Genomic DNA, 113,892 nt, shown 5'->3' with positions numbered 1-113,892 from the left:
CAAAAACGTATGCGTCCGTTCCGGCAAACTTGTCATCCGCAAACCTTTGCTCCACGGCGGTGAAACGGCGTGAACAGTCCTGCCCTTGCCTTGGCCATGCTGAGCACGGTGCCGTTCATCATGGTCCTCGGAAACTCCATGTTGATTCCCGTTTTGCCTCAAATAAAAGAAGCACTGCATTTGACTTCCGTGCAAGTGAACCTGCTCATCACCTTGTTCTCGATACCGGCCGGGCTGGTCATTCCCGTCGCCGGAATACTGGCTGACCGCTTCGGGCGGAAAGCGGTAATCATCCCCGGTCTTCTCCTTTATGGCGCCGGTGGCGTGGTTGCAGGCCTGGCCGCCACGCTGGCCGCCCAACCCTACCCGTGGATTGTCGCCGGGCGCATTCTGCAGGGGCTGGGCGCAGCCGGCACCGCCCCCATCGCCATGGCCCTGACCGGCGACCTGTTTTCCCGCCGGGAGCGAAGCCGGGCCCTCGGCGTATTGGAAGCGGCCAACGGCATCGGCAAAGTGCTCAGCCCCATTTTCGGTTCCCTCCTTGCCCTTCTCGCCTGGTATGCGCTCTTTTTCGCCTTCCCCGCCTTGTGCATCCCGGCGGCGCTGGGCATCGCCCTCTGGGTGCGCGAAACGCACAAGCGGGGGGACGCGCCGAGCCTGTCCCGCTACAAACGCGACCTTGCGCGCATGTGGAAGCGGCAGCGGAGCTGGCTGCCCGTTGCCTTTTTGGCCGGGGCCGTGACACTGTTCACCCTCTTCGGAACCTTGGTCTACCTCTCGGATATTCTCGAAGACCGTTACCGCATCGACGGTGTGAAGAAAGGTTTCGTGTTGGCCATCCCCCTGCTCGCCATGAGCGCCACCGCCTACGGAACCGGTGTCTTCCTGCAACGTCGCGCGCGCTACCTGAAGCGGCTGATCGTCGCGGGCCTCCTGCTCCTCGGCGCCGCCACCGCCCTCGCTCCCTTCATGGAGAGCAGGTTCGGGTTGGTAACCGTGCTGTCGGTGGGAGCAGTAGGGGCAGGGCTGGTGCTCCCCGGCTTGAACCTGTTGATCACCTCAGCCGTCGGTCCACAGGAGCGCGGCCTGGTTACCGCCTTGTACGGCAGCGTGCGCTTTTTGGGCGTCGCCGCCGGTCCGCCGCTGTTCGGGGCGCTGCTGAAATGGAAGATTCTGCTCTTCGGAATGGTGGCGGCGCTGGTGCTGTTCACCGGTTTCCTGGCGCTGCGGCGGATCGGGCACGCCACACGTTTGCGCGGCCACAACGGCGAGATGCGCACGCTGCTTCGGAAGCCCGCACCGGTCCTGCTCAAGTGACGGCGGGACAGCGGCCCGCATACACTGGCCTCGCAACAGGTTCATGCAAGGAGGCGAATGCGGTGGAACGCTCCGTCTCGCCGCTCTGGAGCCGGGAGCTGGCTGACCCCTCGGCCTGCCGCCCCCCGAAACCGCGCCAGCGCGGCCTGACCATGGTTCTGGACAAGGGGATGGGCCTGGCCCAGTTTGCCGACTGGCTCCAGACGGTCGGCGACCACGTCGACATCGTCAAATTGGGGTTTGGCACCGCCGCGCTGTACCCCATCGACGTGCTGCAACGCAAAATTCGCCTCGCCGCCGAACGGGGCGTGCAGATAACCCCTGGCGGCACATTTTTTGAGGTCGCCTTCGTCCGCCGGCGGGCGGGAGATTATCTCGACCAGGTTGCCCGCCTCGGCTTTACGGCCGTCGAAATTTCCGAGGGAACGGTCTCCTTACCCCGCGCCGAACGGACGCGCTGGATCCGCGAGGCGTTGGCGCGCGGCCTGATCGTGTACACGGAGTACGGAAAGAAAAACGGCGCCCCCCTGTCCCCGTTCGCCCTGGTGGAAACGGCACAGGCCGATCTTGAGGCCGGGGCGCGCGCCGTCCTCATCGAGGGACGGGAATCGGGGCGCGGCGTGGGCCTTTACGACCCCGACGGGCAGCTCCGCGAAGACCTGCTCCACGACGTTCTGACGCTGCTCGCCGACATTGGAACCGACAACGTGATTTGGGAGGCGCCGAAGAAGGACCAGCAAGTGACCTTCCTGCGCGCGCTAGGCCCTCACGTCAACCTCGGCAATGTAGCCCCCTCCGACGCGATGGCACTGGAGGCGATGCGACGCGGACTGCGCGGCGACACCCTGCCCTTCTACCTGGAACCCCACTAAACGCATCCGGTCAAGCTCGCGGGACAAGGGCGCATGTTGGGACCCTGTCCCGCGTAAGCATGCCGTAGAGAGCTTGCACAAGGAAACGGGGTCCGGGTATGAACGGCGAAATCATGCTGGTGCTGCTCATTCTCATCGGCCTGTTCGGGCGGTCGCCGCTGATCGCGACGGCGGCCAGTTTGCTGTTGATCGTCAAGCTGACCGCACTGGAACGCTTCCTCCCTACGGTGGAACGGCGGGGATTGGAGCTCGGTCTGCTCTTTTTGATGATGTCCGTCCTCGTCCCCTTCGCAACGGGCAAAATCACCTGGAGCGACCTGGGGCGCTTTTTTACGTCTCCACCCGGCCTTCTCGCCATCCTCGGCGGGGCGCTGGCCACCTACCTCAACGGCAAGGGCCTTGAGCTGCTCCGCTTTGAACCCGAACTGATCGTTGGCCTCGTAGTCGGGTCCATCATCGGCATTGTCTTCTTCAAGGGCATTCCCGTCGGCCCGCTCATGGCAGCCGGCTTAACCGTCCTCTTCTTCCGCGTATTCGAATGGTTCATGCGGTAGGGCGCAGATCCCCGTACAAAACGCCAACATCCCTGCCCCGTTCGGCGGGAGGGATGTTGGCGCAACTGTCTTCCCCGGTTCGAAACCCTTAGTGGGCCAGGGTCGGGGGGTTGTCCAGGTTGGGCCGAGCCGGCTCAGAGATCTCTTGCAGCGCCTGCGCCGCCTCATCCTGGTGGATGTCGCGCACCGCCAGATCACCGAGGGCGACAATGCCGACCAGACGACCGCTGTCATCGACAACGGGCAGGCGGCGGATTTTCCGCTGGGCCATCAGCTCAGCGGCCTCGTCGACGGTCATATCCGGGCGGCCGACGACGACGTCCCGGGTCATGAGGGTCGAAACGGCCCTGGAATTGGGACTTTTTTCGGCAATCCCGCGGATGACGAGATCGCGGTCGGTTACCATGCCGATCACCCGTCCGCTCTCGTCAACCACGGGAAGCCCCCCGATGTTCAGGTCGCGCATCTTCACCGCCGCCTCATACACGTTGTCTTGCGGGGTGCAGGTGGCGACATCCGTTGTCATCACATCGCGCAAGCGGGTCATGTGCATCCTCCTCCTTTTCACCTGTACTATGACTCCAATCACCCGGCGCTATTCATCCCCTCCCCAACGATTCGGCGACAACAATTGCATGACACGCCAAAACGATTTATGATGGTGAGGGATCACACTGGCAAAGGAGGATCGGCAATGGAGATTGCCAACACCGGGCTTGCGGGAATCGAACGAACGCTGGGCGAACTGGATGCACTCATGAACGATCTCGGATTTGTCCGGTGGGCTTGGGATTACGATAAGGCATATTACGACTTCAAGCTGGTCGACAAGGATACGGGCGCCACGTACTACCTGCGCGTGCCGGCCGATGCGGCCAAAGGGCGGCTGGAAAATCCCATGGCCGTGTTGAAGCTGAAGGAACCTGTCATTGCCAAGCACCTGTTTCCCCACGGTCTTGATTATGACGCTCCCGTTCCGGTCTCCGTGGAGCAGGCAGCCAAGCGGGCCCTCGATGAATTGAAAGCGGCCTTGGAAAAAGAGGAATCTCGATAACTCATCGCGAATGAAGAGAGGAGCAATCCTCTCTTTCCTGTTTTTTTGGATTGCAAAGGACTTGAGGAGGCCGCCATGGAAGCCAAACGCGGAGCGCCCGACTTTGTGCTGTTTTTTCTTACTCTCGTCCTGGTGGGCTTCGGCCTCGTCATGATCGCCAGCGCCAGCCAGGTGATCGCCTACTGGTACAAGGAGGATCCCTTTTATTTTGTCAAGCGCCAGCTCATCAGCGCGGGAATCGGGTTCATAGCCTTGCTTGTGACCATGAACATCCCCTACCGGGTGTACAAGCGCCTCTTTTTGGTCATTGCCGCAGGGTCGTTCCTTTTTTTGTTGATGGTGTTTCTTCCTGGCGTCGGTAAAGAGGTAAACGGCGCACGGGGCTGGATCGCCTTGGGCCCCTTGTCCCTGCAGCCGGCAGAGTTCGCCAAGCTCGGCCTCCTCCTCTATCTCTCGGCGCTGATCGCCAAGAAGGGGGAGCGGTTTCGCGACTTTCAGACCGGGCTCTTGCCGCCGATCATCGTGACGGGCCTGTTCTTCCTCGTAATTTTGTTGCAGAACGACCTGGGCACGGGTCTGGTGTTGATCGCCACGGCGGGGGTTGTGCTCGTCACGGGCGGGGCCAACCTGCGCCACCTTCTGAAGCTGGGGGTCCTCGCCCTTGCCCTCATCACCGGGTTCGTCCTGATGGCGTCGTACCGCATCGAGCGCTTTACCGCTTTCCTCGACCCGTGGAGCGATCAGCAGGGCGCGGCCTACCAACTCATCATGTCGCTCTATGCCATCGCCCACGGCGGGGTAACGGGGGCCGGATTCGGCCAGAGCATCCAAAAATACTTCTACCTGCCCTTTCCGCACACCGATTTCATTTTCGCCGTGTTCGCCGAGGAATTCGGGTTTGTCGGCTGCGTCGTGTTCGTGCTTGTGTACCTGGTGTACTTGTGGCGGATGCTGATCCTCAGCCTGCGCTGCCCAGATCCCTTTGCCCACCTGTTGGGCACCGGCATCGTCGGGATGATCGCCATCCAAGCCTTGATCAACCTGGGCGGCGTAACCGGGCTGCTGCCCATCACCGGCGTTCCGCTGCCGCTGATCAGCTACGGCGGCTCGTCGCTCATCGTCTGTATGACGGCAACGGGTCTCGTGCTCAGCCTTTCACGGGAAGCCACCCGCCGGCCCGCCAGACGCCGGTCACGGAACCGACAACCCGGCGTGCACGCCGTGCGCGCATACGGGACGCGCTAGGCGGTCGTTTTCCGCACCCGGCCCTTCGCGCATGGAACCCCGAAAAAAAGGACGGTGCCGAATCGGCACCGTCCTCAGCGTGTAGACAAAGTACCGGGAGGTACAAGGTCTACACGCTTTTTTGTCGAATAGAGTTCTTATCCCATCATGCAGAGGTGGCCACATGCTGAGAAAACAATCGGCCGAAGGCCGTTACCAGCTTACCGTTGTTTCGTTGGACGAATTGGTGCCTCAGGATCACCTGGTTCGCAAAATCGAAAACGCCATCGACTTCTCGTTTATCTACGAACTAGTGGAAGATCGTTACTGCCCAGACAACGGAAGACCCAGCATCGATCCCGTTGTCCTCATCAAAATGGTGCTCATCCAGTATCTGTTCGGCATCCGTTCCATGCGTCAAACCATCAAAGAAATCGAAACCAATCTCGCCTACCGGTGGTTTCTGGGATACGATCTCACCCAGCCCATCCCCCATTTCACGACGTTTGGCAAAAACTATGTCCGCCGATTCAAGGGTACTGACCTCTTTGAAAGGATCTTCACGCGCATTCTTGAAGAAGCCTGCCATCATGGGCTGGTCGACCCTTCCGTGTTGTATATCGATTCCACCCATGTCAAAGCCAACGCCAACAAGAGAAAATTCATCAAGCGGCTTGTCCAGGAAGAAGGCAAGAAATATCAAGAACTTCTCGAAGAGGAAATCAACCAGGACCGCGAAGCGCACGGGAAAAAGCCGTTGCCAAAAAAGTCTAAAGCCGTCTGGAAGGAGGTGAAAAAAAGCACCACCGATCCGGACAGCGGCTGGTTTGTCAAAAACGAAAAGGAACAGACGTTCGCTTACTCCTTCCATGCGGCCAGCGACCAAAACGGCTTTGTCGTCAGTGCCGTCGTCACGGCCGCCAACGTTCATGACAGTCAGGTTTTCCCGGATGTGTTCGAGCAAGCTGTCAAGCACGTCGGAAAACCCAGCGCTGTCGCGGTGGATGCAGGGTATAAAACACCCTATATCAGCAAGTACCTCTTGGACCAACAGGTCCGTCCGGTCATGCCGTATACCCGTCCCCACACAAAAGACGGAAGGTATCGAAAGCAGGATTACGTGTACGATGAGTACTACGATTGCTATCTTTGTCCTGCCGGACAAGTGCTTACCTACGAAACCACGACCCGTGAGGGTTACCGAATCTACCGTTCCGATGCCACGACCTGTCGATCTTGTTCATTCCGCTCCCAGTGCACAGAAAGCCACGACGCGGTTAAGCGTGTGAGCCGCCATATCTGGGCCCATTACATGGAAGAAGTGGAACACTTGCGCCATACAGAAGTGAATAAACGCCTATATGCACGCCGAAAGGAAACGATTGAGCGTGTATTTGCGGATCTCAAGGAGAAGCATGGCTTGCGTTGGACCACTTTACGTGGGTTGGAAAAAGTGACAATGCAGGCGATGCTTGTTTTTGCTTGTATGAATTTAAAAAAGCTGGCGAATTGGTTATGGAGGTTAGGAAAAACAGGGCGCCATGCCCTTAATTTCTGTATCCTTTTTGCTCACAGACGACAAAAAACTCCCTCGGCTGCGTTGGCACCGAGGGAGTTTGTCTGCAGTCTGAGGACGGTGCCGAATCGGCACCGTCCTTGCGTTTTCGCAATTAGAACGCCTTCACCAGTCCACCGTCGATCAACAGCGTCTGCCCCGTCACGTAGGTGTTGGCTTCCGAAAGCAAGAACGCGGCCACCCGCGCAAATTCCCCGGGCGTGCCGTAGCGGCCGAGCGGAATCGCCCCTTCCATTTCCCGCTGCACGGCCTCGCGCGACCGGCCTTCCCGGGCCGCTCTCGCCTCGTCCAGCTCGCACAGCCGGTCGGTGGCGATACGCCCCGGGCAGAGGGTATTGACCAAGATGCCCTCCGGCCCCAGTTCGACAGCCAGCGTTTTCATCAGTCCCTGAACGCCGGCGCGCATCACATTGGACAGGGCCAGCCCCGGAATGGGCTCTTTGACGGACGAAGAGGCGACGGCCACGATCCGCGCCCCTCCCGCGCGGCGCAGGAGAGGCAAAAATTCCCGTACCAGGCGCACGGCGCTGAGCAGGTTGGTGCGAAAGGCCTGCTCCCACGCCTCGTCCGAAAAGGAGGCAAAGGGACCGCTCGGCGGCCCGCCCGCATTCAGCACCAGGGCGTGCACCCGGTCAAATCGACGTTCCACTTCCGCCACCAGCCGTTGAATCGCCTCCCGTTGGCTGACATCGGCCTCGAGGGCCAAGGCCACCGGACGCCCCGTCTCCGCCTCCAGCGTTGCGGCAGCACGTGCGATGCGCTCCCGATCGCGGCTGCAGATGACGACGTACGCTCCCTCGCGAAGGAGCTCAGCGGCGATGGCATACCCGATCCCCTTGCTCGCCGCCGTGACGACGCACACCTTATCGTGAAGACCGAGCTCCATTCCCTCTTCCCCCCCTTTTTGCTCCGCTGTCGGCTCCCGGACATTCGCCGGTATGGCTCCTCTTCGCCAAACCCCGCGCCATCCCCTTCTTCGCCGCGCACCACCGCCCGCCGAGACCTCTACATCATCCGATACTCGTCGAGAAACCGGATGATCGCCAGCGGCAACACGACCAGCTGAAGACCCACGAACGGCGCGGCCACCAGAAAGTCCAGCAGCTTCACCACGCTCACCGTAACTCATCTTCCTCACCGGAGTGGAATTCTATTATACGCAGGCTGCCCCCGGCGTTCCTGAGAAGGCGATGAGAAAACGGTGAGCATCACGAAGGAAGCGCCCGGCTTGGATCATTCCCCGCGGTACTGCGGGAGATAGACGCGGAAGGTTGTGCCCCGGCCGAGGGCGCTTTCCACCTCGATGCGGCCGCCATGAGCCTGGACGATGGCCTTCGCGATGGCCAGCCCCAACCCGCTTCCGCCGCGCCGCCGTGCACGGGCCTTGTCGACGCGGTAAAACCGCTCGAACACGTACGGCAGGTCCTCCGCGGGGATGCCCGGCCCCTCGTCGTGAACCTCACACACCACCCACTCCCCCGAGGCAGCGGTGCGCACGGTAATCCCAGCATCCGCAGCGGTGTGCTGCACGGCGTTGTCCAGGAGGATGTACAGCAGCTGCTCCAGCTGGTCTTCCCGGCCCAGGGTGTAGAGGGGGCCGGAATCCCCTGTACGCGTCATCTTGCGCCTCGGGTGGAGGGCGTGCACGTCGCGAAACACGCGGTCGGCCAGCAGGGTGATGTTAACCAGCGCATTGGGACCCTTTTCCTTCGACTCCGTTTCCAGGCGGGCCAGGAACAGCAGGTCGTGGGTCAACCGCTTCATGCGGGTGACGTGGTGCTCGATGGCCGCCAGCGCCTCATCGCGCACCGAGGGGTCGGCGGCGCCCCAGCGGCGCAGCAGGCGCAGGTAGCCCTCGATTACCGTTAGCGGCGTCTTCAGTTCGTGCGACGCGTCGGCAACAAACTGGCGCTGGCGGCGCAGGAGGGCGTTAATGCGGCCGAGCAGGTCGTTGAAGGTAACGGCCAGTTCCGCCAGTTCATCATGACTGTTCGGGACCGGGACGCGCGGTTCGGGAACGGAGGGGGAAATGCTGCGCACGGTGCGGATCATTCTCGTCACCGGGCGAAAGGCCAGTCGCGTCATCCAGTATCCTCCGCCCACCGCGCCAATCAGGACGAACATCGACCCGAGAACCGTGGTCTTCACCACGCGTTCCATGTGGCGATGCGCTTCTTCCATGGCCGAGGCCAGCACCAGCACCTCGTCTCCGCCCTTCGCGAGGGGAAGGGTTACCGTGAGAACGGGCGCGGAAACGCCATCGCCCGTGGGCGAAGAAACCCGAAGCAGGCCGTGCGGGTCGGCTTCGGCCACCACCACGCCCTTTTCAAGGAGGCGCACCGCTTCCTGATCCCCCAGGTGCGAACGCAACCAAGCCGTCCGGTCCATCACGTAGGGGGAAACTTCGCGGTACAGCTCCACCAGGTCGTGCGCCTTGTCGGAAAGCCGCTCCCGTTCGGCGTACTGGAAATATTCCCACAACACGCGATAAACAAACACGTTAAACAATAGAAGGAGCACCACCAGGCCAATGGTTGAAAAGAGGGTCAGGCGCCATTTGATGTCCATAGGCCCTCACTCCCGTGCCACATAGCCGACGCCGCGCACCGTCTGGATGACCTTCTCGCCAATGGGACCCAATTTGCTGCGCAGGTAGCGGATGTAAACGTCCACCACGTTGGAGTCCCCGGTATAGGCATACCCCCACACACGGTCCAGGATCACGTCGCGCGACATGACGTGGTTTTTGTTGCGGAAGAGGAACGCCAGAAGGTCAAATTCCCGGGGGGTCAACTCCACCTCCCGCCCCTGCACAAAAACGCGCCGCCCTTTGACGTCGACCCGGATCCCGCCCACCTCGTACACCCCGGCGTCACGCCGCTCTTTGCGAAAGAGGGCGCGGATGCGGGCCAGGAGCTCCTCGATGGCAAAGGGTTTGGTCACATAGTCGTCGGCGCCGCTGTCGAGGCCCAGCACCTTGTCCGAGACGCTATCGCGCGCCGTGAGCATGATAATGGGGACGTCTTTTTTCGCCCGCACGCGGCGGCACAGCTCAATCCCATCGAGCGACGGCAGCATGATGTCGAGGAGGATCAGCTCGAAGGGCTGGGTAAGGGCCAACTCCAGCCCTTCCCGGCCGTCGTGGCAAACATGGGTGCGAAACCCTTCGTGTTCCAGTTCCAGTTGCAGAAAGCGCGCCAAGTGCACCTCATCTTCGACGATCAGCACGCGCTTGGCGTCCATCTTTTCCGTCCCCCCTCCGTCGCCCTTCCATTATAGCACGCCGCCCGACCGGCCTCGTTCCGCCGCCCCGGCGTGCATGGGCCACACGGCGAAGTGGAAAACTACTCCTCGACTGGATGGGGGTGAACTGCGTGTCGTTCAGCCTGCTTGTCATCCTCCGCAGCCTGATCGCCTTTGCCACGCTGTTTGTATTCGCGCGCCTGATCCGCAAACAGCAGATCGGCCAGATGACGATGTTCGAGTACCTGACCGGCATCACCATCGGCTCCATTGCCGCGTCCCTGTCGGTGGAATTGGAAGTCGAAACGATCCCCACCCTGATGGGTATCGTTGCGTGGGGCGGAATTGCCGTGGCCCTCGCTATCGCCGCCCTCAAGAGCCAACGCCTGCGCCGCTGGTTAGAGACGGAACCGCGCGTCCTCATCCGTGACGGCCGCATCATTGAAGAAAACCTGCGCAAAGAACGGATCACCATCGACCAGCTGCTGATGAACTTGCGCCTGAAAAAAAAAACGTGTTCCGGGTGGAAGACGTCGCCTATGCCATTTTGGAAGTGAACGGCCAGGTGAGTGTACTCCCGAAGGCGGACAAACGACCCCTGCAACCCCACGATTTGCGCCTTCCGGTAGCCGCCGAAACACTGCCCTTCACGGTGATCAAGGACGGCCAGATCAACCACCAGCGGCTGGCCGAAGCGGGACGTACCACCACCTGGCTCGTGGGGGAATTGAAGCGCCAGGGTATCGACCGCATAGAAGACGTCTCCCTCGCCCAACTGGACGACCAGGGGCGGCTGTTTGTCGACCGCAAGGGGGAATGGGAAGAAGGGGCCTACCCTGCCGGCAAGCAGCTGTTGGCCCATTTGGAGAAGCTGCTCGTTGACCTGCACCAATTCGCCTTGGAAACCGACGATCCACAGGCCCGCCGCGACTACCGGCACGCGGCACAGAAAGTGCAAACCATCTTGGAACGGCTCAAACGCCATTTCCGCGAAACGACGAAGGAGGGGTAACGTGCGGCTGCTTGTGTTGACCTTGTTGGGTTGCCTGGGGCTGGGGCTCATGGCCGGCTGCGCCAACCCGTTCAAAGTGCCCTTGTCGCCGGATCAGGACGTGCTCGGCGCCACCCACGCTACCCTGCGCGCCGTGGAAGCCCAGCAGTGGGCCGCCGCGGACCACCACTACCAGCAGCTGCTTCACGCGTGGCGATCCATGCACCGCCGCATCTATTTAAACGCCGATGAGGGAGACATCCGCGCCTTCGAGGAAACCCTGTCCGAACTGCGCGCCTACCTACGCCACAGGGAACAGACCGACGCCCTGGCCACGCTGTACCGGCTGGAAACGCTATGGCACAACATCGCCAAACTGTAACCCGGAACAACACCGCCCCCTCTGCACGAGGGGGCACCGTCGTTACTGGTTCTTGTACTGCGGTTCTTGCTCCAGCACGTAGTTCACGCGGCTTTGGAGCGAGTTGACCACGCTGTCCATCGTCTGGGCCAGTTGTTGGTACAGCTGCTTTGCCTGCTGGTCCTGCGTCTCCAAGGCGTAGGATTTCAGGTCCGCCGCTACCCCTTGGGCGCTGGCCAACGTCGTCTGCAGACGGCTGCCGATGGTCATGCGCTTCACCTCCTCTCCGCTTGCCCACCTCTAATATGAGCAGCCCGGCCCGCTTCTACATCTGGAAGTTGCTACGGCTCGAGGCGCCAGCCACGTTCCACCATGCGCACCACGGCAGCGCGCAGGGTCAGGGGACGCCGGGCCGCTTCCGGGGAAAGGGACGGGGCGAGAAAGCCCGAACGCGATCCGCGGCCCGCCGCATCGTGCTCCAGCTTTTTCAACAGGCGGTCGAATTCCCCGACCGTCACGTGCCGTCGCTGGCGAAGATCCCGCGCCATTTCCGCTCCGCGGCTGCCCAACACCCGCTCCAGCAACGCGGCCAGCTCGCGGCCGTTCAACGCCCGACCCGGTGCGGCGTCCGCCAGCCCCAGTTGCTGCATCAGCCGTGCGAGGCGCTGCGTGATCGTGTCCACGCGCCGCTCGTAAGTGGCCGAGGCTTCCCGCAAGGCGGCAGCCACATCCACCTGTCCATGACCGTACAGCGGATCCCATCCCGGGCGCCCGAGGTCCCGGGACGTCCGGATCAAGAGGCCGATCACGTCCCGGTTGCTCAAGGTCGGGTTCACCGAGCGCACCAGCGCGGCCACGCCGGCCACATGGGGGCTGGCCATCGATGTCCCTGACAGGGCTGCGTATCGGTCATCCGGGAAGGTGCTGGCGATCTCGTCTCCCGGGGCGGTCAGGTCGATGGCCGCCCCGTAATTGGAATAGTCGGCCAAGCGCCGATCGGGCCGCAGCGCGGAGACGGCCAGCACCTCCGGATAGGAGGCCGGGAAACCGGAATCGGGCAAGGCGTCGTTCCCAGAGGCGGCAACCAGAACCACATCCCGCGCAAACGCGTACCGCACGGCGTCGCGCAGGTACCGGGATTCCACGTAGTTGCCCAGGCTCAAGTTGATCACCTTTGCCCCGTTGTCCGTGGCCCAGATGATACCGTCACCGACGTCAAACAGGTTGCCGGCCCCGCGGGCATCCAGCACCTTCACCGGCATGATGCGGCACTGCCACGTCACACCGGCCACGCCGCGGTGGTTGTTCGTGCGCGCAGCGATAATTCCGGCCACGTGGGTTCCGTGCCCTTGGTCGTCTTGCGGCGGGGCTCCCGGGTTCAACACGTTGCGTCCCGGGACCAGCCGTCCGCGTAAATCCGGGTGGTCGAGATCGACGCCGGTGTCGACGACGGCAACGATCACCGCCGGATCGCCCGTCGAAACCCGCCATCCCCGCTCACTGCCGATAAACGGCAAATTCCACTGATAGGGACGGTAAAACTCGTCATTGGGGACCCGCTTGCGCGACCCCCTGTCCTGCGGCTGGGACAACGGCGGCGTTCCCATGGCCCCTCCGCGCACGGTGTTGGCCCGAATGATGTAGTTCGGCTCGACATAGGCCGCCCCTTTGTCATGGAAAAAGCGCATCAGTTCCGCAGTGCTCCTGGAGCGTGAACGGACAATGCACACCAGATGGTTGTGCCGCACGTGGGTGGCGTCCACCTCGCGAAGCCACCGGTGCATCGTCTTCTCTTCCGGATGGTTGGCAAAACGGACCACCACTTCTCCTTCCCGGTACTCCCCGGGGCGCATCCCCTCCCGCACCTGCAGCCGCTCGACCGGTGCCCCGGGAGCGCGCACCCGGGCACCGTCATCTGCCGGAGGAGGCTGCACCCGGCCGATGCTGGGCACCAGGGTCACTGCCAGCACCACCATCAGCCACCACAACCTGTGCTTCACCGCATTCCCCCCTCACCAACAGGCGTCGACTCGCGCAGTCGCGAACGACTCCGTCGAGAAGGCTCCCTCTTAGTTTGCCGCGCCGTTCCCCTTTTCCCGTCACGGAGAAAAAAGGAAAAGCCCCGCAGTCGGGGCTAATTGGCGTCCAACGCCTCGCGGTTCGATTGTGGAAAACGGCGGTCCGAATCGGAAAGTTGCGGGTGGCATTGCGGTCATTTGGTAAAGATGTGCTTCCCGATGCGCTTGATCTGCGGGCGGCTCCAAATCCACTTGGAGGTGGCGCGTTCCGGATTGAAGTAATAGAGGGCGCCACCGGTGGGATCCCATCCGTTCAATGCATCGATGACGGCCCGCCGCGACTCGCGGTCGGGGGGGAGCCAAATTTGCCCGTCGGCAACAGCCTCGAAGGCCAGCGGCTCAAAGATCACGCCGGCCGGTGTGTTGGGAAACGCCGCGCTTTCGATGCGGTTCAAGATCACCGCGGCTACCGCCACCTTCCCCACGTACGGCTCGCCGCGCGCTTCCGCGTGGACCGCGCGGGCCATCAAATCGATGTCGCGCTCCGAGAACCCCCGAAACCCCGACGTTTGCACCGGGCGGCGCGCCGGAGCAGGGGTCGCAGCGCGCGGAGGAGCGGGCGGTGCGACCTGGCGCGGCGGCGCAACACGGGCCTCCATCCCCCACCGCCAGCGCTTGGTGGCCTCCCACAGCTTGCCCTGGGTGCGCACCCCGGCAATGCCGTCAACGGGCAGGCCAAACCGCCATTGGAACGTCCGCACCGCCCGCAGCGTACGCCAGCCATAGCGACCGTCGATGGGTCCCGGATCGTAGCCGAGAAACTTCAGGCGCGCCTGCAACTCGCGCACCCGCGGCCCCCGCGACCCCACTTTGAGAATTGGGATGGTGGGCTTTCCTGCTAGCCTCTCCAGCCCAGGATACCAATGTCTGGTGGCCTGCCACAGCTTCACTTTGGTGCGCGGCCCGACCACGCCGTCCACACGCAATCCCCACTCGTACTGAAACCGCCGCACCGCCAAATAGGTCCGACGGCCAAAATGGCCATCGACCGGTCCCGTATACAGTCCCAGCAGCTTGAGACGGCCTTGCAGTTCATAGACATCGCCACCGCGCATGCCCATCCACAGGGTCTGCTGGCCAAAGGCAGCCGTCCGCTCCACAAAGACCGACAGTGTCGTCGAGACCAAGAGGACTACGACCACCGCGAGAAGAACACGCTGCCATCGTCTTGCCATCCCCATTCCTCCCGGTCGGGACATTGGTTGCCCTTAGTGTTCCGACCGAGGGAGGCCGTTTATACGCAGCCTGCAAAAAGACAAAAAGACCCCGCGCGGGTCACCCTCAGCGGGCGCCAACGGATGGCGGCTCTTCCTTTGGCTACCGCCGTTTGTTGTACGCCTCGTGGATTTTGGTCAATTTCTGCTCCAGTTCGTCGAGCAGCTGTTTGCCGGTCGCCTCGTCGATGAGGCCCAAACGGATGGCGAAATCGATCTCCCGAGAAAAACCGAACATCTGCGTGTCCAGAACCTCTTCATACAGCGGACATTGGGGGGTCGTCAAGTTTTCAATCTGGACTTCAATCAATTTGCTGATTTTTTCCGCGTCGGCCTGCAACAATTTCAGGGCCTTTTGGCTCACTTCGGTGGCGATGTTGGTGGACAAGGCCATCCCTCCGATCCCACAGTCCATTCATCGCTATTGTAGCATAAGCACCCTACGCGGGCTAGAAGCGCCACGGGGCGGCGCCCGCTGGCCCATACGCCGACCATGGTATAATGGGAACGCGACGATCGGCGGGAAAAGGAGGTTGCGACCTGATGGCGGACGTCATCGTGATCAAGGGAAACGTGCGCTACACCATTACCCTCGACCCCACGGTGTGGATTTTTGACGACCGCAAAGTGCCGATGGCCGAGGCCTTCAATCGTGCCCGGGAAGCCCAGGAGCCGGCACGTCGGGAAGCGGAAGCGGAAACGGCTGCGGAGCGGTGGGTCGCCGCGCTGCGCGATGGCGCGGTCCCGACCGCCAGAAGTGAAGCCCTGTACGCAGCCAAGCAGGCATTGGAGGGCGATTGGGGCATGCCGCTGGCCCCCTTCCTGCAAAACGCCGGCCCGGCCCCCAACGCGACCGCGGTTGTCTGTCACCTCGACAACGGTGAGCGTGTCACCCTGTCCCTCGAGGAAGCCAAGGGGGCAATCCTGCAGTTTGCCCAAAACGGCAAGCCGATCCGCGACGGTGGACCGGTTTACCTGTTTTACGGCGACGGTCGCAACCGCGACAACCCCATTCGGGGCATTGCCGTATTGGAAGTGGTGTGATCCCATCTTCGCTTGGAAGTGCATGAGGAAAGAAGCGCCCTTCCACGCCGCTGTGCCGTGTGGAAGGGCGCTTCCATTTGATTCCCAAATCTCTATCGTTTTCAACACGTTCAGAAAGCGGCGCAAAATCGTTGAGGTCGTCTTCCGGCTTCATGATTTCCGCCAAAACCATCGTGATGCCGTCACTGCACGCCCCCTCCTCTTGGTGGTGTGGGTTGGACGCGCACCTCGGCGCCGGTGGTATTGGTTTCGATCCGTACCGAAAGCACCCCGCCTTCGCGGATCACATCGAAGGACAGCTCGCCCGAACCAATGCGCATCCGCCGCACGCGCATCCAGCTCATCCATGGCGGAAGTGACGGGGCAAGGACGATTTTGCCGTTGGGGATGTCCGGCTCAATGCCCAACAGCGCCCGCACAAACAGGAGCGGTGTACCGGCCGCCCACGCCTGGGGCGAACAGGCCACCGGGTAGGGAACGAGCCGGTCGTCGGCGGAGAACCCGCAGAACAGCTCCGGCAGGCGGCAGTGCTCCACCTGTTCCGACGCCCGCAGCATGCCGGCGATCACGCGGTGGGCCGCCTCAGTAAACCCCCGGCGCGCCAGTCCCAGGACGATAAGACTGTTGTCGTGGGGCCAGACGCTGCCGTTGTGGTAGCTCACCGGGTTGTAGGCCCGCTCCTTGGCGCTAAGGGTGCGGATGCCGTAGCCGGAGAAGAGATCGCTTTGCATGAGGCGATCTTTGACGCGCGCCGCCTGCTCATCGTCCAGGATGCCGGTGAAGAGCAGGTGTCCCGGGTTGGACGTGACGGCGTCCACCCGACGCTTGTGGCCGTCGAGGGCAAGGGCCACGTACTGCTCGTCGTCCATCCAGAAGGCGGCGGCAAAGCGTCGCTTCAGGGTCTCCGCCGCGTCGGCCAGCACCTTGGCCCGCTCGGCATCGCCCCATTCGGCAAAGATCGTGCTCCACCGTGTCTTGGCCTCGTACACATAGCCTTGCACCTCGCACAGGGCGATGGCCCCTTCGGCCAGGCGGCCGTCGCGGTAGACGATGCAGTCGCCCGAGTCCTTCCATCCCTGGTTGCCCAAGCCCCGCGCCGACTCACGCAGGTATTCGACAAAGCCGTCCCCGTCGCGGTCGCCGTAGCGGTCGATCCACTCCAGGGCGGCAAGGATGTTGGGCAGCAGCCGTTCCATCAGTTCCCGGTCGCCGGTCCACCGGTAGTACTCGGCGGCCAAGATCAGGAAGAGCGGCGTGGCGTCGATCGTCCCGTAATAGGGCGTGAAGGGAATCTGGTTCGTGTTGGCCAGCTCACCGTAGCGCATCTCATGGGGGATTTTTCCCGGCTGCTCGTCGCGCCATGGATCCCCCCGCTTCCCCTGCAGGCGCGCCAGGGTCAGCAGTGTGCCCCTGGCCATCTCCGGCTGGAAAGCCAGAGCCTGCCAGGCGGTGATCAGGCTGTCGCGCCCAAAGGGGACGGCATACCACGGAATGCCGGCCACCGGGAAGGGGCCGTCGCCCAAATCGGTGGTCAGCACGCGCAAATCGAGCAGGCTGCGGTGCAAGAGGCGATTGAGCTGCGCGTTGTCGGTCTCCACATGCATGGCCCGGTCCATCCACTCGGCATAGGAGCGCTGGAGCGCCGCCATCGCCACCTCCATGGACACCGCCGTGCCCCGTTCACCGCCCACCACGGGAGTGACGGTCACCGTCAGGGTGTACGAGGCACCCGGATCGAGAGCGAGGCGGAAGTGATGCCCCTCGTCGTCCCACGCCGTGGCCGGTTGGCTGAAAGCGACAACCGTTTCGCGCGTGATGCCGTCCTTCCCTTCGTAGCGCACGACCAGGCCGCCAGCCGTGCGCACCCGGTCCGTCACCGTCCCCGTCTCACCGCCTGCAAAGCCGCGGACGACAAACATGTCGGCAAAATCGGCGTCGATGGCATAGGTGAAGGTCAACGTCTGGGAACGGCGGTCGTAATTGGTGACGACCAGCTTTTCGTACAGGATGCCATCATAAATGAGCCGCGTACGCTCAAAGGTGACCGATTCGCGCGCCAGGTCAATCGCGTCTTCCCCGAGGGTCTTCGGGTTGGGATTGATCAGGAGAATCCGCGCCATGTAGTTCTGATCCGCCGCCGAATGGAGGACCACCGGCTTCTGCCCGTTGACGAGCAACTCAAACCGGCTCAGAAAGCGCGTGTCACGGGTGTAGAAGCCCAGCCCCTCCGGGTTCTCCGCCGGGATGTCCCCACGCACGTCGGTCAACAGAAAGTAGTCGTTCTCCTTGATTACGCGAAAGTCCATCATGTGGCTCTCCTTTCCCTTGCTTTTCCCGTCTGGTCCCGCCCCACGAAGCCCGGCATTGGCATCGGATTTGCCGATCCAAAACGTTTTGGATAGCACGGTTTGAAAAGCGCCGGCACACGCCGGCCGCGAGGAACGATGGGATTCGCACGGGGTTACGCGTGCCGACGCGGCGGGGCCACGCTGTCACGCTGCACCAGTTCCACGTCGATAACCACGCGGTGCGACGAGGCCACACCTTCCAGCATGTCGATGAGCAAATGGGCCGCCGCCTCCCCCATCTCATAGGTGTGTTGGCGGATGGTGGTGAGCGCCGGCGTGGTGTACGACGCCAGGACAATGTCGTCAAAGCCCACAACCGACAGGTCGTCGGGAACGCGAAGTCCCGCGTCGCGCGCCGCCCGCATCGCCCCGATGGCCATGCGGTCGCTGGCACAGAAAACGGCCGTAACGGCGGGATCGTGTGCGAGAAGCGCGGCAACCGCCTCATACGCCTGTTCCTCGGTGAAGGCGCCGTCCAGCACACGCTCCTCCGGGAGGGCGAGTCCCAGGTCGCGGCAGGCCTCACGCACCCCCTGCAGGCGGTAGTGGCTGACCGCCGCCTGGTCATGGCCATTGACGAAGGCGATCTCGCGGTGCCCCATGTCGGCCAGGTGGGTGATGGCGAGGCGCGCACCCTTCGCGTTGGCCGACGTGACATAGCCCACGCGCTCACCCTCCACTTCCACATCAACAAACACGCACGGGATCTCCGCCTCCATCATCTCCTGCAGGTAGGGGTCATCAAGGCGCAGGCCCATGACAATCACCCCGTCGACCTGCCGTTCCTGGCACAGGGCGCGGTATGACTTGACCCGCTGCTTTGCCGGATTGGTATGAAACAGGATCAGCTCGTATCCGCGTTCGCCCGCGGCGTCGTTCATCCCGCACAGCAGATCGAGCACAAAGCTGTCGGTGCTGCGGCGTCGCAAGTCCGAAAGCAGGAGCCCAATCGTCTGCGTCTTCTTGGTGACCAGGCTACGCGCCACAACATTGGGCCGGTACCCCAGTTCCGCCGCGATTTTTTGAATCTTCTTCCGCGTCTTCGGACTTACGTCGGGGTAGCCGTTCAACGCGCGGGAAACCGTGGTGATCGACACGCCGGCGAGCCGCGCAATGTCTTTGATTGTCACCATGACCCTCGTCTCCAAAACGTTTTGGATACGCTACACTTCTGATTTTATCGGCGGAGTGCGTCCGTGTACAACGGTTTTTCCTGTTCCCGTCTTACTACCGGTTGCGCCCCGGCGCCGGGAAGGGGCGCCGTGCACGAAGCCAGCGGGGCGGTTTCAGCTCGGCCACACCGATGCCGACTAGGATCAACGCGACACCCATCCACTGCCAAAGGGAAACCGCCTCACCGAGCACGAAGCGGGACATGAGCACCGCCGTGGGCAATTCGGCGGAACCCAAGATGGATGCCAGGCCGGGGCCGATGTGGGGGACGCCGTAGGTAAAAAAGAGCGTCGGCAGTACGGCGCCAAACAACGCTAAGAGGAAACCCCACAGGGCCAAGCTCCGAGTCAGGCTGCCATCCACCAAAAAGGTCGGCGGAAACACGAGGATGGTGGCCACGAAGGAACCGGTAATCATGATCGGGCTGCGCAGCCACGGCGACACCGTCGGGGCCACGCGTCCGCTCAGGTAGATGAACAAGGCGTACGACACGGCAGACAGCAAGCCGAGGACGAGGCCGGGAACCGGCAGCCGCTCCAGCTCGCCCTCGTAGAGGCCGCTGGCCAGCACCGTCCCCACCAGCAACACGGCCACGGACGCCCCCTTCATCAGGTGGGGAGCCTTGCGCGTGGTCAGGACCTCGAGCAATACGCCGATCCACGTGAACTGAAACAGCAGCACGATGGCAATGGATGCCGGAATATACCGGAGCGATGCGTAATAAAAAATTCCTGTCACCCCCACCAGCGAACCGGCGGCGGCGATTTTCGCCACCTCACGCCACGGCAGGCGGGGCCACCGGCGGCGATAGGGCCACGCCAAGACCCACAGCATCAACGCCCCGAACAGCATCTGGCTGCCGGTCACGTGTCCCGTATCGTAGCCGTCGGCATAGGCCAGTTTGACAAAGGTGGAAAGCACACCGTAGCTGCACGCCCCGAGCAAAACCAGCACGACCGATCGCACATGCATAACCGTCACTCCTACCTCGAACCGTCACGCAAAATTCAAACCCCTATCAGCCTACCAATCTTCCACGGGATTGTAAAGCGAACACCAAACGAGGTGTGCGACCGCGCTTCGCTTGCTATAATCGAGAAGGGCATTTCGGAAAAGACAGGAGGAACCAGCATGAACACGCAAGGTTTGCGTCCGCTGTCCCCGGACTATGATCCGTGGGATCCCTTTGACACACGGTTGTCGAAGGGCCAATACCAGTTGACCAGCATTGAGTTTACCGTAACAACGTTATGTAATCTTCGGTGTGAACACTGTGCCGTCGGCGATACCCTGACGACGCGCCAGGCACCGGCCCTGCCGCTCGACTTGCTCGTGCGCCGCCTGGAGGAAGTGCCCACACTGACCACGCTGTCCATCACGGGCGGGGAACCCCTGCTGCACCGCGCGAGTGTCGAGGAGTACGTCGTCCCCCTCTTACGTTACGCCCGCCGGCGCGGCTTGCGCACCCAGATCAACACCAATTTGACCCTGGATCCGGCCGTCTACGAACCCATTCTCCCCTACCTCGACGTGCTGCACATTTCCTTCAACTACACGTCGGCAGAGGATTTTCACGCCATCGCTTTCGACAAGGCCGAACATGCCGTCAATCCGGCACAGGGTAAGGCGCTTTACGAGCGTCTCGTCGCCAACATTCGCCATTTTGCCCAGCGCGGGGTCTTTGTCTCGGCGGAAACGATCCTCACGGAGCGCACCGCACACAAGATCGGCGCCATTCACCGTCTGATCGCCGAACTCGGTTGCCGGCGCCATGAGGTACATCCCCTCTATCCGGTCGACTTCGCGCGCACGATGCGCCCGCTCACCCTCGACGAGCTGCGCGCGGCCATCCACCGCCTCCTCAACGAGCGGGTGGAGACGGTGTGGATCCTTTTTGGCACCCTGCCTTTCTTCGCCTGCAGTGACAATCCGGACGACCTCGCCCTGATTCGCCGCCTCCACGCAACACCCAACGTCACCGTGCGCAACGATCCCGACGGCCGCAACCGCCTCAACGTCAACATCTTCACCGGCGACATCATCGTCACCGACTTCGGCGATGTTGGTCCCCTGGGCAACGTCCGGACCGACACCCTCGTCGACGCCTTTGCCCGCTGGCAGGAGCACCCGGCCAACCGGCGGTACCGCTGCTTCTGCCCCCAGTCGCGGTGCTGCGGCCCCAACCTCCTGGTGGCCCACACTTACTACCGCGACGTCGATTTCACCACACGGATCGGCGCGCCGCTAGCGAACGTGGCCCGTGTGTAAACCGACAACCAAAAAGCTCCCGGCTGAACCTGCTGGGAGCTTTCTGTCTCACGTCGGGCCCTCCTGCGTGTCCACGCGCCGCACCCGCCATGGCTTACCGGTCCCCCGGCGGTTCCTGATCCTTTTTACGCCGGTAGTGGCGAAGAAGGGCCCTGGCGCTGCGATCGGCCTGGTCCATCATGCGCACCATGCCCTCAAGCGCCTCAAACAAATGGCGCAGGTGGGAAAACCGGTCCGCCATCGACTGGTGTCGGCCGCTTCGACCAAAGGGCTTGGACGGTTCGTCATGGGGTTCCAGCACCCGCACCGCCTCCCTCGCTCAAGCCTCTCCTATCGTTACGGTATGTCGCGCTTGCGCGAAGGCGACGGGACAGCAGCCCAATTCCGCTGCATCTTATTGAAACGCCTGCTACCCGAGACCGCGCGGTTCCCGCGGCAGAACCGGCACGGCGCCCGTTCCGCGGCTACCGCGCGTAGAGATCAGGACGGCGATCAGCATAGATGGGGATCGTCTTCCGCACCTGGGCCACCCGGTCAAGGTGCACGTCGGCGACAAGGATCTCCTCCCGCTGCATTGCTTCGCAAACGATTTCCCCCCACGGGTCGACGACCATGGAATGGCCGCAGAAGGATGCACCCTTGGCCGTCCCCACGCGGTTGCACCCGACCACATACAGCTGGTTTTCAATGGCCCGCGCGATGAGGAGCTGGCGCCAGTGGTGCAGGCGCGGATGCGGCCACTGCGCGGGTACAAACAGCACCTGCGCGCCGGCAAGTGCAGCCGTTCGCACCCATTCGGGGAACCGCAGGTCGTAACAGATCACGGTCGCACACGGCACATCATCGATGCGGTAGACGGCGCACGAATCGCCGGCCTGAAAATAACGGTGTTCATCCATCAGGCGAAAGAGGTGCGCTTTGCGGTAAGCGGCGATCACCTCACCGCTTTTGGAAAAGACAAACGATGTGTTGTAGATCCCTTCGGACCGCTTTTCGGCGATGGAACCGGCCACGATGGCCACGCCGGCCTCGCGCGCGAGGGCCGACAACAGCGCCTGGGTCTCCTCTCCCTCCCAATCGGCGATCTGCTCCAGCCGGTCCAGATCGTACGCCGTATCCCACAGCTCCGGGAACACCACGACATCCGGGTCGTGCTGCAGGGCCCGTTCCATCCACCGGGCCACTTTGTCGCGGTTCGTCCGCGGCGCGCCGAAGGCAATGTCCATTTGCACGACGGCAATGCGAAGCTGCGCGTCCATCGGTTTTTCCCCCTCTGACGACCCACAAGGTTGCTCTCCTACTGGATTCGCGCTAACCGTTGGACAATCCTTCCACCGGTGCGCGGGTGGGCGTCCACGTCTCCCGCACCCATTGGCGAAACTGCGCGTAGCGCTCCCCGCCGAGCAGCTTGCGCACCAGTCGGTCCACATGGTTCAACACACGCTGCTCGTCGCCCTTCACCTGCGTGAGGACCTCCTGCACGGCCACGCTATCCGCCCCGAGCAACGCCGTGCGCTCCTTTTGGTAACGCTCCACCTTGGCCAGCGCTTCCTGTTCGTACCGGGCCACTTCCACGAGGCGGTCCCATTCCTCGGCCGTGAGGTTGAGCAACGCGGCCAGGGGCTTGGCCGAATTCCGAACCTCACCGGTATGGGTCAGCAGCAGGTGATGCAGCACCGGTTGCCGCAACCAGGGGTCGGAAGGGTCCGCCGCTTCGCTCACGTCGCCTGGCAAACCCGCCCCCGCTCCCGGCTGCGGACTGCCTCCCGGCTCCGGGACAAATCGCGGGAGAAGCAGGGCGAACAACGCGTAACCGCCGACGGCTGCGGCAATCAGGACGACGGCCGCCCGGACACTCCATCGGGTCATGGGCATCCCCCTTCTACCGTCCCTCGCCACGGGCGAGCAGCTGGCGTTCGGCCTCCCGGTACTCCCGCGCCTTCTCCCGATACGACTGGCGGATGCGGGCCAACTCCCGCAGATCGGCCTCGCCGATCGCGCGCAACACCCGCGCGGGGGAGCCGATCACCAGCGTGCGCGGGGGCACCTTCATGCCCGGCGGGACAAGACAGCCGGCTCCGACCATGGCCTCTTCTCCCACTTCCGCCCCGTCAAGGACGATCGCTCCCATGCCGATGAGCGCGCCTTTGCGGATCACGCAACTGTGCAGGATGGCATTGTGCCCGACGGTTACGTCGTCTTCCACGATGAGCGGTTTGCCGGGGCTCTGGTGCAGGGTGCAGTTGTCCTGGATGTTCACCCGGGCGCCGATGCGCGTGGGCGCGATGTCCCCGCGGATCACCGTGTTGTACCACACGCTGCTCTCTTCCCCAATCGTCACATCTCCTGTCACAACCACTCCGGCGGCCAAAAACGCGGTGGGGTGAATGACAGGCGTCTTCCCCCGGTACGGCAGGATCATCTCCACTCCCCCTCTTTCGTCATTTTCCCGCTGCGCGCAGCTCGAGGGTGCGGCCGTCGGCCTTCACCACCCTGAGCTCCGGAAACACGCGCGTAAAGGCGGCCACCTCCACGTACGCGGCACCACTTGCATTGCGCAGGCGCTTGTCGTCCGCCGGCAGAACCAGCCGTCGCTCCCCCTTGGCGAGGGTGACGGTTCGCCCTTTGGGATCCCACATGGCCTGTCCCCCGACCAGCTCCGCCAGCAGCGGCGCGCGCACGTACCAGCGATCTCCCTCCGCGAACGCGTCCTTGCCGGCAAAGATGGGGGCCTTGTTCACCGTCACACGGGTCGGCGTCACCTCCACGCGGATCTCGTTGGCCTCCACCTCACGCAGGGCGGCGACGACCGGGGCCAGGGCGCCGGCGGCCACCCGGTCAGGCTGAAGCCCCACCTGGTTGACCGGCCGCTTTTTCGGGGTCATGTATTCCTCGATGGTCACCTTGAGCACGCCCCCGCTTTTCAGCTCGACGGCGTTCTGCACACTGCCCTTGCCAAAGGTGCGCGTGCCGATCAGCTTGACATGCTGGGGAAGGTTGTCGCGAAGGGCCCCGGCCAACACCTCCGAGGCACTGGCGCTGCCCTGGTCGACGAGAACCATGACCGGAACGCCGATGGCGGTTCCGCCGCGCACCCATTCGGCCTTCTCCACGCCGTTGCGGTCCTTCGTATACATCAACACGCCTTCCGGGAAAAACTGCGCCGCAATCTGGCGCGCCGTCTCGAGAAGGCCGCCCCCGTTTCCGCGCAGGTCGAGAACGAGGGCGCGAATCCCCGGCGGCTGTTTCAACAGGCGCAAGGCGTTGGCAAACGCCTGCCCCGTCTGCGTGCCGAAGGTGGAGAGGCGGATGTACCCAATGCCCCCCTCCATCCGCGTAAATTCAACGTCCGGCAGGTGAATCCGCTTGCGGGTCAGGGTAACCGGGGCGAGCAATTTCCCTCCGCGCCGCACCGTGAGGGTGACCGCTGTGCCCTCCGGACCGCGAACGCGGGCGAGGAAATCCTCCAGCGAAAGAGTGGCCACCCCCTTTCCGTTGACGGCGACAATCTCGTCACCCGGTTCCAGCCCCCCGGCTGCCGCCGGCGATTGGGGCACCACCCGTTCGACAAACAGCCGCGTTCCCTCCTGCCGCACGGTGATGCCGATCCCGACAAACTCGTTTTCCACGGCCTGGCGGAATCGTTCCCACTCTTCCTCGGTAAAGTATTGCGTGTACGGGTCCTTCAGCACCGCCAACATGCCCCGAATGGCCGCATCCTCAAGGGTACTCACCGACGCGCCACTGACGTGGTGGCGCGAGAGGATGTCCAGAATTTCCTGAATGCGCGCCGCGGCATCGGCCACGCGGTCCGCCGCGTGGTACACCGGCATGGCGGCCAGCACCAGGAGGAGGGCCAGCACGCCCGCAACCCATCGCCGTTTCATTGCCTTCGCTCCTTTGCCGATCTCGCGTGTGCGTCGAGAACAAGAGACTCCTCATAGCCTGCCTCGGCAGCCCCGCCCCTATTCCGCGCTCCGCACCGGCACAGACCGGCCATCTCGTCTTGCTTTCAATTGTACGGAATCCGGTGACGGCTGAACAGCGTGGAAAACGGCCCTTACCAACCGCCAAGCCACAACGCGCCTGCCACCAGCAGACCCCACCCGACGGCGAACACCAGCCGTGCGGGACGCCGGATTTCCCCCGGCAGCCCCACCGCACCGGCCACCAATATTCCTCCAACGAGGCCGCCCAGGTGCCCGTAGTGGTCAACCGACGGCAAGACCATACCGAGGAGAAGGTTGAGAAACAAGTAGAACAGGACACCACGGCCGATGGTCCGCAAAAAGAGGCGCGGCCGGCGGGAACCAAAATAGAGCAGCGCGCCCATGAGGCCAAAAATGGCTCCCGACGCCCCGGCAGACAACGCTGGCGTAAACAGAAAGCTCGCCGCCGAGCCGGAGACGCCCGCCGCCGTGTACACGGTGAGGAACCGCCAGTGCCCAAAGATGCGCTCAACTACGCCACCGACGTACAGCAGCGCGACGGTGTTCACGAGCAAATGGACCGGACCCACGTGCAGGAACATTGCGGTGAGGAGGCGCCACCCTTCCCCTTGCAGGATGCGCCCGTTCTCCTTCGCCCCAAAGCGAATCAGCGTCTCCGCATCGGTACTGCTGCCGAACCATTCCATACACGCAAACAGGACGACATTCAGCACGACAAACAGGTACACAAAAAACGGACGTCCATAGCCAAACGCCTGGCGGATCTCCCGCTCGCGCTCGGTCTCGATGGTGCGGATGGCCTCCCGGTAGGCGTCGGGCGGCTGCGGGACCGAGCGAAACATCGCCGCACCCCCCTCGGGTGCGAGTCCCATCCGGCGCAGCACGTCGCGAGGGCCGATCCACGTCCCCCTGTTTCCGTCGGCAACGGCGCAGGCGATCTCGAGGTCCGGAACCGGCTCCTTGGCATTCTCCGTCTCCACCGCACGGGCGAGACACACATCGGCGCCATCGGGAGCGATGTACAACAGCAGCCCTTCGAGTCGCGAACGGCCCCACTCACGGCGCAATCGGTCGGCAACAAATCGAAACGCGTCCATGTCCTGTTCCGTGCGGCGCGCGTCATCCGGCGCAGCGGTGAGACGAATCACCTGCACGGCGCGGCCCCGTTCGCGGGCCAACAGGAGCACCGAACTCCCACCGGCATCCGCTTCGTCCAGACCGGTTCCGTCGTTGTGCGCGCTCACAAGCGTATACAGCTGTTCCTTCACCAGCGTGTACGCCAGCGCCCACAGATAACGCTCCGCCGTATTCCGCTCCAACGACCAAGCCCTCCGTTCCCAATCCTGTCCTTTCCATCATACCAAAGCACAGCGCGCGGCCACCAGAGGGAGACCGCGCCCCTGGTAGCCGCGCCCCGTTACCTCCCATGTTGATACCTGGAAACGTGGACCATTCGTTTGGTATTGTAAGTATTGGTACTGTATTATCAGAACCCTACAAATTTCCGCTCGGAGGGAAAAAGCGTGACGGTTGTCAACATGATGGAAACCCTTGCGAAGGAGCATCTGGACCGCCACTGGGATCACTTGGGCATGCCCTGTTCCTGCATCACGTGCCGCAACGACGTGCTCGCCCTTGTGCTCAACGCCCTGCCGCCGCGATACGTGTCCACCGAAAGAGGGCAGATGTTCGTCAAGGCGGCCCTGGACGAACAGTTTCGCGTCGACGTCCTGCAAGCGCTCTACCGTGCCGCCCGCGCGGTGGCCACCCGGCCGTCGCATCCGGTGGCAGGCCAAAACGGATAGGCGGCCGGCCGCCTCCGGAGGGCTACCGGGCCAGCCCCACGAGGCGCCTGATGCCCGTGAGATCGAGGTGTTCGGCCACGGCGTCCGCCAGGCGGTCAAAGGTTTCTTCCTTGCGGCGGAACATGGAAACGCCCGTTTCCACCGGCGGCAGACCCTTTTGGACGCGCAAGCCGTTGAGAAAGCGGCGGCGGAAGCGGTCGTTGTGGAACAGGTCGTGGACGTACGTTCCCCACACCCGACCGTCGGGGGACACGACCCCCAACAGCCCCGCCCCGTCGCCGGCCTCCGCCGCGTTGGCCGGACGCAGGAAGGTGTGGCAGGGACCCACGCGCCTGGTGACGCCCATGTGGAGCTCGTATCCGTCGACGCGCAGCCCGTCAAGCTCCTGCCAGCCCGGCAGCGGGAGGTGGACAACGGCAGCCGTGCGCACCGTCCGCATGTGCGGCGTGAGCTCCGTCTCCACGGGCAGCCACCCCAGGCCGGGCACCGTGCCCTGCACCGCCTCGACGCCGTGCGAATCGGCAATGCGCAGCCCGAGCATCTGGAAGCCCCCGCACAGGCCGAAAAGCGTTCCCGTGCCGCGGCCAAACCAGGCGCGGAGGGCCTCGGCCAAGCCGGTTTCGACAAGGTAGGCCAGGTCTTCGGCGGTGTTTTTCGACCCCGGCAGGACGACGAGATCGGGATCGCCCAGGGCCTCCGAACGGGTAACGTAGCGCACCCGGCAGTCAGGCTCCGCTTCCAGCGGGTCGACATCGGGGAAGTTGGCCATGCGCGGGTACACGAGCACGGCGATATCCAGGCGGTCGGAGCGCCCTGCCGTCGGCGGCGCGGCGCCGCGGACGCGCCGCTCCAGGGCGACGGAATCTTCCGCGTCGATGGCCAAATCGGGCAGGTAAGGCAACACGCCGAAGACCGGCTTGCCCGTCCGCGCCTCCAGCCAGCGCAGTCCCGGCTCGAGCAGGGTCCTGTCGCCGCGAAACTTGTTGATGACAAAGCCGGCGACGCGGCGCGCTTCTTCTGCGGTCAGGCAGGCCAGCGTGCCGACAAAGGCGGCAAACACCCCGCCGCGATCGATGTCCCCCACAAGCAGCACCGGCGCGTCGGCATGCTCGGCCACGCGCATGTTCACCAGGTCGCGGTCCTTCAGGTTGATCTCGGCCGGGCTGCCCGCACCCTCGATGATGACGAGGTCAAACGCCTCGCACAACCGACGGAGCGAAGCGGTAATCGCCGCCCAGGCCCGCTCGTGAAGTTCGGCCCGATAGGCCCGCGCCGAGAAATGGCCCAGCGGCCGACCGAGGAGCACCACTTGCGCCGTTTGCTCCCCTGTCGGCTTGAGCAGGATGGGATTCATCTCCACACGAGCCGGAATCCCCGCCGCCTCGGCCTGCACTCCCTGGATGCGGGCGATCTCCAGGCCGTCCTCGGTAACATAGGCGTTCAGGGCCATGTTCTGCGCCTTGAACGGGGCCACGCGAAGGCCTTCACGTGCAAACAGGCGGCACAAGGCCGTCACCAGTACGCTCTTCCCGACATCCGACGCCGTCCCTTGTACCATCAACGTCTTTGCCAGCGGCATGTTCACTTCCCTCCCGACTCTCTATCGACCACACCGTCCACGCGCCGGGCGCCACCCCGGCCGACCAAAAGGCCTCCCATGTCCCGGAGGCCCAGGGCTGCGCCCGCCCCCAGAAGGCACGCAGGGCGCGGATACACCCGCCGTGGGTGACCACCAGCACGGTCTGCCCGGCGTGGCGGTGCCAAACGTAGGCGAGAAAGAGCCCCAGGCGCGCCAGAAGGTCGGTCAGCCGCTCGCCACCTGGCGGGGCAACGGTAAGCGGATTAACGTACCACCTGCGCAAACGTGCCGGATCGTGTGCGGCCACCTCGGCATAGTTTTTCCCCTCCCACGTCCCGAAGGCCAGCTCACGCAGCGCCGCCGTCACCCGCAGCGGCGGTGCGTCTTTCCGCAGGGCCACCACCCGGCGCGCCGTCTCCGTCGCTCGCACAAGGTCGCTTGCATATACGGCGGCCACGGGCACCGCCGCCAGCGCGCGTCCCGCTTCGTCGGCCTGCCGGTACCCCCGCTCCGTGAGCGGAACGTCGAGGTGGCCGAGATAGCGTCCTTCCCCGTTGCCGACGGCTTCCCCATGGCGCAGGAGCACCAGCGTCACCGCGTGGCCACCCACGTCCGGATCGCCTCCACCAGCACGTCGTTCTCCGCCACTGTGCGCACGGCGACCCGTCCCCAGGCCGCCGACAACCCGCGAAAGGTGTGGCACGAGCGGATAAGGATGCCCTTCCGTCCGAGGGCCTCCTGCAGGTCCAAGACCGTCGCGCCGGGAAGGTCGAGGCGGAACAGCAGGTAGTTGGCCGCGCTCGGAAACACCGTCACCCCGCGCACGCACCCCAGGTCGGCGGCTAGCTTTGCCCGGGTCCGTGCCAGCCACCGGCGTGTTTCGGCGACAAAGGCCGTTTCGTCCATCAGCGCTTCGCCCACAGCCTGGGCAAGGCTGCCGACGCTCCACGGCACCTGCAGCGCTGCCATGCGGGCAATGAGCGGCCGCGGGCCGGCGGCAAACCCCAGGCGCAGTCCCGGAATCGCAAACATCTTGGTAAAGGAGCGCAACACGACGAGGGGCCGGCTGTCGGACACCTGGACGAGCACCGTTTGTTTCTCCGCGTCGGGCAGAAAGTCGAGGAAGGCCTCGTCCACCGCCGTCACCGTTCCGCGCCGCCAGAGCGCACCCAGCACGTCGCGCATCCAGCCGGGCGGGAAAAGGTGGCCCGTCGGGTTGTTCGGCTGGCCGAAAAAGACCAGGTCCGCCTCCCGGAAGGCGTCCACCACCGCGGCCGGATCGGGCACGAACCCGTCCTCGGAGCGGGCAACCAGGGCAATAACCGGGATGCTCCGCTTGCGAGCCGCTTCCTCGTATTCCCCGAACGACGGGGCAATGACACCCACCCGCCGGGGAGCCGTGGCAGCGACGACAAGATCAATGCCCTCGGCACCGCCGTTTGTCACCAGGAGGTGCTCCGCATCCAGCCCATACCGCCGGGCCAGGCGCGCGCGCAATCCGCGGCAGGCCGGATCGGGATAGCGCGCCACCCACCGCAGGGCGTCGGCGAGAACCGCCGTTACTGCGGGCGGCGGGCCGAGAGGATTGAGATTAGCAGAAAAGTCGAGCACCCGCTGGTCATCGCTCCATCCGAAGCGCTGCCGCGCCGTGACCCAATCCCCACCGTGCCCGTACCGCTCAAGGGCGTCCACGACGCCGCCGGTCGGAGCGACCGTAGCCATACCCTCCCGTTTCCCCTCTGCGCAAGCTGCTTTCCGCGCCATCGTTCCCCCCGCTTTCCGTCCTGTGTTACGTTCTTGTCCGTTCCGCTGCATGCCGCCCACCACCGGCGACCTGTAGCCGCACCCTCAGCTGCCGTCGGCGCCGATTGTCCCGAAAACGGTCCAGCCCAGCACCGCCGTCAGCAGGACAAACCCGGCTGTCGTCCCGTAGAGCATGGCCATGCTGCGCCGGATGTCGTCGACCGTCCGTTCCCGCCGCGCGTCCCCCAGCAGGGCCCGGTCGCTGGGCACACCGCGGTACCAATTGCGTCCCCCCAGTTGGATACCCAGGGCGCCGGCCAAGACGCTCTCGGGAATGCCGCTGTTGGGGCTGGGGTGCTTGGCCGCGTCGCGCCGCCACACCGCCAACGCCCGGCGCGCCGACCACCCGGGAACACAGGCGGCCACGGCGAGCATCAGGAGGCCTGTGAGCCGCGCCGGTACCCAGTTCCAGCCGTCGTCCATGCGCGCCGACCACCATCCCATATGGCGGTACCGCGCATCGCGGTACCCGACCATGGCATCCAGGGTATTGACGGCCCGGTACATGGCTGCCAGGGGGGCACCGCCGAGGAGAGCAAAAAAGAGCGGCGCCACAACGGCATCGGTGGTGTTTTCGGCCACCGTCTCCACCGCGGCGCGTACCACGCCGTCCTCGTCCATGCGGTCGGTGTCGCGCCCAACAATGCGCCCCACACGCGCGCGAGCCAACGCCAGGTCGCCGGCAGCCAGCGCCGCCTCCACCTCCACCGCCGCGCGTCCCAACCCGCGCACGGCTATACACAGCCACGTCACCGTCGCCCCGACCAGCGCCGCACCGAGGGGACCGGCCAGCGCATAGCCCGCCCCCTCAACGAGCAGGGCTGCCCCTCCGGCCGCGCCTACCGTCCCGAGCCACAGCAGTGTGCCGGCCGCCTTCTCCCGGAGCGGCGTCGGACCGATGCGCACCAGCACGCGGCGCAACACCCGCTCCAGAACGGCAATGAGGCGGCCCAGTTCGGCCACCGGATGGCCGCGCTGCGGGTCGCCGAAGAGTAGATCGAGGGCCACCGGTGCCCATACCCCCAGGCCCAGTACCCCCAGCCACAGCGCCTTCGCTGTTCCCCCGGCCCACCGCCAGCCGATAATCCCGAGCCCCCACGCCGCGGCGTCGGCAAGACTCCCGTCCATCTCCACCGTCTCCCCTCACCGCGTCCCGCCGCCGGAGGGCCGGTTCTGGCCACCGCGCGCGGCCGACGGTCGTTTGCATGCCGGCGGGTGGCCAAGCCCTCCAACCCCTGCGCCCGCCTCCGTCCACGCCAGCAGGCGTGCAGCAGCCTCGTGGGGCGTGCAGGCCAGGGCCTTCACGTCGACGGCCTGTCCAGCGACCACCAGGTAGACCGCCGTGGCCGCGTCGGCCAGGCGGCGGTTCACCCGGCCGACCACGTCGCGGTACAGCCGCCCGAGCGGCGTGGGCGGCACGACGCCCCACCCCACCTCGTTGGTCACGACCACCGTCCAACCGGGCCGTTCGGCAGCCGCGGCCACCAGCGCCTCGGTGCGTTCGGCCACGCGCTCGGCCAGCCTTTGCTGGCATTCCACCGGAAGCCCATCGCCCCCGGTCAAGTCGACGCGCCACGCTTCGGCCTCGGCCGCCAACCAATTGGCGACGAGCATCGTGACGCAGTCGAGGAGGATGACGTCCCGCGGCGCAACTCCCCGGAGCGCCTCAGCCGCGTCGCGCGACGCCTCCACCGTGCGCCACGACGCCGGGCGTTGCTGGCGGTGCAGGGCGATGCGCACGGCCATCTCCGCGTCGCGCGCCTCGGCGGTGGCCACGTAGGTGACAGCGGATCGGGATTCGGCGGCCAACTCCGCAACGAGCCGCTCGGCAAAGGCACTTTTTCCGCTGCGCGCGCCCCCCGTGACCACCACCAAGCGGGGAAGGGCGTTCACGACCGCGCCGCCTCCTCCTTTGCCACCGGTCCGGAGACACCGGCGGCCTCAAAGGTGGCCATCTCGTCGCGAATCCGGCACGCGGCCTCGAGCAGGTGGAAGGTGAGCACTGCTCCCGTCCCTTCGCCGAGGCGCATGTCAAGGTGAAGCGGCGGGACAAAGCCGAGGACCTCCAAGAGCCGGCGGTGCCCCTGCTCCGCCGATTGGTGCGAGGGGAACAAGTAGTCCTTCACCCGCGGGGCCAGGCGACACGCCACAAGGGCCGCGCTGGAAGCGGGAAATCCGTCGACGACCACCGGCACGCGCCGGGTGGCGGCGCCCAGCATCAGACCGGCCAGGGCGGCAATCTCCAGCCCGCCCACCTTGTGCAGCACGTCTACCGGATCCTGCGGATCGGGTCGGTTGACGGCCAAGGCCCGCCGCACCACCTCTGCCTTGCGCGCCAGCGCCGCGTCATCGACGCCCGTGCCGCGTCCCACGCAACGCGCCGGATCGTCGCCGGTAAAGGCGGCGAGAATGGCCGCAGCGCTTGTCGTATTGCCGATGCCCATTTCACCGGTGGCCAAAAGGCGGTAACCGCGGTCGGCCAGCTCCTCCGCCACCCCGATCCCGACACAGAGGGCCTCAAGGGCTTCCGCGCGCGTCATGGCCGGTCCCATGGTGAAGTTGGCCGTCCCGCAGCGAACCTTTCTTCGCACGAGGGCCGGGTGGTCAATGTCCGCAGCCACGCCCACGTCGATGCACACCACATCGGCCCCGGCCAGACGGGCCAGCGCGTTGATCGCCGCCCCGCCCGACAGGAAATTGCGCACCATCTGCGGTGTCACCTCGGGCGGGAACGCGCTGACCCCTTCCGCCACCACGCCATGGTCGGCGGCCATCACCACTACGGCCTTTTTGGGAAACGTGGCGTGCACCTCGCCCGCAATGCCGGCCAGGCGCACGGCGTAGGCCTCGAGCTGCCCCAAGCTGCCCGGTGGCTTGGTCAGCCGATCCAGTCGGGCTTGCGCCGCAGCCATCGCCGCCTCATTTAGCGGTTCAATTCGATTCAGAAGGGTTTGAAGTTTCGCTTCACTACGTATCATCGTCCCTTTCCTCTCCCCCTGACAACCTGGACAGGTCTCTCCGCCGCCCTTGCGTTGCCAGCGTCTCCGCCGTCCGTCTGCCATCGCGTGCGACGGCTCATCACAGCTCAAGACCGTACACCGCGGGAATCCCCCGGTCGTAGTAGTGCTTGCGCGATTCCATCACCGTGACCAGATCGGCCCGTTCCACAACGGCGGGGTGCACCGCACGGCCCGTCAGCACCAGGTGGGTATGGGCCGGCCGGTTGTCGATGAGCGCCAACACTTCGGCCAAGGGCAGCACATCGTCGACGGGAAAGCGTGTGATGGCCAGCGCGGTGTTGATCTCGTCCAAAACGGCCAGGTCGTAGGCACCGCTGTAGATCTTCTCCTTGGCCAGCGCCCACCCGCGGCGCAAGGCTTCCCGGTGGACCTCCGGCGTTTTGGTCCACGTAAATCCTTCCCCCAGCTGGTACATCTCGACCCCCGGCAGATATCGGACGGCCACCTGCTCGCCGGTAACGCGCTCCGGCGACTTGAGAAATTGCAGGAACAGAACCCGAAAGCCGCGCCCCACCGCTCGCAGCACCAGGCCGAGGGCGGCGGTGGTCTTCCCCTTCCCGTCCCCGGTGTACACCAGGGTCAACCCCTTGCCGCTCCCACGAAGGCTTTCCCCCGCCATCGGCTACCCGCCTCCTCTTCTGCTTCCTCCTCTTGTGCCGGCCGCACGAGGACCTGGGGTGCGCCGCATTCCGGATGGCGCACCACCAACGGCCGCATGCCGTAGACATCAGCCAACGTCGGCTCGGCCAGCACCTCCTCCGGCCGGCCGCGCGCCACCACGCGCCCCTCCACCAGCAACACCACCTCGTCGGCATAAAGCGCGGCCAGGTTCAGGTCGTGGAGCACCATCACCACGGTCAGCCCGTCCTGGCGTTGCCAACGGCGCACCCGATCGAGGAGGTGGACCTGGTGGGCGAGGTCCAAATGGGTGGTCGGCTCGTCGAGGAGCAACACCCGCGGCTCCTGGGCCATGACGCGCGCCAACGCCACGCGCTGGCGCTGGCCGCCACTGAGCCGGTCGACGGGCACATCGGCCAGGTGGCGCAGCTTCAGCTCATCGAGGACGCGCGCCACCACCGCCCGGTCGTATGCCGTCTCGCCGCGCAACGGGCGAAGATACGGGTGGCGGCCCATCGCCACCAGTTCGCGGACCGTAAAGGGGAACGGGGCAGCCGTTTCCTGCGGGAGCACGGCCATGAGGCGAGCCAGCTCCCGCCGCCGGTAGGCGCACACCGGCCGGCCGGCCACCCACACGCTCCCCCGGTCCGGCTCGTCCACGCCAGAAAGCACCCGGAGCAGCGTGCTTTTCCCCGCCCCATTGGGCCCGATCACCGCTACACATGCGCCGGCCGGGACCTCCAGGGAAACACCGCGCAGCACGTCTCGCCCGTCGTATGCTTTCCACACATCGCGCACCACAATCATTGGCACCGCTCCTTTCCGTCACCACCCGCGCCGGCTGCGCCGCAACAAGTAGGCGAAAAAGGGCGCTCCCAGTATCGCCGTCACCGCTCCGACGGGCAGCTCCGCCCCCGCCAGCACTGTACGCGCGAAGGTGTCGGCCCACAGCAGGACAAAGGCCCCCGCCAACGCCGACATCGGCACCAGCACGCGATGATCCGGCCCGACGAGCAGGCGCATCACGTGAGGCACAACCAGGCCGACAAACCCGATGATCCCGGATACCGACACCACAGCCGCCGTCATCAGCGAGGCCGCGAGAAGGATGTGCGTCTTGCGTCGCTCCGTCTCCACGCCGAGATGAGCGGCTTGCTCTTCGCCAAGGGTGAACACGTTGAGGTCGCGCGCCCAGAGGAGGAGCAATACAAACGGTACGAGCACATATGGCAAGGCGGCGGCAACCAGTATCGGATCGCGGTTAGCCAGGCTACCCATCAGCCAGTAGATGACGTTCGGCAGACGATCTGCGGAAAAGGCGAGGGCCAGCGTCAGCGCCGCACCGAGGAAGGCCTGCACCACCACACCGGCTAGCAGCGTCGTTTCCCGTCCCAGCCGCCCGCCAATGGCCCCCAGACGCAACGTGACGAGAAGGGCGGCCATCCCCCCGCCAAAGGCGGCCAGCGGCACGGCGAACAGCCCCAGGTGCGCCTGCGGCCAGCCGGTGAGCAGAACGAGCACCGCCCCAAGGGCCGCACCCGATGACACGCCCAAGATGTAGGGGTCTGCGAGGGGATTGCGCAGCACCCCCTGGTATGCCGCGCCGGCAGCCCCGAGGGCAGCCCCGACCAAGAGGGCCAGCATTGCGCGGGGCACGCGCAGGTTCCACACGATGGCTTGGGCCACCGCATCCCCCTCGGCCACGTGTCCGGTCACCTTGCCCCACAGCACCCGCCCAACGGTGGACAAGGGAAGGTCGACGCTGCCCAGCATCAAGCTGGCCAACAGGGACAGCAAGAGGGCGCCGCCCATCCCGGCCATCCACATCGCCTTATGCGCCCGCATGGCCCTTTCCTCTCAGCCGGCCCTCATTGGAACCGCTCGGGATAGAACGTCTTGGCCAGTGTCTCCACGCCGTCGAGAATGCGCGGGCCGGGACGGCTGATGAGGTCAGGGTCGAGGGCATACACGCGGCCTTCCTTCACCGCATCCACCACGCTCCATCCCGCGCGCTGCTTGGGCTTGTCCGCCGCGTTTGGGACGTAGTACCCGTACGTGACCACGATCACCTGCGGGTTTCGCTGGATGACCATCTCGGCGCTGATCTTCTGCCAGCCTTCCAGGTCGTGGGCGATGTTCTGCCCGCCGGCCAGCTGGATCAGCTCATCCAGGAACGTGTGCTTCCCGGCCGTGTACAGCTGGTCGGGGTCTGCCTCCACGTAAACGCGCACGCGTTCCTTTTCCGGAATGGCCTGAACCTTCTCACGAATGGCCTCTTCCTTCGCTTTCATGCGCGCGATGAGTTGCTGAGCTTCCTTCGTGCGGTTCGTGATCTTGCCCAGTTCGCCAATCACGCGATAGACATCCCTCAGGGACTGCGGATCATACAGGACCACTGTCAGGCCCGCCTTGCGCAGCGCATCCACGGTTTCCTTGTTGTGCGAGCCGAGCACCACGAGATCCGGCTTCAAGCTGAGGAGCTCTTCCGTCGGCGGGTTCAGGCCGTCTTGAAAGACGTGCTCCACCTTGTTCTGCACGTCGGGCGGGTAATTGTCCCACTTGGTGACGGCCACCACCTTCCCCTCCAGGCCCAGCGCAAACAGCGTCTCGGTGTGACTGGGCATCAACGAGACGATGCGCTGCGGCGCTTGTGGAACGGTCACCTTTGCCCCGCTGTCGTCCTGCACGGTGAGGGGATAGGTGACAGGCTTGCCGTCGATCCCCTCCTCGGCCGACTGCCCCGGTGCCGCCTGCTGCCCGGATTGGCACGCGGCAAGACCGACGATCAACAAGAGCAGGATAAAGACGAGGACAACGTTCCTTCCCCTGTAGTGCATCCCGCGTTGCATGGCGTTCCTCCTTCTCCCATCCAGGTCGGTATTTGGACAAAACAAAACCCCTTGCCCATACGGACAAGGGGACGTCGCCACCACAAACCAAACGGCACAAAAAGGCCGTCCGTTCCCGGCCTCCATTGCCACCGTACGCCAACGGCCACACTGCCGCCGCGCACCCATGGGCACCAACGGCAATGCCGCCGGTCAACATGGAACCGGGCGCGTCGCCATCGCGACGTCTGCACCCTTTCCGCGAGGGCTGCAGCGTCATGGGCAAATCGGCAGGTCTCCTGGCTCATGGATCCTCGCTTCCCGCGCCTTCCCATCCTCAGGTGGACAGTGGCATGATGCGGGTCGCTCCCCATTCACAGTGGCGGGACCGCGCCGGACTTTCACCGGACTTCCCTTTTCACCGCCGGGCAAGGCGGACCGATTTGCCTGCGCGCGTCGGTTGTCAACGGGACAGTTCCATTATAGACGACAGGCCCGGTCGTTGGCAACGAACGTTCCGAAGCCAGAGCACCTCGCCCCGGGAGTGGCATGCCGGGGTTCGTTTTCATATCGTAAGCATCGATCCGTTCATCCCAGCCGACGGATAACGCGGGTGGTGAAAACCCAACCCCAAAGGGGGAACCCGAATGAAGGTCTGCATGATCGGAGCCGGATACGTCGGCCTGTCTACAGCAGCCGTGCTGGCCGAGTTGGGACATGACGTCACCTGTGTGGACACGGACACCGAAAAAGTGGCCCAACTGGAACGGGGACGCCTTCCGTTTTACGAGCCGGGGCTCGACGAACTGGTCGCCCGCGCGCGCGAACAGGGGCGGATGGCGTTCACCGCAGATCTGCGCGGGGGGCTGGACGACGCGTCCGTTGTAATGCTCGCCGTTGGCACGCCGGCACTCCCCGATGGCCGCTGCGACCTGTCCTCCGTCTGGCAAGCCGTTGACACGTTGGCCCACACGCTGTCCCATCCGGCCACCGTAATCATCAAAAGCACGGTGCCCCCGGGCACTGCCGACCGGATCCGGCGTTATCTGGCCGAGGCCGGCCATGACGAGAATGCCGTTCACGTGGTGGCCAACCCCGAATTTCTGCGCGAAGGCTCCGCCGTAACGGACACCCGCCACCCCGACCGCATCGTCGTGGGCGTCACGTCCCGGGAGGCGCTGGCCCGCGTGCGCGCCCTGTACCGCGGGATCGAGGCCCCTTATGTCGTGACGTCGCCGACGGGGGCGGAGATGATCAAGTACGCCGCCAACGCCTTTCTGGCCACCAAGATCTCCTTCATCAACGAAATGGCCCGCATCTGCGACGCGTACGGGGTCACCATCGACGACGTGGCCGAAGGGATCGGGTTGGATTCGCGCATCGGCCGCGCCTTCCTGCGGGCCGGCCTGGGGTACGGCGGCTCCTGCCTCCCCAAAGACGTGGCCGCGTTGATCCACACCGCGCGGGACAAGGGAGTCGAACCGCTGCTCCTCCCCGCCGTGCAGCAGGTCAACGTCACCCAACCCGACGTGTACGCGGACAAATTGCGGGACGCGTTGGGCGGCCTTGCCGGTAAACACGTTGCCATCTGGGGCATTGCCTTCAAACCCGACACCAACGACGTGCGCGCGTCGCAGGCCCTGGCCCTCATCGACCGGCTGCTCGCGGCGGGATGCACGGTACGCGCGTACGATCCCCTGGCCCGCTGCACGCGCCCAGACGTAGCGTGGGCGGCGGACCCGTACCAAGCGGCCGGCAACGCCGATGCCCTCGTTGTCGCCACGGAGTGGGAAATCTTCCGTCACGCCGACTGGGAACGCGTCAAGGCGGTCATGCGGGGCAATGTGGTGGTCGATGGACGCAACTGCCTCACCCCCGAATCCCTTCAGTCCCACGGGCTCCGTTACGTGGGGGTGGGGCGGCCGTGAACCTTCTTGTCACCGGCGCAGCTGGATTCATCGGTTCCCACCTGTGTGAACGGTTGCTGGCGGAGGGCCACACGGTCATCGGCCTCGACGCCCTGCTGGCCGCCGCGTTGCGGCCGCAGAAACGGCGCAACTTGTCCGTGCTCCTTGCCCACCCGCGCTTCCGATTTGTCGAGGCGGCGGTCCAAACGGCCGACTGGCGGACGCTGCTCGACGGCGTGGATGCCGTCTTCCACCTGGCCGGCATGCCCGGAGTTCGCACCAGCTGGGGGGCCAACTTCACCGCCTACGTGGAACACAACATTCTGGCCACGCAGCGCCTCCTGGAAGCCTGCTCGCGCAGACGGCTGCACCGATTCGTGTATGCTTCCACCTCTTCGGTATACGGACACCAGACGGGCCCGGTGGCCGAAACCTGTCCGCCCGCCCCGCTTTCGCCCTACGGCGTCACCAAGCTGGCCGGAGAACACCTGTGTCGGGCCTATGCCGAACGAGACGGCCTGCCCGTCGTCATCTTGCGGTACTTCACCGTCTACGGCCCGCGGCAGCGGCCGGACATGGCTTTTCACCGCTTCATCCGCGCCCTGCTGACGGGCAAGCCCATCCCCCTGTACGGCGACGGACACCAGACGCGCGACTTTACCTATATCGCCGATTGCGTCGAGGGGACCCTTGCCACCCTCACCGCCCCCCGCGCCGTCGGCGAGACGATCAATATCGGTGGCAGCGCGCGCGCCAGCCTGCGCGATGTCATCGCCCATTTGGAAGCGCTGACCGGGCGGCGGGCGACAATCGCCCCGCATGACGCGCCGCCCGGCGAACCCCGCCACACCTGGGCGGACATTTCCAAAGCCCAGCGGCTCCTCGGATACCGTCCCCAGGTCGACCTGCGCACCGGGCTGGCCCGCCAAATCGACGACCTCAAGCGCCTCTACGCGAGGGAAGCGGGATGAAAACGGGAGATGCGCATTAGGCCGAGGTTCCCGCGCAAACAAAAGCCCTGCCGGTCCGCCCATCTGCGGATCCGCAGGGCTTGTCCGCGAACGGCACCGTCGTGCCGCACCGCTTTTGTTTTCCGTCCCGGTTACTGCACGCCCGTGTGCAGGCCCGGCGGTGCAGGCTGGTACAGGGCCGTCAGCGTCTGGGTGGTGTTAACCTGCAACGTGGGCACCTGGTAGTACCCCTTTTGGTTCATCCACTGGAAGACCTCATAGGCCTGTTCGGCGCAGTTGGTCGCACCCTGGATCAGCAAGCGGCGCAGTTCAGAATCGGCGCATTCCAAGGCCGCGTGCATGCGCAAGCTGGCCGAGGCTTTGTGGCAACCGAGCACGGCCGCCGCCACGTCGCGGTCGTCGATCGCGGCGGCCGACGCATTGGGCGTCGCCGGAGCGGGACTGCGCAACCCGTACATCGGCGTCAGGTTGCGGTGAACCGGACGATAGGGCACGGCGTGTCCCGCCCCCCGGTGGCTCAGAAACGCCACCATATTGTCGTATTCCTGAACGGCAAAGCGCATCTGGTTGTCCAAGATGGCGGCCAACTGCGGATCCTGAACGTGCGGGCGGTACAGCTGGAAGGTGTTGAGGCTCGTGATGGCGCTCGACAACACCTCGTGGATTTCCATGACCTCATGGGCGCCCAAGTTGGCCGCCGGTTGCGTCTGTGCCACGGTGGACCCTCCTCCGTTGGTGTGATCGTCAACGGTAAGGAGTGTGCCCGTCCGGCCAACCGCTTATACCGGGGAGACGCCGGCGCATACCCGTTCTGCCTCAACCTGGAACACGCCGCGCCGGGGAAAACCTACCGCATTGCCCCGTAGCCCTTTGCCCGCCCTTACGCCTTGCCCTCCGGCATGGGACCGGTGTACACGGACTGCGGACGGATCAGGCGGTTGTCGGCCGCTTGCTCCAGCACGTGGGCCGTCCACCCGGCCATGCGCGACAGAGTGAACGTCGGCGTGTACAGCTCCTTCGGCAGCCCCACGGCGCGCAACACCGCCGCCGCGTAAAACTCGACGTTGGTGTACAGGTTGCGGCCCGGCTTGTATTCGGCGAGCAGCTTGATCGCCACCTCTTCCACGTGCACGGCCAAATCAAGCCACGGATCGTCGCCGGCCACGCGCTTGGCGACCACCGACAGGGCCTCAGCCCGCGGGTCGCGCGTTTTGTAGACGCGGTGCCCGAAGCCCATGATGCGCTCCCCGCGTTCCAGCAGGCTGCGGAGGTACGGCTCGGCGTTTTCCTTCGTCCCAATGGCGAGGAGCGTCTCGTCCACCTCCGACGGCGCCCCTCCGTGCAACGGCCCCTTCATCGTTCCGATAGCCGAAGTGACCGCCGAGATGAGGTCGGACCGCGTCGACGTCGTTACCCGCGCGGAAAAGGTCGACGCGTTCATGCCGTGTTCCGCTGTCAGGATGAGGTAGGCGTCGAGGGCAGACACGTGGGCCGCCGGCGGCTCCTTACCGAACAGCATGTAGAGGTAGTTCGCCGTGTGGGACAGGTCTCGCCGGGGCTCGAGGGGCTCCTGCCCGTTTGCCCGGCGGTACCGGTAGGCGATGATCGTTGGCACCTTCGCCGTCACCGCCATCGCCTGCTCCACCGTCGGCGGCCACCCGTACGTGTCGTCGCCTAGGGCCGACACCGCTGTGCGCAGAACACTCATCATGTCCACATTTGCCGGGATGCGGTCGATGATCGCCTTCAGGTAGTCGGGCAGAACGCGCGCGTCGGCCATCTGCTCCCGGAATGTGCGCAGCTCCTCTTCGGACGGCAGGCGCCCGTACCAAAGCAAGTAGGCGACGTGTTCATACGTGTACTTCAGGGCCAGTTCTTTGGCCCAAAATCCACGGTAAATCAGGTGACCCTTCTCCCCGTCCACGAGGCTGAGCTGGGTGTCCGTCACCACAACGCCTTCCAATCCCTTGTGGATAGTCAAGTGATTCGTCAACCTCGTCCCTCCCATCACCGCTTGCTGAAATCATTATACCAGGAGAGGAAGCTCCAGCCAACAATAAATCCGAATCCCCATTTTTCTCCCTCAATTCGATCGATTCCGTGCAGTTCGACAACGGCGGCGCATATACTGGTAATGCAAACGGAAACGTGGTGAGCGCGATGACGGCACTTCGTGCACAAGCCACACCTACTCCATTTTTCGCGGGATGAGGCCGCGCGCCTCATCCCGTTTTCTTTACCCCTGGGTCTGTTATACGTCCCTTGCCAGCATATCCGCGCAAAGCGATCCCCAACGCGAAGGCTCAAGCCCTCATCCCGCGCGAAAACCAGGCGTTCGCTTCACCTTTCCGGACGCAAAAACCTTGCCGGACGCAAAAAGGCGTTTCCGCCGCGGGCCGGCGGAAACACCCCATGCGTGAGTCGAGGGTCTTATCCCTGCGAATCGGGCGTTTCGACGGGTTTGCGGAACAGGTACAGGTCTTGGCGTGGATTCCCCTTTGATCCTTCGGGCATCGCGTCCACCACCGTCCAGTCTCTGGCGAACGTCCCCAACACATAGGGAAGGGGATGAAACGCCGAGCAGCGGTTTGTGCCGGCCACCTCCGGCCGCTGCACGACGAGCCTCCCGCTGCGAAACTGCTGCTGCTCCTGCAGGGACATAAAGGGAAGAAACGCAGCGCCATGGGTGGTGAAAAGCAGGTAGCCGCCCGGCTGAAGCACGCGGCGCAGCTCGCGCAGCCACAGGGCCTGCAGCCCCTCCGGCAAGTGGGTAAACACCGACAGGGCATACACGAAGTCAAACCGTCCGGAGGAATACGGAAGGGGCGGCGCGAGGCCGTTCACCGCAAATCGGGCAAAGGGCAAATGGGCCTGGCACCAGGCAATGGCTTCCGAATGGATATCGGTACCGTAAAACTGCGGGCCGCGCCGCCCAGCCCAGTGGCGCATCACGCGCCCGCACCCGCAGCCGAAGTCCAGCACATGGCGAAAACGTTCAATGGCCAACCCGTTCCGTTGTAGCATGCGGTCGATGTCTTCCACGGCTCTCCGCCCGCTGGCCAAAAACCACTCCACCTCAGTGCTTTCGGTCACCAAATACATCAACTTCATCGGGGGAAGGGCCAAATTCGCGTCTACCCGTCGTCCTTGGCCGCCATCTCCCCCATGGGCATGGTTCATCGTCACGCGTCCCCTTTCCTAAACGATTTCGCGCAGCCGCGCCTTGATGGCCTCAGCCGCTTGGCCCCACGTCCAACGCGAGTGGGCAGCATGGGATGCGCGCAAGCCCTTCTGCTGCGCTTCGGCACGGTGTTCATACACATGGCGCAGCAGGTAAACCAGATGCTCCTCGTCCGGCTCTGCCCAGGCAAAACCGTGATAATAGGGGCATTTCGCCCGGGCCGGAACGAGCCCGCGCACGCGCAAGGGGTATCCCACTTCCGGGGTGAGAAAGTCGCGCGGGGCGCTCCAGTCGGTGGCGATCACCGGCAGGCCGCAGGCCATGGCCTCGAGGATGGGCATGCCCCACCCCTCTCCCCGGGTCGGCAGCACAAAGCAGTCGACGGAGCGGTACAGGCTGCCCATCAGGTAGTGGGAGAAGTTCTGGTTGTAGAGAATGCGGATCTGGTGAGGGCGCGACCCCGCACCCAGTTTCTGCAGTTCGTGCGGCACGTCAATGCTGCCGTCGCGATTGGTGATTTTGCAGACGAGCAGCACGTCCTCACGGGGTCGAAACGCGCGCAGAAAGGCGCGAAACAGGAGCTCTATGCCCTTGCGTTCGCCCCATTCAAACACCGACAAAAACGTGAACTGCGGACCAAAGCGCCGACCGCGGATGGTCGGGTTGAAGTGGTCGGAGTCAACGCCCAACGGCATGACGCGGATCGGCACGCGGACGCCCGCGCGCGCAAACGTGTCGCGGTTGAACGTCGACGGCACCCACACCTCGTGCATCCGGTTGGCCTGCCGCACCCATTCGAGCGGAACCCCGTCTACTTCCAGCATCGTGTAGCCGATCTTGTACCGGCCGTTGTTCTTGTGAAACACGTCACCCTGACCGTACACCACCTGGGGCAGCGCCGAATCGAACGGGCGGCTTTTGAACACGTTGACGCGGTAGTCGCCGACGTTGTCCGGCTCCGCCATTGGGTAAGGCGTTCCCGGACCGTACACGTAGCGGTACCGCACGTCAACCCCCGAATCATCGAGGGCGTGCATGAGCTTTACGGACGAGACGGCGTACCCATGGGGGGCGACGGCGACCGAATGCCAGGCCACAGCGCATTCGTAACGCTGGCGAAGCTTTTCGGTCCACAAGGCGCGGAACATGGCCTGGGACCGGGAAAACAGGGCGTGGAAATCCACGCGGTTGGCCTTTGTCGCCACATGTTCATGATGGACGAGGGTGACGCGCCCGTCGCAAACGACGCGGAACCCCGCCTCGCGGGCCCGAAGGCAGTAGTCGGTGTCTTCAAAGTAGGACACGTACCGTTCGTCCAGCAGGCCAATCCGGTCCAGAACCGCACGCTTGATGTAGCAGCAGGCAAACACCACCCCCTCCACATCCCGCACCGTGGCGTACTGCCCCACATCCCGCTCTCCGCCGCCAATCTGCTGTCCCCAACACGTCTCGGGGTAAATATACGTCCCGGCATGCTGCAGGATCCCGTTTGGCCGACGCAGGCGGCACCCGACAACGCCAATGGCCGGATCGGAGTAGGCGGTCTCCTGAAGGCGGGACAGCCAATCGGCCGTCGTCACAACGATGTCGTTGTTCAAAAGGACAATATCGTGATCGGACCGCGCCAGGCGGATCGCCCGGTTGTTGCCGCGGGTAAATCCTTCGTTTGTCCCGTTGCACACCAGCCGTACCCACGGGATCCCCTCGAGGTACGCGGCCGTCCCGTCGGTGCTGCCGTTGTCAACGACGATGACCTCGATGCGGCCCTGGACCAGCGCGGCGTCGGGAAGGGTCGGGCGCAGCGACTCCAGGCACGCCCGGGTGTACGAAAGGCCATTCCACGTCAGGATGACAATGGATACCCCACGCATCATCCCATCATGCCCCCTTTCGATTCACGATCTTGGCATTGGGCTCCCTTCATCTAATCCGGCGGCTCCCAGCGGGCAAACAACCGGGCCACCCCAAAGGTGCCGTGCGCCCCTTCGCTTAGCCGATTCTGGAGCGCCGAATCCGACAGCACGCGGTGCAGGGCCCGCACCAATTCGTTCAGACCGAGCAACGGGCTTACAAGCCAGCAGTTCTCCCCATGACGCAAGAAGGGCTCACCGCCGGAAACGGCGATCACCGGCGCGCCGCAGGCCATCGCTTCATAAACCGGTTGCCGGTCGTGGGAATCCAGGTAGACGAAGAGGCCGCAATCGCTGTATAGTTGGGCCCGCTCGGGCGGCGAAAGGCTGGCCAGGTGGGTGTGGGGAACCGGCACCCTGCGCTGGGGCGGGGGACCGTACGTCACGAGGGAAACTCCCGCGACGTGCCGCGCGAGAAAAGAAAGGGCCCGCAACACCTTGGCAAGGGAAGGGGCGTGCGCGGTGGGCATGACGATCCGTCGAGGGTCATGCGCGTGCGTGCGGCGGGGGAAAAACACCTGCGCGTCGACTGCCGGAAGCGCCATCGTCCCGCCTCCCTATACGCGAGCCCGCCAGTAGTTCAGGAGGTCGCGCAGCGTCTGTTCGAGGGGGATGGTTGGCGCCCACCCCGTCTGCCGGCGGAACTTCGTGCTGTCGCCGAGCAAGATCGCCACGTCGGACGGCCGTAGCCGCGCCGGATCTTGCTGCACGTCGATGTTCACGGAGCTCATCGCCAGCAGCAGATTGAGCACCTCGCGAATGGAATAGGTCTGGCCGGAGGCGATGTTGTACACCTCTCCAGGCTCCCCTTTCTCGAGGGCAAGCCAGTAGGCGCGCACCACGTCGCGCACGTCGGTGAAGTCGCGCTTGGCCTCCAGGTTTCCGACGTAGACCACCGGAGGGCGCAACCCTTTTTCGATTTCGGCGATCTGCTTGGCGAAATTGGATGTCACGAACGCCTCGCCGCGGCGGGGGCCGGTATGGTTAAAGGTGCGCGTCCGGACCACAAAGAGGCCGTAGCTCCGGTGGTACTGGTAACCGAGGAGATCCTGAGCCACCTTGCTGACGGCGTACGGGCTGAGCGGGCGCAGCGGGTTCTCTTCCCGAATGGGCACCTCGTCCGGCTGCACATGGCCGTATTCCTCACTGGAACAGGCGATCTGGATGCGGCATTCCGGGCAGTGTTCGCGCACCGCCTCAAACAGGTGGAGCTGGCTGATGATGTTGTTGACCAGCGTGTCCGCCGGGGAATTCCACGAGGTGGGGACAAAGCTCTGCGCGGCCAGGTGGAAAATGCGCGCCGGCCGCACGGTGCGGACAACCTCTGACACCGAGCGGGCATCCCGTAACTCGCACTCGATCAGCGTGATGTCGTTAAGCAAATGGCGGATATTGTCCAGCCGACTGCGGATCCGCACCGTACCGAAGATCCTTACATCGCCCCGGCTCAGCAGGTATTCCGCCAGGTGGCTGCCGGCAAACCCCGTAATGCCGGTGATCAGCACGTTCATGGACAGGACTCCCTTCGTCAAGAATTTAGACCGGCGAACGCCCCGTTAGCTGCGCGATGGCGCGCACGATGTCACGGGCGCCTTGTTCGAGGGTGAAGTGGGTCAACACGTGCGTGCGCAGCCGTTCGCCGCGCCCTTTCGCTTCGGCGTAGTTTTCGTATACGTGGCGCATGAGCTGCCCGAGGGCGTCCACCGACGGTTCGGCCCACAGCTGGTTCGGCTGGTAGCCGTGGTAATACGGCTGCGGCCGTACAGGTACCAGGCGGTACGGGATGAAATAGGCGAAGTCGGAGGGAAGAAGGTTGGTCTGGCCTCCCCACCCGGTGGTGATGACGGGAAGACCCATCGCCGCCGCTTCCAGAAGCGGATACCCCACCGCTTCGCCGCGCGACGGCAGGACAAAAGCGTGGCACTCTTGGAAGAGGCGGATGCGGTCGGCATGGGAGATCGGCCAGCCGACCACATACACCGGTGGGGTCGGCTTGTCACCGACGCACCGCCGTTTCCGTTGCGCGATCTCCCGCTCAAGGTCCGGCGTGCCAAAGGTTTTGATGACCAGACAAACCGGCTCGCGGGCATGAAACGTTTTCCAAAACGCCTCCAGAAGGACGTCGTACCCCTTTCGCTCCCCCCAGGCGCAAAGGGTGAAAAACCGGAAGGGCGGCAGCGTCGAGGGCAGCAGGGTGCCGCTGACCGGCCCCGGTGGGGATATGGCCGGACGAATATGAAACAATGGGGCATTCACCCCGCTGGAACGGAACACGTCAACGTTGTGTTGACTGCTCACCCACACCGCCTTGCGGTTCCGGCACCAGTCCGGCCACAGATCGGGGAGACGCGACGTCTCCCAGTAGGTGAACCCGACGGCGTAGGAACCCCGACGCGCCCAATAGTCGGGAACCGTGTGATCGACGACAAACTTGTTCACCCGGGCGCGCGGTTTGCGGTACAGCGCGAGCAGGGTGTGGTACTCCTCAGGTGATAGCAACTCGCTGCCGGGGGCGGGCGGCTTCTCGATCTTCACGTCCACCCCCAGGCGGTGGAGCCCGATCACGTAACCGCGCGCCGCTTGGCTGTACCCGCCACCGAAGACGGAAAAGATGTTGGCTTCGTTCCAAATCACCTGCATGCGCGCGCAAGCCCCCTGTCGCGAGCGATGCGCTGGAAGGCGGCCACCAACCGGTCGATCACCGCCGGCCAGGTATAAAAGCGGGCCGTTTTCCGGCCACCTTCGGCCAGGGTACGCGCCAGCTCCGGATCGGTCAGCACGCGCCGGATGGCCGCCGCCAGCTGGTCGGGACAGCCCCGTTCCACCAGCAGACAGTTCCAACCGTCGCGGCAAAAGGTTTCGTTCCCCGTGGCGCGGGTGGCCACGACCGGCGCTCCGCACGACATGGCCTCCAAAATGGGCAGGCCGAATCCCTCGTGGTGCGAACTCTGCACAAACACGCCGCAGTTGGAATACAGCCGGGCCAGGATCGTATCGGGGGGGCGCAGGAGGTGGCGGTGGCGGATCCACGTCACCTGGAACGATTCGAGGCCATAGGTAACAAAGGATACGTCGACCAGCGACTCCCGCACCCGCCGAACCGCTTCGAGGGTCACGTCAAAGCCTTTGATGCGCTGGCGCGGGCGGGCGCAGGCCAGGATGCTCCGCGGGTCAACCGAGTCGTCGCGTTGGGGAAAGAACACGTCGTGGTCCACGGCGATCGAAACATCAATCGCTTCCCTACCGTAGTGCGCGCGCAGGTGCGTGGCAATCCACGGGGCGATCGTCAGGCAGGCCATCGGCAGGCGGTACGTGTCGGCGACGCGCTTGCGCATCGCCGCGTCGTCCGGGTAGTACGACGTCTCGATGTCTTGCACAAGGTAGACGGGAATGCCCCGCCCACCCCGCGCCGCGTCGCAGCTTTCCCATACCGCCTGCGCCGTGTTCCACCACGTGGCCACTTTGATGGCTTCCACCGTTTTCAGTGCGCCGACAAGCGCGCGATAGTCACGAAAGCGCAAAAAGGGCACGCGCAACGGAAACCAGCGGGGGCGCCTCCCCAACGACGCGACGCGGACGTCGACGCCTCGCTGGTATAGGCGGTTGGCCTGTTCCAACACGTTCTTGACACCGCCGGACAGCCCCGTCGCTTCGAGAACATAAATGACCGGCAGCGGCAATGGCCCCCCCATCATAGCTCCCCTCCCAGCCCCGTTTCCTGCAAGAACGACTTGATCCGCTGTACGTGATCGCGCGAACAAACCAGCACCGCCTCGTCCGTTTCCACCAGGACCAAATTCTCCACGCCAATGGCGGCCAACGGTTTCCGGCATACAACGATGCAGTCCTTCACGTCCAGGCCATGAAACGGGCCCCGCACCACGTTGCCGGCCTTGTCGACAGGGCTGACGCGGGAAAGGGCATTCCAGTTGCCCACGTCATCCCACGGAAAGGACACCGGCAGGACAAAAAGGTTCTCCGCTTTCTCCGCCACGCCGTAATCGATCGATACGGCGGGCAACCGCCCATAACCCTCGCGAAACGCCTCGTCGCCATCATCCGCGCCACCGCCGGACCGCGCGGCCAAGGCGGCCAGCCGCTGCGCCACATCGGGCAGGTGGATCACGAGGTTGGCCCACGCCACCGATCGTTTCCACACGTAGATGCCGCAATTCCAGTAGCAGTGCTCCATGCGCATCATGCGGCGGGCCCTATCCAGCGGAGGCTTTTCGATAAACCGGCGAACCCGGTACGCCATCCCCTCGCGCTCCTCCGGCTGGGCAAACAGGTATCCGTAACCGGTTTCCGGGCGGATGGGACGGACGCCCAGCGTCACGATGCGGTCTCCTCCCGCCGCCACCCGGACCGCTTCCTGCAGCGCCGCGGAAAAGGCCGCGTCATCCCCGACGAAGTGGTCGGAGGGCAGCGTGACGAGCACGGGATCACCACCGAGGCGCCGCTCAAGCTGCAGCACGGCCCACCCGATGCACGCCGCTGTGTCGCGGCCCACCGGTTCGACCAGGATGGCCCATTCCGGCAGTTCCGGCAACTGCTTCTGCACATGCGCGACAAAGCGGGTTTCGGTAACCACGAAGACGGGTGCCGACGGGAAAGCCCGGGTGACCCGATCGTAGGTGGCCTGCAACAGGCTACGCTCGCCAAAGATGGTCAGAAAGGGCTTGGGGTATGTTGGACGGCTCAGCGGCCAAAACCGGCTGCCGCGTCCGCCGGCCAAGATCAGCACGGCTACGTTTTCCATTTCCATCTCCTCCCTACCTCGTCCGTTGTGAAACGGCATCCGGCCACAAACGCATAAGCAGATCCCTCCCCATTGCCAGGTACCGGTCCACGCGGTCGTCGGCGGCCGCCTCCGCGTAGAGGCGCACCAGCGGCTCGGTGCCAGACGGCCGCAGCAGCAGCCACTCTTCCCCGAACCACAGCTTGATGCCGTCGAGGGTTTCACCCCGCTGCGCCCCGTATCGGGCCGACGCCATCCGGATGGCCTCCTTCGCCTCTGCCGCACCGAGGGTGACCGGGCGCGCCAGCGGAACGTCTTCGCGCCGGTAGCGGTGCGGCCCGTAGGTTTGCTGCAGGCGATCCACCTGCTCGGAAAGCGGCACACCGGAGCGGGCCAGCATCTCCAGCACGAGCAACGCGGTAAACAAGCCGTCGCGGTCCGGAACATGCCCGCGAAAGCCGAACCCCCCGCTCTCTTCCCCGCCCATCAGCACGTCCGTCCACTCCATGCGCGCGGCGATGTGCTTGAACCCCACCGGCGTCACCACAAGGGGCAAGCCATGCGCCGCACAGATGCGGTCGATCATCGCCGTGACGGAAACCGTTTTGACCACCGTACCCCGCAGCCCCTTGTCCTGCACCAGGTAGGTGAGCAGGGCGGCAAACACCTCGTGCGACGTGAGGTAGCGCCCGCGCTCGTCGATCACGCCAAGGCGATCCCCATCCCCGTCAAAGGCCAACCCGATGTCGGCCGCACGGCGCCGCAACGCGTCCCGCAACGGTTCCAGGTTCCGCGCGATCGGCTCCGGCGGCACGCGATCGAAACCCGGGTTATACCGGTTGCGGATCTCCTCGACGGCCACACCTATCGGGGCCAGCAACCGGGCCAGCATCCCCTGGGCTGAACCGTACATGGCGTCCACGGCCACCTTGCCGCCCCAGCGGGCAATGGCCGCCAGATCAATGCGCTCCGCCACGTGGATCTGATAGGCCTCCAGCGGGTCTAGCGACAGCACGCGGGCGGGCGGGAGCGGCGCAGGCAGGACCGCATCGCCGGCAGAGCCGTTGATGGCCTCCTCGATGGCCTGAACCGTTGCCGGATCCAGTGACGCCCCGCGGGACGACTTCAGCTTGATCCCGTTCCACACCGGCGGGTTGTGACTGGCCGTCACCATCACCCCCAGATCGGCGCCGATTTGCCGCACCGCAAACGAAAGCAGCGGCGTCGGCATCATCGACCGCCCAAGGAACACGCGGAGGCCACTGACGGAAAGCGTCCGGCTTATCTCGCCGGCCGCTTCCGCGGACAGAAAGCGCCCGTCGTACCCGACGGCCACCGTTCCCGCTGCCCGGCCCAGGGCCCGCTTCAGGTAACCGGCAATGCCCGCGGCCACCCGGCGGACGTTGTGCAGCGTAAACCCATCTCCAATGCGGGCGCGCCAACCGTCCGTTCCAAAGCGGATCATCGGGGTTCCCTCCTTGCTGCCAGGTTGAGGAGCCGCGCCAGGTACGCTGCGCGGTCGGCTTCCAGTCGCCGCCGCGCCTCGGGACCCGCGCACGCCGCCCATGCGGCATCAACCATCGCGCGGCGCAGTGCGTCATCAGCCAACAACCGCTCGATACCTGCGGCCCATTCTTCCGCCGTCGCCGCCACCCAACCGGTCACCCCGTGGCGAACCGTCTCGGCGTAGGGCGGAAGGGTCGCGTACACGCCAGGAATGCCGGCAAAGGTGTATTCCAGGTACTTGACGGGCGATTTGCACGCGTTAAACGGGTGGGAAACCAGCGGGGCCACGCCCACGTCGACCCCGAGGGCGACGAGCCGCTGCAGATACCGGTAATAATGGCCCGTCGGGCGAAGCGACACGCCAGGAAGCCGGCGCAGGGCCGGGGTGGCACACCCGTAAAAGCAAAAGGAAAGGCGGCCGGTGTACCGCGCGGCCAGGTCGGCCAGCACCGCCTCCACCTGACGCAAGTCGGCCTCGTGGGTGGGCGACCCGGCATACCCCACGCACAGGGCGCGGCCGCCGGCCGGGCGCGGGCGGCGGACAACCCCGTGATTGGCGAGCACGTCCGGATCCAAGTGGTTGGGAAAGACAAAGACGTTGCCGTTCTCCTGACCGAAGCGCGCCCGCAGGGCTTCCGTGGCCACCACCACCATGTCGGCCTCGGACACGAGCCGGACCACGGCGTCCCGTTTCCCCTCCCAGTACGCCCTCCGCGGATTGGTCGCCGGCAGGTTGGTCAAATCATCATCCAGCTCATATACGAGGGGAATTCGCGCGCGCCGCAGCGCCTTCACCAGGTGCGCCACGTCCCATCCCGGAACGGGGAACATGCGCTGGACGAGCACCACGTCTGCCTGCGCAAGGACGGCGTCGAGGGACAGGCCTCCGTCACCCGGGAACAGCAGGCGGACCCGGCCCGACCGAACCGCAGAAAAAAAGGGAACGGCCACGCGGTAGTGATAGCCGGCCGAAACCCGTGACTCCGGCGTGAGAACGGCAATCCGCAGCGGCTGCACGGCATTCCCTCCCGTTCGTGAGATCGCGACCCGGGAAGGCACACACCGGACGCGCGATCGCTACATAGTCTATGGAACAGCCCCCCGGGGCGTATGGGGCTTTGCCGATCCACACGTTCCCAATTTCTATCCCCGCGTTCGCGAGGGAGCCGTCCGGAGGTGGTGGGTCTGCCCCTATTCGTTCTCCCCCTCGGCGACGAACGGACCGCCAGCTCGCGCGCCCGCGTCTACGCTTTGCTCCCCCATCTTGCGCGCGCCGGCGTAGACTTCCGGGTGCTCAACCCCCACGATCCCCAAGCCCTTGCCCAGGTGCTCGCCCGGAGCGCCGAACAGCCAACCCTCGTCCTCCAAAAACGCTTGCTGGACGACCGCTGGCTGCGCCGGTTGCGGAATGCGGGTATCCGCCTCGTTTTCGATCTCGACGACGCCTACTTTGCCTATGCCCCCAACGAATCGCCGGCGCATCCGGTCCATCGCCGACGCGTGGCGGCACGTCGCCGACGGCTGGTCAAGATGGTGCAGGCCAGCGCGGTCACCGTCTGCGGTAACACCTTCCTGGCCGCCTACGCCCGCGCACACGGGGCCCGCAATGTCGTCGTCATCCCCACCTGCCTCGACTTGGCGGCGTACCCGCCGAAGGAGGAAGAAGCGCCGGGCGTACCGGTCATCGGCTGGATCGGCTCGTCCACCAATCTGCCGTACTTAACCGTCGTCCGTCCGGCGCTTGCGGGGCTGCACCGCCGCGGCATCCCGTTCGTGTTTTCCGTCGTCTGCGATCGCGCGCCGGACTGGCCGGACCTCCCCGTTCGGTTTCGGCCTTGGACGGCCGACGGTTGGTCGACGGCCCTCCGCACCTTCGACATCGGGGTGATGCCGCTCTTTTCCGACGATTGGGCGCGCGGAAAATGCGGGTTCAAACTGCTGGAATACCTGGCGACCGGCATCCCCGCCGTCGCCTCGCCCGTGGGGGTAAACGGCGAGATCGTCCGCCACGGGGAAAACGCGTTGTTGGCCGACACCCCAAAAGAATGGGAAACCTGCCTCGAGCGACTTCTCGCCGATCCCGCACTGCGGCGCCGCTTGGGCACCGCCGGGCGCCGCACCGTGGAAGCGCACTACACAACAGAAAAGGCAGCCGCGCAGTGGCTCGCGTTGCTGCAACGGGAGGGGCTTGCATGAGTCGCGCACCGCTGGTCACCATTGTCATCCCCGCCAGAAACGAAGGGCCATATCTGGCGCAAACCGTCGCCGGGGTCCTTCAGGCGAAAACGGCGGTACCCTACACCATCCTGGTCGTCGACGACGGCTCAACGGACGGCGGGGCCGACGCCCTCGAGCCATACCGGAACAGCGGGCCGGTCACCGTCCACCGCACGCCCGGTCTCGGTGTGGCCAACGCGCGCAACCTGGGCGCCGCCCTCGCCACGACACCGTATCTGGTCTTTCTCGACGGGCACGTGTTCGTCCGCGACCACTGGCTCGACCCGCTCATCGACCTCCTCGAAACCGGAACCGCCGACGCCGTCTGTCCGGCAGTCTACGCCCACGATCGCCCGCGGCGCGTCGGCTTCGGCGTCACCTTTGACGGCCGGCTCCGGTACACGTGGCTGCCGCGCCAAGCAACCGCGCCGTATGCCGTCCCCGTCATCCCCGGATGCGCCTTCGCCATCCAGACCGCCGCCTTCCGGGCGGTGCAGGGGTGCAACGAGCGGTTCCGCACGTGGGGGTTTACGGACATCGAGCTGTCGCTGAAACTGTGGATATTCGGCTTTCGCCTGTTCGTCCATCCCGGGGTACGCGTCGGCCACGTGTTTCGCCCCGGTCATCCGTATCCCGTACTGCCCGAACACGTGAACGCCAATCTGCTCGTACTGGCCTACTGTCACTTCTCCGAGCCGCGCATCGCCAAAGCCGAGGCGCTGGTGCGCGAGGCCCCCTATGGCGCGCAGCTGATTCGCACGGTCCGCGCCGGCGACGTCTGGGACGCCCGCGCCTGGTACCTGGCCCACCGGGTGCACGATGACGACTGGTACATGGCCCGCTTCGGTATCCCTTTCTAAAACGGTTCGTTCCGAAGAAGGCCTTCCCATACGCGGGAAGGCCTTGCGCACTGGCAGGGGCATACGCCACACCGGCGGGCTCCAATCGGTTCGCTTCGATCATCTTTACAATCATGATCGGTTGGAAATGAACGTTTTATCTTCTTTGTGCGGAAGCCGGTTATCCGCCTACCGAATACACATTCTTTACCGCAATTGGCGGTGGTGTTCTTGCTTTTCAACTGAAAGAAAGCGCTTTCTGCACCAAATTTATTTTCTGAATTTTATTGAGGAGAACCGATTTATTCTTATTAAATTTTCATAATTTACTTGACTTTTTATTGAACGTTCCGTATCTTGGGAAGTGAAAACAACACAATTCTTTCGCAATTCAGGAGGGTGAAGCCGCATGAGCCAAAAAGCGGACACCAACGCAGAACGCAACCCCCTCGCGCCAATGAAACCGGAACACCTGCCGTACAGCCTGTGGGAGGAGGTGGCACGCGACGAAACGTTTCGCCACCTGGTCGCGGAGAAAAAGCGGTTCATCGTTCCGGCCACGATCTTTTTCCTCGTCTACTACTTTGCGCTGATCGTGCTGATCGGGTTCTTTACGTTCCTGAACGCCAAGATCGCGGCCAGCATCACGTGGGTCCATGTTTTTGCCCTTTCCCAGTTTGTCATGGCCTGGACGATCGCGATCCTCTATGCGCAAAAAGCGAACCGGTTCGACCGGGTGGCCGACACCATCCGCCAGCGCTTCCTGTCGCGGCGGTAATCCGTTTCGTTGGCAAAATTGAAAGCGATTCCATCCATACGGATTGGGAGGGATGCGCCCGTGTCACACGACACGAACCTGCTGGCCTTTTGGCTGTTTGTCGCCTTCATCGTCGTCACCCTCGCCATCACCTGGTGGGCTTCCAAGCGCACCAAATCGACAACCGAATTTTATACCGCCGGCCGCGCGATCTCCGGCGTGCAAAACGGGTGGGCCATCGCCGGCGACTACATGAGTGCCGCCTCGTTCCTCGGAATTGCCGGAATCATCGCGTTGAACGGCTACGATGGATTCATCTACTCCCTCGGCTTCTTCGTCGCCTACCTCTTCGTGCTGCTCGTGGTGGCCGAGCCGCTGCGCAACACCGGCAAGTACACATTGGCCGACGTGCTGGCCCTCCGTCTGAGCGAAAAGCCGGTGCGGTCAGTGGCCGCCCTGAGCACGCTGACCATCAGCACCTTCTACATGATCGCCCAGCTGGTGGGCGCCGGCGGCCTCATCAAGCTGCTCCTCGGCCTCGACTACGAGCTGTCCATCATCATCATCGGCGTGCTCATGACGCTGTACGTCACGTTTGGCGGCATGCTGGCCACGACATGGGTGCAGATCATCAAAGCGGTCCTGCTGATGCTCGGAACCGCACTGTTGGCCTTTCTCGTGCTGAAGGAGTTTTCCTTCAACCCCATTGCCTTCTGGAACGCACTGGCCGAGAAATTCGGGCACGATTTCCTGGCGCCCGGCAAATACCTCACCAACCCGTGGGAAAACCTGTCCTTGAACCTCGCCCTTGTGCTCGGCACGGCGGGCCTTCCGCACATTCTCATTCGCTTCTATACCGTTCCAACGGCGCGGGAGGCGCGCAAATCGGTCGTCGTCGCGATGATCATCATCGGCCTCTTCTACATCCTCACACCGCTCCTCGGCTTTGGCGCTGCCTACTTCGTCGGCCAAGACCAGATTCAGGCCGTCAACAAGGCCGGGAACATGGCCGCCCCGATGCTGGCCGAAGCGCTGGGCGGGCCCTTCTTCCTCGCCTTCATCTCTGCGGTGGCCTTTGCGACCATTCTCGCCGTCGTCGCCGGGCTGGTCATCTCTGCGGCCAGCGCCTTTGCCCACGATTTCTACACCAACGTCATCCGCCACGGTCGGGCCACGGAAACCGAGCAGGTGAAAGTCGCCAAGATCGCGTCCGTCGGCGTTGGCGTCGCGTCCATTCTGCTTGCGCTGCTCGCCAAGGACATGAACGTGGCATACCTGGTGGGGCTGGCCTTCGCCGTAGCGTCCAGCGCCAACGTACCGGTGATCGTGCTGACGCTTTTCTGGAAACGCTTCAACACCGCCGGGGCCGTCGTGGGGATGCTCACGGGGCTGGTCTCCTCGGTGGGGTTGGTGCTGATCAGCCCCAACGTCATGAGCCCGGAGACGGCCATCTACCCGCTCAACAACCCGGCCCTCGTGTCGGTCCCCCTCGGCTTCCTCGGGGCCTATCTGGGCACCGTCCTCTCCCGCGACACGCGGGCCCTATCGCGGTTTCCCGAGCTGTACATCCGCTCGCAAACTGGCATTGGCGCCGAGTAAGCAACGCCGGGGCCTCCCCGTTCGGGGAAGGCCCCTTGGATTTTTCGCCACGCCCCGGAATGCCGCAAGCCCGGTCGCGTCAAAAGGAGACGGCGATACTGTTCCCGGCGGCAATGCCGTCCCGCTTTTCCTGAAAGTACACAAATCCCTCCAGGCGCGCCTCAAAACCGGGCGTCTGGTGGGGAAGCTGCCACTGCAACGCATCCACGCGCAGCCAGCCCCCCGGTTCCAAGGGAGGCGCCCCCTGTAAGCGGATCCAGTATTCCCCGCCGGATCGTGCCCGTTCCTGCCAATCCTCATGGACATACACCCATCCGGTCGGCGTACCCCTGGCCGTATACACCCCCTTCACGGTCAACCACTGGGGATCGAGCACCCGGGTCGAGAATGTCCCCGTGTTAGGGGGCGTCATGCGCAGCAGCACCACGGGGTCGTGCAGGCTTTCCGATCCCGTATTTTTCACGTCAAAGCTGCCCACTACCAGTACCGGCTCCCCTTCGCGTTGCGGCAGGACCACGGTATAGCGAAACCACGCCTCGGCGTGGTGCGGCGGGGTGCGGCGGCGCAAGTCCTCGAACTTTTCCTTGTACGCCAGGGCTTTTTGCCGATACAGGCGAGCCAGCCGCACGGGGTCGGCGTTTCTTCCTTTCCGCTGCACGGTGTCTCTCCTCCCGTTCATTCCCTGAAGGAAGGCCATCCGTTTCTATGCTATGCCTTCGCGCGGCCGCGAAACCCAAAGAGAAAGATGGGTCGGCACTACCGACCCATCTTTCCCGTATGGCTAGCCGGGAAACACCTCGGGGCACTGGGTGAGCGGCACAACCGGCGGGCAGACAAACGGCGGCGGCGGCGGGATCGGGATGTTTTCGCGCGGGAAGCATTCTTCCGCGTCGACCATGAGTTTTACCTGGGCTTCGACTTGAATGTCTTTGCAGAGATCGAGTCGCACCTCAAGGAGTTGGCCCAAGATTTCCTGCGTCCGGCATTGCGACGCGACGATCGAGCAGTTGATCACCGTTCCGACGGGGGCGCACAGGGCGAAGTCCTCGGTGCGCGTAAAGTCGAAGGTAAACGTGCACGTGGTTCCGTCCGGCCGGGTCAAGGTGACTTCCACCGTCCCCGTGAAGGTGATCGTGACGCGGTTCAGCGTGATCCCGTTGACGACAACGGGTGCGCGGGTGCTGGTGGGAGCCTCGAAGCATGAATGGTCGACGATGCGGCACGTCGCGGTGGTTCCCTGCGGAATGGGCAGGCACTCGTCGGGGATGTTGACCTTGTTTTCAATCGTGTTCACCACGCGAATCCAGTCAAAGACCTTGATCGTGTCGATACAAATGGCGCCAAAATCGGGCGTTGGCGTGGGCGTTTGCGCACCTTTCAACTTGTTGTCCTTCATCACGCTGGCATTCCTTCCTTTCCTGAAGGAGTTTGGATGGGATCAAGGGTCACTCCTATGCTATGATCGCGGGGCACTAGGGGTACATGGGCGAGCGCCGGTTTTGTGCGCGCACCCTCCTTTCGCGTTTCACATATAGTGGGGTAGCATCTCGTGAAACAGGGGGAAGAGCATGACCATCGACGTGCAATATGAACAGGAAACACTATGCCGCATCCCGGAACGCCATCTCCCCACCTTTCGGATCCTTTGCGAGAGCGCGGGAATCGCGTCCACCTATTCCCCATCCAAGCGGACGCTACTCCTGCGGAAGTGGCTGGAAGATCGGCACATTCTGCTTATCCGGGAACCGGGCATCGCGGGCGCCGAGCCGCTCGCCGGTTTTTGTGACCAATTGATGGCCCATCTCGAAGAGGTCGACGCGAAGGTGGATCTTGCCTTTTCCCGTCCGCCGGCCCGCGCGCCCCAATACGATCTTGTTCTCTATATCACCGCGGGAGCCGGTTCGACCCTCCGTTGCACCCACGCCCACCGCAACACGTACGCCCGGCACCTGGCCGACCGGATCGTCGCTCAGTTTGCGCAACACAGCGGGTCCAACGCGGTGCTGATCGCGGACCGTTGGAGTCCTTTCCGCCTGCGAAACCGCGCCCGCCTGGCCCTCCCCGACGGCGTTCCGGCGGTCTACCTGGAGGTCCCGCTCTACGAGGGACCCCAATCGGAGGCAACCTATACCCGAATGGCGCTCGCCGTTTACCAGGGGATCCTGGACTACTTCGGGGCACGAGCACCGCTCTTGGCACACATCGAGCCGGAAGTTTGGGAACCGTTTCTGCGCCACGTGATTCCGCGCGTCTTTCCACGCCACAGCGACGGCGCGGTCACCCCGCAGCGGGACGAGGCGGTACCGCATCCGGCAACCGCACCGGTTGAACAGGCGATACACGCCGCAACGGATGCCGCGCCAACGCCCCCGGTGAACCCGATCACACCGCCAGCGACCGGTGAAGCCTCAGGCCCGGCGACGGAAGCAGCCGAATCCGAGGCGGAAACGGACCGTAAACCGGTCGAGCAAGACACACCGCCCGTCGCACCGGAAGAAACGGAAACGGCAGAAGAGAAAGAAGAGGAAACGGCAGACCAAACACAGCCTCCCCTTACGGCTGAAACCCTGCTGGTGCGGGCAAACGCATCCCGCGCACCGGCGGAGGACACGTCCCATTTCTACCCCGCCGTCATCCAGCAGGGACTGCGCCGGATCCAACCGACGCTTTCGCCGGACGACGTCCAGCAGGCTGCTGCCGCCACTCCCCCGCCAGCACCCGGGCGTCCACCCCAGGCTCCGGGCGTCCAGGTGACGGTTTTCCCCCGGCCCTTACGCCGTCGCGTCGGGGAAGTGCTGCACCAGCCGGCCCCCACACCCGTCCCCGCGGAACCACCGATGCCGGAACCGGCGTCCCCCCCTGCCGCAGCAGGAGGATGCCAAACGTGCGGAAAAGTGACGTGGAAACCCCGTCGCACCCATGCATAGGCCCTTTCCGTCCCCACCCTTCCGCATCACCAAATCGGCGTATGGGGCCATGATCGCACACTGCCTGCGCGAAAAGCCCATCGAGGCGTGCGGGGTTCTCTCCGGTACGGACGAATGGGCCCTGACCTGTTGGCCGCTGCCCAATCGTCTGCAGAGTCCCAACGCCTTCGAGATCGATCCGGCCGATCTCGCGCGGTGTCTCGCGCGCATCGGCGCCAAGGGAGAACGCCTGTGTGCCGTCTACCACTCCCATCCCACGGCCCGAGCTGTTCCCTCGCGCGAAGACCTCCGGCATGCCCCACACGATCTGGTGTACCTGATCGTCTCCTTGCGCACGTCCCTTCCCGTCGTGCGCGCCTATCGTCTCATCGACGGCAAGGCCTGGCCGCGAGCGCTGGTTGTCGTGGACGGATAACTCCCGCTCCTTAGGGGAGAAGGACGTCACCGGGGACCACGCCGTGGCGGATCTCCACCAGGCCGCCCCCCCGGACGCCCACCGTTACCCGTTGGCGGATCACCTCTCCCCCGGGAAGACGCAGGTGCACGTAGGGCTGGGCGTCCGTGCCGTGCAAGTAGGAAACCGGCACGGCAAGGCAGGCGGAACACCGCGGGACGACCAGCCGCACGGTCACCGCTCCCGTCACCGGGGCCGGTTCGGCCGGCGGGACCGGCACATCCGTCACGAGGAAAACCCGGTCGCTCCCGGGCTGTGGCCGGATTTCCCGCACCGTCCCCACCCACGGCTCCTTCGCCTCACCCTCCGGCCACACGCGCACCGGGTGGCCCGGCCGTACCGGGGCCACCCACCGCCCGTCGAGCGGAACGATCACCCGGACCGCATCCCCTTCCCGAAGCCTCAGCACCGGCGCGTTCGCCGCGACGGCCGTGCCGGGCGTGACGTTCACCTCGATCACGGTCCCCGTCTGCGGGGCCGTGATCGTTTTCTCTCGCGCGCGGCGCGCCAACGCCTCCAATTCCCGCTCCACCTGTTCGAGTGCCAACGACGCCTTTTTCCACGCCAGCACCGTTGGGGGATGCTCAACCGTCACCAGCGGAGCCCCGCGCGCGACCCGTTCGTTCACCGCCACGTGCAGCTGCCGCACCACGCCGTCCCGCGCCGCGGTGAGGTCCACCGTCGTTCGCCCGGCCGCATCCCGCAGCCGCACCAGCACCTGACCGCTGCGCACGGGGTCTCCGGGCACGATTGGCGCTTCGGCCACCCGTCCGCGCACCGGCGCGTGGAGGGTCCACTCCTTGGCGGCCGCAAAGGCGTCGCGCTCGAGGCGGAGGAGCTCTCTCCTGTACACCAAGCGGCGCCGCTCCGCCTCGATCCCCGGCTCGGCATAGGTCACCAAGGCCTCCCCCGCCGCCACGCGCACGCCGGGACGCGCCCATACCTGGTCGATGCGGCCGGCGCGGGGGGCGCGCACCACGATGGTGCGGGGCGGCACCGCCGTGCCGCGGAGCTCCACCACCTCGGAAACCGGGACCGCCTGCACGACGTACGGCGGCGCGAGGGGGCGCGCAACCGGTTCGCTGCCCGCAAGCCCTGCCGCGACCCAGACAGCCAACGCCAGCGCGGCCCACCGTCCCGGCATCCGGACGCGGCGCGCGCTTGCCGGGCGGCGAAATCGCCGTTGCCGCTTGCATCGGTGCGGCCATGCGGCAGGCCGGTACGATCCCGCGTTGTGCTCCGCGGCTTCGGGCTCTTCCCCGGGCGCACCGTCCGCCACCCGGAGGAGCACAGGGGCCACGCCGTCCGGGACGTCTTGCGGAAGATGCAGCAGGAACGGGCACCCGTCCGGGGAGGCGGCCAGCCACAGGGACCCCGCTGCCTCCGCCTCGGCGGGCAGTGCCACTTCATGCGCGGAAACGGCCGGGGACCCGTGCCGGGTGGTCACGCGATAGAGCCGCCACCGGGCCCCGTCGTGGCACAGAAACCCCACCCCATCTCCCAGCGGCGCAAGGGCCGGTGGGCGATCCGTCGCCTCCCCTGCCGCCACCGTCAGGGGAGGAACGGGGGACTCCCGGGTCAGGGGCATCACCACATACCGGAAGCCTTCGCCGTCTCCCTCCTTCCACGCCGCCCAAACGACTCCCGAACCATCGCGCGTCAGGCACGGGTGGGCCGCGCTGCCCTGAACGGACATCCGCCGGTGCTGCCATTTTACCCCGCGTCCATGGCGCGACAGCAGGTGCAGGGCCATGCGCCCGTCACCCTCGGGGTGGACATGCAGCACGTGGAGGGTGCCGTCGCTCCCCATCGCCGCGGCAACAGGAGGAACCCACGCCCGGTACAGGGCCTGAAGCGGCGCGGGGACCCGCGGGGGCGCCGGGAACCGAACCGCTCCGGTGCGGCGCAGCGCCATCGCGCCGTCGGCCGGCTCTCCGCTCAAACGGCAGGTGAGCAGTTCCCACCGCTGCGTGGTGCGAAGGCGCGCCAGAACAAGGGCCAACAGGTCCCCGCCGGGTGCCGGTAAGAGGATGAGGCGCGCGATGCGGTCATGGGTCGCGGACAGGGAAAGGAGGGGGAACCAGGCCCACGCATCCCCTTGAAGCTGTCCGCAGCACACTTCCCCCTCCACCGTGGCGCACACAAGGTGCGCCCGTCGCGCGGAGCCCGTGGCGGAAAAGCAGGTCACCGCCGGCCTGGCCCGCAGCGTTCGCAAACCGCCCCCGTCATCCGGCCACCGCGCCCACCGCAACATGCCCGTGAGATCCAGCCAGAATACTTCGCCGCGCCCCGTCGGCGCAAGCAGGGCCACGGCCTCGCGCACCGCTCGTTCATCGCTTGTCGAGGGCCCCATGCCGGTCCCCCCCAATCCCCAACGTCAGTTCATGTCTATGTGGGACGCGGGCGGCGCAAAACAACGCGGAGGACGCAAGCCGGCGCATCCTCCGCGTTAGAGGTGTAGGCTCAGGGCGCGTTCGGCAAAGCGGCGGTTGGCCTCCCACAGCGCTTCCGGCGTTCCGGCATCGATCCACCAGCCCGACAGGATGCCGTAGCGCAGCTGGCCGCGGGCCAAGTACTGGCGGTTGACGTCGGTAATCTCGAATTCCCCGCGCGGCGAGGGGGCCAAGTCCGCAATGATGGCATACACCTGTTCGTCGAACAGGTAGATACCCGTCACACAAAAGGCGCTTTTCGGACAAGCCGGTTTTTCCTCCAGCGACACAATCCGCCCGTCGCGCACCTCGGCCACGCCGTAGGGGCGCGGATCGGGTACGGCTTTGAGCAGCACCCTCGCCCCGGGCCCTTCTTGAGCAAAGGCTTGAATCCACGGCGTCAGGTCGTCCTCAAACAGGTTGTCGCCAAGGACGGCGACGAACTTCTCCCGTTTCGTGAAGGGCTGGGCCAAGCGCAGCGCGTCGGCAATCCCCGCGGGCCGCTCCTGCACGCGATAGGTCAGCGACACGCCGTAGGCCTCGCCGGATCCGAGAAACGCAGCGAAGTCGCCGAGGTCGTCCTTCCCCGTGACAAGCAGCAGGTCGGTAATCCCCGCCCGCTTCAGCTGTCCGATCACGAACAAGATGAGCGGATAGGGACCGATGGGCAACAGATGCTTGTTCAGCACACAGGTGGCCGGCCGCAGGCGGGTACCCGCGCCGCCGGCCAGAATGACCCCTTTCACCGTCGTACCCCTCCTCCGGCGCGTTAGCGAAAGCGCGTCGTCCAGTCAAAGCCGATCGCCGGATCGTTCCACGGCAGCCGATGCTCGTCGGGTTGTTCCCGATTGTACGCTGCGGTCGTCACATAGACAAGCAACGCCGGCCTTTCCCCCAGCACGCGGTACCCGTGGGCCACGCCAGCGGGAATCAGCAGCGCGATCGGGTTGTGCTCCCCCATGTAGACGACATCGGTGTGCCGATAGGTCGGCGACGCGGCCCGGAGATCGTGCAGCACCACCTGAGCATTGCCAACGGGAAAGAACCACAGGTCGTCCTGCCGTTCATGGTAGTGAAAAGCTTTGACCACGCCGGGATATGTCAGCGAACACGAAACCTGGCCAAAACGGGAGAGCAAGTCCTCGTCGTCGCGCACGATTTCCATAAAATACCCGCGATCGTCGGCGAACTTGACCAGCGGCTTGACGCGAACCCCCTCAATCACGCGCGTTCCTCCTTTTTGATCCGTTGCACGAAATGGGCGAGGGCCGTCTGCCAGCTGCGCAGCGGGGTGACGGGCAAACGCCCGACGCGCGTCGAGCACAGCGGCGTGTACAGCGGGCGGACCGCGGGGAGGGGAAAGTCGGCCGCACGGGCGGGGCGCACCGCTTCGGGATCCAACCCGGCCAGGCGCGCGAGGGTCCGGGCAAAGGTGAACCGCGAACAGGCGCCGGTGTTGGCGGCATGCACGATCCCCGTCGCGTCGGTGGAAAGCACCTCGGCGAGAAACCGGGCCAGGTCCCACGTGTGGGTCGGCGAACCAATCACGTCGCGTACCACGGCAACGGTCTCGCCGCGCTGCAGGCGGTCCAGCACCCACCGGGCGAAGTTGGGCCCCCGGGGACCGTACAACCAGGCCGTCCGCACGACAAGATGGCCCTCACCGGCAGCCAACACCGCCTCCTCGCCCCGCCGCTTCGACCAGCCGTAGACGTTCAGCGGACGGGGGACGTCGCGTTCCACGTAGCAGCCACCCTTTTGTCCGTCAAACACATAATCGGTGCTGATGTGCACCAGCCGGGCTCCGACCGCCTGGGCCGCCCGCGCCAGCAGGGCGGGGGCGGCGGCGTTGACGCGCAGGGCCGTGAGGCGGCGCGTTTCGCAGGCGTCCACCCGGGTAAACGCCGCGCAATTGACGATCACGTCGGGGCGCAGGTCGCGCATGAGGGCTTCCGTCTGCCGGCGGCAGGAGACGTTCCACTCCTCCCGCCGGTAGGCGTGCACTGCCCATTCCGGCCGGTAGCGGCGCAGCCACGCCGTCAGTTCCGTGCCGAGTTGCCCGCCCGCGCCGGCAATCAGCACCCGCATGTCCACCAGTCCCGGTGGCGGCGGTACCACTCCACCGTGCGGGCAAGCCCCTCGGCGAAGGAGACGCGCGGAGCCCACCCCAGCCGGTGCCGGGTGCGCCGGTCATCGAGGGCATAACGCCGATCGTGCCCCGGGCGATCGGGCACGTGCGCGATGCGCACAGGGTCGCGGTCCAGCAGGCGGAGAATCGTTTCGGCCACTTCGCGATTGGTTCGCTCCTCTCCCCCGGCGATGTGAAACACATCGCCGGCTTCTCCCTTCACCATCGCCGCGTCCAAGGCTCGGCAGTGATCCTCCACATACAGCCAGTCCCGCCGCTGCTGACCATCCCCGTAGAGCGGAATGGGGCGGTCTTCCAGTGCACACAGGATGGCCTTGGGGATCAGCTTTTCCGGGTGCTGCCGCGGTCCGTAGTTGTTCGTGCACCGCGTAATCACCACCGGCAGCCGATAGGTTCGCACGTACGCCTGGCACAGGAGGTCGCCCCCCGCCTTGCTGGCCGCGTATGGACTGCTTGGTAACAGCGGGGCGTCCTCGCCAACTGCTCCCCGTTCGGTCGGCCCATACACTTCGTCGGTCGACACGACCACCACCTTCTGCACGTCGTACCGGCGGGCCGCTTCCAGGAGGCAGTACGTGCCAAAGACGTTGGTGCGCACAAACGCCTCGGGAGCCGCAATGCTCCGGTCAACGTGGCTTTCGGCGGCCAGGTGGAACACCACGTCGACCCCGTTGCGGAACACCGGCTCGACGTCTTCCGGGTTGGCCACATCTCCCCGCACGAACACGTGGTTTTTGTGTCGCGCCAGGTGGGCCAGCGTGGCGTGCGACGCCGCGTACGTCAGCTTGTCGAAGGTGACCACCGTCGCTCCCGGGTAGGCCCGACACAGGTGGTCCACCAGATGGCTGCCGATAAACCCCGCGCCTCCCGTCACGAGAATGCGCATGCTGCTTCCTCCTTTGCGTCGCCCGGTCATGTACGAGCCGGACGCGCTGCCGCAGACGAGGGCGCGCCAGCCGCCCTGGCCCGCATCGCTGGTTTAGCGTATGTCGGCGGGAGGAAAACCGTTCCGCCGCGGCACGGCAACCCGTGTCAACTCACATAAAAACCTAACCGAAGTGAAACCGATCCCTCACGTAAAAACCTAACCGAATACTCTTGGCAAGAGGCTCCCTCAGGTAGGAAAATGGAGTTGAGGTCTACCCGACCTCAAGAGGTTCTTGGTTAGGTGGCTCGGGGGAGGGAGCCCAAGGACCCCGAGCCACGATTTTTTCGAGCTCATCATGAAGATCGAGCGGGTTGAGCGTTTCAAACTGAGCCTTGAGCACGTGTTCCATCTCCGGTTTTAAGGCGCCGCTTTCGATCAGGCGTTGGAAAGGCGTGCGGGCTTGGTCGAAGCGTTTGCGAATGCGCTTGCCTTCGTAGGATTTTTCGACGACCTTGCGGGTGGGCAAAAAGAGATTGGCGTAGGGGTCGAGGAGGGCATAGACGGCGTTGAGCCACTCCACAGCCTCTGGGGTGTCGTAGCGGGCATAGCCCACGATCTCGCGAACGAACTGGCGGTTTTTCTGTTCGACATGGGGGTTGTCGTTTTTGCGGTAGGGACGGCTGCGCATAAACGCAATCCCCTTTTGCCTGCAGAAACGGAGGAGATGATGGTTCAAGAACTCGGAACCGTTATCGCTGTGGAGGGTATGGACAGCTGTAGGCCACTGCGAGAGGATGGATTCCAAGGCAGCGAAGACGGCTTTTTGGCTTTTGCCGAGGATGGCCTGGCGGCGGCTGTAGCCGGTGACCATGTCGGTAACCGACAAGGTGCAGGCGAACTGGCCGGACGAGTCGCCGCCATTGTGTTCGACGAGATCGATTTCCAGGGCGCCGGGGCGGGATTCGTTCCAAGGGAGCCGGCCTGCAGGGATGTCCCTTTTCAAGCGATTGGTGGGTTTGGGGCGCATAAAGCGTCTGGGTTTGGGCGAATCGAATTCCTTCAGGCGCCGAGCGAGCGTAGATCGGCTGATTTGGGCGAGTTGCTGGCGGATGAGCGAGGTTAAGCGAAGTTTTCCATGGCGTTCTAAATGCTCGGCAGTCGGCAGGAGGACCGGATGGAGGCGTTCGGCACAAGGGTAGTCAAGGGCTTCCCAAACGGTTCGGATGACAGGGAGCGCTTCTTGATACCGCTTGGGCCGTTTGCGCCGGATCTGTTTGGGTTTCCACTCCGGGCCGTTGAGAACCTGGATAGCGTACTTGCGGTGATACCCCAGCACGCGCGTGACTTCATCGAGAATGCGCGACTTTTCTTTTCGGGACGAGGCTTTGGCATACCATTTCCGGATTTGTGTAAGGTATTCGCGACGGCTTTGAAGAGACATGGTCACGTCACATCCCCCTCGGTAAGATTTCGATGTGAGTGATCCAGTCTCCCTTCGGTTAGATTTTAGCTGAGCGATTGCGCAACCTTGACAACAACGTACCACCTGCGCTAGCGTTTAAATTGTTGGACAAATTGTAAACGTTTACAGACCTATTCCATTTCCTAACAGATGCCAGCGAAGTCCACACGCAAAAAGGAGAGGAAACACGATGAGCCACCGGATGTCCTATTACGGTGCCGTGGGAAACGGAGAAACCGCGGCCCTCATCTCCCCCGTCCTGTCCGTCGACTGGTTACCCGTGCCGCGCATCGACGCCTTCCCCCTGTTTGCCCGCGCCCTTGACCCGATGCGCGGCGGCGCCCTCACCCTCGACGCGGGAAGGCCCCTCGTCCCGATTCGCCAGGCCTATGTTCCCCACACCAACGTCCTCGTCACCGAGGCCCGCGCCGGTGACCTGTCCCTCACCGTCACCGATTTCATGCCATGGGGCCGCCGCCTGCTGATCCGCGAAGGCCGCATCACCAACACCGGCGGCACCGAAGCGGTGCAGCCCGTCAAGCTGGCGGCCGTGCCCACACAAACCCGTGCCCGCACATACACGGTGGAGCAGGACGATCACCGGGTGGCCATCTCCGGCGTCGACGGGCACCTGGTGGCCGAACTGATCGGCGCCCCTCAACGTCTCGCCCCCGGCGAGACAGCCACCTTCCGCGTTGTGGTGGCCTATGGCCCGACGGCCGAAGAGGCGGCCCGCCAGCGCGAGGCCGCGGCTGCCTGTTCTCAGGAGCAAGAGGTCGCCTTTTGGGAACGCTGGCTGCGCCCCGCGCGCCCGCTGGTAACGGACAACGGCGAATGGCGCGAGGCGTACACGCGCAGCCTCCTGGTGCTGAAGCTCCTGTGTCTGGACAACGGGGCCATGATCGCCGCGCCGACGGCCTCCTTCCCAGCCGTGCCGGGCGGGCACGACAACTGGGACTACCGCTACCTGTGGCTGCGCGACGGCTACCTGACCTCCCTCACCCTCGACATCTGCGGCCTGCATGACGAACCGCGCCGCTTCTACGAGCTGGCCTTCCGCCTGCAGGACGACAGCGGCGAGTGGCGCCAGCCGCTGTACACCATCGACGGCGGCAACCCGACGGAATGGATCGACGAGGACCTGGCCGGCCCGAACGGCGAACGGCCCATTCGTTTCGGCAACGAGGCCGCTGGCCAGCTGCAGCTGGACAACGCCGGCAACATCGTCCACGGCGTGTGGATGCACGCAGAACTCTCCGGCGACTGGACCCTCCCGGCACGTTATTGGCCGAACATCCGCAAGGCGGCCGACTGGGTGACCGAAAACTGGATGCGTCCAGAAAACGGGATCTGGGAAATCCGCGAGCGGCTCGACCACTGGCTTCACGGAAAGGCCATATGTTACGCCTGCCTCCGCGCGGCGTCGCGCATCGCCGAACGCCTGGGACATGACGAGGACGCCCGGCGCTGGCGGACGGTGGCCGAAACGATCCGTCGCGACGTCCTCACCCGTGGGTGGAACGCCGAGCGGCAGGCCTTCCTGCAGTCCTATGCCCCCGATGCACCGCTGGACATCTCCGTCCTCGCCCTGGCGTTCTATGGCCTTCTCGATCCGCGCGACGAGCGCATGACCAAAACGGTGGCCCTGATCGAGACGCCGCTGAAAAAGCCCAACATCCCCGTCACCCAGTACACGACGGCGTCCCCCTACGCCCACGTGCCGGCCTCGGAAAAGGGCGGCCTCAACATGTGGGGCGGCATCGCCCGCTACGACTACGCCGCCGTGCCCTTCTACCTGCCCACCCTGTGGCTGGCCCGCTACCACCTTATGGTGAACAACCGTTCCCGCGCCGAGGAGCTGATCCGCGTCTGCCTCGACTCGGCCACCGATCTCTTGCTCATGGCCGAGCACTTCGACCCGCGCACACGCCAGCAATGGGGCAATTTCCCGCAGGCCTTCAGCCACCTGGAGATGGCACGCATCCTGCTCGAGATCACCGGCGGTTTCAATCCCTACCGGCTGTGGGCCTGACCGTCGGGATGCGCGTTTCACCCCCGGAGTCGTTCCCCGGGGGGTTTTATGGTAGACTGGGAAGTGTCCTTTGGCCACTGCGGCACACCGCACGAACGGAGGGGTGATCGTGCTCATCCTGCAACTGGCGCTCATCTTGCTCGCCACGAAGATCGCCGGCGACGTCAGCGTGAAGTTGGGGCAACCGGCTGTGTTCGGGAAGCTGCTCGTCGGGATCCTCCTCGGTCCGTCGGTGCTCGGGCTGATCGAGAATACCGAGCTGCTGAAGGAACTGAGCGAGATCGGCGTCATCCTGCTCATGTTTCTGGCGGGCTTGGAGACCGACCTCGACGAATTCAAAAAGAGCGGCAAGCCGGCATTTTTGGTCGGGGTCGGCGGCATTGTCTTCCCGTTCATCGGCGGCTACGCGGTGGGCGTGCTGTTTGGCTACGACACCGTGACATCCGTGTTCATGGGCCTCCTGTTCACGGCCACCAGCGTCAGCATTTCCGTGCAGACCCTGCGCGAGCTGGGACGCCTGCGTTCCCCGGAGGGCATGGCCATCCTGGGTGCGGCCGTCGTCGACGACATCCTCGTCATCCTGCTGCTGGCCATCGTCATGACGCTGACCGGAGCCGAAGAGGTGAACATCGGCCTCCTCCTGCTGAAGAAAGCCGTCTTTTTCGCCGGCGCGCTCCTCGTCGCCTGGAAGGTGGTGCCGCCCGTCATGCGGTGGCTGTCCCGTCTGCGGGTAACCGAGTCGCTGGCCAGCGGCGCGCTAATCATCTGCTTCTTCTACGCCTACGCCGCCGACGCGTTCGGCATCGCGCCGATCATCGGCGCCTTCATCGCCGGCGCGGCCATCGGCGCGACAACGTTCGAGCGCCAGGTGCTGGAGAAGGTGGAGCCCATCAGCTACGCCTTCTTCGTTCCCGTGTTCTTCACCAGCATTGGGGTTGCCGCCGAACTCAAGGGACTGGGGGACAATGTGGGCCTGGCCGTCATCTTGAGCCTGGTCGCACTCCTCACCAAGCTGATCGGCGCCTACCTCGGGGCCCGCGCCTCCGGCTTTTCCCACCGACCGTCCCTTGCCGTTGGCGTCGGCATGATCTCCCGCGGAGAAGTGGCGCTCATCATCGCCTCCATCGGCTTGTCGGAGAAGCTGTTACCGCCCTCGCTCTTCACGGTGGCGCTGCTCGTCATCCTCGTCACCACCCTCGCCACCCCGCCGCTGCTCAAATGGGTCTACCGAAACTAGCTGCGCAAACGAAAGAAGCCGTCAGGTACCCCCCTGACGGCTTCCGTTTTTTGAGGCGCGTCTTCCTTATCGCGCAGTGCGTGGCCGCAAGCCGCCGGACGTGTTCCGAACAAAAGGGGCATCCGTCCGGCTTCTTGCCCGACGCTGTCATTCATTGGTATACTCGGGGTGTCTGTAGCGGGGGAGGGTCGCATCCCGCTCCCTCCCGATCGGAACGCATCGCCGCCGTGATGCCGAAATAGGAGGACGACGATGAAAGGACTTGTGAAATTTTTTGTGTACGGCCTCATCACCCTGCTGCCCATCTCCCTGACCGTGTTTATCGTCACCCAGGTACTCCAGTGGATCGACACACTCATTGAGGACGTGCTCAATCGCCCGCTGCCCGTCCCCGGACTGGGCATTCTCCTCGCCCTAGTCGGCATCACCCTCGTGGGCTACCTCGCCTCCAACTGGGTGGGCCAGCGCCTGGTCAACCTGATCGACCGCGTCGTCCGCCGTATCCCCCTCATCCGCCTGGTGTACACGCTGATCAAGGACACCATCGAATCGCTCCTCGGCGAGCGCAAGTCGTTCCAGCAGGTGGCCATCGTCCGCATTCCCGGCACATCGATGAAGCTGGTCGGCTTTGTCACGGCAAAGGAAATCCGCGAGCTCGGTGATGTGGGGAAGGATCACGTCGCCGTATACATCCTGCAGTCCATGCAGTGGGCGGGCCACACCGTCCTCGTGCCCAAGGAAGACGTGGAGATCGTCGATATCCCCGTCGAGGCAGCGCTGAAATTCGTTGTGAGCGCCGGGATTTCCTCCAAATGACCCCCTGCACCTCCCGCAAATTACATGTACCACCCCAGGTACCATCCGATCAGCCTGTCGCCCCACAGGTAGGCAATCAAACTCCCCGCCGCCAGCATCGGGCCAAAGGGCAGGTACTGGCGGCGGCGCACTTTTCCGGTGACGAGGAGCAGCACCGCCACCGCACCGCCCAGCAGCGATCCCACCGCAAGGGCCAAAAGCACGGCCTGCCATCCAGCAGCCAGGCCTACCGCCGCCATCAATTTCATGTCCCCACCGCCAATTCCTTCCTGTCGGAAAACGAGCAGGCTCAGCCCGTTCAGGGCATAAAGCGTCCCAAAACCCGCGACGGCGCCCCACACGTAGGCTTCAAGCGGCAGGGGGTGCACGATGAGGCGACAGCCCCCGAGGAACGCCGCCGCCGTGGCCACCACACGATTGGGAATGAGCCGGTCGCGCAGGTCGGCAACGGTGGCCGTAACCAGCAAGCTGGCCAGCCCCCAGCCGACGGCCAGCTCGGGCGACAGTCCCACCCGGCGCCACACCAACCAAAAGGCCAGCGCTGTCAGCGCTTCGCCCAGCGGATAGAGCGGCGAGATCGGCGCGCGGCATCGGCGACACCGCCCGCGCAGCCACAGGAAGCTGAACAGGGGAATGAGGTCGCGCGACGCAAGCCGGCCGCCACAGTGCGGGCAGGCCGACGGCGGCCAGACCACGGACAAGCCCCGCGGCACGCGGTACGCGACGACGTTCAAAAAGGAGCCAAGCACCAGCCCCCACACCAGGACCGCGGCATCGTCCACCCATCCGGCAAGGCCCTGTTCCATCGCCCGGGTCTCCCCCTCCTCTTTTCCGTCCCTGTCAGAAAACAAGGACAAGCCCTGCGGACTTGCCCTTTGCCCCGGTTCGTCCGTGCTCGCCTTACGCCGTCTTCCCGCGACTGCGCTCGGCCACCAGCTCTTCCGGAACGCTCATCGCCTTCCCTTCCACCACCGTGGTGGTGACGATGTGCGTCTCCACTTGCCCATAGGGGCGGCAACGGTCGGCTACCCGTTCCAGCTCGGCGATGTCGGCGACGGCCACCTTCAGCAAAAAGTCGGCCCGTCCGCTCACCCGGTGGCACTCCAGCACCCCCGGGGCCTCTTTGGCCCACTGGATGAAGGCCTCGGTCGCATCGGCATGGACGCGCATCAAGAAAAAGGCGGTCATCGGCTTTCCGAGGTGGGCCCGGGAAACATCGGCGCGAAAGCCCCGGATGACGCCGTTCTCCTCCAGCCGTCGCACGCGTTCCGTCACCGCCGGCGTGGTCAGCTCGACCCGGCGCCCCAGCTCCGTCATCGTGATGCGCCCCTCGCGCTGAAGAATGTCAACGATTTGCTTGTCTATGTGATCAAACTTCATTCGAATTCCCTCACTTTCATCATAAATCATGGTCTAACCCCATTTTATCTTTTTACCAATTGATCTTCAAGTATTCGAACGTTATTTTCACAAATTTTTTCGGTTTCTATCCCATTGACCCCGCGAAAGGGAAACGGGCTATTCTCGCGGGGCTTCACCCTGTTAAGTGACAGATCATTCAGTCCAGGAAAGGATGGAACGTTGCCTATCCCCGTTTTCCCCTTATCCTCGGCGTCCAAACGCCATGACAAAGCCCCTGTGGCATCTCACCACAGGGGCGTTTCCGGTTTCCGTGCCCTTCGTGCACAGCGCCGTTCACGGCGCCCGGCCCACGACAAAGGTCGGATCCTCCAGTTCATCCGGATCCGTGGGCAACGGTCCAACCCGCTCGTCCAGTTCTGCCGCGGTCATGCCACGCAGGGCCAGCCGGTGGCGCACGATCTTCAGACCGTGAAAGCGTCCGTTCTCGATAAAGATCCGGTTGGCGTCACGACCGGCGGCGGCCACGCCGGCCACATACACGCCGGGAACATCGGTCTCCATCGTCTCCGGATCGTATACCGGTGCCTCCGTCTGCCCGTCAACCGTGACGCCGAGCCCGGTGAGCAGGGCGTGGTCGGGGCGAAAACCGGTCAGCAGGTAAACGGCGTCGGCCTCCAGCACCTCCTGGCGGCCGGCGCTTTCCACCACAACGGCGTCGCGCTCGATGCGCACCACGCGCGTGCCAAACCGTGTGGCAATCTGCCCTTTCTTCACGCGGCTGCGGAAAAAGGGCAACACCCACGGTTTCACCTTGTCGTGAACATCGCCGCCGCGGTGGACCAGCGTCACCTGCGCCCCGCAGCGGAACAGGTCGAGGGCCGCCTCAACCGCCGAGTTGCCACCGCCGACCACGACGACGCGCTGCCCGTAGTGGGCATGCCCTTCGCGGTAGTAGTGGGACACGTGGGGCAAGTCTTCCCCCGGCACGCCGATGCGATTCGGCCAATCGAAATAGCCCGTGGCCACCACCACCGCCTTGGCCTGATACACGTTGGCGTGCTCCGGGTTGCGGTGCGGGCGGCTGACGACGCGGAAGGTGCCGTCCGCCTCCCGGGAAATGGCTGTTACCTCTTCAAAGGTGCGTACAGCCAGGCCGAGGGTGTGCACGACCTGGCGGTAGTAGTCGAGGGCCTCTTTCCGCGTGGGATGGGGTTCGCTGGCCACGAAGGGAACGCCGCCGATGCTCATGCGCAGCGCCGTGCTGAAGAAACGCATGTCCGTCGGAAAGCGGGCGATGGTGTGGACGATGCTGCCCTTTTCCAGCACCACATAGGGCAGGCCCGCCTTGTGAGCGTACGCGGCGCAGGACAGCCCACAGGGCCCTCCGCCGACGATGACGAGTTCGAGCACGTCCGTTCCCTCCCTTTCCCCCCCATCCTACCACATTTTGCGCCCCGGTTCTATGTGCCTCGGCCGCTGCGGAAATCGATGCATCCGCCCCTTACCGCTTCCACCGTCGCCACGACGCAGTCGAGCGGGCCGCCCAGTTCGACCCTCCCCACAAGTGCGGGGATAAGAACATGATCCCCTTTCTTCAACGCAAGGGCTCCCCCGTTCCACCGCAACGCCCCCGCTCCGTCGAGAACGGTGAGGGCGACGAAGACAGGGGGATCCTCAGCCAGCAAACACGTCCTCGCTACCGTCCAGCGCTCGACGGTGAAGTGGGGCGTGCGCACGTAGCGCGTCACCGTCGCGCCGGCGCTGTAACGCACCGCTGGTGCCACGGCGGGCGAGAAGGCCGGCACGGCCATCACGTCGAGGGCCTTGTTTACATGCAGGGGCCGTGGCCGCCCCGAGGCGTCACGGCGGTCGTAATCGTACAAACGGTAGGTGACATCGGAATTTTGCTGCACTTCCAGGAGCACGATGCCCTTGCCGATGGCGTGCACCGTTCCGCTGGGGACGTACAGAAAATCGCCCGCCTTGACCGGGACGCGCGTCAACAGGCGGTCCCATTCGCCCCGGGCGATCCGTTCCCCAAGCTCTTCACGCGTCCTCGCGGTGTGCCCATATACCAGGGAAGCGCCGGGAGATGCCGCGAGGATGAGCCAGCACTCCGCTTTCCCCCATTCGCCCCCCTCCTTGGCCCGGGCGTAGTCGTCATCGGGGTGCACCTGCACCGACAGGTCGTCGTTGGCGTCGATCAGCTTCACCAGCAGGGGAAAGCGATCGACCACCGGCACGCCAAACCACACGCGGTGCGCCTCCCACACCTCCAGGAGCGTCCTCCCCGCCAGCGGACCGTTCTTCACCACGCTCGGGCCGTTGGGGTGAGCCGAGATGGCCCAGCACTCGCCGATGCGCGGCGACGGCAGGGCGTAGCCGAACAGGTGGGCCAGGGCGGTGCCGCCCCAGATCCGCTCGTGAAAGGTGGGGGCGAGGAGAAGCGGATAGGGGTTCATTGCGCATCGCTCCTTTGTACGTGAACAAAGACGCAATTGGGCTGCGCACGCACCAGGGCATCAACCCGTCGCCTGCGCGTCCGCCCCCAAGCACGCCGGCCCGCACGCCCAGCTTGGCCAACACGATCTCCGCATCGGCGCGGCTCTGCGCAAAGGTGTGTACCGAGGCAAGGGCTTCGAGGCAGCCGCGGTTGCCGCAGGCACATACGGGGCCGTCGCGCTTTATCACCATATGCCCGATCTCCCCCGCTCACCACTCTCCCCGCGGTACAGCTTGCCCTGCCACCCCGGCAGATTGGGAGGTGACAGGGCGCCACCACGCGATCGGGCCCCTCCTCGGCCCGTGTCGGCCACCGTACCCAATGGCAGACACCGTTCGGCAGCACGATCCCCGGCCGGATCCCGCGAAGCGGCCTAGTCCTTCGTGCCGCCCATGCGGATGCCCTCGATAAACGCGCGTTGTGCGAAGAAGAACATCACGAGGATCGGCAGTGCCATGAGCAAGGACACCACCATCATCAGGTTCCACAGCGGCGCCTCGCTGCCCGGACCCAGGGACGTTTCCAAAAACTTCAATCCGAGGGTCACCGGAAACTTTTCCGGGGTGTTCAGATAGAGCAGGGGGGCCATGAAGTTGGTCCAGTTGGCCTGAAACGCCAGCAGGGCCACCACCACCAGCGCCGGTTTGACGAGCGGGAGGAGCACATGCCAGAGCACCTGCAGGGGTCCAGCCCCGTCCAGAATTGCGGCTTCCTCAAAGTCGCGCGGGATGGTCAGAAAGAATTGCCGCAACATGAAGATGCTGGCAGGCCCCCAGGCGAACCACGCCGGCGCCGTTAGCGGGGTGAAGGTATCGAGGCGGCCGAGTTCCTTCCAGATCAGAAAGGTAGGAATCATCCCGATGACGCTGGGTAACATCATCGTGCTGAGCATCAACATGAACAGGAAATGGCGGCCGCGGAAACGGAACCGGGCAAACCCGTAGGCCACGACGGCAACGCTTGCCACCTCGGCGATGGTGGCCAGGAGGGTGATGAACAGGCTGTTCAGAAAAAATCGGCCAAACGGGAGCGTCGTCCAGACCTCCACGTAGTTCTCCCACCGCACCGGTGCAGGGATCCACTGCGGCGGATAGACATAGAGCTGGTCACGGGTTTTGAGCGACGTGCTGATCATCCACAGGAGCGGAACGGCCACGAATGCGCCGCCAAAGGCGAGCACGAAGTAGGTGAACGCGTTGGCCAAACGCTTTCTGGCCTCGCGTGACATGGCCCTCACCTCGCAGTTCTCCCTCGTAGTACACCCACAGCGGTGAAGAGCGGAAAACAAGCAGGGTCAGCGCCAGGATGAGGAGCATGAACACCCATGCCATGGCCGACGCATAGCCCATCCGCTGCATGCCGAAGGCCTGCTCGTAGATGTACACTTGCAGGAAGGTGTCGGTTGTTCGCGGCGTTTCGATGAAAAAGGCCTGGGTGAAGACCTGCAGGGCGCCGATGATCCCCGTCACCAACACGTAGAACAGGGTCGGGCTCAGCATCGGCAGCGTCACGTGCCAAAACCGCGCCCAGGGGCCGGCGCCGTCAACCGCCGCCGCATCGTACAGGTCGCGCGGGATGTTCTTTAATCCCGCCAGCAGGATCACCGTATTGGCACCGAACACCCCCCACAGGCTCATGATGACGTACCCCGGCAACACCGTTTCCGGGTCGATAAACCAACGGGGTTTCTCGATGCCCAAGAGCGCATAGACTGGCGAAAGCAGCGTGTTGATCAACCCGTCCGTCGACAGCAACCATCGCCATAGCAGGGCCGTGGCCACGACGGGGATCACCGCCGGAACATAGTACAGCGTGCGCCAAAATCCCACGCCCTTGATATCGCGGTTGAGCAACAGGGCGGTGATCAGCGATCCCACTAGGCCCAAGGGCACACTGAAGAGGGCGTACAGCAGGGTAAACTTCAGCGACGACCAGAATTTCGGGTCGTGGAACAACGCGACGAAGTTGTCCCATCCGACCCAGCGCGGCGCGCTCAGCACGTCGTAGTCGGTGAACGCCAGGTAAAGTGATGCCGTAATCGGAAACAGTTGAAAAACCAAAAAACCGAGCATCCACGGCAACACAAACGCCAGGCCCAGCGCGCTTTCCCGCCGTCCACCCAAGGCGCGGACCAACCAATAGGTTCCGGCCATCGCCAGCGCCAGCAGGACAAAGGTCAGCACGTAATCGCGCAAGGCATCAAGGTACCACGTCCACACCCCGTTCCCTCCTTCCCACGCGAGGTTCAGAAAACGATCCCCCGGAAGAGGCGAAGCCGGATGGGATCGATGGTTCTCTTGCCAATTCCCCACCCGGCCTCTACCGTCTGGCGCGTCAGTTGAGTACGCGTTCCAGTTCCTGGCGAACCTTTGGCGCCAGCTCTTCCGGTTTGGCTTTCTTGTGGAACAGCGGATCGAGGTAGTGTTCCAACAGGATTTGGTCAAACTCTTTGTACTGAGGAACGATGCGCAGCGGGCGCATCGTCTCCAGGGAAGCAAGGATCACGTCGGCCGCTTTTTCCTTGCGCGGTTCGGCTTTGACGATTTGCTCCTTGGTGGCCAACGATTTGCGCGGGGCGACAATCTTCCAGTGGTGAATCTCCTCGGTCAGCTCGAGCAGGGCCTCAATGGCTTCCTTCACGTGCGGCGTCTTGGCATTCACCACCGTGGCCGCAGTCCACGCAAAGGTGGTGCGCCCCTTGGGCCCCTTTGGAACGGGCGCCACCCCCACGTCAAGGTTGGGGACGCGATCCAGGTCATCGGAGGCGCCGCCCATGAACATGGCCACTTTTCCGGCTTTAAACATGTCGGCAAACCCCTGCGCGGCGATCACATCCTCCGGCACCGCGTAAGCGGGATTGTAGATCAGCTCCTGGTAAAAGGCGGCCGCCTGCAGCGCCTCGGGCGAGTCAATGGGGGCCGTCTTCCCGTCCTGCCCGATCAGGTCACCCCCCGCCTGCCACACGAACATGGCAAAGGGCGGCCACCCGTTGAGGGTAAACCCGTAGACGTCCGGTTTCCCGTCGCCATCGGTATCACGGGTGAGCTTTTTCGCCGCTTCCTTCAGCTTGTTCCAGTCCCACGAGTCGTCTGGAAACGGGACGCCGGCTTGTTGGAAGAGGGTTTTGTTGTAGTACAACACCACCGGCTGCGCAATCCACGGCAGCCCATAGAGACCGCCTTCATAGGTAAACGCATGCACAATCGATGGGAAATAATCCTCCAGCTTGGCAGCGGGATGTGGATTGCCGCGCAAATACTCGTCAAGCTTCAGCAACACGCCCTTGGATGCGTACGGAATGACGTCCTCTTGTCCCAGCCAAAACAGATCGGGGGCCGTACCACCGGCAAGCATGGTTTGCATTTTCGTGGTATAGTCGCTAGGAATCGGTTCGTGAACGATTTCCCATCCCTTTGCCCGGGCATTGATCTGGTCGAGAATGGCCTGCAGCTCTTTGGCCTCTTCGGCATGCGCCCACGTGGCCAAGCGGATCTTCACCTTTTGCTCCCCGCCGCCGGATGAAGGGGACGGTCCATCGGCCGATTGCGTTTGGCAACCGGTAACCAGCAAGGCCAATGCGAGGACCAATCCGACAAAACTCCGCCACGTCCTTCCCCATCGGCACACGCGCATCTTCTCGACCTCCCTTGTGATCATTTGGTTTTTCCCATGCACCGCCATCCCGACGGCGCATCGCTTCGGTTTGCCGCTCGCCCGGCGGTCCAGAATGGCTCGCTTCCCGCCCATCCAGCGCCCCCATTATTTCAACTCAATATAGAAATAAAACAGGCTGCCATAGGAATAACGGACCGCCTATTCTCGAACTGCCAACAGATACAAAAATTGGATAACTATCACGGCGAAAAATAAAAACTTTATACCTGGGCAACTCGCCGTTCAATGGGCCTGAACCCCATTCTATTATTAAATTGTATTTAATTTTATACCGCGGTCAACTCCTTTTCTGGCCCCCTTCCGGCCAAAAAAAACGCGCCTTCGGAACGCCATCGTTCCGTAAGGCGCAAAACCTCCGCACAGGCGTCGTGCAGTCGACTATTCATTCGAGGACGGGACCATAAAATCGGTGTACAGCGTGCGTTCAAACACCAGCGTTCCCGCGCCAACCACTTCACCTTTCGTTCCCAGACCGGACAACTCAATGCGCACGTTTTGCTCGTAAACGCGGAACATGCGCGCATACGCCGTGTCGCGAATGACGGGGAACATGGCCGGACACACCTGAAGCAGCCGCCCTCCGATGATGACCATTTCCGGATTAAAGTAATTGATAAACCCGGCCAGACCGATTCCGATGTAGCGCGCCGATTCCAAAAACAGCTGATGGGCGAGGGCGTCGTCTTCCTGAAGGGCTTGGACCACATCGGCAAAGGACAGGTGTTCCTTTTCCTGATAAAGGGGCGCCAGCCGGGTTGGCGCGCCGCGGCGGATCGCTTCCTCCGCCCGACGAACAATGGCCACCCCGGAGGCGACGGCCTCCAAACAGCCGTAATTCCCGCAGTTGCAACGCGGGCCATCCAGATCGATCGTGCCGTGGCCAAACTCGCCGGCCACGTTCTGATGGCCCCGGTATAGCCGTCCGTCGACGATCAGGCCCCCTCCGATCCCGAGGTCCACCATGACGTACAGGATGTTCCGCGCACCGGATCCGGCCCCAAACCACAGCTCCGCCAACGCGGCGGCATTCGCGTCTTTCTCCACAAACACCGGAAGCGAGAGCTTCTCCTCGATCTGCGCTTTGAGCGGCACCCGCTCCCAGCCCAGGAAGTTCGTCGGCGAAAGGAGCATGCCCGCTTCGGGATCGAGCGGCCCCGGCGCGCTGATGCCAATGCCAAGCAATCGGCTCCGGGGAACATTTGACCGCACAATGGCCTCCTCGACCCTCGCCGCCACGATGTCAAACGCTTCGGCCGGACGAACGTTTGCCTGCAGTTCCTCGGTGGAATCGGCCAACACCGCACCGTTTCCGTCAATCACGGCCACTTCCACCTGCGTTACGCCAAGGTGCACGCCAACCGCTGCATATGCGTGGGGATTCACTTCGTACAGAACCGGCTTTCGCCCCGCTCCCGTCGACTCACCGTACCCGCTTTCCCGTACGAGTTCCCGTTCCAGCAACTCCGAAACGATGTTGTGAACCGCCGCAAAGGTCAAATTGGATTTTTCTGCTAGCTCGCTTTTCGAAATCGGACCGTATTGCCGGATCAGGGAAAGAATCGTCGTCCGGTTCATTTGCTTCATTGCGTAGACGTTCGCCGTTCCCACGTTCCCGTTCCTTCCCCTTTCGCCGTATGCCCGTTTTTTAATTACGTTAACGATTCTGTCCGTTCAACGCAAGCGGAAGCACGGCCCGCGTGATTCCGTATGGTCACGACGTCATTCGCGGGAGAGCGCGAATTCCGCCAACTGCGCCGCCACCACTTCGGGATCCGTCGTCGGTTCTTGGCAGGCAAAGTGACGGCAGAGGTAGGCCGTCGCCTTTCCGTCAACCATCCGCATGCCGGACACATAGGGGACAAGCGCCTCTACTTCCCCGCGTGCCTCCCCCTCGGGCACCAGCAACACAACCGCCTGCGGGGCATACACCCTGCGCACCGCGCGCAGCATTGCCTCCGTGTCCGGTGCCCCGGACCGCCCGACGACGACCACCTGGGCAGACGGGGCCACGTCGGCCTGCAGGGCGAGCAGGAAAAAGGCATGGGCACTGGGGAACGCGCGCACGTCGCCGGCGAAGGCCTGCAGCTGCTGGTCGGCTTTGCGCCGCAACGCTTCGTCTCCGGTGAGCTGCGCCAGGCGCACAAGGGTGTAGGCGGCCACGGAGTTGCCCGAAGGCATCGCCCCGTCGTAGACCTCCTTGGGCCGGGCAGGGAGCGCCTCGGCGTCGCGCCCGGTAAAGAACAGCCCCCCGTCTTTGTCATCCCCAAACAGGTTGAACATCTGCCGGGTCAGCCCCAGCGCGTCGCGCAAAAACCGCGCCTCGAAGGTGGCTTCGTACAGCTCCAACAGGGCCCACGTCAAAAAGGCGTAGTCGTCGAGGTAGGCCAGATGGGCTGCCTCGCCGTCGCGGTACCGGGCGAGGAGCCGTCCGTCGCCGCGGCGCAACTTGGCGAGGAGGAAGGACGTGGCCCGTATGGCCCGCTCGGCCAAGGCCGGTTCATCGAGCACCTTGGCCCCCTTGGCCAGCGCGGCGATCATGAGGGCGTTCCAGGCGGTGAGGATCTTGTCGTCCTTGTGCGGCGGCACGCGCCGCCCGCGCGCCGCAAACAGCTTCCGGCGCATCGTCTCAAGGCGCTGTGCCAGTTCCTCCACCGTCATCCCGTAGCGCCGCGCCGCCGAGGCGAGCGACGTGTGAATGCGGTTGGGAATGCTCTTGCCCTCGAAATTGCCCCCGGGCGTGATGTCGTACACGTCGCAGAAGAGAGCGCCGTCGTCGGCGCCAAGAACGGCTTTCACCTCGTCCGGCGTCCACACATAAAACTTGCCTTCCACGCCCTCGGAGTCGGCATCCTGCGCAGAATAAAATCCACCATCCGGATCCGTCATCTCCCGTTCCACGTAGGTGAAGATCTCGCGGGCCACGCGGGCATGCCGCGCGTCACCCGTTGCCTGGTACGCTTCAAGGTACGCGTAGGCCAGGAGGGCATTGTCGTACAACATCTTTTCAAAGTGGGGCACAAGCCACTCGCGGTCGGTCGAGTAGCGGGCAAACCCAAAGCCGATGTGGTCGTAGATGCCGCCGCGGTGCATGGCCTCGAGGGTTTTCGTCGCCATCGCCGTGGCCTGCGCCTTCCCAGTCAGGCGACCGTAGCGCAGCAGGAAAATAAGATTGTGCGGCGTGGGAAATTTCGGCGGCGGGCCAAACCCACCGTAGGCGGCGTCAAACCGCTCGGCAAACTGCTTGTACGCCTCGTCGAGGACGGAGGCGTCGAGCTCGCCGGCACGGTTCTGGAAATGCGGCCGAAGGGCGTCCAGCACCTTCCGGCCCACCCGGTCAATGCGGGCGCGGTCGTGTTTCCACACGTCGGCGATCTGCTGCAGGATATCCAACAGGCCTGGCCGCCCGTACCGGCTCCGTTTCGGAAAGTACGTACCGGCGAAAAACGGCGTTTTGTCCGGCGTCATGATGATCGTCAGGGGCCAACCGCCGTGCCCCGTCATCGCCTGGCAGACCGTCATGTAAATGTGGTCAATGTCGGGCCGTTCCTCCCGGTCCACCTTGATCGCCACAAAGTCGCGGTTCAAGACCGCGGCCACCTCTTCGTCCTCAAAGGACTCCCGCTCCATCACGTGGCACCAGTGGCAGGTGGAATACCCGATGGACAAAAAGATCGGCTTGTCTTCACGCTTCGCCCTCTCGAAGGCCTCGTCGCCCCAAGGATACCAGTCGACCGGATTGTAGGCGTGCTGCAGCAGGTAGGGCGACTTTTCGTGGATAAGCCGGTTCGGCTTTCGTTCCGCGCGTCCGGACATCGGCTGTCCTTCCCCCCCCATTTCATGTACCCTTATCGTAACCCAGCCGGGAAACGATTACCATCCGGAGAGGGCGTGACACCATACCGCTGCTGCCCGCGCGCAGCCGGACACCGGCCGTGGGCATCGGACAACAACCACGGTTCCACGCGCGGCAAAAAAATAACGGAACGGCTCGTGCCGTTCCTGTGCAGCTGGGTTAATCGTTATAAAGAATCACCTTCAACGCTTTTTCTCTGGCGGCATGGCGAAAAACCTCGTACGCCTGCAGGATCTGGTCAAGTGGAAACCGGTGGGTGACCAGCTGCTGGGGGTTGATCTTCCCGGATTGCACGGTCTTGATCAGCATCGGGGTCGTGCTCGTGCTCACCAGTCCCGTCGTGATCTTGACATTGCGCAGCCACAGTTGTTCCAGGCGCAGCTCGACGGGCTTGCCGTGGACCCCGACATTGGCCAGCCGCCCGCCGGGTCTCAGGATTTGCTGGCAGATATCAAAGGTGGCGGGAAATCCGACGGCCTCGATGGCCACATCGACGCCCTTCCCCTCCGTCAGGTCCATCACCTGCTCCACTGCGTTGCCTTCAGCGCCGTTCACGGTTTTGGTAGCCCCGAACTTCTTGGCCATCTCCAGGCGATTCGCGTCAAGGTCGATCATGATGATCTCCGCCGGCGAATAGAGTTGCGCGGCCAGGAGCGTCGCCATCCCAACCGGCCCGGCCCCGACAATTGCAACCACGTCTCCCGGCTGAACTTCGCCGTTGATCACCCCGATTTCCAGGCCCGTCGGCAAGATGTCGCTCAGCATGACGAGGGCTTCCTCATCGCAGCCCTCCGGAATCGGGTAGAGGCTCGTATCGGCATAGGGGATACGGACATATTCCGCCTGGGTTCCATCGATAAGGTTCCCCAAAATCCAACCGCCGTCTTCGCAGTGGGCGTACATCGCCCTTTTGCAGTACGTGCACCTTCCGCAGGACGTGATGCAAGAAATCAGCACCCGGTCACCGGCCTTGAAATTGCGGACATCGGATCCGACTTCTTCGACAATGCCGACGCCTTCGTGCCCCAGGGTCCGACCATCGGTTACGGTGGGCACATCGCCCCCGAGAATATGCAAATCCGTGCCACAAATCGTCGTTTTGGTAATCCTGACGATCGCATCCGTCGCGCGCTGAATCGACGGCCTTTCCTTCTCCACCCATTCGATCGCTCCCGGCCCACGAAAGACTAGTGCCTTCATCAACGGTACCTCCTGGTCGGGTTCCCCCTTAATCTGGAAACGTTGCTGTTACTAGTTTGTACGGGGCGAAACGGCGTATGCATCCAAGATCGGTTGTTCGCAGAAACACAATTCTTTGGTACTTGTTTTGTCACGCACGCCGAACATGCTTACAGGTGCAATTCGTTACAATAAAGGGTGGAAGATTCAGTAAACCTCCCAGGAGGCAGACTCGATGTCATCCATTCTGAAACATTCCCTTCGCCACTTTCCCGTCTTTCGCGCGCTCCCCAAGCAACAGGTGCAGGAAATCATGGCCTATGCCTTTTTCCGAACGTATCACCGGGGGCAGATCCTGTTCATGGAGGGCGATCCGCGGGACCGGATCTACTTTCTGCTGAAAGGCTATGTGCGACTGGTCAGCACCAATGACGACGGCTCCAGCCAGCTTTTCCTCTACCTGAAGCCCTACAGCATGTTCCCCTATGTCGGCCTGTTCCAGGACAAGCAGTATCGATTTTCCGCAGAAACGGTAACCGATGTGGAGCTGATCTACCTCCCGATGGACAAATTTGAGCGGATCATCCAGGACCACCCCGCTGCCCTCATTCAACTGATCCGCATTATGGGCGACAAGATGCACGAACATGAAATCCGGATCCAAAAGCTGATCCAGGTGCACGCCACCGATCGGGTGCGGCAGCTGATCAGCCTTCTGATCAAGGACCTCGGGGAGAAAACGGGAGCCTCCACCATCCGCATCCCCTGCCCGCTCACCACCACTGACCTGGCGAGAATGGCCGGAACCAGCCGGGAAACCGTCAGTCATGCCCTGCAGGAATACAAGGCGGCCGGGAAACTGGAAGTCAAGTCTCGCATCATTACCATCACCGACCCCGCGTTTTTCCAGACGTGAGAAAGCGCTTCCACTATCCGGTAGCCACTACCCCTTCAACAAGGTGTGCTTTCCTGTATCCAGCGTACCGAAGCCCTTGTACAGGCGTTTGGCGATGACCGTCAGGATCAGCACCGCGAACACCGCATCGGTCAGAATCCCGATCTCCACCGTCTCGGGGGCGTTGTACGCCATGAGGGCGAGGGTCAAATGGGATCCGTTTTCCATCAAGCAATAGCCCAGGATCTGCTTCAGCGCGTTCCGTTTCACCAAAATACAGAGCAAGCCGAGAAGGAAGTGGGCAATCGAGACCGCCATCGGCACCCGGATCTTGAGTATCGCGTACGTCTGCAGGGAATCGACGACCCCGAACGACAAGGCCACCAGCAGCACGGCAAGAAAGACGGACGCCGTGGCGCTGATCGTCTCCCCATCTGTTTGCTCCCCTACCGTTTTCAAGGTGCGAATGAGGAAAGCGGGCACCAGGAAGGCCTTGGTGATTAGCGCGGTAATAGACCAAACGTACAGCGGTTTGGCATGCAGAAACGTCGCCAGGGACAGAAAGATGGCTACCAAAACCAAGGACTGAAGGCTGTACATATATGCTGCTACCCGGAGCTTCCTGGCTTCGACTACCAGTATCGAGGTCAGGATAAGCATTACCGCCAGGGCATTGACCACGCTCGTGCCGGCCATGACCTTCTCCCCATCTACTCCAGTTACATACCGGCCAGGTAGAACACAAAGGACAGCAGGGCGAGGCCGAACACCGCCCACGTCACCGCCGGCGCCTTGAAGAGGTGCAATCGGGCCATGCTGTTTTCCAAGAGCGCCGCGACGACGAAAAACCCGGCAACCTTCAGGAGAAACACCAGCAGGGAGACGAAGATTGGGACAGGCCCCGCCACCGCTGCGCTCCCAAAGGGAACGAATACGGCCAGAAACAGGGCGATGACCACCACCTGCTTCAACGCGAGGCTCCACTTTAACAGGGCGAGGGCGCGCCCGGAATATTCCGTAAGGGGGCCCTCCTGAATTTCCGGTTCGGCTTCCGCCAAGTCAAAGGGAATCCTGCCGGTTTCCATAAACGTGGCCACCGCGAAAGCCGCCATGCCCAACCAGATGGCCGGGTGATCGTAGGGCAGCTCACCGGCCGCCATCTTTTGGCTGATGGTGCCCAGATCCGTCGACCCGGAAAGGAAGGCCAGCACAAACAGCACCAGGATCACCGTGGGCTCCACAAGAACGCCCAGGGCCATCTCCCGGCTGGCACCGATCCCGGCAAACCCGCTGCCGGAATCGAGCCCTCCGAGGGAGAGGAAGAAGCGGATCAGGGTAAGCAGGTACACGACAGCGAGGAGATCGCCGGCCATCCCCAAGGGGGCCTGTCGCGTAACGATGGGGATCATCATGGCGATCAGCAGGGTGGCGGCCATGACGATGTAGGGCGTCGCCCGGAACACCCAGCTGGCCTGGGTGGGCACCACTTCTTCCCTTTTGAGGAGCTTCAAGAGATCCCGGTAATCCTGGAACAGGTCAGGCCCTTTCCGCGCGTGCAGTTTTGCCCGCAATACACGCGAAAGACCCGTAAACAGCGGGGCAACGAGCAGAAGCAACACGGCCTGCCCCAGACCGATGAGGAGCGACGTGCTTACGGCCATCTCGTTCTCCTCCTATCCGACCGTCGTGACCAACAGGACAACCAGGGTAATGAGGAGATAGAGGCAATACAGGCGGACGTTCCCCTGTTGAATCCTTTGCACCTGCTTGCCCAGCGCAAGCGTCCCCCGTGCCAGGGGACCATAAATCCCATGTTCCCACATCGAATCCGCTCGGTCGATGAATCCCGCGGCCTGATGGGAATACGCGGCCATGCGAACGGCCAGATTCGCCAGGGCAGTCCGGAGCTTGTCAAGGGGTCGGAACAAAACGCGCAACGGCTGGGCAAAGGCAGTGGCCGTGTATGCCATCCGGGAAGAATAGGCATACCCGCACGCCCACGGTTCAGCGACCACCCGCCTCCCCGCCTTCATCCCGCCATGCACCCAAACGAGAAGCAGCGGGACGGTCAACATGCCGACCAGGAAAAGGAAGAGAAGCGGCGTGGAGAGGGTGGCGTGTGCGCCGTCGGCCGGGAACACCTGCAGGCCGGAACGGACCGGGACAGGGGGTACGCCCAGCAACGCCGATGCGACATGCCCCACGTACGGAACCACAACCGGAGCGCCCAGCCCGAGAACAAGGCAGCCCGCCACCAGAACGGCCATTCCCAGCCGCATCGGCCTCGGCACTTCCGTGGCTTCCCGCGCGCGATCGCTGCGAGAAGGGCCGGCAAACGCAACGCCGTAGGCTTTGACGAAACACATCGCTGCGAGGGCTCCGGTGATCGCCAACAGCACAGCGAAAAGGGGTGACAGCGCTTTTACCGTCAGGTTGCCGTTCGTGCCCGCCAGGAATAGCGATTGATAGAGGAACCATTCGCTCACAAAACCGTTAAGCGGGGGGAGGGCGGAAATGGCCAGCGCCCCCGTCAGAAACGCCATTCCGGTCCTCGGCATTCGCTTGGCCAACCCGCCCATTTCATCTAGGAGATCCGTGCGAAGTTGAGCGATGACAGCGCCCGTACTGAGGAAAAGGAGGCCCTTGAAAACGGCATGGTTGACCAGGTGATAAACTCCCGCCAAGAGACCGAGCACGCCCAGAACGGGATGACCGGTGGCGATGCCCAGCATACCTACGCCGACACCCATGAGGATAATGCCCACGTTTTCGGTACTGGAATACGCCAGCTTCCGCTTGAGATGCGGTTCATTCGTTGCGTACAGAATGCCGAGAACCGCCGAGACGGCTCCAAAGGCGAGGACGATCAGGCCCCACCACCATTGGGAGGCCCCGAGGACATCCACCCCCACCCGAATCAAGCCGTAGAGGGCAACCTTCGCCGACATCAGGGCCGCTACGGTAGCAGGAGCAGCCGAATAGGTTTGCGGCAACCAGAAATGAAGCGGAACAACGCCGGCCTTGGTCCCGAACCCGAAGAAGCAAAGCAGAAAGACCAGGCTCTGCGTGGCCGGTGAGAGCGCGGCACGGCGAAAGGCGGTATAATCGAAGCTGCCCGCGTGTAGAAAGAGGACGACAAAGGCAACGATCAGCGCGGCCGCCGCCGCGTGGGCGACCGCAAAGTAGACCAGTCCGGCACGGATCGCCGCCCTGTCCTGTTTGCCTACCACGAGAAAATAGGACGTCAGGGTCATGAGTTCCCAAAAGACCAAGAAGTTGAAAGCGTTGGCGCTCGCGACGACGAGAACCATGGACAAGATGAAGAGGTTGTTCAGAAACCCGAACACCCCGACGTCCCTGTCCGCGTACCGGACATCGTAAGAAAAGGAGTAGAGGGCTGTGGCGATCACGAGGAGCGAGATCACCAGCAGCATGCAGGCGGAAAGGGCATCAACCTCGACGGGAAATTGGGCAAAGGGAACAAACCCCGGAAATTCCGCGGCAAAGGATTGCCCCCGCACCAAAACGGTGACGGCCGCTCCCAGCCCTGCACACCCGCCCGCAAAGGTGCTGATCGCCGATCCATAGGCGGCCGCGTTTCCGACCCTCCTCATCACCACGGCGAGCAGGGCGCCGGCCGCATAAAAGAAAACGGACAACAGTAAGAGCTGCTGCACCATCGTCATTCCTGCCTCCCGCCCTCAAAATCAGCACCGCATACGCGAGGGGCGCGTGTTGCAACCGTCTTCCGCCATGGGCTGTAGGGGGAGAGGCCGCTCCCCTCCCCCAGGCCCATGACGCCCCTATCGCAAAACGGAAGCGGCCACTTCTCTGCGCCGTTCGGCTTCGAACTCGTCCACCGTCATGAAAACCAGGGCACCGGTGGGGCCACACGCCGGGATCGGATCACGAAAGCCAGCAGAGTGGTTCCCAGCGGTACCGCAGGCAAGGAGTATACAATGTGCTCCCCCACGTCGATCATCACCTAACCTTGCGTAGTATGTGCGCACCCGTGCTCGATTTGCCCATCCGCAGCGTCTCTCCGCTCGACGGCATCAGGCGGATAACCCTAGCCGGCACCTGCGTGAACCACACCGACCGTCATGTCAACGCCTCCCCTGTCCGTTTGTTCTCGGTTAGTTTGTGATTTTTTTCACAAAATAGCGAACGAATAATCTTCCCCTTTTTTGATCCAATGTGAACTTGAAATTCTCTTTATTGTACAATAGGCATATGCTTGTTAACGATTTTTGCTCAACTCCGCATATCTGGGACACACTTTTAGTATAACGGAGATTGATAAATCGATTGGTGATAAATTTCACAAAGTATTTGACAATCTTGTAGCAACGATTACACCCCTCCCCTCCGTGTAGGCCGGGGCGAAAAACAACAAACTCCCCCGGTCATGTCGGAACCGAGGGAGTTTGCCGGCAGATCGCACTCCCGCCCTCTGCGGCACGGAACGCGTCTTTTGCCTTCTTACCGCAGTGCGGTGATCCGCGTACCCGCTTTCCCTTGCAGGGCCTCGAAGCCCTTTTCCAGTGACGTGATGATCGCCAGCCGTCCGGGCCGGGACTCGGCAAACTGCACAGCGGCCTCCACCTTCGGCAGCATGCTGCCCGGCGCGAAATGGCCTTCCTGCATGTACTGCTTCATCTGGTCCGTCGTCACGTCATCCAGCTCCGCCTGGTTGGGTTTCCTGAAGTTGATGGCCACCTTCTCCACGGCGGTCAGGATGAGCAGGACATCCGCGTCGAGCAGTTCGGCCAGTTTGGCCGCCCCCAGGTCTTTGTCGATAACGGCATCCACGCCTTCAACCGTACCGTCTGCATTGCGAACCACCGGAATGCCGCCACCGCCGACCGCAATGACGATATGGCCAGCCTCGACCAGGTCACGGATCGCGTCTTTCTCCACAATGTCAACCGGTTTCGGGGACGGAACCACGCGTCTCCACCCGCGCCCGGCATCCTCCTTGAAGATATAGCCCTTTTCCTGCATGATTTGCCGCGCTTCCTCTTCCGAATAGAACGGGCCGATGGGCTTGGTCGGATTGGAAAACGCCGGGTCGTTGCGGTCGACCACCGTTTGCGTCACGACGGACACCGCTTTCTTCGGAATGCCGACACGCACGAGCGTCTTGTCAATCGCCTGCTGCAGCCAGTATCCAATCATGCCCTGGCTCATGGCGCCACATGTGTCAAAGGGCATCGCCGGTGTCCGTTCCGAATCGGCAATCTGCTGCTGCAACACGATATTGCCAACCTGCGGGCCGTTGCCGTGTGTCAGGACGATCTCATACCCTGCTTTGATGATCGCCAGCAACTGTTCCGCAGTCTGTTCGCATACCTTTTGTTGAGCTTCGGCCGTAGCCGGCTCATTGGCTTTCTGCAACGCGTTTCCTCCAAGCGCGATGACGACTTTCTTCATGTTGGTGATCCTCCCGGACCGTTTGTTATGGTGCGATGGTTCCGGTTGCCAAGAGGATAATGGCCACAACCGCCGCGGCCAGGATGAACAAGGCGAGGCCGAACTCATATCCTTTGAACGCTTTTTCCCCTTGTTCCCGCCGCGCCTTCAGGTAGAAGAGGATTCCCGGCGCATACAGGACGGAAACCATCAACAGGTAATCCAGCCCTGCCGCGTACACGAGCCACATTGCGTACAGGGTGGCTATAATGCCCAGAATCAGATCCTTAGCACGCGATTCGCCAGCCTCGTAGCTTTCGCCGGTGTAGGCCAGCTTCAGCTGGTACAGGGCGGAGAAGAGGTACGGCAGCAGGATGGCCACCCCGGCCATCGAGTACAGCGCCTGATAGGTCGATTCGGCAAAGAGCACCACCAAGATGAACGCTTGGATCAAGCCGTTGGTCAGCCACAGGGAAGCGCTCGGACTACCGTTTTGGTTCTCCTTGGCCAACCATTTGGGCAATACCCCATCCTTGGCAGCCACGTAGGGAATTTCCGCAGCAAGCAGGGTCCAGCCCAACCAGGCACCGAGGAGAGATAACACCAGGCCCAGGTTGATGACCACTGCTCCCCATTTCCCCACAATTGTTTCCATCACGTAGGCCATTGAAGGCGCTTCCAGTTCCGCCAACTGCGGCTGGCTCATGATCCCGAGCGAGAGGACGGAAATCAGGATGTAGATCACCAGGGTGCCCAAAAGCCCCAGGACCGTCGCCCGACCCACATCCTTCCGTTCCTTTGCCCGTCCGGACAGGACCACCGCACCTTCCACACCGATAAACACCCACAGGGTCACGAGCATGGTGCTCTTTACCTGTTCCTGGAGCGCCGACCACGAGAACCCGCCTTTGCCCCAGAAGTCCAGCAGGAACACGTCCACCTTGAACGCAAACAACGCGACGATGATGAACAGGAAGATCGGCACCAGCTTGGCAATGGTTGTTACGAGGTTGACAATGGCCGCTTCCTTAACCCCTTTCAGGACCAGGGCATGCACGAGCCACAGGAGCACGGAGGCGCCGATGACCGATGCCAGGTTGTTGCCCTGTCCAAACACGGGGAAAAAGTAATTGAGGGCACTAAAGAAGAGGGTCGCATAGGCGACGTTCCCCAACCAGGCGGAGACCCAGTACCCCCATGCCGAGTTGAATCCGAGGAACTCGCCAAACCCGGCCCTCGCGTAGCTGTAGATCCCGCCTTCCAGTTCCGGCTTGCGCACGGCGAGATTTTGGAAAGCCATGGCCAGCGCAATCATGCCGATACCGGTGATGAGCCAGCCGATGATGACGGCTCCGCTGTTGGCTCCGGCAGCCATGTCGCTCGGCAGGTTGAACGCTCCTCCACCGATCATTGACCCCACAACCACTGCCGTTAAGGAAAACAGCCCCAACTTCTTATCGCTGCTCATAGGGCCCACTCCTTCATGGGTTTGGTCAACCATTGGTCGGGAAAGGCGGGGTCTCCCGAGGAGGAGAGCCCCCGCCTAGGCAAACGATTACAAGGTGGCCACCATCACGGCCTTAATGGTGTGCAACCGGTTTTCCGCCTGGTCGAACACCAGCGAATGTTTGCTGTTGAAGACTTCATCGGTGACTTCCATCTCTTTCAGGCCGTATTCTTCGTAAATCCGGCGGCCGATTTCGGTTTCAAGGTTGTGGAACGACGGGAGGCAGTGCAGGAAGATCACATTCGGGTTGCCCGTCTTGCGGATCATCTCCATGTTTACCTGATAGGGTTTCAGCAGACGGATCCGTTCGGCAAAACGGTCCTCTTCACCCATGGACACCCAAACGTCGGTATAGAGCACATCCACACCCTTCACGCCGGTGTCCACATCTTCCGTCAGGGTAATGGTAGCACCGGTTTCTTTGGCGATCTCTTTGGCGCGTTGGACAATTTCCTCTTCCGGCCAGAGCTGTTTCGGACCGACGATCCGGAAGTCCATGCCCATCATGGCGCAGCCGATCAACAGCGTGTTGCCCATGTTGTTCCGGCCGTCGCCGACATAGGCCATCTTGATGCCCTCGAGGCGACCGAAACGTTCCCAGATGGTCAGAAAGTCGGCGAGCACTTGCGTCGGATGGTACTTGTCGGTCAGGCCGTTCCAGACAGGAACGCCGGCATGTCGCGCCAACTCCTCGACCGTTTCTTGCTTGAACCCGCGGAATTCAATGCCGTCAAACATCCGCCCCAGCACCTTGGCCGTATCGGCAACGGATTCTTTCTTGCCGAGCTGGATGTCGTCCTTGCCGAGGTACTCGGGATGAGCACCGAGGTCCACGCAGGCGACGACAAAGGCACAGCGCGTGCGGGTGGACGGCTTTTCAAACAGCAGGGCGATGTTCTTCCCTTCAAGCAGCTTCGGCAGCACACCGGCGTATTTCTGGGCTTTCAGCTGCTTGGAGAGTTCCAACAGGTACCACAGCTCCTGCGGGGTGAAGTCTTCCAATTTAAGGAAATGTCTACCTTTCAGGTTGATCGGCATCTCGACCCACTCCTTGTCCTGTTCGAATTTATTTGGTTTGGTTAGAAGGTGACGTCTTCGCGCACCAGCGGCATGCTCATGCAGCGCGGCCCCCCGCGACCGCGGACCAGTTCGGAACTGGGCACCTCAATCACTTCGATGCCATGCTCGCGGAGCACCTGGTTGGTGACATAGTTGCGATCATAGGTGACCACAACCCCCGGAGCGATGGCCAGGGTGTTGGAGCCGTCGTTCCACTGCTCACGGGCAGCCGCAATGGGATCACCATTGCCGCAAGGAATCAGCACCACTTCCTCAAGGCCCAGGACTTCCTTCAGCGTGTCAATCAGGTTGTGCCGTTCGGAAATCCGGAGCGTCCCTTCTTCCTCACCCGGTTCCAGGAGGAAGATGCGCATTTCGCCCTGCGGACCGAGAATGGCCGGGTGGACGGAGAACTTGTTGCGGTCGACCATGGTGAAAACGGTGTCCAGGTGCATGAAGGCACGGGTTTTCGGGATCTCCACCGCCATCACCTGGCGAATGTCTTGCTGGCCGGCGAACAGGTTTTTGGCAAACTCCTCAACGGCCTGCGCGGTGGTCCTTTCACTAATCCCGATCGCCACCACGTGCTTGCTGAGCACCAGGATGTCCCCGCCCTCCATCGAGAAGCGGTAATTGCGGTCAAACCAGACGGGAATGTCGTGGGACGCAAAACGCGGATGGAAGCGGATAATGTACTCCATGAACAGCGACTCGCGCCGGCGGACCCCACGGCTCATCCGGTTAATGGCGATGCCGTTCCCGACAACGGCGGCCGGGTCGCGGGTGAAATACAGGTTGGGCATCGGGTCTAGATAGAAGGGATAGTGGTCCTCCATCATCTCGTGGAGATGGATTTTTTTCTCTTCCTTGATCTCGCTTTTCCGGATTCCCGACATGACCTTCTCGACCAGCTGTTCGCTGGGCAGGGACAGCAGGTAGTCTTTCAGATGGTAGAACGCGCCGGTAACGTCGGCCTTGCTTTCCTTCAGGATGTCCTCGACAAACTGCTCGCGGATCTCGTCGTTTTGCAGCGTTTCCGCCATGAGGTTTTCCAGATACACCACTTCGATCCCGCGGTTGCGCAGCGTCTGGGCAAAATAGTCATGTTCCTTCTGGACCGCCGGCAGATAGGGGATATCATCGAAGAGGAGCCGTCCCAGATACTCCGGCGTCAAGTTCTCGACTTCCTTACCGGGGCGATGGAGGAGGACGGTACGCAGTTCACCGATTTCGGATGTGATATGCAGCGGATGTTTCACAGGATTCCCCTCCTGATCCTGATGGATTTGGGATGGGCATGACGCTTTCAGTATGCCTCGCGTGTTCTTTCCCTATCCGGCCTCACTTCTTCCACGAACGGACGTACGGGCTGAACGGCACAATCTGTGAAGCATTCCACAATCTAACCGCTACAACCCGATGGCGAAACCGGAGGGAAGCAATTGATTACGGATGTAAGGTATAATAGGCTTTAAATATTCACCTCCCTCGTGTTGATCTGGATGATCAGTTTTCACTTTCAGTTTAAGATGGCGAATCGCATCGAATTGTGAAGAAGAACGCACACGAATCGTGAAATATTTCACGTGAAATTTATTTTTATGCGCATAAAACGTATAACCATTCAAATCCGCAGCAAACCCGCCCGGTAAACGAAACCCGGCCCTGAATAAACCAGGGATTTCAAACAAACCGTGAACAATTTCTGGAGGAGAGCGCAAGTCGCGGCCTGTCCCAAAGGCATGCCCCGTCGGAACGGCCAACAGACAGAAAGACGGCGTTCCCACGAATGGATTGAGAGGTACAGCATGTGAACGAAAGGAGCGTGACGAATGAAGAAGCTGGGGCACATGGGGATTGGGGCGCTGTTCATGCTCGTCGTTTCTTTCGCCTGGTTTACGTTCGCCGATCAAACGACGACACCCGCCCCATCTGCGGCGGAATCGACGGCGGCAACGGGAACGTTGCTGTCCAAAGTGGAAGGAACGCTCACATCCCTCGACCCGCAAACCCACACCATCGGCGTGTGGGAGGCTGGGGCGAACGTGCGTCGGGAGCTGGCGCTCGCTCCCGACACGACAGTCTACCGCAACGGACAAATCACCGATTTTTCCGCCCTGCGGGTCGGCGATCAGATCAGCGCGTTTGTCCACACGGAACAGGGCGCATGGCGCGTACGGTATGTGGTCGCCAAGGGGAGCGAACCGCAGGCGGTAGCGCCCCCCGCTTCGGACACGGCAGGAAGCGCCGCCTTGACCTCCCCCACACCCCCCGCCGCACCGGCCGCACCCCCCGTGACCGCAACCGGCAAACCGCTCGCCGTGAAAGAACTGAAGCTCAAGGTAAAACTGGCAAACAACGAGAAATACGAACTGAAATTCAAACAAGACGGGCACGAAAGCCCGAAGATCCGCCCCTTCGTCGAAAAACTGGGGCTATCGCCTACCATGGGCAAAGACGAGATCGCCGCGCATGTGCTGCGGACGCTTGGCATCGCGGAACACGAGACGCGAGAGGTTGAGGTGGACGTCACGTTCGTCAACGGGAAGAAGGTGGAGCTGAAACTCAAGCCTGGCCATGGGCACGGAAAGAAAAAGGGACACAAAAAACGCGACCACGCGGACAAGGACAACGAAGCGGACGATGCAGCATGAAGAAAAGGGTCGGCGCACAGCCGACCCTTTCGTTCTGCTTGAAGATAAGGACCGCGACCATCAACGGGGAATGGTGCGTCCCCGTCACCAACGCGTGGTAACCATCTTCTTGCGCGTGTAGAACTCTACCCCGTCCATCCCATTGGCGTGAAGGTCGCCGTAGAAGGAGTCCTTCCACCCCGAGAAGGGGAAAAAGGCCATCGGCGCCGGCACGCCCACGTTCACGCCCAGCATCCCCGCGTCGATCCCTTCCCGGAACTTGCGCACGTGGCCCCCGTCCCGCGTGAAGATGCACGCCCCGTTGGCAAAGCGCGACCGGTTGGCCAAGGCAATGGCCTCGTCGAGGGTGTCGACGCGGACGACAGACAAGACCGGCGCGAAAATCTCGTCCTTCCAGATGGTCATCTCCGGCGTCACGCGGTCAAAGATGGTCGGGCCGACGAAATAGCCCCTGGCGCACGTGGCCGCGTCGCGGCGCCCGTCGCGCACCAGGATGGCTCCCTCCTTCTCGCCCAGCTCGATGTACCGCACTGTCCGCTCCCGGTGCGCCGCGCGGATGACCGGCCCGAGGGTCACCCCCTCCTCCAGGCCGCTGCCCATCTCGATGCGGTCCGCTTCCTCCACCAGCCGGCGCACCAGCTCGTCACCGATGCCGCCCACGGCCACGACGACGGCGCAGGCCATGCACCGCTGGCCGGCCGACCCGAAGGCGGCATTCGCGATTTCGCGCACGGCCAGGTCCAGGTCGGCGTCGGGCATGACGATGGTGTGGTTCTTGGCCCCGGCGAGGGCCTGCACCCGCTTGCCGTGGGCCGCCGCCGTCTTGTACACGTATTCGGCCACCGGCTGGGACCCGACGAAGGAGATGGCCTTGACGTCGGGATGCTCGAGGAGCCGGTTCACCGCGTCGTGGGCGCCGTGGACGACGTTGAACACGCCGTCGGGCAGCCCCGCCTCCGCAAGCAGCTCCGCCAGCCGGTTGGCCAGGAGCGGCGTGCGCTCGGAGGGCTTCAGCACGAAGGTGTTGCCGCAGGCGATGGCCAGGGGGAACATCCAGCAGGGCACCATCATTGGGAAGTTGAACGGGGTGATGCCCGCCACCACCCCCAGCGGGTAGCGGTACAAGCCCGACTCCATTTCGGTGGCAATGTCGGGCAGCTGCCGGCCCATCATCAGCGTGGGGGCGCCGGCGGCGAACTCGACGCACTCGAGGGCACGCTGCACTTCCCCGCGGGCTTCCTTGAGTGTCTTCCCGTTTTCGAGGGTGATCAGCCGGGCCAGCTCCTCGCCGTGGGCCACGAGGAGCTGCTGGAAGCGGAACAGGATACGCGCCCGCCTGGGCACGGGTGTGCGGCTCCACGCCGGGAACGCTTCCTTGGCCGCCTCCACCGCGCGGTCGACGTCGTCCTTCGTCGCCAGCGGCACGTGGGCCAGCACCGCTTCCGTGGCCGGGTTGACCACCGGCTGGGTGGCGGGCGCCTGCGCCTCCACCCACCGGCCGCCGATGAAATGCTTCAGCACCGTTTCCTCGGTAACCTTCGCCATGGATTCCCTCCCCTTTCCTCGCGCGGCCTTACGCGCCAATCCCCTTTCCGCTTTGGACCTGCCGGAGGTAGGCGTCGATTTCGCCGGCCGCGGGCATGGCGTCGGAACAGCTGTGGCGGGCGATGACGATGGCAGCGGCCGCGCTGCCGTAGGCTAGGCACCGCTCCAACGGCCAACCGCGGAGCAGGCCGTAGAGCAGCGCCGCCGCGTAGGCGTCACCGGCCCCGAAGGGCTTGACGACGCGGGCGGGAAAGACCGGTCCCACCACCCGCCGACCGTCGCGCGTGTAGGCCACCGACCCCGCCTTCCCGTGCTTGATGACCACCAGCTGGGCCCGGTGCGCAAACAGCCGCCGCGCCGTCGCCTCGTCATCGCCGCGGGATGGCGGGTCAAAGCGCGCCATGCGGTCGAACTCCTCCCGCGTGCCGATGACAACGTCGCACGTTTCCGCCGCCAGCCTGTAGTACACCGCCGTCTCCTCGGGCGACGTCCACGTATACGGGCGGTAGTCGAGGTCGAAGACGACCACGGCACCGTGGCGCCGGGCGTAGTCCAGGGCCACGAACACGGCCTCACGCGACGGGCTCCGGGCCAGCGCCGTTCCGGAGATGAGCAGCGCTTTGGTGGAAGCGACATAGGCCTCGGACACGTCGTTCGGCGCCAGGTTCAGATCGGCCGCGTTCTCCCGATACATGTAGATGCACCCCTCCTCGGGGCTGTTCATCTCCGTGAAGGTGAGCCCCGTTACGCTCCCTGGAGCGTCTGTGATCACGCCGGACGTGTCAATCCCGTTCTCCCGCAGGTACCGCACAATGAACCGGCCGAAGGGGTCGGCGGCCACCTTGCCAATGAAGCCCGTCCGCAGGCCGAGCCGGGCGGCGCCAACGGCGATGTTGGCCGGCGAGCCACCGAGGTACCGTGTAAAGGTGACGACGTCCTCCAGCGGCCGCCCCGTCTCATTGGCGTTCAGGTCGATGCACAGCCGACCCAAACCGATCACGTCGAACGGCTTGTTCGGGGCAAACGGCAGCCCGCTCACGTCCCCACCTCCCTGGACGCCGGGGGTCTGGCCCCTTCGGAATCGACTTCGGCCACCTTCACCGGCCGCTTTTCGGCGAGGGACCGTTTGGCGGCGTGGGCAATCCGCTCCGCCTGCAGGCTGTCCTCACCGCTGACCGGAGCCGGTTCGTCACGCAATACACAGTTCACAAAGGACTCCACCTCGCAGAGGTAGGCGTCGCGGTAGCGCTCTGCAAAAAACCGGTGCGGCTTGTCACGCTCCACCGCCGCCGCGGTGAGGGCTTGGACGGTGGTGGGGAAGGCGTTGTCGGCCGTGACACATCCGGCCGAGCCGAACACCTCCACCCGCTGGTCATACCCGAAAACGGCCTGCCGGCTGTTGTCGATCACCCCGAGAGCACCATTTTGAAACCGCAGCATCACCACCGCCGTGTCCACGTCGCCGTACTGGGCGAAGACGGGGTCGACCAGAACCCCGCCCGCGGCATACACCTCCTCCACCTCGCTGTCCACCAGAAACCGGGCCAGGTCAAAATCGTGAATGGTCAGGTCAAAAAAGAGCCCCCCCGACAACCGGATGTAGTCGGCCGGCGGTGGCGCGGGGTCGCGCGAGGTGATCTTGACCACATGGGGGTGGCCCACCTTCCCCTCCCGCACCCACTGGCGCACACGTCGAAAGCTGGGGTCAAACCGGCGGTTGAACCCGACCTGCAGCTTGACCCCCGCCGCGCGAACGGCCGCCAGCGCCTCACGGGTCTGCCCGAGGTCGGGACTGACCGGTTTCTCGCAAAAGATGTGCTTCCCGGCCGCCGCCGCCTCCTTGATCAGAGAGACATGGGTGTCGGTTGGCGTGCAGATGAGCACGGCATCGATGGCGTCGTCGGCGAGAATGTCCCGGTAATCTGCGGTGACGCGCGGGATGCCCCATTGCGCGGCCCAGTCCCGCAGGCGGTCGGCGGCCACGTCGGCCACGGCCACAAGGCGGACGCGCGGATGGCGGCACAGGATTTCCGCGTGCATCTTGCCGATGCGCCCCGCTCCGATGATGCCGATGCGCACGTGATCCACAGTCATCGCCTCCCCTTGGCCTTCTGCCCGAAGCCGGCGGCTATTTTGTGATCTGTTTCAAAAATTCAATCTTTTCTGCGGCGTTGTCCCTGGTCAGCAGGTCGACACCCACGGTGATCCGCCTGGGGATCGTCTCGCCCTTCACCACCTTGAGCGCGTATTCCACCCCTTTGTACCCCATCTCAACGGGGCGCTGCGCGACGGTGCCGGCCAGCGACCCGGCGAGGATGGCCTCCAACGCCTCCAGCGTTCCGTCCGTCCCGATGACAGGGAGCTTCCGCCCTTTGGCCTCGATGGCCCGCAGCGCGCCAATAGCCATGTCGTCGTTGGCGCAGAATACGCCTTTGACGTCGGGTGCCGTCTGCAGGATGTTTTCCATCACCGCCATCGCCTTGGCTTTGTCGCTGTCGGCCGGCTGTTCGGCCACCACCACCATGCCCGCCTTCTCCAGCGCCGCTTTGGCCCCCTTAATGCGCGCGTCGGTGGCCGGGTTCCCCAGTGCCCCGGAAATGAGGGCTACCTTGTCCCCCGGTTGGAGCATGGAGGCGAGCAGCTCTCCGCCTTGCCTCCCCGCGGTGGCGTTGTCCGTGCCGATGAACGTCGTCTGGCCCGGCCAGCCGGCGTCGGTGTCGATGAGGATCACGGGGATGCCCTTTTCTCGATACCGCTCAAACACGGGGATGGCCGTCGACGGCTGTATCGGGGCCACCACCAACGCATCGGGGTTCCGGCTTAGCGCATCTTCCAGCATGTTGACTTGTTCCATCACCTGCGCCTCCGAAGCCGGTCCGATCACCGTCCCGTTTACGCCCAAGTCGGCAAACGCTTGTTTCGCCCCTGCCTCGACAAACCTCCAGTACTGGCTGCTCACCGTCTTCAATACGACGACGATCTCCGGCTTGTCGCCTGCGCCTTCCTCGGGGCTCCCCGATGCGTCCCCGCCGGCCGGCGCTCCACGGCATCCCGCCAACCCGATCATCGCCAAAGCCAACAACAGGGAAAGCACCCGTTTCACTGCGCACCACGCTCCTTTCCCCATCTCAGAGTGCAGGCCGCGGACAACGCTGGGCGTTATGCCCCTTTCCGTGAACGCTGTCGCAACACATCCAGATAGACGGCGACAATGATGACCGCACCGATGACCACCGTTTGCAGATCCGCCGCCACATCCAGGAGGTTCAGGCCGTTGCGCAGCACGGCGATGATAAGGGCGCCGATGAGCGTCCCCCATACCGTGCCCACGCCACCGAAAAAGCTGGCCCCGCCGATGATCACCGCGGCGATGGCGTCCAGCTCATACCCCAGCCCGGCCAAGGGATAGGCCGAGTTGACGCGCCCGACAAGGACGAGACCGGCCAGCGCAGCCAACAGTCCGCTCAACGTGTACACGAGAATCAAGACGCGGTCGACAGGGATCCCCGCCAGTCGCGCCGCTTCCCGGTTGCTCCCGATGGCGTAGATGTACCGACCGGTGGCCGTGCGCGTCAGCACAACGTGGAAGAGCCCATACATGGCCACGACCAACAGGAAACTGACGGGCACCGGCCCCGCAAACGCGCGCCCCACGTACTGGACGGCCTCCGGGAACCCGGCAATGGGCGCAGCCCCCGTGACGATCAGGGCGAGCCCCCGCGCAATGTTCATCGTGCCCAGCGTCGAAATGAACGGATGGGGGAGGCGGAGCTTCGTGAGCATGAGGCCGTTCAACCAGCCGAGGAAGGTCCCGACCCCCAGACAAACCGCGATGCCGACAAACGGATTCCATTGCCACTGCACCACCACGACCCCCATCGTCATGATCGAGAGGGCCAAAACCGATCCCACCGACAGATCGATGCCCGCCGTCAGGATCGTCAGGAGCATTCCGAGGGCGAGCAAGCTGTTGACCGACGACTGGCGCGCAATGTTCATCAGATTGTCAAGGGTGAAGAATTTGTCCGATAGGAAGGTCAACACAAGGCACAGGAGCAGCAAACCCAACAACGCACCGAGGCCGTGCCGCACCTCTTCCGACAGGCGTCGGGCGCGCGGAGGCCCATCCGGCGCCACAGCGGCGTTCGTCGGGACTGGACTCATTCCGCCATCCCTCCCGTCGCGGCTTTCATGATCCGCTCTTGTGTGGCCTCCCCCCGTGGCAAATCGGCCACGATTCGTCCCTCGCGCATCACCAAAATGCGGTCGCACATACCTAACAATTCAGGTAATTCAGACGATATCAGGATGACGACCGCCCCGTTTTCCACCAGGGCGTTGATGAGGTGGTACACGTCCACCTTCGCCCCGACATCGATGCCGCGTGTCGGTTCATCAAACAGGAAGATCTTGGCCTGCGTGCACAACCATTTGGCGAGGACAATCTTTTGCTGGTTGCCGCCGCTGAAGTTCCGTGCCGGCAAGCTGCAGTTGAAAGGGCGGACACGGAGCTCCCGCATGTAGCGTTCCGCCGTCTCCCTTATTTTGGCCGGCGAGAGCAATGCCCGACGTTTAAACGCCGGCAGGTTGGCGATGGCCACATTGAACGAAAGGGACTGGTCCAAAAACAGCCCTTCGCGTTTCCGGTCCTCGGTGATGAAGGCCATGCCGGCACGGATGGCATCTGCAGGGGAGCGGATGTGCACTTCTTCTCCAAACACGTAGATCCTGCCGCTCTCCGGAGGATCGACCCCGAAGATCGCGCGCGCCAATTCGGTGCGTCCCGCTCCCACCAACCCCGCGATGCCGAGAACCTCCCCCTGGTAGGCGGCAAACGAGACCGCATGGTTCGCGCCTTTCCGCTTGAGGTTTTCCACGCGCAACCCTTCGGCACCACGGACAAACGGCTTATTGGGGTATTTTTCCGTGATCTTCCGGCCTACCATCTGTTCAATCAGCGTCTCGGCCGACACGCGCCGGACGTCGTGGGTGGCAATGGTTTGACCGTCGCGCAGAACGGTGACCCGGTCGCCCACGCGCCGGATTTCCTCAAGGCGGTGTGAAATGTACAGGAACGCCACGCCTTTGCTGCGCAACGCGTACATGGTGGCAAACAGCTGCTCCGCCTCGGCATCGGTAAGGCTGGCTGTGGGCTCATCCATGATGATGAGCTTGGCGTCGCGCACCAGGGCTTTGGCGATTTCGACAAGCTGCTGTTGCCCGATTCCCAACCTGGAGACGGGGACGTCCGGATCGATATCCTGCCCCAACAGCCGGAGACATTCCACCGCCCGGCGCCGCATGGTCCGCCGGTCAAGGAACGGGAACCCCTTGACGCGCCGGAGCTCCTGTCCGAGAAACAGGTTTTCCCACACCGACAAATGGGGCACAAGGTTGAGTTCTTGGTAGATCGCGGCGATGCCCAGGCGCATGGCGTCGATGGGCGCCGCGATAGTCACAGCCCGGCCCTTCCACCAAATTTCCCCCTGATCTTTTGGGTACGCTCCTGTGAGGATCTTGATCAACGTAGATTTGCCGGCGCCATTTTCGCCGAGCAACACGTGCACTTCCCCTTCGTTGACCGCAAGATCCACCCCTCGCAACACTGGATTTCCCGCAAAGGCCTTGTGGATGTTCCGCATGCCCAACAGTGGCATCGGAGTCCCTCCCCATGGGCTGCGCGCATTCCACCGTTTCACTGCCGTGGCGGCGCCGTTGACGCGCGGACGATCAGCTCCGGGCGAAGGATGACGCGCTGCTTCACCTCCGCCTCGCCGCCCAGTTCGCGCAGGAGCAAATCGACCACCTGCTTTCCCATCTCCTCGATGGGCTGGGCGACGGTGGTGAGCGGAGGATCGCAAATCGTGGCCAACACCGTGTTGTCAAATCCAACGACGGACAGGTCATCAGGCACGGTCATCCCCTTCTCCTTGGCCGCCTGCAGCACGCCAATGGCGATCAGGTCGTTGCCGGCGAAAATGGCCGTCGGGCGATCGGCTGCATCCAGCACCTTAAGCGCTTTCCGCCGGCCGTCGTCCACGCGGGCGGCGCACGTGTGCACCGCCACATCGGCAAAGGCCACACCGGCCTCCTCCAGCGCTTGCCGGAAGCCGCGCACCCGTTCCTGGCTGCTCATCACCGTCATGGATTCGGTCAGCACGACCATCTTCCGGTGGCCCAGTTCCAACAAGTGTTGCGCGGCGAGGTAGCCCCCCACAAAATCGTCAACCCGGACGCTCGTCACGGGAAGGGACGGCAGATCGCGCGCGATGAGGGTAAAGGGGAGCCCCTCTTCCTTGAGCGCCGCCAGCAGCCGCGGGTCGTCCACCCCCGTGCCGATGATGAGGCCATCGACGCGCTTTTGCCGGAGCACGGCCAGGTAGCGCGCCAGACGGTCGTCGCGGTTGTCCGTGCTGCACAGGATGACCGTAAACCCGAGCGCTTGCCCGCGGTCTTCCACGCTGCGCGCCACCTCGGCAAAAAAGGGATTGGCCACATCGGGAATGAGCAGCCCGAAGGTATACGTCCGCTTGCCGGTCAGCGCCGAGGCGAGCAGGTTCGGTTGATAGCCGAGGCGTTCAATCACCTCGAGTACCCGCCGCTTGGTCGAGGGGCTGATTTTCCCCTTGCCGTTTAAAATTTTCGACACGGTGGCGATGGAGACACCCGCTTCCCGAGCCACGTCATAAATCGTCGGTTTCATCGTCCTCCCTCAATCACCGCTGCCATTCGTGCTCCGGATCGAATTGGATGCGCCACTGGCGAACCGGGCCCGCCATCACGTTCAAATAATAGACGTCGTATCCGGGCGGCGCGGCGACGGGATGGTACCCGCGGGGCACAAGCACCGTCTCGCCGTCGCGGACGGTGAGCGTCGCGTCCAGGACGCCGTCGGCGGTGTAGACGCGCTGGATGGCAAACCCCTGCTGCGGGCGAATCCTGTAGTAGTAGGTCTCTTCCAGCGCGGTTTCGCACGGCGGATCGTGCCGGTCATGCTTGTGGGGGGGCCAGCTCGACCAACGGCCGGCCGGCGTGATCACCTCCACGACAAGGAGACCGTCGGCCGGTGCCGTCTCCGGCAGGATGTGGCGGACGCACCGTTCGGTCACTCCCGCGCCGCGGACCTCCACCGCCACGTCGTCCGGCCCGATGAGGCGCGGCGGATACGTCCCCCGGCCGGGCGCGGTGCAGACGGCCACTTCCACGGCGGTGATCGCCTCGAGGCGCACCGCCGTCTGCGGCGGCACGTACACCGCGTGGGGCGCTCCGTCAAAGGGATTCATCCGCTGCCCCACCTCCGGCCATGCCATACGGCCGGCGCGCACCGCCCCCTGGCCCGACACGAAGACAAGACATGCCTCGCGGTCGGCCGTGTCGTAGTGGAGAATCTGCCCTTCCGCCAGCCGGTACACGGCAAAGCCGACATGCGTCCAGCCCACCGCCTGCGGCGTCACGTGGAGAACGCAGCCGGTCTCATCCGGCGTGGGGCGGCTTTTCACGATCAGGTCAGGTAAGCGCTTTTCCTTCGCCATGTGCATGGTCACCTCGCGTGTCGCCTCTCGATTCGGCGCGTTCGCCTTCCCCTTGAGCCGGCCGCTGCGCGCGGACCAGCAAGGTGCGCAAATAGGCCATGGCCTTTTCCGCGTAAGTGAAAGGATCGGCCCGCTCCGGATTCTGTTCCGCCTCGACGATCACCCACCCATCGTACCCACGGGCCAAAAGCTCCGCGACGAGGGGGCCAAAGTCAAGCCCCCCGTCGCCCGGCACGGTGAACACGCCCCGCCGCACGGCTTCGAGGAAGGATAGCCCGTCGGCGCGCACGCGCTCGAGGACGTCCAGCCGCACGTCCTTGAAGTGGACGTACGCGATGCGGTCGCCGTACCGGCGCAGGAGGTCGAGGGGATCACCGCCGCCGTAGACGGCGTGCCCGGTGTCGAGAAGCAGGCTTACCCGCTCGGGGTCGGTATGCTCCAGGAGCCGGCCGATGGCCTCCGGTGTCTCCACCACCGTGTCGGCGTGGTGGTGGTAGACAAGACGCATCCCCCGCGCGCAGCACAGCCGCCCCGCCTCGTGCAGCCCGTCGATCAGGTGCACCCACTCCGCGTCGGAAAGCCGCCGGGCCGCGCGGGGCGCCTGGCGGTAGGCGGCATCCTGAAAGGAACGGGTCACCTCGCATACGATCACATGGCGGCAGCCCATCGTCGCCAGGAAATCGACGTGGGCGGCCAAGGCGGCAAGCTCCTCCGCCCGTCGGCGCGGGTCAATCAGGCGAACCCCCTTCCACTGGGAAGCGAGGGCCAGGCCGTACCGCGCCAGCAGCGCCTTGAGCTGAGGTACATCGCGCGGAAACTTCCGGCTGAATTCGGTGCCCTGAACACCGAGCCGGGCCATATCGCGCAGAATGGCCTCGCCCGTATACCCATCGCCCCACTCGGGCAGGTCTTCGTTGGCCCAGTTGATCGGCGAGATGCCCCATTTGAACCGCACCGCTTCCGCCATCCTGCCCCTCCTCACCACCGGCGTGCCTCACCCAACCGGTGCCGCATCGCCTCATGGGCGGCGCGTACGCGCGGATTGTCCGATACCTCGGCCACCCCGACGCGCCACCACGCCTCGTAGGCGCTGGTGCCCGTCTCCGGCAACACCGGGATGTGGATCAGCGTCGACACCCTCTCCCCCTTGGCCCGCTCCAAGGCCTCGCGCAGCTTGTCGGCGGTGCGCGCCGTGTAGGCCTTGGCCCCCAGGGCACGCGCGTGCTGGGCGTAATCGATGGACAGGTACGGACCCGTCAGCCGTCCCGTTTCGGGGTCCCGGACGCGGAACTCGTTTCCAAAGCCCCTCGAACCGTGCCCCTTCTGCAGGCCGTGGATGCACTGGTACCCGCCGTTGTCGAAGAGCAGCACGGTGATCTTGATCCCTTCCTGCAGGCTCGTCACCAGTTCGGAATGGAGCATCAGGTAGCTGCCGTCGCCAACGAGAGCATACACCTCGCGATCCGGCTCGGCCATCTTCACGCCGAGGGCGCCACACACCTCATAGCCCATGCACGAAAAACCGTATTCCATGTGGTACGTCTTCGGCTTTCTGCATCGCCACAGCCGGTGCAAGTCGCCCGGAAGCCCCCCGGCGGCAGCAACGATGATCGCCTCGTCGTCGAGGGCAGCGTTGATCACCCCCAGGGCCTGGGTCTGCGTCAGCCCATCCGGATGCTCCCACGCGTACAGGCGGTCCACCTCGGCGTCCCATTGCGCCTTCAACCGTCGGATCTCGCCCTCCGCATAGCCGGAACGGTAGCCGACCGCCCGCAGCGCGTCGGTGAGGCCAGAAAGGGCTTCCTTGGCGTCGGCCACGACCGGCGTGGCGTTCAGCTTCACCGCGTCGAAGGGGCTGACGTTGATGCTGAGCACCTCCACTTCGGGATGTTGGAACAGCCACTTGGACGACGTGGTGAAATCGGTCAGCCGCGTGCCGACGGCGATAATCAGGTCGGCCTCCCGGGCCAGGAGATTGGCCGCGCGCGATCCCGTCACACCGATGCCCCCGACATTGAGCGGATGGTCATGGGGCAGGGCGCTCTTGCCGGCCTGCGTCTCGGCAACCGGAATGTGGAACGCCTCGGCAAAGGCGGCCAGCTCCTTGAGGGCCAGCGAATAGTGCACTCCACCGCCAGCGATGAGAACCGGCCGCTTCTTGCGGCGAATGAGGCTTGCGGCGCGCTCCCGGGTCGCGGCTGTCAGCGGGCGGCGCTCAATGACGTGCACGCGTTTTTCGAAGAAGGAAACGGGGTAGTCGTACGCCTCGGCCTGCACGTCCTGGGGCAGGCACAGGGTTACCGTCCCCGTTTCCGCCGGATCAGTGAGGACGCGCATCGCGTGCAGGGCGGCGACCATCAATTGCTCGGGCCGCTCGATGCGGTCCCAGTACCGGCTGACCGGCTTGAAGGCATCGTTGGCCGTGACAGTGTAATCCATCGTATGCTCGAGTTGCTGCAGCACGGGGTCAGGCTGCCGGCAGGCGAACGTGTCGCCCGGGAGCAACAGCAGAGGAATGCGGTTAACCGTCGCCGTAGCGGCTGCCGTCACCATGTTAAGCGCTCCGGGGCCGATCGACGTGGTGCAGGCCATGATCTCCAGGCGATTTTTCTGCTTGGCGTAGGCGATGGCTGCGTGGGCCATGCCCTGTTCATTCTTTCCCTGGAAATAGGGCAACCCGGTCGGGTCGTCCTCAAGGGCCTGGCCGATTCCCGTTACGTTGCCGTGGCCGAAGATGCCAAACACGCCGCGGACAAATTTCCGCTCCTCCCCATCCATCGAAACATATTGATTATTCAAAAACTTTAGCAGCGCCTGGGCCATCGTCAGGCGAACCGTTTTCATCCCGCCACCTCCCCCTGCGCTGGGAGCACCAGTGCAACCCGCGCGATAGGTTAAGCGCTTTCCCTGATTCCAATTATAGGGCGACTTCAGGAACATTGCAAGTATGTTTTGAACTGTCTGATGATTACGTACGGCTCGGGAGACATGCCGCACGCCATTCGGCTTTTTGCGGTCGTCGGCCGGACGGTACATGGAAAATTCTTGCCGTTGCATTCCCAACGGTCCCCGCTATGATTAGGAATGGAACATATGTTCGCATATTATCCTAAAAACAGCATCCGCGTCACGCGAACGCCGCCTCCTGGCCCACCCGAGGTCAGTGGATCGGCCGCTTTTTGAACTGGCCGCCCATCACGTCATGCACATTTTCCACCGCGATGAGGGCACCCGGGTCGATTTCCTGGACGATGTTTTTGAGCTTGGCCAGCTCCAACCGGGTAACGATGCAGTACAGCAACTCCTTCTCCTCGCGCGTGTACCCGCCTTTTCCGTAAATGTGGGTCACGCCCCGGCCGAGGCGGGCCAAGATGGTCTCGGAGATTTTCTGGCTTTCGTCGGAAATGATGATCACCGACTTCGATTCATCCAGCCCTTCGATCACCACATCGATCGTTTTAAAGGCGATGAAGTAGGCGATCACGTGAAGACAAAACCGGCGCTGCCCAAAATAAATACGTTAAAGAACATGATGATTTCGCCGACGGAAAACGAAAATCGCCGATTGACAAGAATGGCGACAATCTCCGTTCCGTCGAGGGAGCCGCCGAAGCGGATGATCAGCCCGACGCCGATGCCCAAAATGATCCCGCCAAACACGGTGGCCAAAATGAGGTCGGTGGTCACCGGACCAAACGGACGGAGCCACGTGACGAAGACGGCCAGCATGCTGACGGCAAAGAGCGTGGACAGGGCGAAGGTCTTGCCGATTTGCTTGTAGCCGACGATCAGAAACGGCAGGTTCAACGTCACCAAGTACACACCGAGGGGGATCGGCGTCAGCGTATCCAGGATGATCGACACGCCGACAATGCCGCCGTCGATGACCCGGTTGGGAATGAGGAACAGCTCGAGGCCGACGGCCACCAACAGCGTCCCGACGCCAATGCCAGCAGCCGCCAGCCATGGCGGGCGAAAAACGCGTTTTTCTTGTTCGTGGGCACATCCCTACCTCAGCCGACAAAGGAGGGGTTTACGTTGTCCCTTTCACGCTACTACCGCCACAACTTTCTCTACGCCGGACACCGGATGCTCCTGCCGGAACACCGGGAAACCTTTCTTGACCAGGAGCGCGCGGCGGGCAGACTGCCGCGACCCGCGCTTGATCCCCAACAGCAGGAAGCGTGCGCCTATGCCCTTTCCCTTGCCCTCCGCCAAGGTCGCGCCGTCACGGTCACCGTCTACCATCCCGACGGGTTCCGCACCGTTTGCGGCCGCATCCGCCGCCTCGACGCCGTCGCCGGCCGTGTGGAAGTCGTGACGGATACCGGACGGCAATCCCTCGATCTGGCCGACATCATCGACGTGGCCCTCGTCGGCGAACCGTAGGCAGACAAAGAAGAGGGGCGGCATCTTGCCGCCCTTACACCGCTTCCGACCGGATGAGGGGCCAAAAGCGTCCATCGAGAAGGCGGACGCCCAAATCCACACGGTAGGTCCGGCCCGGTTCGATTCCATAGAGGCGCCACTCCAGCGCCTGGCCGTTCACTTCAAAGTCGACGTATTTGTCGAGCCCGTCGTTGCGCACGTCGCGCTCCGTCACATCATACAAACGCAACACAAAGGGCAACTCGTGCGGTGGGAGGGCAAATCGACGCTGCAATTCCGATTTGACCTCCTCCGATAGCTGCCAGGTAGCGACCAGCGTCCCTCCTTCGCTCCAACCGATGCGGATACTCGGTCCGTCGACGTCCCGCGAGGAAGCAGAAGGGTTCGCACGCATCCGGTCACCCGTTCCTTTCCTTCACAGAATGAATACCCGATCCACGGGTCCACTTTACAGTATAGCACAAACGGTGCGCGCCGAACAAAAAAGCACCGCGCCGCTACCGGACTGCCGGAGAGAAAACCGCCTCGAGCACCGCGCGGATCTCCTCCGGTTTCAGGTACTGCCAAAAGGGCTCTCCGTACACGAGAATGTCAAGGTGCAAATGCAGGTCGTTGTCCGTTCCCGCCACACCGCTGCTGGTCCCCGAGTTGCCCACATAGCCAAGCACCTGGCCCCGTTTCACGCGGACGCCAACGTCGATCCCGTCAGCGACGCCTGACAGATGGGCGTAGCGCGTGAGCAGCCCGCTGTCGTGCTGTACCCACACCGTTCGCCCCCGTAGCCTGTCAAGAATATAGGCCGGCGTGTGTCCCAAGCGGCGACATTCGGCAAGAAGGCGATCGCGCTCGGTTTTCGTCATTTCGCGGTACGTCCGGTCCGCCCGGACGACCACCCCGTCGGCTGCGGCCACAACCGGCGTCGACCGCGTGATCGTCACCCCCGTGTACCCGCCGTACCAGTCGATACCTTCGTGAACCCCCGAACGGTAGGCGCGTGGCGCACCGGGCAGATGGCTGTCGCGCGAGCTGAGGTGCGCCGCACGAATGGGCACATCCAGCCCCTTCAGGTACGCGGCAATATCGGAGGCGCGCATGCGCGCCAAGACGGGGCGGGCCGTATCGGTACCGGTTTCCGTCGTCGCGTCGCCGCTGGTCGTCAGGCGAACATGACCGCCCGCCGCCGGTTGATCTGACCACCGCAGGCCGTCGCGAACAAACGCCATCGGCACCCAGATTTCGTGTCCCTGCACCACCGGTGTGAAATCCCCCGGCAAAAAAACGCCGTCACGGGCGAGCACCGGGGTGCCCACAATCCACGAAAAGCGATACCCGTCAATGACCGCCTCGATCGTCCCTTCCACCGCGTCGTGCGTGACCGTGCCCCCCACCTGGCGTGCGAGAGAACGCAAGGCGACGTACGGCTTGCCGTTGACTTCCTTCGCCGGCACCTCCACCGCCGGCGGAGACGAAAGGGTCCCACCCGCCGGCTCGGTCGGCTGCTCTGCTGGCAAATTAATCGACGGTTCCCCGCCGGGCCCTCCCGGATGGGTCGCCGAAACGGGCGGCGTACCTGTCGTCTTCTGGTCGCATCCGGAGACGATGGACACGCAGAGTGCTCCCACCAATGCCATGCGCATGCCGATGGCGCGCAACATCCTCACCGCTTTCCAAACAGGTTTCTTGCGCGCATCCACCGTTCGCGCGCTCTACGGTCCATTTTACGCTACAGTCGGCGGCTGGAAAAGCCGGATATTTCACCTGAAAGCGCGAACGACGTCAAGCGTTGCCTTGGACATCCATTTTATGGAAAATATAGAGTCCCACGACGAAGGGCACGACAAATGAAAGAAACAGGATGGCCACGGCATGGGAAACGGGAATTGAAAGGGAATTCGGGTCAAGAAATTCAATGACCAACGCCATCCCCGCCGTCCATGGAAAATAGGCGAGATATTCCGAACTGAGAATCGTCCCGTTGGCCACCACAGCGCCGATCCCGATGGCAACGGCAGGGATGAGGCTTTTCCGGATCAGCGCGGCGACCAGCGCCAACGGAACCAACGCCACATGGCATACGGCCATGATCCCAAAAGCCTGCGCATGAACCCACAGGGTCTGCGCCGCCAAAGACTCGTGCTGCAGTGCGAAACCGGCACCCAATGTATAGAGGTATCCCAGGGCAAACACGAGGAAAACCAGCGGGATCAGGATCAGCCATTTGCCCAGAAAGAACATCCACCGGGGGCGGGGATACGTCAGCAGGGTGCTGATCGTGTGCTCCTGGTATTCCCGCGCCAGAACATAACCTGCCAGCAGCGCGAAGAGCGCCGGGGCCAGCATAGTGTTCAGCATGACCGCACTGGTTTTAAAAAAATCGTCCCAAACCAAAATCCGCCCCATGATGCGCTGGCTGTTGAAGTAAAGGGCAAAGGTGAGCAACACCGGCAAGCCCGGCCCCAGCACCACCAGCCACCACAGCCGTGACCGCTTCAATTTCATCCATTCGGTATACAGGATGTCACGCATCGCCCGTTCCCCCCGTGAGCTGCAAAAAATAGTCTTCCAGCGAATCGCGCATCAGCACGAGTTCCCGCACGTCCACCCCGTTTGTCACCAACGTCCGATTGATGACCCCCGATTCGGACAACCGCTCATAGATGCGGAGCATACCGGGTTCCATCACGCGGTAGTCGGAAATGCCTAGCTTTTGTTCCAGCAACACGGCCGCCTTCTTTTCGTCGCTCACCTTCAGTTCCAGGTAGTGGCGGTTGCGTCTCTCCAGTTCCGCCGCTGAAATCTCCTCCACCAGGCGCCCCTGAACGAGAATGCCGATCTTCGTGGCCAGCTGCTGCACCTCGCTTAACATGTGGCTCGACAACAGCACGGTAATCTGCATCGTCTGCACCAGGTCCAACAGGAGCTGGCGCAACGCCTTGATCCCCGCCGGGTCCAACCCGTTGGTCGGCTCGTCGAGCACCAGGAGCTCAGGATGGTGAAGCAGCGCGCGCGCAATGGCGAGCCGCTGTCTCATCCCCAAGGAAAACTGCCGAACCAAGCGGTTCTTTTCCTCCCGCAACCCCACCCGCTCGAGAACGTCCGCGAAGCGCCTTTCGTCTTCCATGCCCATCAGCCGGGCGTGGAGGCGCAAATTTTCCAAGGCCGTAAGATTGCCGTAAAACCCCGGGCGCTCCATGGTTGCGCCCACACGCTCCAACAACCGATGGCGATTGCCGGAATGGAGGGTTTCACCGAAGAGTTCGATTTCGCCCACTGTGGGCCAAACCAGCCCCACGATCATCCGCAGGGTGGTGCTCTTCCCGGCCCCATTCGGCCCCAGCAAACCGTAGATCTCTCCCCGTTCGATCGTCATGCTCACGTCGCGAACGGCAATGCGCCCTCTGTACGTCTTTACGAGTCGATGCGTTCGCAAAATCGTCTCCATACCGGTCCCCTCCCTTACGAGGACCAGGATACGACACAAAACCGACAGGCCCCTTACGCATTCCTTACAAATTTCTTACCTTTCCCCGCAATGGCAAGGCATCTTCCACTACCCTGCGCAGCGCAAACGAGACGGTTGTCCTCTTCCCCGGCACGCTGGAAACGGTCACCGTTCCCTGCTGTTTTTCCACCAGATGCTTGACGATCGCCAGGCCCAATCCACTGCCTTGCCGCCCGGCATCGCGCGACCGGGTGCCGGTGTAGAATGGATCAAAAATGTACGGCAAATCTTGCTTTTCGATGCCTTTTCCGCCATCCCACACGTCCACCCACACGCGATCGTTTTCCTCCCGCACGGCTACACCGACCACCCCGCCGTCCTTCCCGTGCCGGAGGGCGTTCACCAAAAGATTGTGTAGCACCCGATCGACCGCGCGGGCGTTTGCCCATGCCCACACCGGGCGCTCCGGAATCTCCACCTTCGCAACCACCCCGACCCGCGTGGCTTCCGGATACACCAGCAACAAGGCCTCCCGCGCCTTCTCGGCGAGGTCGACCGGCTCGAGGGACAGCGGTGACTCGTCCGCTTGAAGCCGGGCAAATTCAAAAAAATCGTTCAACATTTCCGCTAATTTTGTACCGCGCTGGAAGACAATGCCGAGGTACTCCGCCCGCTCCTCGGGGGTCAGCGAATGGTCTGTCCGCAGCACCTCCACATACCCAAGCATGGCGGCTAACGGCGTGCGCAAATCGTGCGAGAGGTACGCCAACATCTTTTTGCGCGCATGTTCCAAGTAATGGATCCGCTTCAGGGTTTGCTGAAACTGATCCACCAGCCCATTCAGGTTGGCGCTAAGCCGATTCATTTGCGGATTGGTCGTCGGCACGCGAAAGCGAAGATTGTAATTCCCGCCGGAAATCTTCGCCAAGATGTCGTTTACCCGCGCCAACTGGCGCACCAGGTGGAAGTGGCGAAGGAGCAGCCACACGTTCACGCCGGCGAGAACCCATGCGATCACGTCCCTCACGTCCATTCGGCATTACGGCCTCCTCCCAGTCTGTACCCGATCCCCCACACCGTTTGGATGTACCGCGGTCGGGAAGGATTCGGTTCGATCTTCGCCCGAAGACGACGGATATGAACCGTGACCGTGTTATCGTCCCCGATGTAGGGCTCCTCCCACACGCGCTCGTACAGCTGTGCCTTGGTGAACACGCGTCCCGGATGCTCCAGGAACAGTTTCAATAAGGCGTATTCCTTTGCCGTCAGCGGTTTGGTCTTTCCTCCAACGCGCACTTCGTACGCGTCCAGGTCCAGCTCCAGATCCTCGTAACGCAACACGCGGAGCGGCTCCGAGGCTACGGCATTCAACACGAGGTACCGGCGCAATTGGGCTTTTGTCCGCGCAATCAGCTCGGCAATGCTAAAGGGCTTGGTCAAGTAATCATCGGCTCCGATGCCCAATCCCATCACCTTATCCCATTCTTCGCCTTTGGCCGACAAAATGATCACCGGAGCCGTCGATACTTCCCGGATCGCACGCAGAACCGCAAACCCATCGATGTCCGGAAGCATCAGGTCCAACACCACCAAGTGGTAGTTCCCGCTCCGCACGCGCACCAGCGCTTCCTGCCCCGTGTACGCGCCGTCTACGGCATAACCTTCCTTCCGCAAATACGTGGACACAAGCCGATGAAGATCCCGGTCATCTTCCACAACGAGGATGGAAGGGGGATGCATGGCTTTCCTCCTTACATGAAAAAAGCCGGCTTCCGCCGGTTGTCTTGTCCCCACAAAAAAGAAAATGGTGTACCCGACAGGGCTCGAACCTGTGACCTCCACCGCGTCAAGGTGGCGCTCTCCCAGCTGAGCTACGGGTACACGAAAGGATGGTGTGCCCGACAGGGCTCGAACCTGTGACCTCCACCGCGTCAAGGTGGCGCTCTCCCAGCTGAGCTACGGG

Annotated in this window: 105 protein-coding genes, 1 tRNA gene, 4 pseudogenes and 1 riboswitch; of the genes and pseudogenes, 26 read left to right on the top strand and 84 right to left on the bottom strand. The window is 63.6% G+C overall.

Annotated elements, in window-relative coordinates:
* Positions 1-96 precede the first annotated feature (96 nt).
* The 3 genes from ACYQ0Z_RS06875 to ACYQ0Z_RS06865 all read left to right on the top strand — a co-directional run bounded on the left by ACYQ0Z_RS06875 (position 97) and on the right by ACYQ0Z_RS06865 (position 2,743).
* Entirely contained in the window at positions 97-1,317 is a 1,221-nt protein-coding gene (locus tag ACYQ0Z_RS06875) for an MFS transporter (protein ID WP_459868763.1), read from the top strand.
* Between the two features lie 62 nt (positions 1,318-1,379).
* The gene (gene comA, locus ACYQ0Z_RS06870) at positions 1,380-2,189 is read left to right on the top strand and encodes a phosphosulfolactate synthase (RefSeq protein ID WP_459865832.1); all 810 of its coding nucleotides are present in this window, start codon (positions 1,380-1,382) and stop codon (positions 2,187-2,189) included.
* Positions 2,190-2,287: 98 nt separating this feature from the next.
* A complete protein-coding gene (locus ACYQ0Z_RS06865; RefSeq protein WP_459865830.1) occupies positions 2,288-2,743 on the top strand; it encodes a DUF441 domain-containing protein in 456 nt (151 codons plus the stop codon).
* 88 nt (positions 2,744-2,831) lie between these two features.
* Here the strand turns inward: ACYQ0Z_RS06865 and ACYQ0Z_RS06860 are convergent, their stop codons facing one another.
* Positions 2,832-3,290 carry a CBS domain-containing protein gene (locus ACYQ0Z_RS06860; RefSeq protein WP_459865828.1) on the bottom strand — a complete coding sequence of 153 codons (459 nt, stop codon included), beginning with the start codon at positions 3,288-3,290 and terminating at the stop codon, positions 2,832-2,834.
* 147 nt (positions 3,291-3,437) lie between these two features.
* Between ACYQ0Z_RS06860 and ACYQ0Z_RS06855 the strand changes: the two genes are divergently transcribed.
* The 3 genes and pseudogenes from ACYQ0Z_RS06855 to ACYQ0Z_RS06845 form a co-directional block, all read left to right on the top strand.
* Positions 3,438-3,797 carry a YugN family protein gene (locus ACYQ0Z_RS06855; RefSeq protein WP_459865826.1) on the top strand — a complete coding sequence of 120 codons (360 nt, stop codon included), beginning with the start codon at positions 3,438-3,440 and terminating at the stop codon, positions 3,795-3,797.
* Positions 3,798-3,872: 75 nt separating this feature from the next.
* Positions 3,873-5,042 (top strand): putative lipid II flippase FtsW, encoded by a 1,170-nt coding sequence (gene ftsW / locus ACYQ0Z_RS06850; RefSeq protein WP_459865824.1) that lies wholly within the window; start codon positions 3,873-3,875, stop codon positions 5,040-5,042.
* A gap of 163 nt (positions 5,043-5,205) precedes the next feature.
* Positions 5,206-6,546: pseudogene (locus tag ACYQ0Z_RS06845) on the top strand (IS1182 family transposase); the annotation flags it as partial.
* Between the two features lie 145 nt (positions 6,547-6,691).
* Here the strand turns inward: ACYQ0Z_RS06845 and ACYQ0Z_RS06840 are convergent.
* The 3 genes from ACYQ0Z_RS06840 to ACYQ0Z_RS06830 all read right to left on the bottom strand — a co-directional run bounded on the left by ACYQ0Z_RS06840 (position 6,692) and on the right by ACYQ0Z_RS06830 (position 9,840).
* The gene (locus ACYQ0Z_RS06840; RefSeq protein ID WP_459865822.1) at positions 6,692-7,483 is read right to left on the bottom strand and encodes an SDR family oxidoreductase; all 792 of its coding nucleotides are present in this window, start codon (positions 7,481-7,483) and stop codon (positions 6,692-6,694) included.
* 347 nt (positions 7,484-7,830) lie between these two features.
* Positions 7,831-9,165: a HAMP domain-containing sensor histidine kinase gene (locus tag ACYQ0Z_RS06835; RefSeq protein WP_459865820.1), complete on the bottom strand. Its 1,335-nt coding sequence runs from the start codon at positions 9,163-9,165 to the stop codon at positions 7,831-7,833.
* A 6-nt stretch (positions 9,166-9,171) separates the two neighbouring features.
* Positions 9,172-9,840, bottom strand: coding sequence for a response regulator transcription factor (locus tag ACYQ0Z_RS06830; RefSeq protein ID WP_459865817.1), 669 nt, complete (start codon positions 9,838-9,840; stop codon positions 9,172-9,174).
* A 131-nt stretch (positions 9,841-9,971) separates the two neighbouring features.
* Between ACYQ0Z_RS06830 and ACYQ0Z_RS06825 the strand changes: the two genes are divergently transcribed.
* Genes ACYQ0Z_RS06825 through ACYQ0Z_RS06815 form a run of 3 tightly spaced genes read left to right on the top strand, consistent with a single transcriptional unit; the run spans position 9,972 to position 11,213 of the window.
* Complete coding sequence (locus ACYQ0Z_RS06825) at positions 9,972-10,397, top strand: DUF421 domain-containing protein (protein ID WP_459865815.1); 426 nt, start codon at positions 9,972-9,974, stop codon at positions 10,395-10,397.
* Positions 10,364-10,852: a DUF421 domain-containing protein gene (locus tag ACYQ0Z_RS06820; RefSeq protein ID WP_459865813.1), complete on the top strand. Its 489-nt coding sequence runs from the start codon at positions 10,364-10,366 to the stop codon at positions 10,850-10,852. The genes ACYQ0Z_RS06825 and ACYQ0Z_RS06820 overlap by 34 nt, the downstream gene beginning before the upstream one ends.
* A 1-nt stretch (position 10,853) precedes the next feature.
* Complete coding sequence (locus tag ACYQ0Z_RS06815) at positions 10,854-11,213, top strand: DUF4363 family protein (RefSeq protein WP_459865811.1); 360 nt, start codon at positions 10,854-10,856, stop codon at positions 11,211-11,213.
* A 42-nt stretch (positions 11,214-11,255) separates the two neighbouring features.
* Here the strand turns inward: ACYQ0Z_RS06815 and ACYQ0Z_RS06810 are convergent, their stop codons facing one another.
* From ACYQ0Z_RS06810 to ACYQ0Z_RS06795, 4 genes are all read right to left on the bottom strand, one after another.
* Positions 11,256-11,462, bottom strand: coding sequence for a DUF1657 domain-containing protein (locus ACYQ0Z_RS06810; protein ID WP_459865809.1), 207 nt, complete (start codon positions 11,460-11,462; stop codon positions 11,256-11,258).
* 71 nt (positions 11,463-11,533) lie between these two features.
* A complete protein-coding gene (locus ACYQ0Z_RS06805; RefSeq protein WP_459865807.1) occupies positions 11,534-13,192 on the bottom strand; it encodes a S8 family peptidase in 1,659 nt (552 codons plus the stop codon).
* A 212-nt stretch (positions 13,193-13,404) separates the two neighbouring features.
* On the bottom strand, positions 13,405-14,445 hold the full coding sequence (gene sleB / locus ACYQ0Z_RS06800; RefSeq protein ID WP_459865805.1) for a spore cortex-lytic enzyme: 1,041 nt from the start codon (positions 14,443-14,445) through the stop codon (positions 13,405-13,407).
* 142 nt (positions 14,446-14,587) lie between these two features.
* Positions 14,588-14,872: an Fpa/YlaN family protein gene (locus ACYQ0Z_RS06795; protein ID WP_459865803.1), complete on the bottom strand. Its 285-nt coding sequence runs from the start codon at positions 14,870-14,872 to the stop codon at positions 14,588-14,590.
* Positions 14,873-15,027: 155 nt separating this feature from the next.
* On the opposite strand from ACYQ0Z_RS06795, the gene ACYQ0Z_RS06790 reads away from it, so the two are divergent.
* Positions 15,028-15,528 carry a hypothetical protein gene (locus tag ACYQ0Z_RS06790; protein ID WP_459865801.1) on the top strand — a complete coding sequence of 167 codons (501 nt, stop codon included), beginning with the start codon at positions 15,028-15,030 and terminating at the stop codon, positions 15,526-15,528.
* A gap of 182 nt (positions 15,529-15,710) precedes the next feature.
* Here ACYQ0Z_RS06790 and ACYQ0Z_RS06785 read toward each other — a convergent pair whose 3' ends face one another.
* From ACYQ0Z_RS06785 to ACYQ0Z_RS06775, 3 genes are all read right to left on the bottom strand, one after another.
* The gene (locus tag ACYQ0Z_RS06785; protein ID WP_459865799.1) at positions 15,711-17,834 is read right to left on the bottom strand and encodes an amylo-alpha-1,6-glucosidase; all 2,124 of its coding nucleotides are present in this window, start codon (positions 17,832-17,834) and stop codon (positions 15,711-15,713) included.
* A 155-nt stretch (positions 17,835-17,989) separates the two neighbouring features.
* Positions 17,990-19,009: a LacI family DNA-binding transcriptional regulator gene (locus ACYQ0Z_RS06780; protein ID WP_459865797.1), complete on the bottom strand. Its 1,020-nt coding sequence runs from the start codon at positions 19,007-19,009 to the stop codon at positions 17,990-17,992.
* Positions 19,010-19,103: 94 nt separating this feature from the next.
* Complete coding sequence (locus ACYQ0Z_RS06775) at positions 19,104-20,021, bottom strand: EamA family transporter (protein ID WP_459865795.1); 918 nt, start codon at positions 20,019-20,021, stop codon at positions 19,104-19,106.
* Positions 20,022-20,180: 159 nt separating this feature from the next.
* Between ACYQ0Z_RS06775 and yfkAB the strand changes: the two genes are divergently transcribed.
* Positions 20,181-21,317, top strand: a complete 1,137-nt coding sequence (yfkAB, locus tag ACYQ0Z_RS06770; RefSeq protein ID WP_459865793.1) for a radical SAM/CxCxxxxC motif protein YfkAB — start codon at positions 20,181-20,183, stop codon at positions 21,315-21,317.
* Positions 21,318-21,411: 94 nt separating this feature from the next.
* Here yfkAB and ACYQ0Z_RS06765 read toward each other — a convergent pair whose 3' ends face one another.
* The 6 genes from ACYQ0Z_RS06765 to ACYQ0Z_RS06740 all read right to left on the bottom strand — a co-directional run bounded on the left by ACYQ0Z_RS06765 (position 21,412) and on the right by ACYQ0Z_RS06740 (position 26,586).
* Entirely contained in the window at positions 21,412-21,618 is a 207-nt protein-coding gene (locus ACYQ0Z_RS06765) for a hypothetical protein (RefSeq protein ID WP_459865791.1), read from the bottom strand.
* 163 nt (positions 21,619-21,781) lie between these two features.
* Positions 21,782-22,576: a carbon-nitrogen family hydrolase gene (locus ACYQ0Z_RS06760; RefSeq protein WP_459865789.1), complete on the bottom strand. Its 795-nt coding sequence runs from the start codon at positions 22,574-22,576 to the stop codon at positions 21,782-21,784.
* A 52-nt stretch (positions 22,577-22,628) separates the two neighbouring features.
* Positions 22,629-23,186, bottom strand: a complete 558-nt coding sequence (locus ACYQ0Z_RS06755) for a hypothetical protein (RefSeq protein ID WP_459865787.1) — start codon at positions 23,184-23,186, stop codon at positions 22,629-22,631.
* Positions 23,187-23,199: 13 nt separating this feature from the next.
* Positions 23,200-23,739, bottom strand: a complete 540-nt coding sequence (locus tag ACYQ0Z_RS06750) for a gamma carbonic anhydrase (protein WP_459865785.1) — start codon at positions 23,737-23,739, stop codon at positions 23,200-23,202.
* Positions 23,740-23,758: 19 nt separating this feature from the next.
* A complete protein-coding gene (locus ACYQ0Z_RS06745; RefSeq protein WP_459865783.1) occupies positions 23,759-25,204 on the bottom strand; it encodes a S41 family peptidase in 1,446 nt (481 codons plus the stop codon).
* Positions 25,205-25,377: 173 nt separating this feature from the next.
* The gene (locus ACYQ0Z_RS06740) at positions 25,378-26,586 is read right to left on the bottom strand and encodes a rhomboid family intramembrane serine protease (RefSeq protein ID WP_459865781.1); all 1,209 of its coding nucleotides are present in this window, start codon (positions 26,584-26,586) and stop codon (positions 25,378-25,380) included.
* 204 nt (positions 26,587-26,790) lie between these two features.
* On the opposite strand from ACYQ0Z_RS06740, the gene ACYQ0Z_RS06735 reads away from it, so the two are divergent.
* Positions 26,791-27,072: a late competence development ComFB family protein gene (locus tag ACYQ0Z_RS06735; protein WP_459865779.1), complete on the top strand. Its 282-nt coding sequence runs from the start codon at positions 26,791-26,793 to the stop codon at positions 27,070-27,072.
* Positions 27,073-27,094: 22 nt separating this feature from the next.
* On the opposite strand, the gene ACYQ0Z_RS06730 is transcribed toward ACYQ0Z_RS06735, so the two are convergent.
* The 10 genes from ACYQ0Z_RS06730 to ACYQ0Z_RS06685 all read right to left on the bottom strand — a co-directional run bounded on the left by ACYQ0Z_RS06730 (position 27,095) and on the right by ACYQ0Z_RS06685 (position 36,941).
* Complete coding sequence (locus ACYQ0Z_RS06730; RefSeq protein WP_459865777.1) at positions 27,095-28,651, bottom strand: cobyric acid synthase; 1,557 nt, start codon at positions 28,649-28,651, stop codon at positions 27,095-27,097.
* Complete coding sequence (locus ACYQ0Z_RS06725) at positions 28,557-29,261, bottom strand: histidine phosphatase family protein (protein ID WP_459865775.1); 705 nt, start codon at positions 29,259-29,261, stop codon at positions 28,557-28,559. The genes ACYQ0Z_RS06730 and ACYQ0Z_RS06725 overlap by 95 nt, the downstream gene beginning before the upstream one ends.
* Positions 29,243-30,373, bottom strand: a complete 1,131-nt coding sequence (gene cobD, locus ACYQ0Z_RS06720) for a threonine-phosphate decarboxylase CobD (protein WP_459865773.1) — start codon at positions 30,371-30,373, stop codon at positions 29,243-29,245. The genes ACYQ0Z_RS06725 and cobD overlap by 19 nt, the downstream gene beginning before the upstream one ends.
* 126 nt (positions 30,374-30,499) lie before the next feature.
* Positions 30,500-31,582, bottom strand: a complete 1,083-nt coding sequence (gene cbiB / locus ACYQ0Z_RS06715; protein WP_459865771.1) for an adenosylcobinamide-phosphate synthase CbiB — start codon at positions 31,580-31,582, stop codon at positions 30,500-30,502.
* Positions 31,583-31,597: 15 nt separating this feature from the next.
* Positions 31,598-32,347: a bifunctional adenosylcobinamide kinase/adenosylcobinamide-phosphate guanylyltransferase gene (cobU, locus tag ACYQ0Z_RS06710; protein WP_459865769.1), complete on the bottom strand. Its 750-nt coding sequence runs from the start codon at positions 32,345-32,347 to the stop codon at positions 31,598-31,600.
* Complete coding sequence (gene cobT / locus ACYQ0Z_RS06705) at positions 32,344-33,432, bottom strand: nicotinate-nucleotide--dimethylbenzimidazole phosphoribosyltransferase (RefSeq protein WP_459865767.1); 1,089 nt, start codon at positions 33,430-33,432, stop codon at positions 32,344-32,346. Before cobT ends, cobU begins: the two co-directional genes overlap by 4 nt.
* Before the next feature lie 100 nt (positions 33,433-33,532).
* On the bottom strand, positions 33,533-34,093 hold the full coding sequence (locus tag ACYQ0Z_RS06700; RefSeq protein WP_459865765.1) for a cob(I)yrinic acid a,c-diamide adenosyltransferase: 561 nt from the start codon (positions 34,091-34,093) through the stop codon (positions 33,533-33,535).
* The gene (locus tag ACYQ0Z_RS06695; RefSeq protein WP_459865763.1) at positions 34,054-34,899 is read right to left on the bottom strand and encodes a heme ABC transporter ATP-binding protein; all 846 of its coding nucleotides are present in this window, start codon (positions 34,897-34,899) and stop codon (positions 34,054-34,056) included. The genes ACYQ0Z_RS06700 and ACYQ0Z_RS06695 overlap by 40 nt, the downstream gene beginning before the upstream one ends.
* Before the next feature lie 18 nt (positions 34,900-34,917).
* Positions 34,918-35,937 carry a FecCD family ABC transporter permease gene (locus tag ACYQ0Z_RS06690; protein WP_459865761.1) on the bottom strand — a complete coding sequence of 340 codons (1,020 nt, stop codon included), beginning with the start codon at positions 35,935-35,937 and terminating at the stop codon, positions 34,918-34,920.
* A 23-nt stretch (positions 35,938-35,960) separates the two neighbouring features.
* On the bottom strand, positions 35,961-36,941 hold the full coding sequence (locus tag ACYQ0Z_RS06685) for an ABC transporter substrate-binding protein (RefSeq protein WP_459865759.1): 981 nt from the start codon (positions 36,939-36,941) through the stop codon (positions 35,961-35,963).
* Between the two features lie 251 nt (positions 36,942-37,192).
* Positions 37,193-37,378, bottom strand: a riboswitch (cobalamin riboswitch).
* Between the two features lie 189 nt (positions 37,379-37,567).
* Between ACYQ0Z_RS06685 and ACYQ0Z_RS06680 the strand changes: the two genes are divergently transcribed.
* Positions 37,568-38,848 carry a UDP-glucose dehydrogenase family protein gene (locus ACYQ0Z_RS06680; protein WP_459865757.1) on the top strand — a complete coding sequence of 427 codons (1,281 nt, stop codon included), beginning with the start codon at positions 37,568-37,570 and terminating at the stop codon, positions 38,846-38,848.
* Positions 38,845-39,798 (top strand): NAD-dependent epimerase/dehydratase family protein, encoded by a 954-nt coding sequence (locus ACYQ0Z_RS06675; RefSeq protein ID WP_459865755.1) that lies wholly within the window; start codon positions 38,845-38,847, stop codon positions 39,796-39,798. Before ACYQ0Z_RS06680 ends, ACYQ0Z_RS06675 begins: the two co-directional genes overlap by 4 nt.
* 131 nt (positions 39,799-39,929) lie before the next feature.
* Here ACYQ0Z_RS06675 and ACYQ0Z_RS06670 read toward each other — a convergent pair whose 3' ends face one another.
* The 11 genes from ACYQ0Z_RS06670 to ACYQ0Z_RS06620 all read right to left on the bottom strand — a co-directional run bounded on the left by ACYQ0Z_RS06670 (position 39,930) and on the right by ACYQ0Z_RS06620 (position 52,150).
* Positions 39,930-40,514: a spore coat protein gene (locus ACYQ0Z_RS06670; RefSeq protein ID WP_459865753.1), complete on the bottom strand. Its 585-nt coding sequence runs from the start codon at positions 40,512-40,514 to the stop codon at positions 39,930-39,932.
* A gap of 164 nt (positions 40,515-40,678) precedes the next feature.
* Positions 40,679-41,791 carry a citrate synthase gene (locus tag ACYQ0Z_RS06665; RefSeq protein WP_459865751.1) on the bottom strand — a complete coding sequence of 371 codons (1,113 nt, stop codon included), beginning with the start codon at positions 41,789-41,791 and terminating at the stop codon, positions 40,679-40,681.
* Between the two features lie 437 nt (positions 41,792-42,228).
* Positions 42,229-42,978 (bottom strand): class I SAM-dependent methyltransferase, encoded by a 750-nt coding sequence (locus ACYQ0Z_RS06660; RefSeq protein WP_459865749.1) that lies wholly within the window; start codon positions 42,976-42,978, stop codon positions 42,229-42,231.
* Between the two features lie 18 nt (positions 42,979-42,996).
* On the bottom strand, positions 42,997-44,853 hold the full coding sequence (locus tag ACYQ0Z_RS06655) for a glycosyltransferase (RefSeq protein ID WP_459865747.1): 1,857 nt from the start codon (positions 44,851-44,853) through the stop codon (positions 42,997-42,999).
* Positions 44,854-44,903: 50 nt separating this feature from the next.
* Positions 44,904-45,434 carry a glycosyltransferase gene (locus tag ACYQ0Z_RS06650; protein ID WP_459865745.1) on the bottom strand — a complete coding sequence of 177 codons (531 nt, stop codon included), beginning with the start codon at positions 45,432-45,434 and terminating at the stop codon, positions 44,904-44,906.
* Positions 45,435-45,446: 12 nt separating this feature from the next.
* Positions 45,447-46,400 (bottom strand): GDP-mannose 4,6-dehydratase, encoded by a 954-nt coding sequence (locus ACYQ0Z_RS06645; protein ID WP_459865743.1) that lies wholly within the window; start codon positions 46,398-46,400, stop codon positions 45,447-45,449.
* A gap of 25 nt (positions 46,401-46,425) precedes the next feature.
* Positions 46,426-47,529, bottom strand: a complete 1,104-nt coding sequence (locus ACYQ0Z_RS06640; RefSeq protein ID WP_459865741.1) for a glycosyltransferase family 4 protein — start codon at positions 47,527-47,529, stop codon at positions 46,426-46,428.
* Positions 47,520-48,581, bottom strand: a complete 1,062-nt coding sequence (locus ACYQ0Z_RS06635; protein ID WP_459865739.1) for a glycosyltransferase family 4 protein — start codon at positions 48,579-48,581, stop codon at positions 47,520-47,522. The genes ACYQ0Z_RS06640 and ACYQ0Z_RS06635 overlap by 10 nt, the downstream gene beginning before the upstream one ends.
* Positions 48,581-49,648 (bottom strand): mannose-1-phosphate guanylyltransferase, encoded by a 1,068-nt coding sequence (locus ACYQ0Z_RS06630; protein WP_459865737.1) that lies wholly within the window; start codon positions 49,646-49,648, stop codon positions 48,581-48,583. The genes ACYQ0Z_RS06635 and ACYQ0Z_RS06630 overlap by 1 nt, the downstream gene beginning before the upstream one ends.
* 13 nt (positions 49,649-49,661) lie before the next feature.
* Positions 49,662-51,092: a phosphohexomutase domain-containing protein gene (locus ACYQ0Z_RS06625; RefSeq protein ID WP_459865735.1), complete on the bottom strand. Its 1,431-nt coding sequence runs from the start codon at positions 51,090-51,092 to the stop codon at positions 49,662-49,664.
* Positions 51,089-52,150 carry a glycosyltransferase gene (locus ACYQ0Z_RS06620; protein ID WP_459865733.1) on the bottom strand — a complete coding sequence of 354 codons (1,062 nt, stop codon included), beginning with the start codon at positions 52,148-52,150 and terminating at the stop codon, positions 51,089-51,091. Before ACYQ0Z_RS06620 ends, ACYQ0Z_RS06625 begins: the two co-directional genes overlap by 4 nt.
* 159 nt (positions 52,151-52,309) lie before the next feature.
* On the opposite strand from ACYQ0Z_RS06620, the gene ACYQ0Z_RS06615 reads away from it, so the two are divergent.
* From ACYQ0Z_RS06615 to ACYQ0Z_RS06600, 4 genes are all read left to right on the top strand, one after another.
* Positions 52,310-53,329 carry a glycosyltransferase family 4 protein gene (locus ACYQ0Z_RS06615; RefSeq protein ID WP_459865731.1) on the top strand — a complete coding sequence of 340 codons (1,020 nt, stop codon included), beginning with the start codon at positions 52,310-52,312 and terminating at the stop codon, positions 53,327-53,329.
* Entirely contained in the window at positions 53,326-54,210 is an 885-nt protein-coding gene (locus ACYQ0Z_RS06610; protein ID WP_459865729.1) for a glycosyltransferase, read from the top strand. The genes ACYQ0Z_RS06615 and ACYQ0Z_RS06610 overlap by 4 nt, the downstream gene beginning before the upstream one ends.
* A gap of 388 nt (positions 54,211-54,598) precedes the next feature.
* Entirely contained in the window at positions 54,599-54,967 is a 369-nt protein-coding gene (locus ACYQ0Z_RS06605) for a DUF485 domain-containing protein (protein WP_459865727.1), read from the top strand.
* Positions 54,968-55,027: 60 nt separating this feature from the next.
* On the top strand, positions 55,028-56,545 hold the full coding sequence (locus ACYQ0Z_RS06600; protein ID WP_459865725.1) for a solute symporter family protein: 1,518 nt from the start codon (positions 55,028-55,030) through the stop codon (positions 56,543-56,545).
* A gap of 79 nt (positions 56,546-56,624) precedes the next feature.
* Here ACYQ0Z_RS06600 and ACYQ0Z_RS06595 read toward each other — a convergent pair whose 3' ends face one another.
* Together ACYQ0Z_RS06595 and ACYQ0Z_RS06590 are read right to left on the bottom strand one after the other, a co-directional pair.
* Complete coding sequence (locus ACYQ0Z_RS06595; protein WP_459865723.1) at positions 56,625-57,203, bottom strand: hypothetical protein; 579 nt, start codon at positions 57,201-57,203, stop codon at positions 56,625-56,627.
* A gap of 123 nt (positions 57,204-57,326) precedes the next feature.
* Positions 57,327-57,941, bottom strand: a complete 615-nt coding sequence (locus ACYQ0Z_RS06590) for a BMQ_0737 family morphogenetic spore coat protein (protein WP_459865721.1) — start codon at positions 57,939-57,941, stop codon at positions 57,327-57,329.
* A gap of 172 nt (positions 57,942-58,113) precedes the next feature.
* Here ACYQ0Z_RS06590 and ACYQ0Z_RS06585 point away from each other — a divergent pair, with 172 nt between their 5' ends.
* Together ACYQ0Z_RS06585 and ACYQ0Z_RS06580 are read left to right on the top strand one after the other, a co-directional pair.
* A complete protein-coding gene (locus ACYQ0Z_RS06585) occupies positions 58,114-59,472 on the top strand; it encodes a hypothetical protein (RefSeq protein ID WP_459865719.1) in 1,359 nt (452 codons plus the stop codon).
* On the top strand, positions 59,465-59,887 hold the full coding sequence (locus tag ACYQ0Z_RS06580; protein ID WP_459865716.1) for a M67 family metallopeptidase: 423 nt from the start codon (positions 59,465-59,467) through the stop codon (positions 59,885-59,887). The genes ACYQ0Z_RS06585 and ACYQ0Z_RS06580 overlap by 8 nt, the downstream gene beginning before the upstream one ends.
* Positions 59,888-59,897: 10 nt before the next feature.
* Here the strand turns inward: ACYQ0Z_RS06580 and ACYQ0Z_RS06575 are convergent, their stop codons facing one another.
* The 6 genes from ACYQ0Z_RS06575 to ACYQ0Z_RS06550 all read right to left on the bottom strand — a co-directional run bounded on the left by ACYQ0Z_RS06575 (position 59,898) and on the right by ACYQ0Z_RS06550 (position 66,816).
* Entirely contained in the window at positions 59,898-62,279 is a 2,382-nt protein-coding gene (locus ACYQ0Z_RS06575; RefSeq protein WP_459865714.1) for an HlyD family efflux transporter periplasmic adaptor subunit, read from the bottom strand.
* 96 nt (positions 62,280-62,375) lie between these two features.
* Positions 62,376-63,104, bottom strand: coding sequence for a sugar phosphate nucleotidyltransferase (locus ACYQ0Z_RS06570; RefSeq protein ID WP_459865712.1), 729 nt, complete (start codon positions 63,102-63,104; stop codon positions 62,376-62,378).
* Between the two features lie 23 nt (positions 63,105-63,127).
* The gene (locus tag ACYQ0Z_RS06565; protein WP_459865710.1) at positions 63,128-63,583 is read right to left on the bottom strand and encodes a dTDP-4-dehydrorhamnose 3,5-epimerase family protein; all 456 of its coding nucleotides are present in this window, start codon (positions 63,581-63,583) and stop codon (positions 63,128-63,130) included.
* Positions 63,580-64,446 (bottom strand): dTDP-4-dehydrorhamnose reductase, encoded by an 867-nt coding sequence (gene rfbD / locus ACYQ0Z_RS06560; protein ID WP_459865708.1) that lies wholly within the window; start codon positions 64,444-64,446, stop codon positions 63,580-63,582. The genes ACYQ0Z_RS06565 and rfbD overlap by 4 nt, the downstream gene beginning before the upstream one ends.
* The gene (gene rfbB / locus ACYQ0Z_RS06555) at positions 64,434-65,393 is read right to left on the bottom strand and encodes a dTDP-glucose 4,6-dehydratase (RefSeq protein WP_459865706.1); all 960 of its coding nucleotides are present in this window, start codon (positions 65,391-65,393) and stop codon (positions 64,434-64,436) included. The genes rfbD and rfbB overlap by 13 nt, the downstream gene beginning before the upstream one ends.
* A 253-nt stretch (positions 65,394-65,646) precedes the next feature.
* On the bottom strand, positions 65,647-66,816 hold the full coding sequence (locus ACYQ0Z_RS06550) for a DDE-type integrase/transposase/recombinase (RefSeq protein ID WP_459863705.1): 1,170 nt from the start codon (positions 66,814-66,816) through the stop codon (positions 65,647-65,649).
* Positions 66,817-67,027: 211 nt separating this feature from the next.
* Between ACYQ0Z_RS06550 and ACYQ0Z_RS06545 the strand changes: the two genes are divergently transcribed.
* The 3 genes from ACYQ0Z_RS06545 (at position 67,028) to ACYQ0Z_RS06535 (ending at position 70,922) form a co-directional block, all read left to right on the top strand.
* Entirely contained in the window at positions 67,028-68,869 is a 1,842-nt protein-coding gene (locus ACYQ0Z_RS06545; RefSeq protein WP_459865704.1) for a glycoside hydrolase family 15 protein, read from the top strand.
* Positions 68,870-68,978: 109 nt separating this feature from the next.
* Positions 68,979-70,106, top strand: coding sequence for a cation:proton antiporter (locus ACYQ0Z_RS06540; protein ID WP_459865702.1), 1,128 nt, complete (start codon positions 68,979-68,981; stop codon positions 70,104-70,106).
* Positions 70,107-70,358: 252 nt separating this feature from the next.
* Positions 70,359-70,922, top strand: coding sequence for a DUF502 domain-containing protein (locus tag ACYQ0Z_RS06535; RefSeq protein ID WP_459865700.1), 564 nt, complete (start codon positions 70,359-70,361; stop codon positions 70,920-70,922).
* Positions 70,923-70,942: 20 nt separating this feature from the next.
* Here ACYQ0Z_RS06535 and ACYQ0Z_RS06530 read toward each other — a convergent pair whose 3' ends face one another.
* The 11 genes and pseudogenes from ACYQ0Z_RS06530 to ACYQ0Z_RS06480 form a co-directional block, all read right to left on the bottom strand.
* The gene (locus tag ACYQ0Z_RS06530; protein ID WP_459865698.1) at positions 70,943-71,728 is read right to left on the bottom strand and encodes a prepilin peptidase; all 786 of its coding nucleotides are present in this window, start codon (positions 71,726-71,728) and stop codon (positions 70,943-70,945) included.
* Between the two features lie 94 nt (positions 71,729-71,822).
* The gene (locus tag ACYQ0Z_RS06525) at positions 71,823-72,302 is read right to left on the bottom strand and encodes an Lrp/AsnC family transcriptional regulator (protein ID WP_459865696.1); all 480 of its coding nucleotides are present in this window, start codon (positions 72,300-72,302) and stop codon (positions 71,823-71,825) included.
* A gap of 315 nt (positions 72,303-72,617) precedes the next feature.
* Complete coding sequence (locus ACYQ0Z_RS06520; protein ID WP_459865694.1) at positions 72,618-73,694, bottom strand: YpdA family putative bacillithiol disulfide reductase; 1,077 nt, start codon at positions 73,692-73,694, stop codon at positions 72,618-72,620.
* A gap of 50 nt (positions 73,695-73,744) precedes the next feature.
* Entirely contained in the window at positions 73,745-74,746 is a 1,002-nt protein-coding gene (locus ACYQ0Z_RS06515) for a type I phosphomannose isomerase catalytic subunit (RefSeq protein ID WP_459865692.1), read from the bottom strand.
* Positions 74,747-74,897: 151 nt separating this feature from the next.
* A pseudogene (locus ACYQ0Z_RS06510) lies at positions 74,898-74,987 on the bottom strand (ROK family protein); the annotation flags it as partial.
* A 173-nt stretch (positions 74,988-75,160) separates the two neighbouring features.
* Positions 75,161-75,943, bottom strand: coding sequence for a carbohydrate ABC transporter permease (locus ACYQ0Z_RS06505; protein WP_459865690.1), 783 nt, complete (start codon positions 75,941-75,943; stop codon positions 75,161-75,163).
* On the bottom strand, positions 75,894-77,006 hold the full coding sequence (locus ACYQ0Z_RS06500) for a carbohydrate ABC transporter permease (RefSeq protein WP_459865688.1): 1,113 nt from the start codon (positions 77,004-77,006) through the stop codon (positions 75,894-75,896). Before ACYQ0Z_RS06500 ends, ACYQ0Z_RS06505 begins: the two co-directional genes overlap by 50 nt.
* A gap of 115 nt (positions 77,007-77,121) precedes the next feature.
* The gene (locus tag ACYQ0Z_RS06495; protein ID WP_459865686.1) at positions 77,122-78,534 is read right to left on the bottom strand and encodes an ABC transporter substrate-binding protein; all 1,413 of its coding nucleotides are present in this window, start codon (positions 78,532-78,534) and stop codon (positions 77,122-77,124) included.
* Positions 78,535-78,840: 306 nt separating this feature from the next.
* Positions 78,841-80,070 carry an ROK family transcriptional regulator gene (locus ACYQ0Z_RS06490; protein ID WP_459865684.1) on the bottom strand — a complete coding sequence of 410 codons (1,230 nt, stop codon included), beginning with the start codon at positions 80,068-80,070 and terminating at the stop codon, positions 78,841-78,843.
* A gap of 111 nt (positions 80,071-80,181) precedes the next feature.
* The gene (locus ACYQ0Z_RS06485; RefSeq protein ID WP_459865682.1) at positions 80,182-82,275 is read right to left on the bottom strand and encodes a thioredoxin domain-containing protein; all 2,094 of its coding nucleotides are present in this window, start codon (positions 82,273-82,275) and stop codon (positions 80,182-80,184) included.
* A 199-nt stretch (positions 82,276-82,474) separates the two neighbouring features.
* Entirely contained in the window at positions 82,475-83,515 is a 1,041-nt protein-coding gene (locus ACYQ0Z_RS06480; protein WP_459865680.1) for a zinc-dependent alcohol dehydrogenase family protein, read from the bottom strand.
* Positions 83,516-83,729: 214 nt separating this feature from the next.
* On the opposite strand from ACYQ0Z_RS06480, the gene ACYQ0Z_RS06475 reads away from it, so the two are divergent.
* Positions 83,730-84,410 (top strand): Crp/Fnr family transcriptional regulator, encoded by a 681-nt coding sequence (locus tag ACYQ0Z_RS06475; protein WP_459865678.1) that lies wholly within the window; start codon positions 83,730-83,732, stop codon positions 84,408-84,410.
* A gap of 27 nt (positions 84,411-84,437) precedes the next feature.
* Here ACYQ0Z_RS06475 and hyfE read toward each other — a convergent pair whose 3' ends face one another.
* From hyfE to ACYQ0Z_RS06435, 8 genes are all read right to left on the bottom strand, one after another.
* On the bottom strand, positions 84,438-85,085 hold the full coding sequence (gene hyfE, locus ACYQ0Z_RS06470) for a hydrogenase 4 membrane subunit (protein WP_459865676.1): 648 nt from the start codon (positions 85,083-85,085) through the stop codon (positions 84,438-84,440).
* Positions 85,086-85,108: 23 nt separating this feature from the next.
* Complete coding sequence (locus tag ACYQ0Z_RS06465) at positions 85,109-86,050, bottom strand: respiratory chain complex I subunit 1 family protein (protein WP_459865674.1); 942 nt, start codon at positions 86,048-86,050, stop codon at positions 85,109-85,111.
* A 12-nt stretch (positions 86,051-86,062) separates the two neighbouring features.
* Positions 86,063-88,075 (bottom strand): hydrogenase 4 subunit B, encoded by a 2,013-nt coding sequence (gene hyfB / locus ACYQ0Z_RS06460; protein WP_459865671.1) that lies wholly within the window; start codon positions 88,073-88,075, stop codon positions 86,063-86,065.
* A gap of 796 nt (positions 88,076-88,871) precedes the next feature.
* On the bottom strand, positions 88,872-89,822 hold the full coding sequence (gene arcC / locus ACYQ0Z_RS06455) for a carbamate kinase (RefSeq protein ID WP_459865669.1): 951 nt from the start codon (positions 89,820-89,822) through the stop codon (positions 88,872-88,874).
* Positions 89,823-89,847: 25 nt separating this feature from the next.
* Positions 89,848-91,269, bottom strand: coding sequence for an arginine-ornithine antiporter (arcD, locus tag ACYQ0Z_RS06450; protein ID WP_459865667.1), 1,422 nt, complete (start codon positions 91,267-91,269; stop codon positions 89,848-89,850).
* A gap of 87 nt (positions 91,270-91,356) precedes the next feature.
* The gene (gene argF / locus ACYQ0Z_RS06445; RefSeq protein WP_459865665.1) at positions 91,357-92,346 is read right to left on the bottom strand and encodes an ornithine carbamoyltransferase; all 990 of its coding nucleotides are present in this window, start codon (positions 92,344-92,346) and stop codon (positions 91,357-91,359) included.
* Between the two features lie 41 nt (positions 92,347-92,387).
* The gene (gene arcA / locus ACYQ0Z_RS06440; RefSeq protein ID WP_459865663.1) at positions 92,388-93,626 is read right to left on the bottom strand and encodes an arginine deiminase; all 1,239 of its coding nucleotides are present in this window, start codon (positions 93,624-93,626) and stop codon (positions 92,388-92,390) included.
* Between the two features lie 150 nt (positions 93,627-93,776).
* Positions 93,777-94,130, bottom strand: coding sequence for a hypothetical protein (locus ACYQ0Z_RS06435; protein WP_459865661.1), 354 nt, complete (start codon positions 94,128-94,130; stop codon positions 93,777-93,779).
* 69 nt (positions 94,131-94,199) lie between these two features.
* Between ACYQ0Z_RS06435 and ACYQ0Z_RS06430 the strand changes: the two genes are divergently transcribed.
* Positions 94,200-95,021 carry a hypothetical protein gene (locus ACYQ0Z_RS06430; RefSeq protein ID WP_459865659.1) on the top strand — a complete coding sequence of 274 codons (822 nt, stop codon included), beginning with the start codon at positions 94,200-94,202 and terminating at the stop codon, positions 95,019-95,021.
* A gap of 84 nt (positions 95,022-95,105) precedes the next feature.
* Here ACYQ0Z_RS06430 and ACYQ0Z_RS06425 read toward each other — a convergent pair whose 3' ends face one another.
* The 12 genes and pseudogenes from ACYQ0Z_RS06425 to ACYQ0Z_RS06370 all read right to left on the bottom strand — a co-directional run.
* Positions 95,106-96,566 carry a CoA-acylating methylmalonate-semialdehyde dehydrogenase gene (locus ACYQ0Z_RS06425; RefSeq protein ID WP_459865657.1) on the bottom strand — a complete coding sequence of 487 codons (1,461 nt, stop codon included), beginning with the start codon at positions 96,564-96,566 and terminating at the stop codon, positions 95,106-95,108.
* Between the two features lie 28 nt (positions 96,567-96,594).
* On the bottom strand, positions 96,595-97,605 hold the full coding sequence (gene iolC, locus ACYQ0Z_RS06420) for a 5-dehydro-2-deoxygluconokinase (protein ID WP_459865655.1): 1,011 nt from the start codon (positions 97,603-97,605) through the stop codon (positions 96,595-96,597).
* Positions 97,602-98,654: an inositol 2-dehydrogenase gene (gene iolG, locus ACYQ0Z_RS06415; protein WP_459868760.1), complete on the bottom strand. Its 1,053-nt coding sequence runs from the start codon at positions 98,652-98,654 to the stop codon at positions 97,602-97,604. Before iolG ends, iolC begins: the two co-directional genes overlap by 4 nt.
* 40 nt (positions 98,655-98,694) lie before the next feature.
* Positions 98,695-99,669: a sugar ABC transporter substrate-binding protein gene (locus ACYQ0Z_RS06410; RefSeq protein WP_459865653.1), complete on the bottom strand. Its 975-nt coding sequence runs from the start codon at positions 99,667-99,669 to the stop codon at positions 98,695-98,697.
* A gap of 56 nt (positions 99,670-99,725) precedes the next feature.
* The gene (locus ACYQ0Z_RS06405; protein ID WP_459865651.1) at positions 99,726-100,730 is read right to left on the bottom strand and encodes an ABC transporter permease; all 1,005 of its coding nucleotides are present in this window, start codon (positions 100,728-100,730) and stop codon (positions 99,726-99,728) included.
* Entirely contained in the window at positions 100,727-102,223 is a 1,497-nt protein-coding gene (locus tag ACYQ0Z_RS06400) for a sugar ABC transporter ATP-binding protein (protein WP_459865649.1), read from the bottom strand. The genes ACYQ0Z_RS06405 and ACYQ0Z_RS06400 overlap by 4 nt, the downstream gene beginning before the upstream one ends.
* Positions 102,224-102,261: 38 nt before the next feature.
* Entirely contained in the window at positions 102,262-103,269 is a 1,008-nt protein-coding gene (locus ACYQ0Z_RS06395; protein WP_459865647.1) for a LacI family DNA-binding transcriptional regulator, read from the bottom strand.
* A gap of 13 nt (positions 103,270-103,282) precedes the next feature.
* Complete coding sequence (iolB, locus tag ACYQ0Z_RS06390; RefSeq protein WP_459865645.1) at positions 103,283-104,098, bottom strand: 5-deoxy-glucuronate isomerase; 816 nt, start codon at positions 104,096-104,098, stop codon at positions 103,283-103,285.
* Positions 104,073-105,065 (bottom strand): myo-inosose-2 dehydratase, encoded by a 993-nt coding sequence (gene iolE / locus ACYQ0Z_RS06385; protein WP_459865643.1) that lies wholly within the window; start codon positions 105,063-105,065, stop codon positions 104,073-104,075. The genes iolB and iolE overlap by 26 nt, the downstream gene beginning before the upstream one ends.
* Before the next feature lie 11 nt (positions 105,066-105,076).
* On the bottom strand, positions 105,077-106,942 hold the full coding sequence (iolD, locus tag ACYQ0Z_RS06380; protein ID WP_459865641.1) for a 3D-(3,5/4)-trihydroxycyclohexane-1,2-dione acylhydrolase (decyclizing): 1,866 nt from the start codon (positions 106,940-106,942) through the stop codon (positions 105,077-105,079).
* Between the two features lie 316 nt (positions 106,943-107,258).
* On the bottom strand, positions 107,259-107,447 hold the full coding sequence (locus ACYQ0Z_RS06375; RefSeq protein WP_459868758.1) for a DUF2179 domain-containing protein: 189 nt from the start codon (positions 107,445-107,447) through the stop codon (positions 107,259-107,261).
* An 81-nt stretch (positions 107,448-107,528) separates the two neighbouring features.
* Positions 107,529-108,025: pseudogene (locus ACYQ0Z_RS06370) on the bottom strand (YitT family protein); the annotation flags it as partial.
* 111 nt (positions 108,026-108,136) lie between these two features.
* On the opposite strand from ACYQ0Z_RS06370, the gene ACYQ0Z_RS06365 reads away from it, so the two are divergent.
* Entirely contained in the window at positions 108,137-108,487 is a 351-nt protein-coding gene (locus ACYQ0Z_RS06365) for a YolD-like family protein (protein ID WP_459865639.1), read from the top strand.
* A 34-nt stretch (positions 108,488-108,521) separates the two neighbouring features.
* Here the strand turns inward: ACYQ0Z_RS06365 and ACYQ0Z_RS06360 are convergent, their stop codons facing one another.
* The 7 genes and pseudogenes from ACYQ0Z_RS06360 to ACYQ0Z_RS06330 form a co-directional block, all read right to left on the bottom strand.
* Positions 108,522-108,881, bottom strand: coding sequence for a DUF4912 domain-containing protein (locus ACYQ0Z_RS06360; protein ID WP_459865637.1), 360 nt, complete (start codon positions 108,879-108,881; stop codon positions 108,522-108,524).
* Between the two features lie 103 nt (positions 108,882-108,984).
* Complete coding sequence (locus tag ACYQ0Z_RS06355; protein ID WP_459865635.1) at positions 108,985-110,094, bottom strand: M23 family metallopeptidase; 1,110 nt, start codon at positions 110,092-110,094, stop codon at positions 108,985-108,987.
* Between the two features lie 448 nt (positions 110,095-110,542).
* Positions 110,543-110,986, bottom strand: a pseudogene (locus ACYQ0Z_RS12380) (ABC transporter permease); the annotation flags it as partial.
* A gap of 19 nt (positions 110,987-111,005) precedes the next feature.
* On the bottom strand, positions 111,006-111,929 hold the full coding sequence (locus tag ACYQ0Z_RS06345; protein WP_459865630.1) for an ABC transporter ATP-binding protein: 924 nt from the start codon (positions 111,927-111,929) through the stop codon (positions 111,006-111,008).
* A gap of 64 nt (positions 111,930-111,993) precedes the next feature.
* Complete coding sequence (locus ACYQ0Z_RS06340) at positions 111,994-112,962, bottom strand: sensor histidine kinase (RefSeq protein WP_459865628.1); 969 nt, start codon at positions 112,960-112,962, stop codon at positions 111,994-111,996.
* Positions 112,953-113,669, bottom strand: coding sequence for a response regulator transcription factor (locus ACYQ0Z_RS06335; protein ID WP_459865626.1), 717 nt, complete (start codon positions 113,667-113,669; stop codon positions 112,953-112,955). The genes ACYQ0Z_RS06340 and ACYQ0Z_RS06335 overlap by 10 nt, the downstream gene beginning before the upstream one ends.
* A 65-nt stretch (positions 113,670-113,734) precedes the next feature.
* Positions 113,735-113,810 (bottom strand) — tRNA-Val (locus ACYQ0Z_RS06330).
* Positions 113,811-113,892: the final 82 nt, after the last annotated feature.

The organism is Calditerricola yamamurae, assembly GCF_054654135.1.
This window is presented reverse-complemented; position numbering and strand designations above follow the sequence as displayed.

What these genes read in the sequence shown, in the direction of transcription:
- ACYQ0Z_RS06875 (WP_459868763.1), top strand. Translation starts at nt 97, where the DNA reads ATGCTGAGCACGGTGCCGTTCATCATGGTCCTCGGAAACTCCATGTTG.
- ACYQ0Z_RS06865 (WP_459865830.1), top strand. Translation starts at nt 2,288, where the DNA reads ATGAACGGCGAAATCATGCTGGTGCTGCTCATTCTCATCGGCCTGTTC.
- ACYQ0Z_RS06860 (WP_459865828.1), bottom strand. Translation starts at nt 3,290, where the DNA reads ATGACCCGCTTGCGCGATGTGATGACAACGGATGTCGCCACCTGCACC.
- ACYQ0Z_RS06855 (WP_459865826.1), top strand. Translation starts at nt 3,438, where the DNA reads ATGGAGATTGCCAACACCGGGCTTGCGGGAATCGAACGAACGCTGGGC.
- ftsW (WP_459865824.1), top strand. Translation starts at nt 3,873, where the DNA reads ATGGAAGCCAAACGCGGAGCGCCCGACTTTGTGCTGTTTTTTCTTACT.
- ACYQ0Z_RS06840 (WP_459865822.1), bottom strand. Translation starts at nt 7,483, where the DNA reads ATGGAGCTCGGTCTTCACGATAAGGTGTGCGTCGTCACGGCGGCGAGC.
- ACYQ0Z_RS06835 (WP_459865820.1), bottom strand. Translation starts at nt 9,165, where the DNA reads ATGGACATCAAATGGCGCCTGACCCTCTTTTCAACCATTGGCCTGGTG.
- ACYQ0Z_RS06830 (WP_459865817.1), bottom strand. Translation starts at nt 9,840, where the DNA reads ATGGACGCCAAGCGCGTGCTGATCGTCGAAGATGAGGTGCACTTGGCG.
- ACYQ0Z_RS06810 (WP_459865809.1), bottom strand. Translation starts at nt 11,462, where the DNA reads ATGACCATCGGCAGCCGTCTGCAGACGACGTTGGCCAGCGCCCAAGGG.
- sleB (WP_459865805.1), bottom strand. Translation starts at nt 14,445, where the DNA reads ATGGCAAGACGATGGCAGCGTGTTCTTCTCGCGGTGGTCGTAGTCCTC.
- ACYQ0Z_RS06790 (WP_459865801.1), top strand. Translation starts at nt 15,028, where the DNA reads ATGGCGGACGTCATCGTGATCAAGGGAAACGTGCGCTACACCATTACC.
- ACYQ0Z_RS06785 (WP_459865799.1), bottom strand. Translation starts at nt 17,834, where the DNA reads ATGGACTTTCGCGTAATCAAGGAGAACGACTACTTTCTGTTGACCGAC.
- ACYQ0Z_RS06780 (WP_459865797.1), bottom strand. Translation starts at nt 19,009, where the DNA reads ATGGTGACAATCAAAGACATTGCGCGGCTCGCCGGCGTGTCGATCACC.
- ACYQ0Z_RS06775 (WP_459865795.1), bottom strand. Translation starts at nt 20,021, where the DNA reads ATGCATGTGCGATCGGTCGTGCTGGTTTTGCTCGGGGCGTGCAGCTAC.
- yfkAB (WP_459865793.1), top strand. Translation starts at nt 20,181, where the DNA reads ATGAACACGCAAGGTTTGCGTCCGCTGTCCCCGGACTATGATCCGTGG.
- ACYQ0Z_RS06760 (WP_459865789.1), bottom strand. Translation starts at nt 22,576, where the DNA reads ATGGACGCGCAGCTTCGCATTGCCGTCGTGCAAATGGACATTGCCTTC.
- ACYQ0Z_RS06755 (WP_459865787.1), bottom strand. Translation starts at nt 23,186, where the DNA reads ATGACCCGATGGAGTGTCCGGGCGGCCGTCGTCCTGATTGCCGCAGCC.
- ACYQ0Z_RS06750 (WP_459865785.1), bottom strand. Translation starts at nt 23,739, where the DNA reads ATGATCCTGCCGTACCGGGGGAAGACGCCTGTCATTCACCCCACCGCG.
- ACYQ0Z_RS06745 (WP_459865783.1), bottom strand. Translation starts at nt 25,204, where the DNA reads ATGAAACGGCGATGGGTTGCGGGCGTGCTGGCCCTCCTCCTGGTGCTG.
- ACYQ0Z_RS06730 (WP_459865777.1), bottom strand. Translation starts at nt 28,651, where the DNA reads ATGCCGCTGGCAAAGACGTTGATGGTACAAGGGACGGCGTCGGATGTC.
- cobD (WP_459865773.1), bottom strand. Translation starts at nt 30,373, where the DNA reads ATGGCTACGGTCGCTCCGACCGGCGGCGTCGTGGACGCCCTTGAGCGG.
- cbiB (WP_459865771.1), bottom strand. Translation starts at nt 31,582, where the DNA reads ATGGACGGGAGTCTTGCCGACGCCGCGGCGTGGGGGCTCGGGATTATC.
- cobT (WP_459865767.1), bottom strand. Translation starts at nt 33,432, where the DNA reads ATGATACGTAGTGAAGCGAAACTTCAAACCCTTCTGAATCGAATTGAA.
- ACYQ0Z_RS06700 (WP_459865765.1), bottom strand. Translation starts at nt 34,093, where the DNA reads ATGGCGGGGGAAAGCCTTCGTGGGAGCGGCAAGGGGTTGACCCTGGTG.
- ACYQ0Z_RS06695 (WP_459865763.1), bottom strand. Translation starts at nt 34,899, where the DNA reads ATGATTGTGGTGCGCGATGTGTGGAAAGCATACGACGGGCGAGACGTG.
- ACYQ0Z_RS06690 (WP_459865761.1), bottom strand. Translation starts at nt 35,937, where the DNA reads ATGCGGGCGCATAAGGCGATGTGGATGGCCGGGATGGGCGGCGCCCTC.
- ACYQ0Z_RS06685 (WP_459865759.1), bottom strand. Translation starts at nt 36,941, where the DNA reads ATGCAACGCGGGATGCACTACAGGGGAAGGAACGTTGTCCTCGTCTTT.
- ACYQ0Z_RS06680 (WP_459865757.1), top strand. Translation starts at nt 37,568, where the DNA reads ATGAAGGTCTGCATGATCGGAGCCGGATACGTCGGCCTGTCTACAGCA.
- ACYQ0Z_RS06660 (WP_459865749.1), bottom strand. Translation starts at nt 42,978, where the DNA reads ATGAACCATGCCCATGGGGGAGATGGCGGCCAAGGACGACGGGTAGAC.
- ACYQ0Z_RS06655 (WP_459865747.1), bottom strand. Translation starts at nt 44,853, where the DNA reads ATGATGCGTGGGGTATCCATTGTCATCCTGACGTGGAATGGCCTTTCG.
- ACYQ0Z_RS06650 (WP_459865745.1), bottom strand. Translation starts at nt 45,434, where the DNA reads ATGGCGCTTCCGGCAGTCGACGCGCAGGTGTTTTTCCCCCGCCGCACG.
- ACYQ0Z_RS06645 (WP_459865743.1), bottom strand. Translation starts at nt 46,400, where the DNA reads ATGAACGTGCTGATCACCGGCATTACGGGGTTTGCCGGCAGCCACCTG.
- ACYQ0Z_RS06640 (WP_459865741.1), bottom strand. Translation starts at nt 47,529, where the DNA reads ATGCAGGTGATTTGGAACGAAGCCAACATCTTTTCCGTCTTCGGTGGC.
- ACYQ0Z_RS06635 (WP_459865739.1), bottom strand. Translation starts at nt 48,581, where the DNA reads ATGGGGGGGCCATTGCCGCTGCCGGTCATTTATGTTCTCGAAGCGACG.
- ACYQ0Z_RS06630 (WP_459865737.1), bottom strand. Translation starts at nt 49,648, where the DNA reads ATGGAAAACGTAGCCGTGCTGATCTTGGCCGGCGGACGCGGCAGCCGG.
- ACYQ0Z_RS06625 (WP_459865735.1), bottom strand. Translation starts at nt 51,092, where the DNA reads ATGATCCGCTTTGGAACGGACGGTTGGCGCGCCCGCATTGGAGATGGG.
- ACYQ0Z_RS06610 (WP_459865729.1), top strand. Translation starts at nt 53,326, where the DNA reads ATGAGTCGCGCACCGCTGGTCACCATTGTCATCCCCGCCAGAAACGAA.
- ACYQ0Z_RS06605 (WP_459865727.1), top strand. Translation starts at nt 54,599, where the DNA reads ATGAGCCAAAAAGCGGACACCAACGCAGAACGCAACCCCCTCGCGCCA.
- ACYQ0Z_RS06590 (WP_459865721.1), bottom strand. Translation starts at nt 57,941, where the DNA reads ATGAAGGACAACAAGTTGAAAGGTGCGCAAACGCCCACGCCAACGCCC.
- ACYQ0Z_RS06585 (WP_459865719.1), top strand. Translation starts at nt 58,114, where the DNA reads ATGACCATCGACGTGCAATATGAACAGGAAACACTATGCCGCATCCCG.
- ACYQ0Z_RS06580 (WP_459865716.1), top strand. Translation starts at nt 59,465, where the DNA reads ATGCATAGGCCCTTTCCGTCCCCACCCTTCCGCATCACCAAATCGGCG.
- ACYQ0Z_RS06575 (WP_459865714.1), bottom strand. Translation starts at nt 62,279, where the DNA reads ATGGGGCCCTCGACAAGCGATGAACGAGCGGTGCGCGAGGCCGTGGCC.
- rfbD (WP_459865708.1), bottom strand. Translation starts at nt 64,446, where the DNA reads ATGCGGGTGCTGATTGCCGGCGCGGGCGGGCAACTCGGCACGGAACTG.
- rfbB (WP_459865706.1), bottom strand. Translation starts at nt 65,393, where the DNA reads ATGCGCATTCTCGTGACGGGAGGCGCGGGGTTTATCGGCAGCCATCTG.
- ACYQ0Z_RS06550 (WP_459863705.1), bottom strand. Translation starts at nt 66,816, where the DNA reads ATGTCTCTTCAAAGCCGTCGCGAATACCTTACACAAATCCGGAAATGG.
- ACYQ0Z_RS06545 (WP_459865704.1), top strand. Translation starts at nt 67,028, where the DNA reads ATGAGCCACCGGATGTCCTATTACGGTGCCGTGGGAAACGGAGAAACC.
- ACYQ0Z_RS06535 (WP_459865700.1), top strand. Translation starts at nt 70,359, where the DNA reads ATGAAAGGACTTGTGAAATTTTTTGTGTACGGCCTCATCACCCTGCTG.
- ACYQ0Z_RS06530 (WP_459865698.1), bottom strand. Translation starts at nt 71,728, where the DNA reads ATGGAACAGGGCCTTGCCGGATGGGTGGACGATGCCGCGGTCCTGGTG.
- ACYQ0Z_RS06525 (WP_459865696.1), bottom strand. Translation starts at nt 72,302, where the DNA reads ATGAAGTTTGATCACATAGACAAGCAAATCGTTGACATTCTTCAGCGC.
- ACYQ0Z_RS06515 (WP_459865692.1), bottom strand. Translation starts at nt 74,746, where the DNA reads ATGAACCCCTATCCGCTTCTCCTCGCCCCCACCTTTCACGAGCGGATC.
- ACYQ0Z_RS06495 (WP_459865686.1), bottom strand. Translation starts at nt 78,534, where the DNA reads ATGGGCGGGAAGCGAGCCATTCTGGACCGCCGGGCGAGCGGCAAACCG.
- ACYQ0Z_RS06485 (WP_459865682.1), bottom strand. Translation starts at nt 82,275, where the DNA reads ATGTCCGGACGCGCGGAACGAAAGCCGAACCGGCTTATCCACGAAAAG.
- ACYQ0Z_RS06480 (WP_459865680.1), bottom strand. Translation starts at nt 83,515, where the DNA reads ATGAAGGCACTAGTCTTTCGTGGGCCGGGAGCGATCGAATGGGTGGAG.
- ACYQ0Z_RS06475 (WP_459865678.1), top strand. Translation starts at nt 83,730, where the DNA reads ATGTCATCCATTCTGAAACATTCCCTTCGCCACTTTCCCGTCTTTCGC.
- hyfE (WP_459865676.1), bottom strand. Translation starts at nt 85,085, where the DNA reads ATGGCCGGCACGAGCGTGGTCAATGCCCTGGCGGTAATGCTTATCCTG.
- ACYQ0Z_RS06465 (WP_459865674.1), bottom strand. Translation starts at nt 86,050, where the DNA reads ATGGCCGTAAGCACGTCGCTCCTCATCGGTCTGGGGCAGGCCGTGTTG.
- hyfB (WP_459865671.1), bottom strand. Translation starts at nt 88,075, where the DNA reads ATGACGATGGTGCAGCAGCTCTTACTGTTGTCCGTTTTCTTTTATGCG.
- arcC (WP_459865669.1), bottom strand. Translation starts at nt 89,822, where the DNA reads ATGAAGAAAGTCGTCATCGCGCTTGGAGGAAACGCGTTGCAGAAAGCC.
- arcD (WP_459865667.1), bottom strand. Translation starts at nt 91,269, where the DNA reads ATGAGCAGCGATAAGAAGTTGGGGCTGTTTTCCTTAACGGCAGTGGTT.
- argF (WP_459865665.1), bottom strand. Translation starts at nt 92,346, where the DNA reads ATGCCGATCAACCTGAAAGGTAGACATTTCCTTAAATTGGAAGACTTC.
- ACYQ0Z_RS06430 (WP_459865659.1), top strand. Translation starts at nt 94,200, where the DNA reads ATGAAGAAGCTGGGGCACATGGGGATTGGGGCGCTGTTCATGCTCGTC.
- ACYQ0Z_RS06425 (WP_459865657.1), bottom strand. Translation starts at nt 96,566, where the DNA reads ATGGCGAAGGTTACCGAGGAAACGGTGCTGAAGCATTTCATCGGCGGC.
- ACYQ0Z_RS06405 (WP_459865651.1), bottom strand. Translation starts at nt 100,730, where the DNA reads ATGAGTCCAGTCCCGACGAACGCCGCTGTGGCGCCGGATGGGCCTCCG.
- ACYQ0Z_RS06400 (WP_459865649.1), bottom strand. Translation starts at nt 102,223, where the DNA reads ATGCCACTGTTGGGCATGCGGAACATCCACAAGGCCTTTGCGGGAAAT.
- ACYQ0Z_RS06395 (WP_459865647.1), bottom strand. Translation starts at nt 103,269, where the DNA reads ATGAAACCGACGATTTATGACGTGGCTCGGGAAGCGGGTGTCTCCATC.
- iolB (WP_459865645.1), bottom strand. Translation starts at nt 104,098, where the DNA reads ATGGCGAAGGAAAAGCGCTTACCTGACCTGATCGTGAAAAGCCGCCCC.
- iolE (WP_459865643.1), bottom strand. Translation starts at nt 105,065, where the DNA reads ATGGCGGAAGCGGTGCGGTTCAAATGGGGCATCTCGCCGATCAACTGG.
- iolD (WP_459865641.1), bottom strand. Translation starts at nt 106,942, where the DNA reads ATGAAAACGGTTCGCCTGACGATGGCCCAGGCGCTGCTAAAGTTTTTG.
- ACYQ0Z_RS06360 (WP_459865637.1), bottom strand. Translation starts at nt 108,881, where the DNA reads ATGCGTGCGAACCCTTCTGCTTCCTCGCGGGACGTCGACGGACCGAGT.
- ACYQ0Z_RS06345 (WP_459865630.1), bottom strand. Translation starts at nt 111,929, where the DNA reads ATGGAGACGATTTTGCGAACGCATCGACTCGTAAAGACGTACAGAGGG.
- ACYQ0Z_RS06340 (WP_459865628.1), bottom strand. Translation starts at nt 112,962, where the DNA reads ATGGACGTGAGGGACGTGATCGCATGGGTTCTCGCCGGCGTGAACGTG.
- ACYQ0Z_RS06335 (WP_459865626.1), bottom strand. Translation starts at nt 113,669, where the DNA reads ATGCATCCCCCTTCCATCCTCGTTGTGGAAGATGACCGGGATCTTCAT.